Origin of the sequence: Rhodococcus sp. 05-2255-1e (assembly GCF_002259025.1) — a bacterium.
Classification (GTDB): Bacteria; Actinomycetota; Actinomycetes; order Mycobacteriales; family Mycobacteriaceae; genus Rhodococcoides; species Rhodococcoides fascians.
In genome coordinates this window covers 1-115343 of record NZ_NOZE01000023.1, presented here as the reverse complement: position 1 = coordinate 115343, position 115343 = coordinate 1, and the positions used below count along the sequence as shown (strand labels likewise).

Below are 115343 nucleotides of genomic sequence, written 5' to 3'. Positions count from 1 at the left end.
GGTCGGGGATGTCGCTCTTGTCCCACCCGTGTTCGGCGAACTCGGCTTTGCGTCCTTCCGCCGTGGCCTTGCCGAGCTCGGGTTCGGGGTGCGAGGTGAAGAACTGGAACGGAGTCGACGCTCCCCATTCCTCGCCCATGAACAGCATCGGAGTGTAGGGCGAGGTGAGTACCAGAGCTGCCTTGATCGCGAGCTGTCCGGGGGAGAGGTAGAAGCCGGGGCGATCTCCGATCGCACGGTTGCCGACCTGATCATGGGTGGTCGTGTAGGCCACCAGAGAGCTGGCGGGAATGCGGCGGGTGTCCAGTGGTCGCCCGTGGATTCGGCCGCGGAAGCTGGAGTACGTTCCGGCATGAAAGAAGCCCTGCCGCACCGTGTTCGCCAGGCCCTGCAACGACCCGAAGTCGCCGTAGTAGCCCTGCCGTTCGCCGGAGACCGCAGCATGGATCGCGTGGTGAATGTCGTCGTCCCACTGTGCGTCGAGTCCGCAGCCGCCACCCGACCGTGCCGTGATCAGCGACGGATCGTTGAGGTCGCTCTCGGCGATCAGGGTCAGTGGACGGCCGAGATGCGCTGACAGGGTGCGCGTTTCGATCGAGAGCTGTTCGAGGAGATGCACAGCGGTGTGGTCGACGATGGCGTGCACCGCGTCGAGACGCAACGCGTCGATGTGGAACTCGGAGAACCAGCGCAACGCGTTGTCCAGGGCGTAGCGCCGCACCTCGCCCGAGTCTGCATCGGCATAGTTGATCGCCTGGCCCCAGCTGTTGGCCCCTTCGGTCATGTAGGGACCGAAGCGTTCCAGGTAGTTGCCGGACGGGCCGAGATGGTTGTAGACGACGTCGAGAACGACACCGATCCCGCGGCCGTGGCATGCATCGACCAAGCGCTGCAACCCTTCCGGGCCACCGTAGGCCTCGTGCACGGTGTACCAGAGGACGCCGTCGTAGCCCCAGTTGTGCACGCCGTTGAATCCGTTGACCGGCATGATCTCGACGAAAGATACGCCGAGGTCGACGAGGTGATCGAGCTTGTCGATCGCCGCGTCGAACGTTCCCTCGCGAGTGAAGGTGCCGATGTGGAGTTCGTAGATCGACGAACCGGGGAGTTGACGACCGGTCCATGCGGAATCGGTCCACAACGACGGATCGACCTCGAACACCTGGGACATTTCGTGCACACCGTCGGGTTGCCGAGGCGAGCGTGGATCCGGCAGCGCCTTCTCGGCGTCGTCGAGGAGGAATCCGTAGCGACTGTCCGCGGCGGCGGCCACCTCTGCTCGCCACCAGCCGTCCGAGGATTGCTCCATGTCGTGGACCGAGTCGTCCAGTTGCAGCCGTACTCGTTCCGGGGTCGGTGCCCATACTGCGAATTCACGGGTCGTGGCCGAAGATGTCGTGGCCGAAGATGTCGTGGTCGAGGATGTCATCGTGCTGACTCTCCTTCGTTGTCGCGCACCAGAAGTGCAACCGGCAGGGAGGCGAACAGCTCGGCGACCGCAACGGTCCCGCTGTGTTCGACGTCGGTGATGCGGTCGCGCCACCGACCGTCGGGCAGCGTCACGGTCGTCTCGCCCCACCCTGTCTCGGCCACACCGAGGGACAGCCTCGTGGCCAGCGCAACCACATCGGAGTTGCCGGGCAACGGACCTCGGGCAAATCCGACGACATGCTCGGCCGCGGCCCCGTCCGCGACGATCGGCGTGTAACTACCGCCGACGAAGCTCGCAGGCCGTTCGCGTCGTACCGTCAGCGCGGAACGAACCACGGCCAATTTCGCAGCACCGGTATCGACCGACGGCGCGGATCCGTTCAGTCCGGCCAGAATGGACCGGCGTACCGAGTAGTCGACGGGTCTGCGGTTGTCGGGGTCGACGAGCGAGTCCTCCCACAACTCGGTGCCCTGATACACATCCGGGATTCCGGGACCGACGAGTGTGAGCAACTTCTGCCCGAGTGCATCGGAGTGTCCATGGGGCGAAAGCTTTTCGACGAGCATCGTCATCGAACGTGCCACCGGACCGTCGAGAATTGCGTCGAGCCAGTTGTGAACGGCAGTCTCGAACTCCTCGTCCGGATCGGTCCACGTGGTACGGAGAGCGGCCTCGCGAATGGCCTTCTCGGCGTAGGCGTGTAGCCGTTCCCGCAGGGTCGAGGTGATCACCCCGTCGATCGGCCAGACACCGAAGACGTTCTGCCACAAGAACATCCCCGTGGTGCCGTCGGGGCTCGGGGCCAGCTCCTCCCAATCGGCGATCGACCGGGCCCACAGCTCCGGCGTCTGCGAGAGCACGCCGATACGCGCCCGCACGTCCTCACCGCGTTTGGTGTCGTGCGTGGACAGTGTCGTCATTGCGGCGGGCCAGCGCTTCGCGCGGTCGGCGTTCTTCAAATGGAAGTACGCTGGGCTGCAACCGAACCGAGCGGGATCGCCGCCCACCTCCTGCAGCGAGATCAACCGGTTGGCGCGGTAGAACAGGCAGTCCTCGACGCCCTTGGCCGTGACGGCACCGCACACCTGATCGAAACGCACGGGGGATTCGGTACCGGCGATCAAGGCGGTTGTCAGAGCGTCGAGACCGCCGGCCAATTCCGGCTGCTCTTCACCGATGGCGGCGACGACACCCGGAAGCACACCGGCCAGCGGCGCGTAGTCGGTGCGGTACACCGGAACTGCGGCAACAACGGCAACGATGGCGTCGATCACCGATTCGAGCTCGATGGAGGTACCCGATTCACGAACCACGGCGCGGGCGAGGCGTCGCACCTCGGGGGACAGGTCGCCGCGCGCGACAGCGGTCTTGAGATCGAGTTCTGTCTCGTGCAACGTCTCGTCGTCGTAGGCGATGCCGGAGCGCACCTGGGACAGCGCGGTCAGTGCCGGCGCCCCTTCCGGGTCGACGAATATCCCGCCCACGGCCGCCAACGCGTCGTACCCTGTCGTGCCGTCGACGGGCAGCGACTCGTCCAACGGTTCGCCGTCGGCCAAGATCTTCTCGATCACCAGCCAGCGGTCGGGACCGAGCAGCCCGCGTAGTTCGGTCAGATATCCGGCAGGATCGGCCAAGCCGTCGGGGTGATCGACGCGCAAACCGTCGATCAGCCCATCCTCGATCCAGCTCGCCACCTGGCGATGCGAGTCGGTGAAGACGTCGAGGTCTTCCTGCCGGACACCGGCCAGGCCGTTCACCGAGAAGAAGCGCCGGTAGCCGATCAGCCCGGCGGACCAACTGACGAGGCGGTAGGCCTGACGGTCGTGCACGGCCTGGGCGTCGTCGCCGTCGGTACCGTCGGCGATGGGGAAGCGGTGCTCGTAGAACGCCAGCAGAGGCTCGTCCTCGGAGCGGTCGACGGTGAGCTCGGCGACATCGCTCGCGCTGCCGAGCACGGGGATGGCGATCTTGCCGTCCACTCCGTTGTCGGCTGCGAAGTCGATGTCGAAGTAGGTGGCGAACTCCGAGTCACGACCGCGCCGCAGAACGTCCCACCACCACGCGTTCTGCCGTGGATCCTCCACCCCGACGTGGTTGGGAACGATGTCGACGATGATCCCCATGCCCACCTCGGCAGCCCGAGTGTGCAAGCGAGTCAATGCATCTCGCCCGCCGAGGGCGGCGGAGACGGTCGAGGTGTCGGTGACGTCGTACCCGTGCGTCGAACCGTCGGTCGCGGTCAGTATCGGCGAGAGATAGAGATGGCTCACTCCGAGGTCGTGCAGGTAGTCGACCACGTCCGAGGCGTCGGCCAGGGTGAAGGCATCGCCCCGCAGTTGTAACCGGTATGTGCTGGTGGGCAGCGGCATGAGTCAGGCAGTCTTTCGTAGAACGAGTAGGGATCGAGCGGTGACCTCCACCGGTGTACCCGCTTCGATCGATTTCTCACCCGCTCCCGTGCGCGCTGCCGTATCGAGGGCGACCGTCCATTCCTTGGCGTAGTTTCCGTCCGGGGTGACGAATTCGATCGTCTCGTGATGTGCGTTGAAGCACAACAGGAACGAGTCGTCGACCACCCGCTCCCCGCGCTGATTCGGCTCGGGAATGCCCTCACCGTTGAGGAACACGGTGAGCGATTTGCCGAAACCGCTGTCCCAGTCCTCGGGAGTCATCTCCTCGCCTGCGGGGGTGAGCCAGGCGATGTCACGTGCCTGTTCGCCCGATCGGATGGGCCTGCCCTCGAAGAATCGGCGACGGCGAAACACCGGGTGCTCGTTGCGCAGCGCAATTGCGTTGCGGGTGAACTCGATCAGGTCGGCGTTGGTCTCGGCCAGGGACCAATCCATCCACGCCAGTTCCGAATCCTGGCAGTAGACGTTGTTGTTGCCCTGCTGAGTTCGGCCCAGTTCGTCGCCGTGCGCGATCATCGGCGTGCCTTGGCTGAGCAGCAGCGTGGCCATGATGTTGCGAATCTGGCGGGCACGCAGATCGAGGATCTCGGGATCGTCGGTCGGACCCTCGACGCCGCAGTTCCACGACCGGTTGTGGCTCTCGCCGTCGTTGTTGTCCTCGCCGTTGGCCTCGTTGTGCTTGTCGTTGTACGAGACCAGGTCGTTGAGGGTGAAGCCGTCGTGCGCGATGACGAAGTTGATGCTGGCACCGGGGCGACGGCCCGTCGCCTCGTAGAGATCCGACGATCCGGTCAGGCGCGACGCGAACTCGCCCAGCGTCGCGGGCTCACCGCGCCAGTAGTCGCGAACGGTGTCGCGGTACTTGCCGTTCCATTCGGTCCACAGACCGGGGAAGTTACCCACCTGGTATCCGCCCTCGCCGACATCCCACGGCTCGGCGATCAGCTTCACCTGGCTGACGACCGGGTCCTGTTGCACCAGATCGAAGAACGCGCTCAGCCGATCCACGTCGTGCAGTTCACGGGCCAGGGTGGATGCGAGGTCGAACCTGAATCCGTCGACGTGCATCTCGGTGACCCAGTAGCGCAGCGAGTCCATGATGAGCTGCAGCGTGTGTGGGTGTCGCGCATTGAGACTGTTGCCCGTCCCGGTGTAGTCCATGTAGTGCTCGAGATCGCCGTCGACCAGTCGGTAGTAGGCCGCGTTGTCGATGCCGCGGAAGCTGATGGTGGGGCCCATGTGGTTTCCCTCGGCGGTGTGGTTGTAGACCACGTCGAGGATCACCTCGATGCCGGCGGCGTGGAACGAACGGACCATCGCCTTGAATTCGGTCACCGCAGCACCGGGCGACTGATGCGAGGAATACTCCGCATGAGGCGCGAGGAATCCGAAGGTGTTGTAGCCCCAGTAGTTTCGCAGTCCCTTGTCCAGAAGTACCTGGTCCTGCATGAACTGGTGGACCGGCATCAGCTCGATCGCGGTGACGCCCAGGTGCTGCAGATGGTCGATGATCACCGGATGTGCCAGACCGGCATAGGTGCCGCGCTCGGCCTCGGGGATGTCCGGATGGGTGATCGTCATGCCCTTGACGTGGGCCTCGTAGATCACCGTCTCGTGATACGGCCTCTTCGGTGCGCGGTCGGCCTGCCAGTCGAAGAAGGGGTTGATCACCACAGTGGTCATCGTGTGCCCCAGCGAATCGTGCTGAGGGAAATCGTTGTTCGGCTCGTCGTCGTGGGCGATCGGTGCCTCGTCGACGATTTCGCCGTCCGGATCGGCAAGATCCGCCGCGTCCTCGAACCCGCCGTCGGCGTCGAGTGGATCCGCGGCTGCGGAGTCCGTGGACTCCACGGGCTCGGGTTCGGCGGCCGGGATGTCGATGTTGTAGGAGAAGAGCGATCGGTCTCCGTCGAACGACCCCTCGAATGCTTTTCCGTAAGGATCGACCAGCAACTTGCTGGGATCACAACGATGTCCGGCAGCCGGATCCCACGGCCCGTGGACGCGGTAGCCGTAGCGTTGTCCCGGCACCACCGTGGGCAGGTACGCGTGCCACACGTAGCCGTCGGACTCCTCGAAACGAATACGAGTTTCGGTACCGTCCTCGGCGATCAGGCACAGGTCCACGGCCTCGGCGACCTCGGAGAACAAGGCGAAGTTGGTTCCTGCTCCGTCGTAGGTCGCTCCCAGTGGATAAGGGGATCCCGGCCATACGGCGATGGCGGGCGTGTCGTCGGAGGCGTCGTGCAGCATGGATCAACCCTACTGTGACCGGTGGGACCAGGCTTACCGAGCGCGAGCCGTTCCGCTCACGGTCCGGCCCACCAGCCGGTCGCAGATCCGAGCTGCCGGCCGAGCTCGGTGGTCAGGGTTCGCACGTAGGTGGCGGTCAGATGATGCTCGTCGCGATAGATCAGTACGTTCCCCTGCTCGACGCGACAGACGGTGTCGTCGCACACCGCGTCCGAGAGGTCGAGGGCGGAGAATCCGCTCAGCTGGAACGAGGACGCCAGAGCGGGGTTGACCGAGTCGAGCGCCTCGTCTCGCGGGATGCCGCACGAGGTGGCGGAGCCGCCGTCGGCCAGGCAGTCGATGGCGCGATACGCGAGCCACGGGGTGTCCCTGATACCGAGGACGCCGACACCGTCGGCGATCAACTGCTGCCAGACCGAGACGTACCAGGGCGGGGTGAAGTCGCCGGGGAAGTCGTCGCGGGGCCGGGTGGCCGTGGTGAACACGTATTCCGGTTGCATCGATGCGACGTCGTCGAGCACGGTCCGGGTCCAGTCCAGACAATCCGGGTACTCGTTCTGCCCGAGCATCGGCATCGTGTCCAGGCTGAGCGGGCACCCCATCTTCACGAACGTGACCACCTTGAAGCCGTGCCGCCGCCCCAGAGTGTCGAGAGCCGTCACCCAGTGCTCGGCGTGTGAACTCCCCGCCAGCACGATCGTTCGGGCCGCACCGACGTCGCCGTAGGTACAGGACAGAGCGTCGCGAGTCTCGAAATCCGCGATGCAGCCCTCGAGGGTGGTGACGGGAAGATCCTCGGGAGCGGAGTACAGGGGAGGCGTCATCTCGGCCGATTCGACGCGAATGCCGTCGGTCAATTCCAGCGCCCCCGGGTGCGTGGCTTCGTCGACCGATTCGTCGGCCTGCACGGCCGAGATCGATCGTTCGATGTAGGCGTTCCAGCCGACCGAACCGGCTGTCACCGCCACGGCAGCAACGAGGGCGACGGCCGTGACTGCGATGCGGCCGGGAGTGAATGTGGCGGCCTGCGTGGGACGCTCCACGAAGCGGACGGTGAGCCACGCGAGTGCGACCGATGCACCGACGATGCCGAGTCCGCCGGGTATGTCCGCGTGGGACCTGCCGGTGGCCGACAGGTAGAAGATCAACAGCGGCCAGTGCCACAGGTACAACGGAAACGCGATCGAGCCGACCCAGGCGAAGAACCGGTTGGACAACGTCGCGGCGACCACGGTGTTCGAGCCTGCGATGATCAGCGCCACAGTGGCCAGTACCGGAATCAGCGCCAGGGGACCGGGGAACGCGGTCACGCCGTCCACCACGAATCCACAGACGACGATGACGAACATCGCCCCGGCGGCGAGCGCGCCCCGGGCGGTCGATCCCACCCGACTCACGCGGGCATCGGCCCCGGTGTTTCTGCCGGCGAATGCCGCGAACGTGGCCGCGACCGCCGCACCGAGCATGATCTCCCAGAGTCGCGCGCCCGTGTCGTAGTAGTTCCACGCCTGATGGCGTCGAGCACCGTCCGCTGCATACACGAACGACAACACCGCGATGACGGCGAAGATCACGGCGAAGGTCTGTGGTCGCAGACTTCGCGGTCCCTCCGGTCGCATCGTGCGCAGAATCCACGCCAGACCGAACACGACGGCAATCGCGAGCAGATAGAACTGGAATTGCACCGCGACGGACCACAGGTGCTGGACCGGGCTCACCGAGGGGTCGGCCGCCAGGTAGTCGTTGGCCGTCGTCGCCAACTGCCAGTTCACGAAGAAGAAGACGCCGGAGACGAGTTGGTCGCCCACGTCGGCCCAGCGGGTCCTCGGTAGCAGGAACACCGACGCGGCCGCTACCGCCAACAGGGTGAGCGCCAGAGGCGGTCCGAGTCTGCGGAGCACGCGAACGATGCGGGTGATCGGGTTCAGGCTCGCACCGGCCTCGGCCGATCGAAGCAACGACGCAGTGAAGAAGAAGCCGGACAGCGTGAGGAAGACATCGACTCCGCCCGACACCCGACCCATCCAGATGTGGAACACGACCACCAGAGCGATGGCGACACCACGCAGGCCGTTCAGATCCTGGCGCTGTGGTGGTCGCGGCACGACGGGAGCCGACACCGAACTCGGGGCCGCGGAATCGGTTGCCGATTCGTGATCGGTGCCGCTCGGGTGTACCTGCATGAAAGGGGAATGGCTCCGGCTGTCGATCGACCACTGGTCGGGCGGTCACGGTCGGTGGTGTTCGTCTCGGAAGCTGCTCGGCAGACGCCGAGGTTCGTCGCAAACAAGAAGACGTTCTGAGCAAACAATACGTGTACGCGCGGTGACGCACTCCTCGGAGTCCGTACTGCGGTGCCGGTCCCAGCTCGTCGCCGGTTTCTCACAGAGTGGTCTCACCGGTCACGCAGCAGTTCGGGCTCACGTCCCACCGTCGGCCGGAACCGAGGACAACGCGGCGACCAGGGCTACGGGATCGTCCACGTACACGCCGATGGACGTCGCGGTGCCCTCGACCCGCCACCGACGTAGGGGTGCGGGTACGACGAATGTGGTGCGGGTCGACAACGTGATGTCGACGTTCGTGCCGTCCTGGTTCGGTAACACGGCTCGGTCGTCGCGGACAGTGGGAGCCACCACGCCGAACCGGCGATGGAGTCGGGCGAGACGATCGTCGATCTCTCCACCGTGGTGACGACCTCGCCGGAGGTGCGCAGGACGAGTGCTTCGGGTGTGAGGACATGGGGGTGCACCCGGCCGACGGCTGTGGCCGACGCCAGCAGAACGACCGATACGACCGAGAGCGCACCGAGCACGATATCGAGCCACAGCCACGGCACCAGGAGATGCACGACGACGATCTCGACGACCGAGGCCACACCGAACATCAACGGCATCGAACCCGTTCCGCGCACCGCGGTGAACTCGGCAGAGTCGGCCGCGATCGGAGCGTGGCGGCCGCGTGCCCACAACAGCAGTGCGTGCCATCTGCCGACCTGGGCACCCCGATCCGGGGTCACTGTGAGGTTCCTGCCGGATGCGCACCGTCGAACAGACGAGCTGTGGTGCGGAGGACGACGGCGCGCTGGGCCGCGTCGGGAACGATGTCCTCGATGTCGAGCAGCGCGGTCGATTCGCTCCCGAGCGCAGCGGACTCGGGCGCCTGAGCGAAGGACTCGACATCGAGTACGGACACCAACTCGTCGGCCAACGCGTCGATGTCGTCCTCGGATTCGGCGACGCTTCGGCCCTCGAGGGCACCGAAGCGTCGTAGCAACACCAGGTATCTCCGACGTAGGTCGTGATCGCCGAGCGCGGCGGACATCGTCTCGAAGAATGCCGCCGGGACGCGGCCCGAAATTGCCATCACTTCGAGTAGATCGCGTTCGCGGATCAGCGCGGGCCGGTCCCGTTCGTCCGCTGCATCGAGCAAGGACCCGAACGTTGCGGCAACATCTCGTGGGAGCGCGGTCAGAGGACGCCGTTCGACAGCGTCGACGAGCAACGCCGACAAGCGACTGTGCTTGTGTGCCAATGCCGTCTGCTCGGTCTCGATGCCGGCCAGCAAGGCTCGCAGGTCCGCGACCACGTCGGGCTCGTCCGTCGCTTTTCCGTCGAGCACTGCCGCTATCGCGCCCAGCGGCATTCCGCACTCGGCCAACCATCGGATTCGCATCAGCCGAACGACGTCGTCGATCGTGTACTCGCGGTAGCCGTTGGACAGCCGCCGAGGCTCGGAGAGCAAGCCGAGTCGGTGGTAGTGGCGCACGGTCCGCGGGGTCGTTCCGGCGGCATCGGCGAGGGATCCGATTCTCATGCGTCCAGTGTGAACGTTGACGTAGCGTCAAGGTCAAGACCGATCGCTGGATACTGTTCGGGCCCCCACGACGGCGTATCGTCGGTGTGTCGTGTGAATCGATGTGGCTCGCACCGTTCGAGGAAGTGAACCGGACAATCATGGTCGACGCCGATGGCTGGTATCGGGAGATGTTCGAGGCCAGCACGGTGGGAATGGCACTCGCCGACGAACACGGGCTGCTGTTACTCGCGAACGAGGCGTATGCGGCAATCGTGGGGTGCCCCAGGGACCTACTGTGGGGCCGATCCTCTCGTGAATTCACCCACCCCGACGACCTGGACCAACACGCGGCGATGGAACAGATGATGGACGACGCCGAGGCCCGTGGTGAATCCGTACACGTCGAGAAGCGATACCTGCACCCCGACGGCACGGTGCGGTGGGGTTGGGTGTCGGCCAGCGAGGTCCCCGGCCCGGACGGCCGACGATGGACCATGGCGGTGGTCCACGACGTCACCGATCGGCGGCGGTTGGAGGACGACCTACGGGAGGCTGCGCTGACCGATCCCTTGACCGGGCTGCTCAATCGGCGTGGATGGCGAGATCGGTTGTCTCAGTTGACGACTCCGCGCGGAGTCGACGTGTCGCTGGCGATGGCGATGATCGATTTCGATCGCTTCAAGTCGTTCAACGACAAGTACGGACACGGCCGCGGCGATCGCCTGTTGGTCCAGTTCTCCACTGCCGCAATGCAATTGCTTGCAGGGCGAGCGTATGTCGCCAGGTGGGGCGGGGAGGAATTCGCCATCGCGATGCCCGATACCGGGTCGACGACGATGGCAACCGTGCTGACCGAACTCGCAGCCGTCGTCCCGGACGAGCAGACATTCTCCGCCGGTTACACGACATTGCGTGCGGGGGAATCGCTCTACGACTGTTTCGACCGAGCCGACCTGTTGCTGTACAGAGCGAAGAGAGACGGAGGGGCGCGGTCACTCGGCGACCGTTCCAGCACCCCGTCGCAATGACGGCCCTCAGGATGCCAATCGGCCGAATCCGACTACACCCGAGTCGGATTCGTAATTCAGAGTGTGAATTCTGATCTTGCCGGCTTCGTTCCCGCCCACGGTGACGGCCTCGCTGCCGTCGACAGCCACGATGACGTTGGTGTGTTGGCCGACCCAACTGCTGTTGTCGTACAACACCACATCACCCACCGACGGCGTGTAGTTGCCGACGGTCTCGAACCGTCCCTGTTGCTGGTAGTACTCCTGCAGCGTGTAGACGCCGGGAATGCGCCACGAACCCGAGTTGGGATTCGACAACGGCATGCCCGCTTCCTTCATGATCCAGCTGACGAAGTCGGCGCACCAGGCCTCGTCCACGCCCTCTGCATAGAAGGTTCCCGGACGCTGCTTCTCGTGCTCGACTCGCAGCAGGTCCACCACACGGGCTTGGTCGACGGTCAACTCGGAGCTGTTCACCTCGGGGAACGATTCGGTGTCCCACGGTAGATAGCGACTCGGGGCGAGCCACAGAACACCGACGGCCACCACCACGACCACAGCGGTGACCGCTGCGGTCCACAGGGGCCAGCGTCGCCGCGTACGGGTATCGGTGTCGATGCTCATGCCCACACGGTAGCGCGTGAGCGAACACCGGTTGGCACAATAGCTGTGTGACCCATTCGCACGAGCAGACGGTCGACGCCGTTCCACAACCCATCGTGGACGCCGCACGAGCGGCGTCGCGCATCGTCGTTCTGACCGGGGCCGGCATGTCGGCCGAATCCGGAATTGCAACGTTTCGCGACGCCCGGACCGGTCTGTGGCAGGACTTCGATCCGAAGGACCTCGCCAGTCCCGAGGGCTGGCTCGCCGACAGCGACCTCGTGTGGGGTTGGTACCGGTGGCGTGCAGCATTGGTTCGTCGTTCCGAACCCAACGCCGGCCACCGCGCCGTCGCGCAATGGCAGCAGCATGCGCAGGTGGACATCGCCACGCAGAACGTCGACGATCTGCACGAACGAGCCGGATCCACAGTGCTCGCACACGTACACGGAAGCCTCTTCGAGCCGTACTGCAGCGAGTGTGGAGTGCGCGCGGAACTCGACGACACCGACATTCTGGACGACGGCATTCTGATCGACGTAGATCAGCGTGTTCCGCCGCCGGACTGTCCCCGGTGCGGCGGACTCATCCGTCCTGGGGCCGTGTGGTTCGGCGAATCGCTGCCCGAACAGGCGTGGGAAGCAGCCGAGAATTCTGTGCGCGCTGCAGATCTGGTGCTCGTGGTCGGTACGTCGGGCGTGGTGTACCCGTTCGCCGGACTGCCCGCCGTCGCACGCAGTGCGGGCGCAACCGTGGTCGAGATCAACCCGGTCGAGACCGAGGTATCCGACATGGCCGACCACCGATGGCGCACAACGGCCGCGGTGGGTCTGCCACTGCTGGTCGCACAATTGTGAACGGACGGGCGGCACGCGAACTACCCTGATCACACCATCGACTTCGAGGAGGCCGAGATGGCGGATTACTGGTTGCTCGTGTGCGCCCTCGCGTGTTCGTCCGTCGGTGCGTGGTGGGCAACCTCGGATCCGACATCCCGACGCGTTCGCCGAGTCGAATTTCTCGCCTGGATCCTCGGCATCGTCGGCGCGGTCACCCTGGCCGATCAGCTGGGGGTGTCCAGGCCGTGGTCCACTGCTGCACTCGTAGTCGGAATCATGGTTCTGGTCCTCGGCCTCCCCGCCCTCGTGGCCACAGTGATCAGGAATCGGAAACCACTCGGAATTCCAGCGCAGAGGTAGCTGCGGCAGACCTGCCCTAGGGACGCAGCCTGCGCAGCAGCAGGAGCGACACGCCCCCGAGAAGCCCGGCAACCACCAACGACAACGCCGACTCGATCGCCTGGAACCGCCAGAACGATCTGTCCTCGTGATAGCGCGTCTCGTAGGCCACGGCACCCTGATCCCGAATGCACTGGATTTCGATCTTGCGACGTTCCACGCTCTGGCGGTCGGAATACTCCTCGTACTCGGCGACCGTCTCGAATTCGCTCAGATCCCTGTAGTTCTGGGTCCAATTGCAGTCCATCAAGTCGACGGGTACCGGACTGCCGTTGCTGTCGACGTAGTCGGCAGAGAATTCCCAACGTGGGAACAAACTGATCGAGTCGCCTGGTCTGTAGTAGTCCGGAGTGCCGCCGTACATGTCGTCGACCTTCTGCTCCACCGATACTCGGTCTGTCTGGGGAGTCGCATAGTGCTCGCGTAACTGCGTCGGCAGCAGTGCCAGGAATGCTGTCGACACGATGACGGTGGTGATCATCGCAGCGATCGTGTTCCGCATTGCAAGTGCGCATGCCGAACCGACCATCAATCCGACGGCCGTGTACGCGCCTGCGACGAATCCCGTGGCCCCGAAGATGGGAAAGTCCAACCGCGATGCGCTCGACCCCGCGAAGGACATCGCGAAGGAATCGGGTGCAGTGTTGTACTTGGCTGCGAACAGCACGCATCCGAGCACCGTCATCGCCCCGACGATCGGTGTGAACACGACCAGAATGCGCACGCTGTACCAGCGGCGTCTGCTCACGGATTGACTCAGACCGAGTACGTGGGTGCGACGTTCGAGATCGCGGGAGAAGACGGTCACCCCGACGAATGCCCCCAGGACGACGGGCAAGACGATCGTCGTGAGTATCGCTATCGTCTGCACGGTCCCGACGGTGCAATCGGACGAACCGAAGGATCGACAACCCTGCAGATACGGAGACGGAATCACACCGCCGCCGATCACCGTGACGGCAATCGTGATCGCAGCCAACAGCAGTGGCGTCAACGCCCCGAACAGGATGGTCGCGCGAAATTGTCTCCAAGTCACCCAGATCATCAGGTGGTCTCCGTTCCGAGGTGGGCGAGTACGACGTCGTCGAGGGTGGCGTTCTCGACTGTCCACCCCGGTGGTGTCGTTGTCGGTTGTTTGCCCTGTACGACGAATGTTGCTGCCCCGGAACCGAACACCTCGGACACGATGGTGCCGTCCTCGACCGTCGGGTCGGCGTCGGAGCTGCCGACGAGAAGGTAGTGGTCGGCGGTGATGGCGTCGAGGTCCCCGTCGAGTCGCATTCGCCCACCGCGTAGTAGCAACAGCCGGTCGGCGACGTCGACGAGCTCGGACAGCACGTGTGAGGACAGCACGATCGTCGTACCGTTCTCGGCTGCGTCGCGCATCAGGGTGCGTGCCACCGCCCTGCGAGCGACCGGATCGAGATCGGCAAGCGGCTCGTCGAGCAGCAGTACTTCGGGTCGACGCCCGAGTGCCAGTGCGAGGGCAATCCGCGTGCGGTGGCCGGGGGAGAGGGACTTGACCCGAGCGGAGGTGGCGATTCCGGCGGCGTCGACGATTTCCTTCGCGTACGCATCGTCCCAGTGCGAGTTCGTGTTTCGGCCGAATCGCAGCAGTTCGGCGACGGTGAAGTGTGGGTAGAGGGGCTTGTGCTGCGCCAGATAGGACAGGCCGGGCGAGATTCCGCGTTGGGTCACGCTTTCGCCCAGAACCCGAATGGTTCCGCCGTCCGGTGTCAGCAGGCCGACGGCCAGCGACAACAGCGTCGACTTTCCGGCACCGTTGGAGCCGACCAGAGCTGTGACGCTTCCTCTTTCGACTGCGAACGAGCATCCGTCGAGGACGGTCTTCCTGCGAAACGATTTGGCCACCTCGTCCATGGTGAGCACCGCGTCGGTCATGTTTCGTCTCTTTCGGTTCGGTCGAATTGCTTGTCGAGCGCGGCGGTGACGATGGCTTCGAGGTCGGGTCGGTCCAGTCCTGCGGCCGTGCAGTGTCGGATCCAGCGGTCGAGTTCCGTTTCGAGCGCCGATCGTTCGGCCATGCCGGGTTTTGCCAGCGAGGCGACGACGAACGTCCCGGAACCGGTCCGAGGTTGAACCAGCCCGTCGCGTTCGAGTTCTCGGTACGCCTTGAGGACGGTGTTCGGATTGATGGCCAGCGCCGTGACCACCTCTTTTGCTGTCGGCAGTCGGTCACCGACGGCGAGTGTTCCCAGTCGTAGGGCCTGTTTGGTCTGCAGTATCAGTTGGACATAGGTGGGAATGCCGGACTGACGATCGATACGGTAGGCGATCACCAGAAGCCTTTCACTAGTTGATTAGTGGAAGACGTTAATGCGTACCCCTCGGTTTGTCCATGCTCTGTTCGGATCTCGATATTCGGAGGGCGATCAGCGCGGTGACAGTGGCAGCGCGGGAGCGAGTCGTAGCGTTCTACGACATGACACCCGACACCGAAACGATCGACCAATTCTTCGCTCGCTACACCGCCTACTTGTCGGCCGGCGATCTGGACGGGCTAGCAGATATTTACAACTACCCGGCGTTGGCCGTCACGGCTGGGGGATGCGCCGCCATCTCCGACCCGCAGCAGACCCGAGACTTCTTCGCCCAGGGCCAGTCCTACTATCGCTCGCGTGGGATCGAGGGCGTTCGCGCACGTGGCATCGTCACCGAGATCGAGACGCCCGGTGTGTGGGTCGGGCATCTGCTGTTGGAGAACCTCGACGCCGACGGCTCGCCCGTGGGAACCGAGCGCAACGCCTACCAGGTGGTGACGTCGGCCGACGGCACGCGCAGAATCGCAGTGACAACGCCGCTCGACGCGGGGTAGTGGGCAATCGGCACTCGGTACTGTGGGAAAGAAGATCACGTACTTTCTCGAGTAGGGATGACAGATGGCTGTGGGCTCCGACCGATTCTGGCGTGTACTCGGCCGCTCTGCGCAGAAGGCGCAGAGCGCGTCGCGTCGGCGCGTCGAGCAGGCCGGAGACCATGCGAGCTGGGCTTCGGGCTTATCTGACGCCGAATTGGCCACCGAGGCCGCTGCGTTGCGGGCCCCGAGCGCGTCGAAACTCGACGTTCCGCGGTACCTGGAGTTGACGCGTGAGGCGAGCGACCGCACGCTCGGCATGCGACCGTTCGACGTACAACTTCTGGGAGCCGAGCGACTTCTCGCCGGTGACGTGGTTGAAATGGCGACCGGCGAAGGAAAGACGTTGTCCGGGGCCGTGGCTGCGGTGGGATACGTTCTGTCCGGTCGCAGGGTTCACGTCATCTCGGTCAACGACTTTCTCGCACAACGTGATGCGCGGTGGATGGCTCCGCTGTTCGAGGCTCTGGGTATCACCGTCGGTTCCATCGCCGAGTCGTCCTCCGCGCAGGAACGTCGTGATTCCTACGCGTGCGATATCACGTACGCGTCGGTCAACGAGGTCGGATTCGATGTTCTCCGTGACCATTTGGTCGACGATCGTGCCGATCTGGTGTCGCCCGTCCCGGATGTCGCACTGATCGACGAGGCCGACTCGGTGTTGGTCGACGAAGCGTTGGTGCCGTTGGTGTTGGCCGGCTCGGTATCGGGTGACGTGTCGACCTCGACGGTGATGGACGCAGTCCGCCTGTTGGACAAGGGGATCGACTTCGACACCGATGCCGAAGGACGCAATGTGTTCCTCACGGACGAGGGCGCGCTTCGGCTCGAGAAGGAACTCGGCGGAATCGATCTCTACTCCGAGCAGCACGTCGGATCGACCCTCGTTGCGGTCAATGTCGCGCTGCACGCTCAGGTGCTGGTGCAACGCGATGTCGACTACATCGTGCGTGAGGGACGTGTTCAGCTGATCAACGCTTCCCGTGGCCGAGTGGCGGACTTGCAGCGTTGGCCGGACGGGTTACAAGCGGCCGTGGAGATCAAGGAGGGGCTCGAGCCCACCGAGACCGGTGAAATTCTCGACACGATCACGGTGCAGGCGCTGATCAACCGGTATGCCACCGTATGTGGAATGACCGGCACGGCGATGGCGGCGGGGGAGCAGCTGCGTACGTTCTACGGGCTCGGCGTCTCGGTCATCGAGCCGAACGTGCCGACGGTGCGGGTCGACGAGGTCGACCGGGTGTACGACACGGTCGAGCACAAGAATGCCGCAATTGCGCAGCAGGTCAAGGAAATTCACGAGACCGGGCAACCGATACTCGTCGGCACGCACGATGTCGCGGAGTCGGAGACGCTGGCGGCGATCCTCGCGGAATCCGGTGTGGACGCCGTCGTACTCAACGCCAAGAACGACGCCGAGGAGGCCGCGGTCATCGCTGCCGCCGGAGTGCACGGCGCGGTCACCGTCTCGACGCAGATCGCCGGGCGCGGAACCGACATCAAGCTCGGGGGACCGGAGGGGACCGACCGCGACCGCATCGCCGAGTTGGGTGGGCTGTTCGTCGTCGGCACCGGCCGCCACACCACCGAGCGGCTCGACAATCAATTGCGAGGACGTGCGGGCAGGCAGGGCGACCCGGGCCGATCGGTGTTCTTCGGCAGTTGGGAGGACGACGTCGTCAAGAACAACATCGGTGACAAGGACGCACCGAAAGGCATCGACGACAGCGGCCTGTTCACCTCTGCCGCCGCAGCCGATCGAGTCGATCATGCCCAGCGCATCGCCGAAGGACAGATGCTCGAAATACACTCGCGTACCTGGCGCTACAACCAACTGACGGCGCAGCATCGGGAGATTCTGGACCGTCGTAGGGCAGCGTTGCTGGACACCGGAGAGGCGTTGGCTCTGCTCGAGGAGCAGTCGCCGACGCGATCGAAGGAACTTCGCGAGAACGTGTCGGAGGAGACCCTCGTGGTGGTCGCCCGCCGAATCGTTCTTCACCACCTCGACCGCGCGTGGTCGGACTACCTAGCGCACCTGGCCGACGTGCGCGAGAGCATCCACCTCCGTGCGCTGGGTCGCGAGAATCCACTCGACGAGTACCACCGAATTGCGGTCGAGGCCTTCAAGACTGTCTCCGCCAAGGCCATGGATCTGTCCCACGCGACATTCGAGTCGGCCGAGATCACCTCCGACGGAATCGATCTCGACAATGCCGGTATGCGCCGACCGACGTCGACGTGGACGTACATGGTGCACGACAACCCGTTTGCCTCCCGCGGAAATGCCGGTGCGGCCGGTCTGGGGCCGATCTTCGGTGGCTGACGCGCGCCGGGCACTGCTCGCTCTCGCCTGTGGCGTGAGCGTGTTGGCCTCGGGCTGCACCGATTCGTACGGGGAATTCCCGGCAGACAAGAATTACACCTCCGTCGATGCCGACGGTTCCTACACGCCGGTCTCGGGCACGACGATTCGGCTCGAGTTCGCCGACGACCGCATCTCGGCCGAAGCCGGTTGCAACAGGTTGTTCGGCACCGTCGACACCTCGTTGGGGACGCTCACCGTCGATTCTCTGGGTGCCACGCGGATGGGGTGCCCGACCGAGCTCATGGAGCAGGATCGGTGGCTGTCGGAGTTTCTGTCCTCGAAGCCGAAATGGTCCAGAGAAGACGACACGATGACTCTGGACAACGGACGCGACCGAATCGTGTTCACCGAATCCTGACCGAGCGTGGTTCGGACGCGGCGTGGCGCACGCCGTCCAGAAAGAGTCGGAGACCGAAGTCGAATTTGCTGGTGGGATCGGGGCGCTCGAACATCGGGGACGCGTCGGCGGTCAGCGCCCCGGCCGAGTCCATCTGGACCCGAGCCTGTTCGTCCACGGTATGGCCGAGCACGTAGTACAGCAGCGTATCGGCGGTCAGTTCGGCGTCGACTCTGGGCAACCCGGCACGAATGCAGACCGCGGCGATGCGTTCACGGATGCGGTTGGTGGTGAGCCGCGAGGCGTAGGTGGAGGCGACCAGTTCGGCTCCGTCGCGCCGGGAGAGCAGCGCGTCGCGAAGTCGATGTGCGATCTGCGAGATCTGCGCGTCCCACAGTTCTTCCGTCGACGGTGCGTCGGCACCGGACAGTATGTGATCTGCGATCGCTCCCAGCAGCGTCTGCTTGTTGGGGAAGTGCCAGTACAGCGCTCCGGGTTGGACGTGCAGTGAGGTCGCCAGGCGGCGCATGGTCAGATCCGCGAGGCCGTACTCGTCGAGAATGGCTATTGCACCGTCCAGGACGTCCTGCCTGCGTAGCTGCACTTCCTACCCCTGCCGTTCGACGCGGTGTTTCGCTTTGACAGTAGCCGAGTGCGGTGCCTAACGTGAACGCCGTTCAACTTGAACGGTGTTCAATTCCGAGACCGTTCGATGACGAGGGGACCGGTATGGACATATTGCGTACGGCGCGCCTGCAGGTGCTCGACAACGGCATTGCGCTCGATCGATCCCAGGTGCTCGAGGTACTCGAGCTCGGAGAGGACCGTCTCGAAGAGACGATGCAACTGGCGCACGAGGTTCGGATGCGATGGTGCGGACCGGAAGTGGAGGTCGAGGGGATCGTCAGCCTCAAGACCGGAGGCTGCCCCGAGGACTGCCACTTCTGCTCGCAGTCGGGCCTGTTCGCCTCTCCGGTGCGGGCGGCCTGGCTCGATATTCCGTCGTTGGTCGAGGCGGCGAAACAGACCGCAAAGACCGGAGCCACGGAGTTCTGCATCGTGGCCGCAGTGCGGGGTCCGGACGCTCGACTGCTCGCGCAGGTCGCCGCAGGAATCGAGGCCATTCGCGGCGAGGTCGACATCGACATCGCTTGTTCGCTGGGCATGCTCGACCAGGATCAGGTCGACCAACTCGCCGCAATGGGTGTGCATCGCTACAACCACAACCTCGAGACCTCGCGGTCCTACTTTCCGAACGTGGTCACCACCCATACCTGGGAGGAACGCTGGAACACACTGCGGATGGTCCGCGAGGCCGGCATGGAGGTCTGTTGCGGAGGCATCCTCGGTATGGGCGAGACGCTGGAGCAGCGAGCCGAGTTCGCAGCCGATCTCGGCGCTCTCGAACCCGACGAGGTTCCCCTGAATTTCTTGAACCCACGTCCCGGAACGCCGTTCGGAGATCTGGACGTGCTGCCTGCATCGGATGCGTTGCGAGCCGTTGCCGCCTTCCGGCTGGCCCTGCCGCGGACGATTCTTCGATTCGCGGGCGGCCGCGAGATCACTCTCGGTGATCTCGGAGCTCAGCAGGGAATTCTGGGCGGCATCAACGCGATCATCGTCGGAAACTACTTGACGACGCTCGGTCGTCCCGCCGAGGAGGATCTCGATCTTCTCGGGGAACTGCAGATGCCGATCAAAGCGTTGAACTCGACGATCTGATGCGCGTATTAAGGTGGGTCGAATGACGAGCGAGAGCCGGTACGACCCGCACACCGGTCGGCCTGTCGAGGTCGGTACGGATGCGGGGGCACCGTCGTTCTCGGTTGCCGTCGGTCTCGGGCTGGAGCCGCCGAGGTACTGCGACCGGTGCGGTCGCAGGATGGTGGTGCAGATCGTGCCCGACGGATGGACGTCGGTGTGCTCGCGGCACGGCCTGATCGATTCCGCCGCGACGGGTAGGCGTTAGGTGACGACCTCGTCTGCCGTCGAGACTCCGGAGCGGCGTCGAACGCTTCGCTTTGTGGCTCTGGTCGGCGGTGTGACGATCGCGCTGTCCGCCGTCGGCGGTCTGCTGTGGGGATTCCTGGCACCGAGCCAGCAGTTGCTCGTCGTCGCGCAGGACAGAGGAGCAACACTGACTGGGGAGAGTCTGCATCGATTCGACGCTCTCGCCCTGTTCGTCCTCGTCTCGTTCGCTCTCGGCATTCTCGTGCCGATCGGGTGGTGGCTGTGGATTTCCCAGCGGGGTCCACGGCTGTTCGTGGCCGTGTTCGTCGGGTCGTTCGTCGGCTCGATCGCAGCAGTGCTGGTGGGCAACGGCGTTGCGGCGCTGCGATTCCCGAGGGCGGACGAGCCGGCCGTCGGATCGATCGTCCGGGTTGCACCGAGTATCGACACGCCAACGGCACTGATCGTGCAGGCGCTGACGGCGTCGTTGGTGATACTGCTGCTCGCGGCGATGAATCCCAACGACGATCTGCAGCACCCCGATTCCGATCCCGAGCTCGACGAGATCGAATTCGACGTCGCTCCGCCGCCGCCGTCGTTCGACTCGCGGGTGCCCGACTGACGGCGGATCTCGTTCATGCCTGTGGTGGCCGCAATGCCGCGAACTCGTCGGTGACGCGAATGCTGTTGTCGGCGAACCGGAACAATGCTGGAGGCCGTCCACCCGCTCGACCCGACGGTGCACGCCGTCCGGTGGGTTCGATGACGCCGCGGCGGCTCAGTACCCGTTGCAGATTGGTGGCGTCGACCTGATAGCCGAGGGCTGCGCCGTAGATTTCACGAAGCGTCGAAATCGCGAATTCTGCAGGAGCGAGGGCGAATCCGATGTTGGTGTACGACAGTTTGGCGACCAGTCGATGCCGTGCGTGCTCGACGACCGTTCCGTGATCGAACGACATGGCGGGCAGCTCCGACACCGGGTACCAGGTCGTATCCGCGGGCAGGGTCGGCTCGGCCGCGATCGGTACGAGGCCCAGGAACGTCGACGCGATTCGGCGATCTCCCGGCACTCTGTCGGGCTCGCTGAAGATGGACAGCTGCTCGAGGTGTGCCACCTTGCGTACGTCGACCTTCTCGGCGAGCTGTCTCCGCGCGGACGTGGCCAGGTTCTCGTCGTCGCGCAGGGTGCCCCCGGGGAGTGACCAGGTGCCCGCCTCGGGGTCGAGTGCACGCTGCCACAACAGGACCGCCAGTTCAGGGGTGTCGGGGTCGGAAAAGACCCGAACTTGGAACACCGCAATGAGTACTTCGTGGACGGTGCTACGATGAATCATGTTTTCGATCATAAGTCGAAAACTCCCTCGGAGGAAATTCGGTCACCGACGACCGGATGATCGGTGAAGGAGAACCGTCATGACCAGCAGCGCTACCCAGGTGAACTTCCTGGACTCGGCTTTCGCCGGAGTCCGCGACATCGTCGATGGAGCCGGTGGTTACGGGGGAGTCGACGCGTCGGCTGAATGGGCCGCGGAAGTGCGACGGCTCGCCGATCTGCGAGGTGCGACCCTGCTGGCGCACAACTACCAGCTGCCTGCGATTCAGGACGTTGCCGATCACGTGGGTGATTCGCTCGCGCTCTCGCGCATGGCCGCCGAGGTATCCGAGGACACCATCGTGTTCTGCGGCGTGCACTTCATGGCCGAGACCGCCAAGATCCTCAGCCCGCAGAAGACGATCCTGATCCCGGACCAGCGTGCGGGTTGCTCGCTCGCCGACTCGATCACTGCCGAGCAGTTGCGCGAGTGGAAGGCAGACTTCCCGGATGCCGTCGTCGTCTCTTACGTCAACACCACCGCTGAGATCAAGGCGCTCACCGATATCTGCTGCACTTCGTCCAACGCGGTCGAGGTCGTGCAATCGATCGATCCGAGCCGCGACATCCTCTTCCTGCCCGACCAGTTCCTCGGGGCTCATGTCAAGCGCGTGACCGGGCGCGAGAATCTGCACATCTGGGCCGGTGAATGCCACGTCCACGCAGGCATCAACGGCGACGAGCTCGCCGAGAAGTCTCGAACCCACCCCGATGCAGAGCTCTACGTGCATCCCGAATGCGGTTGCGCCACCTCGGCTCTCTACCTCGCCGGCGAAGGATTCGTGCCCGCCGACAAGGTCAAGATCCTCTCCACCGGCGGCATGCTCGACGCGGCCCGCGCCACCGAATCCAAGCAGGTTCTGGTCGCCACCGAGATCGGGATGCTGCATCAACTCCGCAGGGCTGCACCCGATGTCGACTTCTTGGCCGTCAACGACCGCGCGTCGTGCGGATACATGAAGATGATCACGCCCGCCGCGCTGTTGCGCTGCCTCGTCGAAGGGCGCGACGAGGTCCACGTCGACCTCGAAACGGCGAACATCGCCAGCAAGTCGGTGCAACGCATGATCGAGATCGGCACACCCGGCGGCGGCGAGTGAACCCGTCGGTCGCCTGGGAAACCGCGGCCGACCTCGTCGTCGTCGGCGGCGGAATCGCCGGACTGACCGCGGCTCGCACGGCCGCCGCTCGCGGCCTGCGCGTGCTGACGGTCAGCAAGGGCAGTTCGGTCGACACCGCGACCAAGTATGCGCAGGGCGGAATCGCAGTAGTCGGCACCGATCTCGGCGACTCGATCGACGCGCACGTGTCGGATACCTGCGCAGCAGGCGCGGGCCTGTGTGACGAGGATGCGGTGCGTTCCATCGTGTCGGGCGGCCGCGCGGCGATCGCGTCGCTCGAAGTCGCCGGCGCACATTTCGATCGCGCGCCCGACGGTTCGGTTTCCCGCACCCGAGAGGGTGGCCACAGTGTTCGCCGAATCATCCATTCCGGCGGCGATGCCACCGGAGCGGAGGTGCAACGCACACTGGACTCCGCAGTGCCTTCGGTGGAATTCGACACCACCGCGCTCCGTGTACTGACCACCGACGGCGAGGTGGCCGGACTCCTCGTGCGCGGGCCTCGCGGTGTCGGCGTCGTTCGCACCCCGACGGTGTTGCTCGCGACAGGCGGCCTGGGACAACTGTTCTCGTGCAGTACCAACCCGGCCGGTGCCACGGCCGACGGCATTGCGCTGGCTCTGGATGCGGGCGCACGGGTCGCGGATCTGGAGTTCGTTCAGTTCCACCCGACCGTGCTGTTCGCCGCAGGGTCGACGGGCCGTCGCCCGTTGATCAGCGAAGCGGTGCGTGGAGAGGGTGCACGCTTGGTCGATGCCACCGGCCGCGCATTCATGGACGGTGTTCATCCCATGGGCGACCTCGCACCACGCGACGTGGTCTCGCGTGCCATCGCCGAGTTGCTGCACCGCAGCGGCGACGACCACGTGTTGCTGGACGCCCGTCGCGTCGAGCACGTACGCGAGCGTTTCCCGACCGTGACGGCATCGTGCCTGGACGCCGGAATCGATCCCGCAACGGATCTCATCCCCGTGGCACCCGCCGCGCACTACTCGTGCGGGGGAGTCGTGACCGACACGTTCGGACGGACGTCCGTCTCGGGGTTGCTCGCTGCGGGTGAGGTGGCGCGCACCGGGCTGCACGGTGCCAACCGGCTGGCGTCGAACAGTCTGCTCGAGGGTCTGGTGGTCGGCGAACGCGCTGCGCTCGTCGCCGCGGAGCGGGTCGGAACCACGGTCGCGGTGTCCGATACCGCGCTGCCTATGTACCGCCGGATCGATCGCGCGGTACTGCAGCGAACCATGACCACGCACGTCGGTGTCGTCCGCGATGCGTCCGGTCTTGCGGACGCACAGAACGTGCTGGCATACGGCGTGGTGTCGGAACCTCCGGTCGACGGCGTAGCGGTCGAGGATGCCGCCCTGACGGCAGCGGCAGACGTGATCGTGCTGGCTGCGGCGCACCGCCGAGAGAGCCGAGGGTGTCACACCCGACGGGATTTCCCGGACAGCATGCCCGAGTACCGACGGAGCCTGTATGTCGAACGCGACGAGAACGGACGACTGACGATCGTGAACGATGACGTGATGACGGGAGCAAGCTGACATGACCGGTACTGCCGACGAAGTGAACCCGGGAGTCGATCGCGGCGAGGTTCTCGCACTCATCCGCACCGCGCTGGACGAGGATCTCCGGTACGGGCCGGATGTCACCACCATGGCAACGGTTCCCGAGGACGCCGTGGCCACGGCGTCGGTGGTGTCTCGACAGTTCGGCACCCTCGCGGGCCTCGATGTCGGACTGCTGGTTCTCGACGAGGTGATCGGTTCGGGCGCGTACTCGATCCGCCACAGGACCGCCGACGGATCGAATGTCGAACCCGGACAGGCTGTTCTGACGGTCGAAGCTCCCACCCGTGGATTGCTCACCGCCGAGCGCACCATGCTCAATATCGTCTGTCACCTGTCGGGTATCGCAACTGCCACGGCCGGCTGGGTCGCCGAGGTCGCAGAGACCGAGTGTCGCATTCGAGACAGTCGAAAGACGTTGCCCGGACTGCGATCGCTGCAGAAGTACGCGGTACGGGCGGGCGGCGGTGTCAACCATCGGATGGGTCTCGGTGACGCCGCGCTGATCAAGGACAACCACGTCGCGGCGGCCGGCTCCGTCGTCGCTGCCCTGCGAGCCGTGCGTGCCGCTGCGCCGAACATCGCCTGCGAGGTAGAGGTCGACAGTCTCGAACAACTCGACGAGGTGCTCGCCGAGAACGTCGAACTCGTTCTGCTGGACAACTTCGCGCTGTGGCAGACGCAGATGGCAGTGCAGCGCCGCGACAAGTTCGCGCCGGACACCAAGTTGGAATCCTCGGGTGGACTGACCGTCGACGTGGCTCGGGATTACGCGCGTACGGGGGTCGACTTCCTGGCGGTGGGCGGTCTGACACACTCGGTGACAGTGCTCGACCTCGGCCTGGACGTGTAGCCGAGCCTCACGATTCGAGGAAGACGTTCGAAGATGGAATTGCAGAGTGCCCGTCTGGACAGCTGGATCTGGGCGGTGCGACTGTTCAAGACGCGGTCTGCCGCGGCCGCAGCCTGTCGCGGTGGGCATGTCCGCGTCAACGGCACCCCCGCAAAGCCCGGCCAACGCATCGGGCCGGACGACGAGATCCGGCTGCGCGTGGAGGGCGTGGAAAAGATCGTCGTCGTCGTACGTGCCATCACCAAACGCGTCGGCGCAGCGGTCGTCCCCGAGTGCATGATCGATCGCAGTCCGCCGCCGCCACCGAAAGAGGTTCTGGCGTCGGTTCCCCGACGTGACCGCGGAACGGGCCGTCCGACCAAGCGTGATCGACGGGACATCGATCGGCTACGGCTGCGCCCCTCGTAGTCGTGAGCGAGGGCGAAGCCCGGCTAGCGTCTCTTTCCGCTGCGACGTGCGTTCGTTTTCGTCTTGACGACCGGTCGAGCCGGTTTGGAGGGCTGCGCCTTCTTCTTCTTGACGGGCGCGTCGTCCGACGATCCGCGTGAACTTCGCGTCGACCGGCCCCGCACGATGCCGATGAATTCTTCGATGCGGTCGTCTTCCCGCTCCGCCACCCAGGCCAGTGCGATCTGCGACTGCTCGACGTCGGTGACCGGGCGGTACACGAGATTCTTGCGAGCGTTGAAACGAGCAACCGAGTGCGGGACGATCGCCACCCCCAGCCCGGCAGCCACGTACTCGAAAGTCTCCGCAGTGCTGTTCATCGGTGGCAGTGCGGGACGATCGCCGGTGCTCAGTTCTGTTGCAACAGCAGCCCATTCGGGCACCGAGGCCGGATCGGCGAGCAGGTGTTCGTCCGCGAGGTCCAGCGCGGTGACCGAGTCGAATGCTGCGACCGCATGGTCTTTGGGCACCACCACGACCTGAACTTCCTGATACAGCCCGATGGCGTTCAGACCTTCACGGTCGATCGGCGGCCTGACGAAGCTGACGTCGACCGTTCTGTCACGCAGATGAGACACCTGCGTGTCCGGAGTCGTCGCCACGACGGACAACGCGACATCGGGAAACCGATCGGCCCAGATTCGCGTCCACTTGGTCAGCGTCACGCCCTCGGCGTATCCGATGGTGAAACTGCGCGGCTCGCCGGCAGCAACCTGTGCAACCTCCGAACGCCGATCGTCCTCGGCGATCTCGACCAACGCGCGTTCGAGCAGATCGCGTCCGTCGGCGGTGAGTTCGGTGGGGGAGGCACCCGGCACGAACAGGTCGACGCCGAGCAACTCTTCGAGTTCCACCACGGTCTTGCTGAGGCGGATTCGGGAGATTCCGAGCGACTGAGCAGCGCGGGCGAAATGCAGTTGTTGCGCCACTGCCGCATACCAGCGCAGTGTCTGCACATCGATGTTCACGGAGTCGAGCCTATGGGACGGTGTACGAAGCGCGGGACGGTGGCGTCGGGACCGCCGATTGCCGGATAAGCTGGTCCGGTGAGCCCGGAGAACAAACAGCAGACCATGAAGCCATTGACCGCGGCGAACAAGCTCGGCATCTATCTACCCGCAGCGCCGGAAGAGTTCCAGAACTCGATGATCAGCAGATCCGACCTGGACGCCCTGCGCAGTGATCCGCCGCAGTGGCTGACCGACTTGCAGACCGACGGACCCTTCCCCCGCGACGTGATCGCGAAGAAGCTCGACGTGTCCATCGCCGGATTGGCACGCGGCGGAGTCACCGAAGCGTTGACCAGTGTGGAGATCGAGGAACTGATCGCCAGCCCACCGCAGTGGCTGGTACGCGAGCGTCGGACTCAGATCCAGGTTCGCAAGGATGCCGAGCGCATCAAGGAGAAGCAGGAAGCGCGTCGCACCGCGAGCAATCGGCCCACGAAACTGCGCAACCTCTAGGGCGCGACGACTCCGTCGAGGTAGCGCCACCTGCCGTCGACCCGGACGAAACGGCTGATCTCCGACATCGTGCCGGCACCGTCGGGATGCTTGTACCGTGCCTCGAACTGCACGGTGCCGGTCTCGTCGAAAAGTCCGCCTGCGTCGGCAGCAAGGATGTCGAGTCGATACCACCGTTGGTTGGGGTCCAACTCCAGCTCGGCCGGTGCGGTGTCGGGATGCCAGGACGTCCGCAGGTAGGCAACGTCACCGACGGCGAACGCGGTGAAGCGCGAGCGCATCAGCTTCTCGGCCGTCGGCGCATCGACGGAGCCCGTCAGGTACGGCTCGCAACAGGCATCGAACGTCTCCCCACTCGAACACGGACACCGTGTACTCACTCGTCGACCTCCACTTCGACCGAGTACGTGCCGAGTTCGTGCTCGTCCCGCTTGCCCACGTCCTGAATCCAGGTGTTGGCTTCGAGCAGAGTGTCGAAGAGCCCCAACGGAATCGGATCTCCGCCGAGCGCATTCTTCATGATCACGCGGTATTTCCTCATGGGGTCACCCTTCGTACCGTGGCCAGAAATGTTGCGGCGGCAAAGAACAGGCCGGCGAACGTGCGGTTCATGGTCTTCTGCTGACGGTGCGACCGCATCATGCGGAGGGCTCGCGATGCCAGAGAGGTGTAACCGGTCATCACCAGCATGTCGACGACGACCATGGTCGCGGCGATGGCGAGGTACTGGGTGATCAGCGGCCGCGTCGGGTCGAGAAACTGGGGCAGTACAGCGACCATGAACACGACGGCTTTCGGGTTGCTCGCGTTGACGAGAAATCCTCGCGCGAGCATCGTCGTGCCTCGATCCGCCACTGCGGGGGCGTCCGCGACTTCGGACGGAGCCGACCGCCACTGGCGAATGCCGAGGTAGACCAGATAGGCGACACCGAACCACTTGATCGCGGTGAAGGCCAGGGCCGAATTGGCCAGGACGGCACCGAGTCCGACTGCGACGATGCCGATCTGGACCAGCAGGCCGATCTGCAGCCCGAAGATGTTCCAGTACCCGCGGCGCAGGCCGTAGCGCAGACCTGTGGACATCGACGCGATGGCTCCGGCTCCGGGAGACAGACTGATGACGATGCTCGCGCCGAGGAAGGCGAGCCACACTGACCAGGACATGTGTTCATTGAACTACGCCCGTCAATTCGCATTCTGCGCGGTGGCCGGGTGTCGATACGGTCATTGTGGGGTAGACGCTGCAGATGGCAGACATCAGAACCATCGACAGCGGTCCCCAGCAGGTCACGAGACAGACCGAGGTTCGAGCGCCGGCCGCCGAACTGTTCGACATCGTGGCCGATCCCACCCGGCACGGCGAGCTGGACGGATCCGGCACAGTCAAGGACACCGTCCGTGGACCCGAGAGGCTGAGCAGCGGCGCGAAATTCTCCGTCGGCATGAAGCAGTACGGCGTGCCGTACAAGATCACCAGCACCGTGACCGAGTTCGTGGATGCGGATCGACACAAGATCATCGAGTGGCAGCACCCGATGGGCCACAGCTGGCGCTGGGAATTCGAGGAGAAGCAGCCGGGCCTGACCACTGTCACCGAGAGCTTCGTCTACGGCACCGCCAAGGTTCCGAAAATGCTCGAGTTGTTCAAGATGCCGCAGAAGAATGCGCAGGGCATCACGAGCACACTGCACAATCTGGCTGCTCGTTACGCCTGACCTCTCGGACATCCCGTGGCGGTACGGGCCCTGCTCTACAGTGACCCGCATGCCGATCGAACCCGATACGAAGAACTGGACGTGGGTCCTCGACAGTGCCTGCCCCGACTGCGGGTTCGACTCGAGCTCCGTCGAATACGACGCCGTGCCCGGGTTGATTCGCGGCGACGTGGATCGATGGATCGCAGTGCTCTATCGCGAGGACGCGTCAGTGCGGCCCGACGATTCGACGTGGTCGGCGCTCGAATACGGCGCACATGTTCGGGATGCACACCGCATATTCCGCACCCGGTTGGCGCTGGTGCTGACCGAGGACGACCCCGAGTTCGACAACTGGGACCAGGACGCCACCGCCGTGGCCGAGAACTACAACGCACAGAATCCGGCGACGGTGGCGTCGGAACTCGGGGAAGCGGCACATGCATTGGCCGACGCCTTCTCGGCTGTGCCGCCGGAAGACCGTGATCGCAGAGGGCGACGCAGCGACGGTTCCCACTTCACCGTCGAAACTCTGGCGGCCTACTACATTCACGATCCCATCCACCATCTGTGGGACGTGCGGGGCTGAGCCGAATTCGGTGGAACTATCCTGATGGTTCGGACAACACTGATTCGACCGAACCCCGGCACCGAACCGACTCCACGAAGGGGCCCACTATGCCTGCCCGCATCGAGCTCGCCCGCGTCGATCTACGCGGACGAACTCCATCCACTGCCGAACTACGCGGCGCTCTTCCCCGAGGCGGAGTGGATGTCGATTCGGTGCTGCACCAGGTTCGGCCCGTCGTCGACGCCGTCAAGGACCGTGGGGCCGACGCGGCCCTCGAGTTCAGCGAGAAGTTCGACGGAGTCCGACCGGACCGCGTTCGGGTTCCGCAGCAGGAATTGGTTCGAGCTCTCGACGAGCTGGACCCGGCCGTCCGGTCCGCCCTCGAGGTCGCGATCGAGCGAACCCGACTGGTGCACTCGGATCAACGCCGCACCGACCACACCACCCAGGTGGTGCCCGGCGGCACGGTGACCGAGCGCTGGATTCCGGTCGATCGCGTGGGTCTCTACGTGCCCGGTGGCAACGCTGTGTACCCGTCGTCGGTCGTGATGAACGTGGTGCCTGCGCAGATCGCTGGCGTCGGTTCGCTGGTGGTGGCGTCGCCGCCGCAGAAGAACTTCGGTGGATTACCCCACCCGACGATCCTGGCGGCCGCGCAGCTCCTCGGAGTCGACGAGGTCTGGGCCGTCGGCGGCGGTCAGGGCATCGCCCTGCTGACGTACGGCGGGGTCGACACCGACGGCGAAGAACTGGCACCGGTCGATCTGATCACCGGCCCGGGCAACATCTACGTCACGGCGGCCAAGCGACTGTGTCGTTCGCTCATCGGAATCGACTCCGAGGCAGGCCCTACCGAGATCGCGGTTCTCGCCGACGGCACCGCGGATCCGCTGCACGTCGCAGCAGACCTGATCAGTCAAGCCGAGCACGACGTGATGGCCGCCAGTGTGCTGGTGACCGACAGCCTCGAACTCGCCGATGCCGTCGACGAGGCTGTCAATGCGCAGATGGCGTCCACCCGGCACGCAGAACGCGTCACCACGGCGCTGAGCGGTAGCCAGTCCGGAATCGTTCTGGTCGACGACGTCACACAGGGCCTGGCCGTGGTCAACGCCTATGCGGCCGAACACCTGGAGATTCAGACGAAGGATGCGTCCGACGTAGCCGCTCGCGTGCGCAGCGCCGGTGCTGTATTCGTGGGGGCGTGGTCTCCAGTGAGCCTCGGTGACTACTGCGCCGGCTCCAATCACGTACTGCCGACGGCCGGGTGCGCTCGGCATTCGTCCGGCCTGAGTGTGCAGACGTTCCTGCGTGGGATCCACGTGGTGGACTACAGTGAGGCCGCACTGAAAGATGTTGCTGCGCACGTCATTGCGCTGGCCAACGCCGAAGATCTCCCGGCTCACGGTGAGGCCGTTCGGCTGCGTTTCGAGGGGTTGCGTACCGGTGGTACATCATGAGTGATGCTCTGGGGCAATCAATTTCGCTCGACGATCTGCCGTTGCGCGAGGCGCTGATCGGCAAGTCGCCGTACGGCGCGCCGCAGCTCGCCGTGCCGGTTCAGTTGAACACCAATGAGAATCCGCACCCGCCGACGCAGGCACTGATCGACGACGTTGCCGAATCGGTGCGTATCGCCGCGGCGCAGCTGCACCGGTATCCGGATCGCGACGCGGACGACTTGCGAGCCGACCTGGCGCGGTATCTCACCGGGCAGACCGGCTTTGCGGTCGACACTGCCAACGTGTGGGCGGCCAACGGCTCCAACGAGATTCTGCAGCAACTCCTGCAGGCCTTCGGTGGGCCGGACCGTACCGCGCTGGGTTTCGTGCCGTCGTATTCGATGCACCCGATCATTTCGTCGGGGACTCAGACCGAGTGGATTCCGGCGCAGCGCCGGGCGGATTTCTCTCTCGACGTCGACTACGCAGTGCAGGCGATCGAGGAGCGTAAGCCGGACGTCGTGTTCGTGACCAGCCCCAACAATCCGACCGGGCACAGCATCGACGAGGCAGATCTGCGTCGAATCCTCGACGCCGCACCGGGAATCGTCGTGGTCGACGAGGCGTACGCCGAATTCTCCTCGGCGGCAAGCGCAATCGGATTGATCGAGAGCTACCCCAGCAAGATCGTCGTCAGTCGGACCATGAGCAAGGCGTTCGCGTTCGCCGGCGGCCGGCTGGGATACCTCGTTGCGGCCCCGGCCGTGATCGACGCAATGCTGTTGGTGCGCTTGCCCTATCACCTCTCGGTGGTCACGCAAGCTGCCGCTCGGGCCGCGTTGCGGCACGCCGACGACACCCTGGCGAGCGTGGCCGCATTGTCGGCCGAACGCGATCGCGTTGCCGAAACGCTCGTCGCACAGGGGTACGACGTGGTGCCGTCCGACGCCAACTTCCTGCTCTTCGGCCGGTTCTCCGATGCGGCCGCCACCTGGCAGCGGTACCTGGACGACGGCGTGCTCATCCGGGACGTCGGAATTCCCGGGTATCTGCGTGTCACCATCGGACTCGCTCACGAGAACGACCGATTCCTCACCGTCAGCTCGGAACTCGCATCGACCGAAAGAGCAGAGGCACTGCAGTGACCACACCCGCTCCCCGCATCGCCAAGATCGAGCGCACCACCAAGGAATCCGACATCTCCGTCGAGCTGAACCTCGACGGCACCGGCATCGTCGACATCTCCACCGGCGTGCCGTTCTACGACCACATGCTCACTGCCCTCGGCACCCATGCCCGCTTCGATCTCACCGTGCGGGCCAAGGGCGACATCGAGATCGAGGCGCATCACACGGTCGAGGACACTGCGATCGTGCTCGGGCAAGCGCTGGGACAAGCCCTCGGCGACAAGTCCGGCATCACCCGCTTCGGCGACTCGTTCATTCCGATGGACGAGACACTCGTGCATGCGGCGGTCGACGTGTCCGGCCGTCCCTACTGCGTGCACACCGGCGAGCCGGACTACATGGTGCACTCGGTGATCGGCGGCTACCCGGGTGTTCCGTACTCGACCGTGATCAACAAGCACGTGTTCGAGACCTTGGCGTCCAACGCTCGGATCGCGTTGCATGTCCGCGTCATCTACGGCCGCGACCAGCACCACATCACCGAGGCGGAGTTCAAGGCCGTCGCTCGGGCGCTGCGTCAGGCCACCGAATACGACCCTCGGGTCACCGGAATTCTCTCCACCAAGGGCAGTCTGTGATCGGTCGAGCGGTGCTCGTGCGTTGAGTGGTCTGAGTTCGATTCGTGGCCTCCCGGCCGCGATGGCCATGGGTGCGGCTGCGTTCGGCGGCTGGGGCCTGTTGCTCCCGGTGGTTCCGCTGGCGGTGTCGCAATCGGGTTCGTCCGACGCGGTGGCGGCAGCCAGCACCGCGGTATTCATGGCCACCACGGTCATCACCCAACTGTTCGTTCCCGCGATGCTGGTTCGCGTCGGCCATCGGCCCGTGCTCGCGGCCGGTTGCCTGCTTCTGGGTGTTCCGGCGTTGCTGTTCATCGTGTCGGTGCAGGCCGTACCGGCATTGGCCGTATCGGCGCTGCGGGGCACGGGTTTCGGAATGTTGACGGTCGCCGGGGCCGCCATCGTCGCCGAGTTGGCACCGACCCACTTGCTCGGCCGCGCGACGGGAGCACAGGGGATCGCGGTCGCGTTGTCGCAGATGGTGACGTTGCCGCTGGGCCTGGTGATCTTCGCGGCCAGCCCGACGGCGGTGTTCGTACTGGGGGCTCTGGTTCCCGCTGCGGGGTTGATCGGGGTGGCTCTGTTGCCGCCGACCCGGCCTGCACCGCAACCGGCTCGGGTCGACCGGGTCCGCCTCGACGCCCGGCGATTCCTGGTGCCGTGCCTCGTCGTTGCGTCGGTGTCGGCGTCGTACGGCGGCATCACCAGTCTGCTGCCGATCGCCGAATCCGACCGAGCCGCGATGATCGGCGTGGCCCTCGCCGTGGTCAGCGCCGCGATGTTGGTCGGTCGATATGCCGCCGGCTCGGTCGCCGATCGCATCGGAATCGGCCGGTCGGTGGTGCCTGCGCTCATCTCCGCGGCCCTGGGCGTCGGTTTGTTCGCCGTTGCCGCCGCGGGTGCCATGCCTGCCGCACTGTTCTTCGTCGCCGCTGTGTTGTTCGGAATCGGTTACGGCGCATGCCAGAACGACAGTCTGGTGATGGCCTTCGACGCGGCGGGGCCCGCGCGGTACAGCAGCGCCAGTGCCGTGTGGAACATCAGCTTCGATGCCGGTACCGGCGCAGGGGCGCTCGCCCTCGGTGTGGTCGCGACGAGTGTGGGCTACACCGCCGGGTTCACTGCAGGTGCAGCCACCGTTGCCGTTGTCGCGGCGGTGGCACTGATCGCGCGTCCACGTCCCCGATAGACTCGTTCCATGACTTCTGTGGTGTTGCTCGACTACGGCTCGGGCAATCTGCACTCGGCGAAAAGGGCGTTGGCCCGCGTCGGTGCCGACGTGACGGTGACCTCCGACTTCGACGAAGCCCTGAATGCAGAAGCGCTGGTGGTTCCCGGGGTCGGTGCATTTGCCGCCTGTATGGAGGGTCTGACGGCCGTTCGAGGTGAGCGCATCATCGGGCGTCGTCTCGCGGGTGGCCGCCCGGTACTGGGAATCTGCGTCGGCATGCAGATCCTCTTCGATCGCGGTGTCGAGTTCGGCGTCGAGGCGGACGGGTGCGGCGAATGGCCGGGCACTGTCGAACGCCTGCAGGCGGACGTGCTCCCGCACATGGGTTGGAACACCGTCGAGGCTCCGGAGAACAGCGTGTTGTTCGACGGCATCGACCGCGAGACACGGTTCTATTTCGTCCATTCCTACGCCGCGCAGCAGTGGGAGCTCGAACCGAGCGAGACCATCGCCGCGCCGTTGCTCACGTGGGCCGATCACGGTGGGCGCTTCCTCGCTGCCGTGGAGAACGGCGCGCTCTCGGCCACGCAGTTCCACCCCGAGAAGTCCGGCGACGCCGGTGCCGCGTTGCTCGAGAACTGGGTTCGATCGGTGTGAGCGAACGCGAGTTCTCGCTCGGCCGGTTGGCGTTTCGAGCGCTCGGGGCGGCAGTTGCGGTACTTGCCCTCGCGACCGTGTCGATCGCTGTGTGGCAGCCCACCGCCGGCGTTGCTCTGCTCATCGCGTTGGCCGGAGTTGTCGGGGCGATCACGGCCATGGGGGTCGTGTCCACGCGCATGACGCGCAAGGAACTCGGTCCCGACAGCTGACGGTCCGTCCCGGCGGCCTGCGGATGCAGGCAGTGCTGACCCGTTTTGAATTCGACGCGAGTCGGCCCGTAGCATAACCGCACGTGAGCCTGGTCTTATTGCCTGCTGTCGATGTCGCAGGCGGCGAAGCTGTCCGTCTCGTTCAAGGGGAAGCCGGTAGCGAAACGAAGTACGGTTCGCCCCGTGATGCCGCCCTGGCGTGGCAGAACGACGGTGCCGAGTGGGTCCATCTGGTGGATCTCGATGCCGCGTTCGGGCGCGGGTCCAACCGTGAACTGTTGGCCTCGGTGGTCGGTGAGCTCGATGTGAAGGTCGAGCTCTCGGGCGGAATTCGCGACGACGATTCCCTGCGCGCCGCCCTCGCAACCGGATGCGCACGCGTCAACCTGGGTACGGCGGCTCTGGAAGACCCCGAGTGGTGCGCTCGTGCGATCGGCGAATTCGGCGATCGTGTCGCGGTCGGCCTCGACGTGCTGATGGTGGACGGCGCGCCTCGTCTGCGTGGCCGCGGTTGGGTCAGCGACGGCGGTGGCCTGTGGGAAGTACTCGAGCGGCTCGAACGCGACGGCTGCTCGCGGTACGTCGTCACCGACGTCACCAAGGACGGCACCCTGACCGGCCCGAACCTCGAACTTCTCGCCGACGTGTGCGACAGGACCGACAAGCCGGTCATCGCGTCCGGCGGCGTGTCGACGATCGCCGACCTCGAAGCGATCGCCGGACTGGTCGACCGTGGCGTGGAGGGATCCATCGTCGGAAAAGCCTTGTACGCCGGGCGTTTCACACTGCCCGATGCCCTCTCGGCAGTGTCTCGGTAACGACGAATGACCCTTCCCGAGGAACCGAGTCGTCTGCTCGAGATCGCCGGTGGGTTGCTCGACGGCATCCATGATCGGTTCCTCGCGGGCGTCGGCGCACCGAGTGCCGTGCAGAAGGGCCCCGACGACTTCGCCACCGCGGTGGATCTCGAACTCGAGCGTCGTCTGGGCGCGGAACTGTACGACGCCACCGGAATCGCCGTTCACGGTGAAGAGTTCGGCGGTCCCGATCTGAACTCCGGTCTCGTATGGGTACTCGACCCGATCGACGGCACATTCAACTACTCGTCCGGATTGCCCTCTGCCGGAACGTTGTTGGCGTTGCTCGATGACGGGGTGCCGGTCCTCGGGCTCACGTGGCTACCACTGGTGAATCAGCGATTCTCTGCCGTGGCGGACGGCCCGTTGCTTCTGAACGGGGCCCCGCTACCCGCACTGCAACCGAAGTCGTTGCGCGAGTCGATGATCGGGTTCGGTGCGTTCAACGTTGCCAGCCGTGGATCCATCCCCGGCCGCTTCCGGTTTCGCATTCTCGAAGAGTTGTCGATGCACTCCTCGCGGCTGCGCATGCACGGTGCCACCGGAGTCGATCTGGCGTACACCGCCAGCGGCGTACTGGGCGGCGCGGTGGTCTTCGGATACCGCGCCTGGGACAACGCTGCCGGGGCCCTGCTGGTTCGTGCTGCGGGCGGAATCGTCACCGATCTCGCAGGCCGACCGTGGACCATCGATTCGAAGTCGGTGCTCGCGGCCGGCCCCGGAGTACACGGCGAACTGCTGAAGGTGATCACCGAACTCGGTGCACCCGGCGACTATTTGGAAGGACCGGTGCGATGAGCGTTGCGGTCAGAGTGATCCCGTGCCTCGACGTCGATGCCGGACGTGTCGTCAAGGGCGTCAACTTCGAAAACCTCCGCGACGCAGGTGATCCCGTCGAGCTCGCGGCAGCGTACGACGCACAGGGAGCCGACGAACTGACGTTCCTCGACGTCACGGCGTCCACATCCGATCGAGGAACCATGCTCGACGTCGTCAGCCGCACCGCCGAGCAGGTGTTCATTCCCCTGACCGTCGGTGGGGGAGTACGCACTGTCGCCGACGTCGACCTACTGCTGCGGGCCGGTGCCGACAAGGTCAGCGTCAACACCGCAGCCATCGCTCGGCCGGAGTTGCTGCGCGAGCTCAGTGAGCGATTCGGGTCCCAGTGCATCGTCCTGTCGGTGGATGCACGCACCGTCCCGCAGGGACAGCAGGACACCCCGTCGGGCTGGGAAGTCACCACCCACGGCGGCAAGCGTGGAACCGGTATCGACGCCGTCGAATGGGCAGTACGCGGTGCCGAACTGGGAGTCGGTGAGATCCTTCTCAATTCGATGGATGCCGACGGCACGAAGGCCGGATTCGACCTGCCGATGATCGCGGCGGTCCGGTCCGCCGTGCACGTTCCCGTCATCGCCAGCGGAGGAGCAGGGCGCGTCGAACATTTCGCGCCCGCCGTCCACGCCGGAGCCGACGCCGTCCTCGCCGCAAGCGTGTTCCACTTCGGGGACCTCACCATCGGCCAGGTCAAAGAATCGATGCGCGCCGAGCGCATCGTCGTCCGCTAGCGAAGAGGTTTTCGATGACTCTCGACCCGACGCTGTCCGCCCGGCTCAAGCGAAACGAAGCCGGACTGTTCAGTGCTGTGGTGCAGGAGCGCTCGACCGGCCAGGTACTGATGGTTGCCTGGATGGACGACGAAGCGTTGTCGCGCACGCTCGCGACGCGCAAGGGCACCTACTACTCCAGGTCCAGGCAGCAGTACTGGGTCAAAGGCGAGACCTCGGGGCACACGCAGTACGTGCACGAGGTCCGGCTCGATTGTGACGGGGACACAGTGCTGTTGGTCGTCGACCAGATCGGCGCGGCATGCCACACCGGCACCCACACCTGCTTCGACTCCGACGTGCTGTTGGGGCCCGCGGCTCAGGCGTGACCGGTTCCTGCGGCAATTCCCTTGTCCAGCTGAGTGAGTAGCGTCGTGCTCAGAGTCGACAGTCGACCCACCTCCGCGTCGGACAGTCCGTCGAATATCAGAGCCTGCACTGTTTCGACGTGTCCTGGCGCCGATGCCACGACCTTCTCCATGCCGGCGTCGGTCAGCACCGCATAGGAACCGCGGCTCCCCGGGATACTTTCGCGGCGAACCCATCCCGCCTTCTCGAGCTTGGTGACCACGTGCGACAGACGTGAAAGCGACGCGTTGGCGTACTCCGCGAGATCGCGCAGTTGAATTCGTCGCTGTGGGTTCTCGCTGACGACCGCGAGGACGAAGTAATCGAAGTGGGTCAACTGCGAATCGCGTTGCAGCTGGGCGTCCAATGCTGCGGGCAGTCGGGTGACCAGGGCGACGAGCGCGCGCCACGCCTCTTGCTGGCTCTCGGTGAGCCAGCGGGGATCCACCGCATCATTCGGTGTCGCCGACGTGTCCATCGCGGGTACCTCTCGATCGAGACAGTTGTGTTCTGCACATGATGCCTCGAGCATCCCCGGGCCCGAGGCATCGCGTCGAACAATCGGCCTAGCTGCGGTGCGCGCGCAGGTATTCCAGCGCCTTGTCCGCGTGGGCCTCGAATCGCAGCTCACTGGAGAAACTCTCGAGGACCTTGCGGTCGGTACCGATGACGAACGTCGCGCGCTTGACCGGGGAGAGCTTGGCGAGCAGGCCGCGCTTGACCCCGAATGCGGTCGCGACGGCACCGTCCTCGTCGGAGAGCAACGGATAGTCGAACGATTTGGCGGCGGCGAACTCGGCCTGCTTGGCGACCGCGTCGGCGCTGATGCCGACCCGGGTGGCACCCACCTCGGCGAATTCGCCTGCGAGATCGCGGAAATGGCAGGCTTCGGCGGTGCATCCGGGGGTGAATGCAGCCGGGTAGAAGAACAGCACTATCGGACCGTCGGTAAGCAATTCGGTCAGCGTTCGCAGCTTTCCGGTCTGGTCCGGCAGGGAAAAATCGGGAACGAGCTCGCCTGGTTTCATGGTCGGCAGGTTACCGCGCGCGAGGGTGTCGCCGCCGAACCTGGGAGGATGGGGTCATGCACGGCGAGACGACTCCCCACACGAGCCCCACCGAGACCGCATCCATGGACGCCGCACCCATCGACGCCCAACCCACCGATGCCGCGGACTCGACCACGTCCCGGGAGGTGTTCCGCCAGCTCGCCGCCGAGCATCGAGTGGTGCCGGTGACGCGAAAGGTGCTCGCCGACTCCGAAACTCCGTTGTCGGCGTACCGCAAGCTTGCCGCCGACCGACCCGGAACGTTCTTGCTCGAATCCGCGGAGAACGGGCGGTCGTGGTCGAGATGGTCGTTCATCGGTGCGGGTGCGCCTGCGGCGCTGACGGTGGTCGACGGCGAGGCGGCGTGGCGCGGCAACGTGCCCGCAGGTGTCCCGAGCGGCGGTGACCCCCTCGACGTGTTGGCTCGAACCTTGGAGCTACTCCATTCCGAGCGCGTGCCGGGCCTGCCGCCGTTGACCGGCGGAATGGTCGGATATCTCGGATACGACTCGGTGCGGCGCATCGAGAAGCTGCCCGAACATGCGCAGGACGACCTCGGCATCCCCGAGATGGTCATGTTGCTGGCCACCGATCTGGCGGCCGTGGACCATCACGAAGGATCGATCACCCTGATCGCGAACGCGGTCAACTGGAACGGCACCGACGAGCACGTCGACCGGGCCTACGACGACGCGGTGAGTCGCCTGGACCGGATGTGCGCGGATCTGTCCGAGCCTGCTGCGTCGACGGTGTCGGTCTTCTCCAAGTCCGCGCCCCGTTTCCGCAGGCAGCGGACATCGGAGGGATTCGGTGCCGATGTCGAGCGGCTGGTCGAGGAGATCGAGGCCGGTGAAGCGTTTCAGGTGGTGCTCTCGCAGCGCTTCGAGATGGACACCGAGGCGTCTCCTCTCGACGTCTATCGCATGCTGCGGGCCTCGAATCCCAGCCCGTACATGTATCTGATGCACGTGCCGGGGGAGAACGACGAGACGGCGTTCTCGATCGTCGGATCCAGCCCCGAAGCTCTCGTGACGGTGAAGGACGGTCTCGCGACCACGCACCCGATCGCCGGTACGCGCTGGCGCGGTGCCTCCGAGGAGGACGACGTGCTGCTCGAGAAGGATCTGCTGGCCGACGAGAAGGAGAACGCGGAGCATCTGATGCTCGTCGATCTCGGTCGCAACGATCTCGGCCGAGTGTGTGCTCCCGGGACGGTGCGCGTGGGCGACTACCGCCATATCGAGCGCTACAGCCACGTCATGCACCTGGTGTCGACGGTGACGGGACGGCTCGCCGAGGGAAAGCGGGCTCTGGACGCAGTCAAGGCGTGCTTCCCCGCGGGCACGCTGTCGGGTGCACCCAAGGTGCGGGCAATGGAACTGATCGACGAGCTCGAGCCGACGCGGCGTGGCATCTACGGCGGCATCGTCGGCTATCTCGACTTCGCCGGGGACGCCGATACCGCAATCTCGATTCGCACCGCGCTCATCAAGGACGGCACGGCGTACGTGCAGGCCGGTGCCGGAGTCGTGGCCGACTCGGTAGCGGAATACGAGGACGACGAAGCGAGGAACAAGGCCATGGCCGTGCTGAGTGCCGTCGCAGCAGCCGAAACGCTGCGTGAGGTCGGTGGCCGATGACCGAACGCTCCGGCGGTCGCGGATCGGCCGTTCTGCCTGTCGTGCTGCTCGTGGTTGCGGCCGCATGCCTGTGGGGTGCGTCCAGAATGACGTGGGTGAGCGTGACGTCCTCCGACGGTCTCGGCGAGAGCCGGACCGACGATCTCGTCGGCAGTACCTGGGCCGCCGCCACGACTCCTCTCGCCTTGGTGCTTGTCGCTGCTGTGGCGGCCTCGTTCGCGGTGCGCGGGTGGGCATCTCGGGTTCTGGCGTTGCTCATCGCGGTGGTTGCGATCGCTGCGGCGATTCCGGCCGTTCGGCTACTCGCCGCGGGGGCTTCGGACTCGGAGGCGGCTGCGCTCGCCGAGCTCCCGGCTCGTGCCGAGGTGACGATGACGACGGCATCGACACTGCCCGCGCTGATCACGCTCGCAGGGACCCTGTGTGCGTTCGCGGCGGCTGCCCTGTCGATTCGGAAATCTTTTGGCCCACAGGTACTCTCGTCCAAGTACGCAGCTCCGGCTGTGCGGCGCGACGAAGTGGCTCGCCGGGCCGCTGGAACCACGTCCGCCGTGGGTGCACAGGACGAGGGTGAAGACCTGACCGAGCGCATGATGTGGGACGCGCTCGATGCCGGTGAAGACCCTACCGACGAGTCCGGTACCCGGCGTTCGTCGGATTGATTCGGCCCTCTACGCTAGGTTCCGACCTCGATGAGATTCCTCACATCGAATGTCGACGCTCAGAAAGGACTGGGGCACCATGACTGTTCTCGACTCGATTCTCGACGGTGTACGAGCCGACGTCGCCGCGCGCGAATCGGTGATCGATTTCGCTGCGGTGAAGGCAGCAGCGAAGCTGGCCCCGGCACCTCTCGACGCGGCGGCTGCCCTCCGCGAGGACGGCATCGGCGTCATTGCCGAGGTCAAGCGTGCGAGCCCGTCCAAGGGCGCGTTGGCCGACATCGGTGATCCTGCGGTGCTCGCGCGTGCCTACGAGCAGGGTGGCGCTCGCGTCATCAGCGTGTTGACCGAAGAGCGTCGATTCCGGGGATCGCTCGCCGATCTCGACGCGGTGCGAGCCGCAGTCTCGATTCCTGTGCTGCGCAAGGATTTCATCGTCGGTCCGTACCAGATCCACGAGGCCCGAGCACACGGCGCGGACGTCATCCTGCTGATCGTCGCAGCCCTGGAGCAGGACGCACTCACGTCTCTTCTCGATCGCACGGAGTCACTCGGCATGACGGCACTCGTCGAGGTCCACACCGAGGCCGAGGCCGATCGCGCACTCGAGGCGGGTGCCAGCGTCATCGGTATCAACGCCCGCAACCTCAAGACCCTCGAGATCGATCGCGACAGTTTCGGCCGTATCGCGCCCGGTCTGCCCAGTGAGATCATTCGCGTTGCCGAGTCGGGAGTGCGGGGCACCGCCGACCTTCTCGCGTACGCCGGAGCCGGCGCCGACGCAGTGTTGGTCGGAGAAGGTCTGGTCACCGCGGGCGATCCGCGCACTGCGGTCTCGGACCTGGTGACGGCGGGCACGCACCCGTCGTGCCCGAAACCCGCACGCTGAACCGGCACCCCACCCGAACGCGGCGACGGTCCGCCGTTGGGGCACACTGGAGCGGTGAGCACCAGCCAAACTTCTTCCGCCGCGGACGCCCCTCAGGTAGTCCGCTTCAAGGGCGCTGATCTGCCGCAGAGCAGCATCGGCCTCACCGATCGCAGCGCGCACGAGCCCGATGTGGGCGGTCACTTCGGCGTGTACGGGGGCAGGTTCGTGCCCGAGGCGTTGATGGGTGTGATCGAGGAAGTCACCGCCGAGTACGAGAAAGTGCGCAGCGACAACGAGTTCCTCGGTGAGCTGGATCGGCTGCAGCGCGATTACACCGGTCGCCCATCTCCGGTGTTCGAGGCGACCCGGTTGTCCGAGCATGCCGGTGGCGCTCGAATCCTGCTCAAGCGAGAAGACCTGAATCACACCGGTTCTCACAAGATCAACAACGTGCTCGGGCAAGTTCTGCTCGCGAAGCGAATGGGCAAGACTCGTGTCATCGCGGAGACCGGTGCCGGTCAGCACGGCGTCGCGACCGCCACGGCCTGTGCCCTGATGGGTCTCGACTGCGTCGTCTACATGGGTGAGGTCGACACCGAGCGCCAGGCCCTCAACGTCGCCCGGATGCGTTTGCTCGGGTCGGAAGTCGTCGCAGTGAAGTCCGGTTCGCGCACTCTCAAGGATGCGATCAACGAGGCACTGCGAGACTGGGTCACCCACGCCGACAACACTTATTACTGCTTCGGAACCGTCGCGGGGCCGCATCCGTTCCCGGTGATGGTCCGCGATTTCCAGCGCATCATCGGCCTCGAAGCGCGGCAGCAGGTCCTCGCGTCCACCGGCCGCCTGCCCGATGCCATCGCGGCCTGCGTCGGCGGCGGGTCCAACGCCATCGGAATCTTCCACGCGTTCATCGACGACGCCGATGTCCGTCTCGTCGGGTTCGAGGCTGCCGGCGACGGAGTCGAGACCGGTCGCCACGCGGCGACCATCAGCGGCGGTACTCCCGGAGCCCTGCACGGTGCCTACTCGTACCTGCTGCAGAACGAGGACGGTCAGACCGTCGAATCCCATTCCATCTCAGCAGGATTGGACTATCCCGGGGTCGGACCCGAGCATTCGTACCTGCACGACATCGGGCGCGCCGAGTACCGCGGCGTGACGGACACCGAGGCGATGAACGCCTTCAAGCTGCTGTGCCGCACCGAGGGCATCATCCCGGCCATCGAATCGTCGCACGCCATCGCAGGCGCACTCACCCTCGGCAAGGAACTGGGTGAAGGTGCCATCATCCTGGTCAACCTGTCCGGTCGCGGCGACAAGGACGTCGACACCGCAGCCGAGTGGTTCGGTCTGATCGACGGAGACGGCGAAGCGAACGTGGACGACGAAGCAGGTATCAAGCCATGAGCAACAACGACTCTCGCCTCTCCGGGACGTTCGCCAAGTGCCGTGCCGAAGGGCGCGCTGCACTCGTCGGATACCTGCCCGCCGGCTTTCCGACCGTCCCCCGGTCGATCGAGGTCTTCAAGACCATGGTCGATGCCGGGTGCGACATCGTCGAGGTTGGCATCCCGTACTCCGATCCAGTGATGGACGGCCCCACGATCCAAGCTGCTGCAGACGTGGCGCTGCGGGCCGGAGCCCGGGTCAAGGACGTCTTCGCCGTCACCGAGCAGGTCGCAGCCGCGGGTGGCAAAGCGGTCGTCATGACCTACTGGAATCTGGTGCTCAAATACGGCATCGAGAATTTCGCCCGGAGCCTCGCCGATGCGGGTGGACTCGGAATCATCACTCCCGACCTGATCCCCGACGAGGCTCAGGAATGGATCGAGGTCTCGGATCGGTACGGACTCGACCGAATCTTCCTCGTCGCACCGTCGACGACGGAGGAGCGACTCGTCAGCACCGTCGAAGCCAGCAGCGGCTTCGTCTACGCCGCCTCGACGATGGGCGTGACCGGTGCCCGCGACGCGGTGTCCTCGATGGCACCGGCGTTGGCGGCGCGTATCCGCGAGCATTCCGACATTCCGATCGGCGTCGGTCTCGGCGTTCGGTCGGGCGCACAGGCTGCCGAGATCGCGAAGTATGCCGACGCGGTCATCGTCGGCTCGGCTTTGGTGACCGCTGTCGACAACGGTCTCGACGCGGTTCGTGACCTGACGACCGAACTCGCCGAGGGTGTCCGCTCCGCTAACGTAGCGTCGTGACTTCGACCGCCTTCCTGGCCTACATTCCCAGTCCCGCGCAGGGGGTCTGGCACGTCGGACCGCTCGCGCTCCGTGCCTACGCCCTGTTCATCATCATCGGCATCGTGGTGGCCGTGGTGTGGGGAGATCGCCGGTGGGTCGCTCGCGGCGGAACCAAGGGCACGGTCCTCGACGTCGCCGTGTGGGCCGTACCTTTCGGGCTTCTCGGTGGCCGGCTGTACCACGTGGCCACCGACTGGAAGACGTACTTCGGTGCCGGCGGTCGGCCGATCGAGGCGCTCTACGTGTGGAACGGCGGCCTCGGAATCTGGGGCGCGGTGTTCCTCGGCGGAGTCGGCGCGTGGATCGCGTGTCGTCGACGCGGCATCCCACTCCCGGCATTCGGTGACGCGGTAGGCCCGCCGATCCTGCTGGCCCAGGCAATCGGCCGCATCGGCAACTACTTCAACCAGGAGCTCTACGGTCGCGAAACCACGCAACCGTGGGGTCTCGAGATCTACGAGCGACTCGATGCGAACGGCCGGCTCGATCCTCTGAACGGCGTCTCCACCGGAATGGTCGAGAAGGTCGTCCACCCGACGTTCCTCTACGAACTGTTGTGGAGCGTCCTCGTCGTCGTCCTCCTGGTACTCGTCGATCGGAAGTACACGATCGGCCACGGTCGATTGTTCGCGCTCTACGTGGCCGGATACTGTGTCGGTCGCTTCTGGGTGGAACTCATGCGAGACGACTTCGCGACGAAGATCGCCGGCATTCGCGTGAACACTTTCACTTCGGCAATCATCTTCGTGCTCGCGGTCGCCTATTTCGTTCTCGCCACCAAGGGTCGCGAAGACCCGGCGGCATTGAAGTCGAACGACGACGACGGTCGTGACAGCGAAGACAAGACGGGTGGCGAGTCCGCCGACGGCGATCCGCAGGAAGGCACGGGCGAGACATCGTCCGAGAAGAAAGCCGAGGAAGAAGGCAGTACCCGTGGTTGATTTCGAGAAGAGGGCACACCCCGACCCTGCTGATTCGGGCGGCGGCACCGACAAGTCGGCCGGCTCTTTCGGTACACCGTTCGACTACGACGCAACGGCCGAGGCGTCGCTCTCCGAGCCGCCCGCGACATCCGAGTCCGCACCCTCGCACGGTCCCGCCGGTTCTACCGGACCGGGCTGGGACACCTATTCGGGTATCGGCAACGGGCCCGGCTGGTCCAGTACTCCCAGCTATCCGGCCCCCAGCCCGGACGGAAGTATCGACAATTCGATCGGTGGCCTTCCGCCGTCCGCCGGTTACCCGACACCGGGATCCGAGTACCAGGGATACGGTCAGCCGGGATACGGCCAACAGTCGCCCTACGGTCCACCACAGGGGTACGGCCAGACCGGGGGATACGGCCAACAGGGGTATGGCCAACAGGGGTATGGCCAGCAGGGGTACGGCCAGCACTCGGGCTACGGCCAGCAGTCGGGCTACGGCCAGCAAGGGTACGGCCAGCAGGGTTACGGCCAGCAGGGGTATGGCCAGCAGACCTATGGCCAAGCACAGGGCTTTTCGGCCGGGCCCGGTTTCGGTGTCGGACCCGACGCGCCGTACGGGCGGGATCCGGTCACCGGTGAACCGTTGTCGGACAAATCGAAGATCGTCGGTGGACTACTTCAGCTGTTCCTGGGCTGGCTCGGCGTGGGTCGTTTCTACATCGGTAGCACCGGAATCGGCGTCGCGCAGTTGCTGCTGTTCTTCTTCGGCGTGCTGCTGACCGTGGTGTTCGGTCTCGGCTTGATTCTGTTGTTCGGACTGTTCGTGTGGCATGTCGTGGACGCCGTGCTGATTCTCGTCGGCAATGTTCCCGACAGTCGCGGGCTCAAGCTGCGAGACTGATCGATCTACCCGTAGCGCGTCGTCGAGGGAGTTCGTTGTGAGTGATTCAGGTACATCGTCATCGGACGGATCGACACCGGGCGGAGCGGCGGGAGACGGCTCGGGTTCGGAGCCCACCATCTCGTTCGAGAAGAACGCGGCACCGGGTCCGGTGTACGGCGCTCCCGACCCCAGCTACGGTCCGCCGAATTGGGGCAGTGATCCGTACGGCGCGTCCGGAGGTGACGACCGTAGCTCCGGTGCACCGGACGGTCCACCGCCCGGTGCGGGTTACCCGCCGCCGCCGTTTCCGGGCGGCGGTCCCCAATACGGCGGTCCCCAATACGGCGGTCCCCAATACGGAGGTCCCCAGTACGGAGGACCCCACTACCCGGGCCCCCAGTACGCCGGTGCCCCTGGTTGGGTGGATCCGAGCGCTCCTTACGGACGGCATCCCGTCACCGGGGAACCGTTCTCGGACAAGCAGAAGCTCACTGCCGGGCTGCTGAACATTCTGCTGGGCGTTTTCGGCGCAGGACGCTTCTATTTGAATCAGCCGGGAATCGCGGTGGCGCAGATCGCGGTCACGTGGCTCACGTGCGGCATCGGCGGTATCTGGCCGCTGATCGACGGGATCATGATGCTCACCGGCAGCGTGCGCGATGAACACGGGCGCCCCCTGCGCGACTGAGCCCAGCGCCGTTCGCGATTGCATCGTTGCGATCGGCAACTGATACGATTCCGCCATCCGAGAGCGATCTCGGATTCTTTCGCGGGCCAGAGCTGTCCCGGTGAATTCCCGATAGGCATCGAATTCGATCGTTCCGGCACTCTATGTCGGTTCGGGCGACCAGCCGGCGGGGTAGCCGAGGCTCACAGTGCAGCATGTCGACACTGCGCCATCCGAAGCACCCACCGGTCTACGTGGAGGTGATCGTGGTGTTGTTTTCTCGGATGCCTGCCGAGCAAGGACTGTACGACCCGAGCGCGGAGAAGGACTCCTGCGGTGTGGCGATGATCGCCGACATCGCCGGACGCCGTTCGCACTCGATCGTGTCCGACGGTGTTCTGGCACTGGAGAACCTGGAACATCGTGGTGCTGCCGGTGCCGAGCCCAACAGTGGTGACGGCGCGGGCATTCTGATCCAGCTGCCCGTCGAACTTCTCGATTCGTTGTCGTCGTTCGAGCTACCGTCCGCCAACGCCGACGGTGAGAACACCTTCGCAGCGGGTGTCTGCTTTCTGCCGCAGGGCATCCGCGAGCGCGGGTCGGCCGTGCAGCGTGTCGAATCCATTGCAGCCGAAGAGGGTCTCGAGGTCCTGGGGTGGGTTCCGGTCGAGGTCGATCCCGATCGTGCCGATGTCGGACTGACCGCGCTCGGATGCATGCCGTACATGAGCTATCTCTTCGTCGCGGCCCCCGAGGTCGACGGTTCACGTCCGGCCGGTCTCGAACTCGACCGATTGGTGTACGGGCTGCGTAAGCGGTCGGAGCGCGTCACCCCGGAGATCGAGGCAGAAGGCTCGGGCCTGTTCTTCCCTTCACTGTCCGCACGCACCATCGTCTACAAGGGCATGCTCACCACCATGCAGCTGCCCCTGTTCTTCCCGGAGCTGCGTAACCCGTTGTGTACGAGTGCAATTGCCATCGTGCACAGTCGTTTTTCCACCAATACCTTCCCGTCGTGGCCGTTGGCGCACCCGCACCGCTACGTAGCGCACAACGGAGAGATCAACACGGTCAAGGGCAACAGGAACCGGATGCGAGCTCGGGAAGCGATGCTGTCCAGCGATCTCATCCCCGGCGATCTGGAGCGGCTTTTCCCCATCTGTAATCCCGATGCATCCGATTCGGTGTCGCTCGACGAGGTCCTCGAATTGCTGCACCTGGGCGGCCGGAGCGTTCCCCACGTCGTGATGATGATGGTGCCGGAGCCGTGGGAGAACCATCGCACGATGGATCCGCGGGTACGGGCGTTCTATCAGTTCCACTCGTCGATGATGGAAGCGTGGGACGGTCCCGCCTGCGTCACGTTCACAGACGGTAGCTACGTCGGAGCCGTCCTCGATCGCAACGGTCTGCGACCCGGTCGGTGGTGGCAGACGGCCGACGGTCGGGTGATCCTCGCGAGCGAGGCGGGTGTGCTGGACGTGCCGCAATCTCAGGTCGTCGCCAAGGGTCGCCTCGAACCGGGCAAGATGTTTCTGGTCGACACCGTCGCCGGGCGTCTCGTTCCCGACGAGGAGATCAAACTGCAACTGGCGCAGGAACATCCGTACCAGGGGTGGCTGCACGCCGGCTTGCTGGAGATCAAGAGCCTGCCCGAGCGCGCCCACATTCAGTACAACCACGAGTCCGTGATCCGCAGACAGATCGCGTTCGGCTACACCGAGGAAGACCTCCGCGTCGTGCTCACCCCGATGGCCGCCTCCGGGGGCGAGCCACTGGGGTCGATGGGGACCGATACCCCGTCCGCGGTGATGTCCCAGCGATCTCGTCAGCTGTACGACTACTTCATCGAGCTGTTCGCGCAGGTCACGAACCCGCCACTCGACTCCATCCGAGAAGAGATAGTGACCTCGTTGTCGCGCGTGATGGGGCCGGAGCAGAATCTGCTCGAGCCCACTGCCGCGTCGTGCAGACAGATCGTGTTGCCGTGGCCGGTGCTGGACAACGACGAACTCAACAAGATCATTCACATCGACGACGACGGTGATCATCCCGGTCTGTCGGCCATCGTGCTCCGCGCACTGTACGAGGTCGAGCGTGGTGGGGAAGGTCTGGCCGAGGCCATCGAGGAGCTGCGCTCGCGGGCATCGGAAGCCATCGCTGCCGGCTACCGCACGCTGATCATCTCCGATCGTGATTCGGACCACACTCGGGCACCGATTCCGTCCCTGCTGGCCACCTCTGCTGTGCATCACCATTTGGTGCGCACCAAGGAACGCACCAAGGTCGCCCTCGTCGTCGAGTCCGGCGATGCACGAGAAGTGCACCACCTGGCCCTGCTGATCGGATTCGGCGCGGCGGCCGTCAACCCGTACCTGGCCATGGAGTCGATCGAGGACCTGGTCGGCGAAGGCGAGCTCACCGGGGTCGAGCCCACTGTCGCGGTGCGCAACTACCTGTACGGGCTCGGCAAGGGCGTGCTCAAGGTCATGTCCAAGATGGGCATCTCGACCGTCGGGTCCTACACCGGCGCACAGGTTTTCGAGGCGGTCGGTCTCGATCGCGAGGTCGTGCGCGAGTACTTCAAGGGCACCGTCAGCAAGCTCGGCGGAGTCGGTCTCGACGTCCTCGCCGAAGAGGTCAAACTCCGTCACCGGAAGGCATACCCGGAGAATCCCACCGACCGTGTTCACCGCCGCCTCGAGATCGGCGGCGAGTACCAGTTCCGGCGTGAGGGCGAACTCCACTTGTTCACTCCCGAGACGGTGTTCCTGTTGCAGCACGCAACACGCACCGGTCGCTACGACGTGTTCCAGAAATACAGCGACGAAGTGAACCGGCTCGCCCGCGAAGGGGGTGCACTCCGGGGCCTGTTCGAGTTCAAAGACCATGTGCGGACGCCTGTTCCACTCGACGAGGTGGAGTCGGTGGAGTCCATCGTCACCCGGTTCAACACCGGAGCGATGAGCTACGGATCCATCTCTGCCGAGGCGCACGAGACCATGGCCGTTGCGATGAACAATCTGGGTGGGCGCTCCAACTCCGGTGAGGGCGGAGAGGACGTCGATCGCCTCTACGATCCGAGCCGGCGCAGTGCGGTCAAGCAGGTCGCGAGTGGACGGTTCGGGGTGACCAGCGATTATCTGGTCAACGCCACCGACATTCAGATCAAGATGGCGCAGGGTGCCAAACCCGGTGAGGGCGGGCAGCTGCCCGGTTACAAGGTGTACCCGTGGGTGGCCAAGACTCGGCACTCGACGCCCGGGGTCGGCCTGATCTCCCCGCCTCCGCACCACGACATCTATTCCATCGAGGATCTCGCGCAGTTGATCCACGATCTCAAGAACGCCAACGAGAACGCGCGCGTCCACGTCAAACTCGTCAGCTCGGTAGGAGTGGGCACGGTGGCGACGGGAGTAAGCAAGGCGCACGCCGACGTCGTACTGATCTCGGGATACGACGGTGGCACGGGCGCGGCTCCGTTGACGTCTCTCAAGCATGCCGGTGCGCCCTGGGAAATCGGGCTGGCCGACGCCCAACAGACGTTGGTGCTCAACGGACTTCGCGATCGCATCACCGTCCAGTGCGACGGCGGAATGCGCACCGGCCGTGATGTGATCATCGCGGCGCTGCTCGGTGCCGAGGAATTCGGGTTCTCGACGGCACCTCTGATCGTCGCGGGATGCATCATGATGCGGGTCTGCCATCTCGACACCTGCCCAGTGGGTGTCGCGACTCAGAACCCCGAACTGCGCAAGCGGTTCACCGGCAAGCCCGAGTTCCTCGAGGACTTCTTCAGGTTCGTCGCCGAGGATGTGCGAAAGTACCTCGCGCAGCTCGGGTTCCGCAGCATCGACGAGGCCGTCGGCCACGCAGACGTGCTAGAGACCGCGGCCGGCGTCGCACATTGGAAGAGCAAGGGACTCGACCTCACACCCATCTTCGCGATGCCGGTGGATCGACACGGCGCGCCCATGACGCAGCGTCGACGCCTACGCGATCAGGACCACGGCCTCGATTTCGCGCTGGATCGCACGCTGATCCAGCTGGCCGAGGGGGCATTGGAGGACGCACATCCGGTCACGCTGGAGCTGCCCGTGCGCAACGTCAACCGCACGGTCGGAACACTTCTGGGGTCCGAGGTCACGCGACGCTACGGCGCGGCCGGGCTACCCGACGACACGATTCGCGTGTCGTTCACCGGCTCTGCCGGGCAATCGCTCGGTGCATTCCTGCCGCCCGGAATCACGATCGATCTCGTCGGCGACGCGAACGACTACGTGGGCAAGGGCCTGTCGGGAGGACGCATCGTCGTCCGACCGGCCGAGGACGCACCCTTCGTTGCCGAGGACAACGTCATTGCCGGAAACACGATTCTCTACGGAGCCACGTCGGGGGAGGTGTACCTGCGTGGTAAGGCGGGGGAGCGGTTCGCCGTGCGCAACTCCGGAGCCGTTGCGGTCAACGAGGGCGTGGGAGATCACGCCTTCGAGTACATGACGGGCGGACGGGTTGTCGTGCTCGGGCCGACCGGACGCAACATGGCGGCCGGCATGTCGGGCGGTATCGCCTTCGTTCTGGGTCTCGACCCCGCGGACGTGAACACGGCAATGGTCGAGTTGCAGGTTCCCGATCCGGACGATCTGGTGTGGCTGCGCGAGACGGTCGAGAACCACGAGCGCTGGACCGGCTCCACCGTCGCGGCATCGCTGCTCGCCGACTGGCCCCGCCGGTCCGCTCTGTTTACCAAAGTCATGCCCGTCGACTACCAGCGAGTGCTGGAGGCGACACGAATGGCGCGCGCCGAGGGGCGCGACGTCGACGCTGCGATCATGGAGGCTGCACGTGGCTGATCCACAGGGATTTCTGAAGGTCGTCAAGCGTGAGGCCGCCAAGCGTCCTATCGACGAACGGGTCAGAGACTGGAACGAGGTGTACTCGGATCAGCCCAGCAGCGAACGCGCAGCCGAGGTCTCGGAACAAGCGCGCCGCTGCATGGATTGCGGAATTCCGTTCTGCCACTCCGGAACTGCCGGCTGCCCGCTGGGCAACCTGATCCCGGAATGGAACGATCTCGTGCGCCGCGATCGGTGGGACGCGGCCAGTGATCGGCTGCACGCCACCAACAACTTTCCGGAGTTCACCGGCCGAGTGTGTCCGGCTCCGTGTGAATCCGCCTGTGTCCTGTCCATTTCCGAGGCCGCCACCGGCGGAAGTGTGACGATCAAGCGGGTCGAGCAGACCATCGCAGACCTGGCCTGGGAACAGGGCAGCGTCGTTCCGCAGCCTCCGACGATCACCACCGGTAAGCGAGTGGCCGTCGTGGGTTCGGGTCCGGCGGGACTGGCTGCGGCGCAACAGCTCACCAGGGCCGGGCACGATGTCACCGTGTACGAGCGCGACGATCGGCTCGGTGGATTGCTTCGATACGGAATCCCCGAATTCAAGTTGGAGAAGTCGGTGCTCGATCAGCGGCTGATGCAGATGCGGGCCGAGGGCACGCATTTCGTCACCGACTGCGAGGTCGGCATCGACTTCACCGTCGAGCAACTGCGCGCGAGCTTCGATGCGGTCGTGCTCGCCGTCGGCGCTCTGCGGGCTCGCGACAACACCGAGGTGATCGGCCGCGAACTCGACGGCATCCACCTGGCGATGGAGCATCTGGTGCCGTCGAACAAGGAATGCGAGGGCGACGGGCCGACGTCGATATCCGCTGCGGGCAAGCATGTGGTGATCATCGGCGGCGGAGACACCGGGGCCGATTGTCTCGGCACGGCTCACCGTCAGGGTGCCGCGTCGGTCACTCAGCTCGACTACAACCCTGCTCTTCCCGGTGCCCGTGACGACGGTCTTTCGCCATGGCCGTCGTGGCCGTTGGTGCTCCGGACGTCGCCTGCTCATGCGGAGGGTGGCGTCGTGCGTCATCAGGTCGCGGTGCAGCGATTTCTCGGCGACGAGCGCGGACATGTGCGCGCCATGGTGCTCGCCGAGGTCGAGGTGCAGCGCGACGCGGACGGGCGACGCATCGTGACGCCCATCGGTGAGGAGGTCGAATTGCCCTGTGATCTGGCATTGTTCGCCATCGGATTCGAGGGTGTCGAGCATGGACCGCTGCTCGACGACTACGGCCTGGCGCTGACGAAGCGCGGCGCGTTGTCGTGTGGTCCCGATTGGCAGACGACGGCCCCGGGTGTGTTCGTCTGTGGGGATGCCCACCGCGGTGCGTCGTTGGTCGTGTGGGCGATCGCCGAGGGGCGTTCGGCTGCCAACGGGGTCGACGCTTACCTCACCGGACACTCGGAATTGCCGTCCCCGGTACACCCCACGGCACTGCCTCTGGCGGTGGTGTGACACTCGTCTCTGTACCGGTACAGGTGCTTTCAGCAGCGGCCCGGCGAGGCTACCCGTCGGTAGTATTCGGCCGGGTTCCTCTGCGATAGAGAACGAGGCGTCCAGCGGCTACGCTCGCAACCGTGAGCCGACGTACGAAGATTGTCTGCACCCTTGGACCCGCAACCGCAACCACAGAGCGCATCCGCGAACTCGTCGAGAGTGGAATGGATGTCGCACGACTGAACTTCAGCCATGGCGATCACCCCGATCACCAGGCCAACTACGAGAGAGTTCGCGCCGCATCGGACGCCACCGGCAAAGCCGTGGGCATCCTGGCCGACCTGCAGGGACCGAAGATCCGACTCGGCCGATTCGCCGAGGGCTCTACCACCTGGGCCGCCGGTGAACTCATCCGCATCACCGTCGAGGAGTGCGAGGGCACCCACGATCGTGTGTCGACCACGTACAAGGAGCTGGCTCAGGACGCCAAGGAAGGCGACCGCCTGCTCGTCGACGACGGCAAGGTCGGCCTCGTCGTCACCGGCGTCGAAGGCAACGACGTGCTGTGTCGGGTCACGGAGGGTGGTCCGGTCAGTAACAACAAGGGCGTCTCCCTCCCGGGCATGGACGTCTCCGTTCCTGCCATGAGCGAGAAGGACATTGCCGACCTCGAGTTCGCCCTCGCGCTCGGATGCGATTTCATCGCGCTCTCGTTCGTGCGCTCTCCCGCCGATGTCGAACTCGTCCACGCAGTCATGGACCGCGTCGGCCGCCGAGTTCCGGTCATTGCCAAGCTCGAGAAGCCCGAGGCCGTCGACAATCTCGAAGCCATCGTGCTCGCGTTCGATGCGATCATGGTCGCCCGCGGTGACCTCGGCGTCGAGTTGCCACTCGAGCAGGTGCCCCTGGTGCAGAAGCGCGCCATCCAGATCGCCCGCGCCAACGCCAAGCCTGTCATCGTTGCGACCCAGATGCTCGAATCGATGATCGAGAACTCCCGTCCCACCCGCGCCGAGGCGTCCGACGTCGCCAACGCAGTGCTCGACGGTACCGACGCGGTCATGCTGTCCGGCGAGACCTCGGTCGGCAAGTACGTCATGGAGACGGTGCGGACGATGGCTCGGATCGTCGAGACCGTGGAAACCGAAGGCGACAGCGTTCCTCCTCTGACTCACGTCCCTCGCACCAAGCGCGGTGTCATTTCCTACGCCGCCCGCGATATCGGCGAGCGTCTGGACGCGAAGGCCCTCGTGGCCTTCACACAGTCGGGCGACACCGTGCGACGGTTGGCTCGCCTCCACACCAAACTGCCGTTGCTCGCATTCACCTCGATCTCCGAGGTCCGCAGTCAGCTGTCCCTGAGCTGGGGCACCGAGACGTTCCTGGTTCCCGATGTGGGCTCGACGGACGCGATGGTCAAAGAGGTCGACAAGGCGTTGCTCGAACTCGGTCGTTACAACCGAGGCGATCAGGTCGTGATCGTCGCCGGTGCCCCTCCCGGCACAGTAGGCTCGACCAACTTGATCCATGTGCACCGAATCGGAGAAGAGGACCGGTAAGTGGTCGAAGCGGGGGGAACCGGCGTCAGCGAGAGCGCGCCGAGCAGTACAGCAGTACGCGGAACCGATCTCGAAACCCTTCTCGGTCTCCTCGCCCTCGAGGAGACCGAGGAGGATGTGTTCATCGGACAGCATCCGGAGCAGGTGGGGAGCCGGACGTTCGGTGGGCAGCTCGTCGCTCAGGCGCTCATCGCCGCCGGCCGGACCGTATCCGGAACGTCCCGGGACGTTCATGCGATCAATGCGCACTTCATCCGCGGTGGTGACGTCAAGAAGCCCATCGAATACCGGGTGAGTCGTCAGCGCGACGGCCGGGCGTTCGCCAACCGGCAGGTCACTGCGCTGCAGGACGGTAACGAGCTGTTCGTCATGCTCGCTGCTTTCCAGGATTTCGGTAAGGGCCTCGAGCACAGCGTCGAGGTGCCCGAGGTTCCGTATCCCGATGCTCTGCCGCCTCTCGGCGACCACTTCGTGGGGTTCGAGGACCGACTGCAGATGTTCGTCGATGCACTCAAACCGATCGACATGCGGTACGCGAACGATCCGGCGTGGATCATGCACGGCACCGGTGAGAAGCTCAACCACAATCGAGTGTGGATGAAAGCGGACGGCGATCTGCCGGACGAGTCGATCTTTCACGCCGCGACCATGGGCTACGCGTCGGACACCACGGTGCTCGATTCGATCATCACCACCCATGGACTGTCCTGGGGACTCGACCGCATCGTGGCGGCGACGGTCAACCACTCCATCTGGTTTCACCGACCGTTCCGATTCGACGAGTGGGCTCTGTATGCGACCGAATCGCCGGTCGCGGCCGGATCGCGGGGACTCGCCACCGGCCGATTCTTCTCGATGGACGGTCAGTTGCTCGCAACCGTCGTGCAGGAGGGCCTCATTCGCCACTTCCCGAAACGCGTTCGCGCCTGAGTGCTGCCGACCACAGTCGAGTCTTGGCTTCGAGGGTGAGTGAGGCGTGCGCTGGACTGGTGGACGGCAGACGGATGCACTCGACGTCCTGCTGCACCGCGTTCGCGACGTATCTGCGATAGCTGTCGGCAGCTTTTGCTCCGTTGAACAGCACGGTGTCGATGCCGGGATGACCTGCGATGAGGTTCGCGACATCGTTTGCCACGATGGATGATTCGACTATGGCCGAGTCCAGGCTTCCGGTCCTAGTACACAGCTTCAGTACGTCCCACACAGCAATCCCGCTGCGCGCCAGTCGCTCTGTTCGCGCCTCGTACGGAAGTTCGGGACCGGCACCGAACAGCGCGCCCATGATCGGCCAGAACGCATTTCGGGGATGAGCGTAATACTGCTGAGCAGCAAGCGATGCGACACCGGGCATCGAACCGAGTATCAGCGTGTGAGCGTGCTCGTCGACTATCGGTTCGAAGCTGTGCACGACGTTCATGTCGCGATTACAGCAAACAGCGCGCGCAGGCACTCGGGTGGGACCACAATGGAGAGATGTTGGATCCACGCGTACTCGACAACAACGAACTCGAAGCCGAACTCGCCGCCTTGCGCAGAGGACGCGACGCCGCGATGGACGAAGGCGCGCGAGATGTGTCCACTGCCGATACCGATCATCTCATCGCCCGCTTCGAGGACGAGATTCGCAGGCGTCACCAGGACGGTGAGTCCGATCAGCCCAGCGCGGATCTGCCCTGACCGAGGATCAGCACGGCGCACGCCGCCGTCGACGAGATGATCCGGACGGTGTTCCACCGCGTCCAGTTCGACGTGAACGACTGCCACATGTCGGCTCCCGACGGACTCGCCGGATCCACCGCTGCCAATGCATCGTTGAGTGGGACGTTGAACGCCACCGTGACCACGAAGCAGCCCACCACGTAGAGCGCTGCTCCCGCGCCGACCCAGGTCGATCGCCCACCCTCCGTGGTGATCGCGAGAACGGTTGCGAGAGAACAGGTCAACGCCGTACCGACGAACAGCGTCAGAAACAGTGGGTTGAGGATCGCGGCGTTCGATCTCTGCATCGCGGCGATCGCGTCGGGCACCGGTAACGACGCCAGGCCAGGAAGAACACTGACCGAGAACGCGAGCATGACGCCCGCGACGAGGCCGCATCCGACTGCTGCGACCAGGGTGGCGATCGAGGAGATCTTGTCGATCATCGGTTTTCCTTCCCGGGGATTCGTCGTGCGCTTCCGACCTTTCCGCGTCACGGGTGGATGGACAATGCGCGCAGGGCTCGAATTCATGTCCGATCGTCCCGGCCGTGGGGGACAATTGTCCGGTGCGTGGAGCCGACCCCTGGAAGTCACCCGATCCGCTCGGTGAGGCTTTGCATTTCCTCCGAATGACCGGGTCCTTCTACGTGCGTTCCGAGATGAGTGGCTCGTGGGGGCTGGCCCTGCCCGCGATGGACGACGCTGTGTGGTTCCACACCGTGGTCGACGGGTCGTGTGTGCTGTCGGTCCCCGGGGAGTCGACGCGTGAGCTCGTTCCCGGCGACTTCGCGTTGGTTCCCCACGGGCGTGGGCACGTATTGGCGGCCGACATCGAGTCTGTCGGCGACGCGACCAGCGTGTACGAGGTGCCACACGATTACGTCAGCGACCGGTACGCGGTGATCGACCAGTGCGATGCGAGCGGACCCGACACCGTGTTGGTCTGCGGGGCCGTCCGGATGGATCATCCTGCGGCGCAGCAGCTTCTTCGGCTGCTACCGGCGGTGATCGTGATCGACGCAGACAGCGAACCACGGCGCGCACGTATGCAGAACATCCTCGCCATGGTGGCCGACGAGGCACGATCGCTCGAACCCGGGGGAGAGGCAGTGATCACCAGGCTTTCCGACGTTCTGGTGATTCAGGCGTTGAGGTCATGGATTGTGGACACTCCGAGCGCGCAGTCCGGTTGGCTGGGAGCGTTGCAGGACGAGCGGATCGGAGGCGCGCTGGCTCGCATTCATCGAAATCCCGACGAGCGGTGGACCGTTGCGGCACTGGCGTCGAGTGCACACATGTCACGTTCGGCGTTCTCGGCTCGATTCACCGCATTGGTCGGCGATTCGGTGATGAGTTACCTGGCGACGTGGCGGATGCAGGTCGCGTACGACACATTGCGGTCCGAGGACGTGGTGCTGGCCGAATTGGCCAGGCGCAGTGGCTATTTGTCGGAGGCAGCATTCGGCAAAGCGTTCAAACGGGCGATGGGAGTCTCTCCGGGGAGTGTGCGTCGTCGTCGGGACGTGGCGTTGGTGCCGGTTCAGTCGAGTAGATGACGGAGATACACGTTCGGATCGTCGAGATATCGCCGCCAGTGCTGGACCAATTCGAGTTCGTCCCAGGTGCTTCGGCGCAGACCGTGTTCACCCACTTCGACGATGTCCGCACCGGGTGTCGAAGCCAGGATCGGTGAATGCGTGGCACAGACGAGCTGCGCCCCCTCCTCGCCCAAGTGGGACATCAGCGCGACCAGGTTCAGGCACGCGGTGAACGACAGGGCCGACTCCGGTTCGTCCAGCACATAGAAGCCCGGTTCGGCCAACATCGCACCGAACATGGTGAGAAAGCCCTCACCGTGGCTCATTTCGGCGGTGTTCTCGTCCCAGAAGCCCGGCATGCCGCCGAGGTTCTCGGCCATCTCGAATGCAGTCTCGGCGCGCAGGAAGAATCCCCGCTTCTGCTCGCGCGGACCCCGCAGCATGCGCGCGCCTCGTGGCGTGGTCTCGAGTTCGAGCACCTCGCCGAGGACGCTCGTCACCTCGTCCAGTCGACGAGACTTCTGCGCTGCCCGACCCCCGCGGGCGTCGATGCCGAAACGCTCTGCGATTGCCTCTACGAGAGTCGACTTACCGGAACCGTTGTCGCCCACCAGAATTGTGACCGGTGCGAGAAACTCGAGTCCCTCTCGCGCGAGGTCGGCGACAGCGGGAACGGTGAAGGGCCACTCCGATCCCACATCGTCGGCGTGGACAAAGGCGCGCTCTACGAACATGATTCAGGCGGTGACCAGGCGGTCGACGTAACCGGTTTCGTGGGCGGAGTCGGCGCTGCAGGTGTAGTAGACCCACTGAGCCGACTGGTCCGCGGAATCTCCGAAACGGTGGTCGACCTTCTGCGCGCACAATCTGCCCGCGCTGGTGTCATGGCAACGAAGACTGCTGGGTATGTACATCACCCCACTGTAGGCGTGATCGGTAGTGGACCCGACCGCTGTCGCGGCCGGTCGATCGTGCTGTGGTGCCCTCGGTGAGACTCGAACTCACACTGGACGGGTTTTGAATCCGTTTCCTCTGCCAATTGGGATACGAGGGCTGGCGTCTTTCAAGCAACGATTGACGAGTGTAGAAGATGCGCTTTCGGCCCCGTGCACCGGTACCCTTCAGTTGCTCGATGCCCCTGAGGGGCGACGACTGTCGAAGGAGACCGGTACAGATGAATGCTCCTGATACGCACGGTACTGGCAAGCCTGCGCTGCGGGTGGTGGTCGCGGAAGACGAATCCCTGATTCGTCTCGACCTGGTGGAGATGCTCCGCGAAGAGGGATACGACGTGGTCGGTGAGGCCGCGGACGGTCAGCAGGCTGTGGAACTGGCTGTCGAACTTCGACCGGATCTGGTGATCATGGACGTGAAGATGCCGCGTCGTGACGGCATCGACGCGGCCTCCGAGATCGCCGAGAAGCGGATCGCGCCGGTGGTGATTCTCACAGCGTTCAGTCAGCGAGAGCTCGTGGAGAAGGCGCGCGATGCGGGTGCCATGGCCTATCTGGTCAAACCGTTCACCAAGGCCGATCTGATGCCTGCAGTCGAGTTGGCCGCGAGCCGATTCGGCGAGATCTCTGCGCTCGAATCTGAGATCGCCGATCTTCAGGACCGACTCGAGACCCGCAAGCTGATCGAGAAGGCCAAGGGCGTCCTGATGGAGTCGCAATCGCTGACGGAACCGCAGGCGTTCAAGTGGATTCAGCGTGCCGCGATGGACCGACGCACGACGATGAAGGCGGTAGCCGAGGTTGTGATCGAAACACTCGGTACTCCGGCGAACAACCCTGTGGCAGAGAGCTGATCGGCCCGCGGAAAGCTACGGCCACGTAAAACTTCGACCTCTTAGGTCACAGTCAGGTCACGAGCGTCGTTCTAGGCCTTGCGAACCGGTTTCGAGCATTAGCGTCTGGTTCACACGTGAGCCACATGTAACTCAGGTGAGCTTCAACGACGAGCAATTTCAAGGAGAACCTAGATGGCAATTCGGACCTATGTCCGCACGGCTGCAGTGCTGAGCGTCACCTCGCTCGCACTGTTCGGCTGTTCGTCGAGCGACGACTCGGGCTCGACCGACTCCACCAGTGCCAGCGGCGGCACGTCGGCCGCGGAAACGACCGTCTCCACCGACTGCACTCCTGAGCAGGCCACCGCCGGATCCACTCCCGACACGTCGCCGCTGGTGGTAGGAACCCTCCTTCCCGAGACCGGCACCCTGGCCTTCCTCGGACCACCCGAGGTCGCCGGTGTCCAGCTGGCCGTCAACGATGTCAACGGTGCGGGCGGCGTCCTCGACCAGCCCGTCACGCTCATCCCCGGTGACTCGGGCGACACCACCACCGACACCGCCAACACCACGGTCGACCGTCTGCTCGCCGGCGGCTCGAACGTCATCGTCGGTGCGGCGTCGTCCTCGGTGTCGCTCAAGGTCATCGACAAGATCGCCAGCGCGGGTGTCGTGCAGTTCTCGCCTGCCAACACCTCCGACCAGTTCGTCTGCTACCCGGACAAGGGCCAGTACTTCCGTACCGCGCCCACCGATGTGCTGCAGGCACAGGCACTCTCGCAGCTGATCGCCGAGGACGGCGCGCAGCGCGTGGCCATCCTGGCTCTCAACGACCCCTACGGAACGGGCCTGGCCAAGAACACCGCCGACAACCTCGAAGAGGCCGGCATCGCGGCAGACCAGATCCAGACCACGATCTACGACCCGAACGCACAGTCGTTCAACGCCGAGGTCGACGGCGTGAAGAACTTCAACCCGGATGCCGTCGCCATCATCGGCTTCGAGGAGTCCGCGAAGATCATCACCCGTATGCACGAGATCGGCATCGGACCGTCCGACGGCACGTTGGTCTACGGCGTCGACGGCAACATGGGCAACGCACTCGGTGAGTCGGTCGCTGCCGGCCTGCTCGACAAGATGCGCGGCACCACCCCGCTGACCGACGTCGGCACCGCGTTCCAGGACCGACTCAAGGGCGTGGATCCGGCATTGGTGGACTTCAACTACGCCGGTGAGTCCTACGACGCGGTCGTCATCTCGGCGCTGGCAGCCGAGCAGGCGAAGTCGACGGCAGGCACCGACATCGCTGCCAACATCAACAGCATCACCAAGGACGGCACGAAGTGCACGACCTTCGCCGAGTGCCTCCCACTCGTCAAGGCCGGCACCGATATCGACTACGACGGAGTCACCGGCGCGTTGAACTTCAGTGACGCAGGCGAGCCCGCCACCGGTTCCTACGGCAACCTGGTCTTCGGACCGGACAACAAGCTGACGACAGACGGATACATCGTCGTCGGTGAGTGATCTGTAACTGCTGCACAGCCTCCGGGCCCGAGTCCTGACATCAGGACTCGGGCCCGGAGTCGTTCGAATACACCACGTTGGGTACCTATGGCGCAGGTACGAGAAAGCCCCGACTCGAACTATGTCGAGTCGGGGCTTCTTGTCGAGAGGGTCAGGCCTTCTTTTCTTTGCTTCCCGCGAGAGTGCCGAGGTAGAGCTCGATCACCTTGGGATCGTTCATCAACGCCGGCCCGGTATCGGTGTAGGCATTGCGACCTTGATCGAGAACATAGCCGCGGTCGCAGATCTGCAGGCAGCGGCGGGCATTCTGCTCGACCATGATGATCGAGACGCCCGCCGCGTTGATCTTCTTGCAGCGGATGAAGACCTCGTCCTGGAACATCGGCGACAAGCCTGCCGACGGTTCGTCGAGCAGCAGCACCGACGGTTCCATCATCAGGGCCCGCCCCATCGCCACCATCTGGCGCTCACCGCCGGACAGTGCACCTGCCTTGACCTTCTTGCGTTCGCCGAGCAGTGGGAACAACTCGCTGACGAAGTCGAACCGCTCACCGAACTTCTTGGGCCGCAGATAGATTCCCATCTCGAGGTTTTCCTCGATCGTGAGCGATGGGAACACGTTCTGTGTCTGGGGCACGTATCCGACGCCCTTGGTCACCAGGACGTGCGCCTCGGCGGAGGTGATGTTGTCACCGCGCAGTTTCACACTGCCCTCGCGGACCGCCACGAGGCCGAACAAGGTCTTGAGCAGAGTCGACTTGCCGGCACCGTTGGGTCCGATGATGCCGACGATCTCACCGTCGTTCAGAAAGAAGTTGCACTCACTGAGGATGTTCACACCGGGGATGTACCCGGCAACCAGACCGTCGGCGCGCAGCAACGCTCCTTCGGCCAGACGCGCATGCTCGCCCGGCGTGGCCGCGAACTCGGCCGGCGTCAAAGTTCGTTCGCTCATCAGTTGTCCTCCTTGGCTCGGTGCGAGCCGCCCGCAGCAGTGTCGGTGGCTGCGGGGCTGACGAACTCCGGTTCCGAAAGATCGCCTCCTGCTTGCAGTTCCTCCACCTCGGCTTGCTTCAATGCCTCGGCCAGTTCGGCGGTGGCTCCGACGGGATTGCCGTCGGCGTCGAATTCGAGTGCTTGATCGTGATGGCTACCGAGATAGGCATCGACGACGGCACCGTTGTTGGAGAGCTCTTCCGGGGTGGACTCGGCGATGATGCTGCCCTGAGCCATTACCACCACCCAGTCGCTGATGTCGCGGATGACATCCATGTCGTGTTCGACGAACACCACTGTCATGCCGTCGTCGCGCAGCGATTTGATGTGGCCCAGAAGCGATTGCGTCAGAGCGGGATTGACCCCGGCCATCGGCTCGTCGAGCATGACGACCGACGGATCGGTCATCAACGCTCGCGCCATCTCCAGGAGTTTGCGCTGACCACCGGACAACGAGCCGGCCAGATCGTCGGCCTTGGCGTCGAGTTTGAAGCGCCCCAGCAGTTCGTAGGCGCGTTCGGTGATCTGACGCTCCTGTGCCTTCCACGTCCATGGCATGAACGTGTTGATCATGCGCTCGCCGCGTTGGCCCGTCGCGCCCAGTCGAACGTTGTCCAGCACAGTCAGTTTCGACAGTGCCTTCGTCAACTGGAAGGTGCGGACGACGCCTTTGCGTGCCACCTGATGTGGGTGCATCCGGCCGAGTTCCTGACCGTCCATCGACCACGTTCCGGTGTCGGGTCGGTCGAATCCGGTGAGCAGGTTGAACAGTGTGGTCTTACCCGCGCCGTTCGGTCCGATCAGACCGGTGATGCATCCGCGCTGGATCTCGAGGTGCGCCACGTCGACGGCCTTGAGTCCGCCGAAGGTACGCGAGACCCCGTCGACCACCAATGTCGCGTCGGGCTTGGCTGCCCCGGGCTCGTTGGCGACGCCGGCGAACAGACTGGCACGCTGATCGCTCGACAGTGCTTTGGCCGCACGTGCTTCGAGTGTGCTGGCTTTCTTGCTCGGTGTCGCATCTGCGGCGGCACCGGTGCTCGGGTCAGGCATTGAGTTGAACCTCTCGCTTGTTGCCGAGAATGCCCTGGGGTCTGAACACCATCAGCACGGCGATCAGAATTCCCAGGAGTACGAATCGGGTGGCACCGACCTGGGCACCGGTGAGGTTGAGCACCGGATCGTCGCCCGAGATCAGTTGCCGCAGAATCGCGTCGGGAATGGACAGCAGGAACCAGAACAGCATTGCGCCGATCACGGGGCCGAACACCGTTGCGGCACCACCGAGAATCAGAGCGCCGAACGCGAAGAACGTCTGCGCGGTCGAATAGAAGTCGGGGTTGATCGACTGCGTCTGCAGTGCGTTGAACACCCCGCCCATACCGCCGATCACGCCGCCGAGAACGAGTGCCTGCATCTTGTAGACGAACACGTTCTTACCCAGCGACCGGGCAGCGTCCTCGTCTTCACGAACCGCCTTGAGAACGCGACCCCACGGGCTGTGTGTCAGCAGGTATACGACCCCGCACAGCAGCAGTACCAACGTCCAGCCGACGAGCATGGCCCACAGGTCGTTACCCAGGAATCGAACGCCGATGAAGCTGTACGTCTTTCCACCCTCGAACGGGCTGAGGTTGGTGAACGGAGCTGCGAATCCGGTGATGCCGTTGGTGGACTTGGTCACCGAATCGGTTGCGGTGGAGCGGAATACCAGTCGCAGGATTTCCGATGCGGCGATCGTCACGATGGCGAGATAATCCGCTCGCAATCGCAGGGTCGGAATGCCGAGCACCAGAGCCAGCAGGCCGGCCGCAGCGAGACCGACCAGAATGCCGAGCCACAGTGGCTGCTCGTAGGTGATCGTGGTGATGCCGACGCCGTAGCCGCCGAGCAGGGCGAAGCCGATCTGGCCGAAGTTGAGCAGGCCGGCGTAGCCGAAGTGCAGGTTCAGGCCGATGGCGAGCAGTGCGTAGAAGATGGCCGACGGGCCGACCAGCTGAGCAAGAGAGATCTGAAGTGCGCCGATGATATCCATGTGCAGGTCACCCGATCCTTTGTCGCGAGCCGAGGATGCCCTGAGGACGGACGACGAGGATGAGAATCAAGACGAGCAACCCTCCGATGTATTTGAGGTCGGGATTGATGACCAACGTCGACCACTGCACGAGCAGACCCACGATGACGCAACCGAGGAATGCGCCGTAGGCCGTGCCGAGTCCTCCGAGCGTGATTCCGGCGAACATGAGCAGTAGGAGTTTGAAGCCCATCTCCCATTGCACGCGGCCGCCGAGTTCGGAGAGCCCGAACAGCACGCCGCCGAGGGCGGCCAGGCCGCCACCGAGGCACCAGACGAACGTCACGACGCGCTCGACGTTGATACCCGACGAGGCGGCCAGATCACGGTTGTCGGCCACCGCTCGCATGGCTTTACCGATCTTGGTGCGCTGCAACATCAGTGCGACGCCGATGAGGACGACGACGCTGATGACGATGCAGGCGAGGTTGACGTTGGTGATCGACAGTGGGCCCCAGTCGTTCTCGGTCTGAGCCTGGTAGTCGTCGAATGGCTCCGAGCGGTCGGAGAAGAAGATCAGGATGAGGTAGCGCAGCGCAATGGCGAGTCCGATCGTGACCACCAGCTGAGCGATCAGGCCGGTTCGACGTTTACGCAACGGCCGCCAGATCAGGGCGTTGTTGAGCCAGCCGATCGCGACTCCGACAATGATGGCCAGCACGGTGGCCGGGATCAGTTGTATCCCGAGGCTCACATTGAAGAACCACGCCGCGACGGCTCCGAGCGTCACGAGTTCGCCGTGTGCGAAGTTGGTCAAACCCGTCGTTCCGAAGATCAAGCTCAGACCGACGGCGGCGAGCGCGATGACCAGACCGAAGCGGAAGCCGTCGACCGTGGTGCGCACGAACTTCTCGTAGAACGGGGTGCTGGTCGCGGTCCTGGCCTCACCGAAGGAGAAGATGACGGTGTTCGAGCGACCGGCCTGCACGTCGCGCTCGACCTCGCCCTGCACGCTCACCCCGTCGGGGAGCGTTTCCTGGACCACCTGGAATGTGTATGTGCCAGGCGACAATTCGAGAGTCCAGCGTCCGCCGGTCTCGCTGGTGGTGCGGGCCACTTCGCTGCCCGACGCGTCGAGCGCCGCAACATCGACACCTTCGAGGCGTTCTCCACCGTTGTTGAGCGATCCCGCGACGCTGACGGCGTCTGCGGGCGGTGCCTGTTCGGCACTGGTTCCCGGCGCCGCCGGGGGAGTGGGGGTAGGTTCCTGCGCCAACGCAGGCGCACTGAACAGCAGCGCCGCAATGGAACTCAGGATGGCGAGTAGGAGTGTTCGCTGGAAGACGCGAACTGCAGATCTTGCGCGCAACCTCGGTGGTTGCACCTTTCTGGTCCATCGAACATTTGGAGCCACGCACGTCCTCCGGACGGTTGTCGTTGAGTCACGGGATGGGGATTTACTGCAATTGTCGGACTCTATCCGTTGAAAGGACGCAAAATCGGCAACTGAGATTTCCGGAAAGTATCGGTTGTGTTTCGCGCTGCGCGAGATCGGTGCCGCCGCGATTGCGTCGCGGTGCCCGCATCCGGCTACGTGATGTCGGACCCGCTACCTAGACTGGTCAACCGTGAGCCCAGTAACCGACAAAAGTGCAGCACCCGCAGCCCGGACCGATGCGAAGTCAGCCGAAGAGCGTCCGACGCTGCTCCTCATCGACGGTCACTCGATGGCCTTCCGTGCCTTCTTCGCGTTGCCGGCGGACAATTTCAAGACAACGAGCGGGCAGTCCACCAATGCCGTCTACGGGTTCACCTCGATGCTGATCAACCTGTTGCGAGACGAGAAGCCGACGCACATCGCCGCCGCCTTCGACGTGTCACGGCAAACGTTCCGAGCCGAGCGGTTCCCCGAATACAAGGCGAATCGGAGCAAGACGCCGGACGAGTTCGCGGGCCAGGTGGACATCACCAAGGACGTGCTCGGTGCCATGGGCATTCCCGTGATGGCCGAGGCAGGATTCGAAGCCGACGACATCATCGCCACTCTGGTCACACAGGCCGAGGCACTGGGCTATCGCGTCCTCGTGGTCACCGGCGATCGTGACGCACTGCAGCTGGTCACCGACAACGTCACGGTGCTCTATCCCCGCAAGGGTGTCTCGGACCTGACGCGATTCACCCCGGACGAGGTCGCCACCAAATACGGTCTGACTCCGTCGCAGTACCCGGACTTCGCAGCTCTGCGCGGAGATCCGAGCGACAACCTTCCCGGCATCCCCGGCGTCGGAGAGAAGACGGCGACCAAGTGGATCATCGAATACGGGTCGCTCACCGCACTCGTCGACAACGTCGACAAGGTGAAGGGCAAGGTGGGCGACGCATTGCGGGCCAACTTGTCGAGTGTGGTGCTCAACCGCGAGCTCACCGAGATGGTGCGCGACGTGCCGTTGCCCTTCACACCTGATCAACTCGAGCTGGCCCCGTGGGATCGCGAGAAGATCCACGCCCTGTTCGACGATCTGGAGTTTCGCATCCTGCGGGATCGACTGTTCGAGACACTCGCCTCGGTCGAGCCCGAGGCAGAAGAAGGGTTCGACGTTCGGGGCGGCATCGTCGCGCCCGGGGAGTTGGCGGCGTGGCTGGACGAGCACGCGTCCGACGGTCGGCGTAGCGGGGTATCCATCCTCGGACCGCGCAGGCCGTACGACAGCGATGCGACATCGGTGGCCATCGCGGCAGCAGACGGCGAGGGCGCCTTCGTCACCACGACGGCTCTCGACGAATCCGACGAACGCGCATTGGCCGCGTGGTTCGCCGATGCGGATCGACCCAAAGCTCTGCACGAGGCGAAGTGGGCACTGCACGCGGTTCGTGGTCGGGGATGGACGCTCGGTGGGTTGACGACCGATACCGCGCTCGCGGCGTATCTCGTCCGGCCCGGTCAGCGGTCTTTCAACCTCGACGACTTGTCGCTGCGCTACCTCAAGCGCGAACTACGCGTCGAAGACGCGGGCGAGGGGCAGATGTCACTTCTCGACGCCGAGGACACCGCTGACGCGGCATTCGCCGAGGGCGAAATTCTCAAGGCGCGGGCGGTCATCGATCTCGCCGACGCTCTCGACGCGGAACTCGCGGCAATCGAGTCGACCACTCTGCTCTCGGAGATGGAACTGCCGCTGCTGACAGTGCTTGCCGATATCGAAGCCACGGGCATCGCAGTGGACGGCGATCACCTGCGCTCGCTGCAATCGGGTTTTGCTGCGCAGGTCGACGAGGCCGCGAATTCCGCGTACGGCGTGATCGACAAGCAGATAAACCTCGGATCGCCCAAACAGCTGCAGGTGGTGCTGTTCGAGGAACTCGACATGCCCAAGACCAAGAAAACCAAGACCGGGTACACCACCGACGCCGACGCACTTCAGGGGCTGTTCGAGAAGACCGAGCATCCGTTCCTCAAATTCCTGCTCGACCACCGTGATGCCACACGAATGAAGGTGACGGTGGACGGCCTGCTCAAGTCCGTCGCCGACGACGGCCGCATTCACACCACGTTCAATCAGACCGTCGCGGCCACCGGACGACTGTCGTCGACGGAACCGAACCTGCAGAACATCCCGGTGCGGAACGAGGCGGGTCGCCACATCCGCGACGGCTTTGTGGTCGGTGCCGGCTACGACACTCTGCTCACCGCCGATTACAGCCAGATCGAGATGCGCATCATGGCGCACGTATCCGGTGACGAGGGGCTGATCGAAGCGTTCAACACCGGTGAGGACCTGCACAGCTTCGTCGGTTCGCGCGCGTTCGGCGTACCGATCGACGAGGTCACCCCGGAACTACGCCGTCGAGTCAAGGCCATGTCGTACGGCCTCGCCTACGGACTCAGCGCGTTCGGCCTCGCCGCGCAGTTGAAGATCTCCACCGACGAAGCCAAGCAGCAGATGGAGGCGTACTTCGCTCGCTTCGGCGGCGTGCGCGACTACCTGCGCAACGCGGTCGAGGAAGCCCGAAAGGTGGGCTACACCTCGACGCTGTACGGCCGTCGTCGTTACCTGCCAGATCTCAACAGCGACAATCGTCAGCGTCGCGAGGTCGCCGAGCGTGCGGCACTCAACGCTCCGATCCAGGGCACTGCCGCAGACATCATCAAGGTAGCGATGATCGACGTGCACAAGTCTCTGGCGGAGTCGACCTTGAAGTCGCGCATGCTGTTGCAGGTGCACGACGAACTGGTACTCGAGGTCGTCGACTCCGAGCGCGAGGAAGTCGAGGCGTTGGTGCGTGACAAGATGTCGTCGGCCATCGAATTGTCGGTGCCCCTCGAGGTCTCGGTCGGCACCGGTCGCAGTTGGGATGCCGCAGCTCACTGAATCGGGCCATGGCACAGCGAAGGGCCGCTCACCGGATTCGGTGAGCGGCCCTTCGTTTTGTGCTGTGAGGGAACTACTCCGCTGCGGGTGCCTGCTCGGCGATCTGCTGACGGACGACGTCCATGTCGAGTGCCTTGATCTGGCCGACGAGGTCTTCGAGCGCCGGAGCGGGCAATGCGCCGGGCTGGGCGTAGACCAGGATGCCCTCGCGGAATGCCATGATCGTCGGGATCGACTGGATCTGCGCTGCAGCGGCCAAGCCCTGTTCGGCTTCGGTGTCGACCTTGGCGTGCACGATGTCCGGGTGCGCGTCGGAAGACTTCTCGAACGTCGGCGCGAACTGGCGGCACGGACCGCACCAGGAGGCCCAGAAGTCGACCAACACCACGTCGTTGCTGGTGACGATCTCGTCGAAATTCTGCTGAGTCAAAGTCTGAGTGGCCACGCGTACCCTTTCGATTGATTGCGCTTCTTGTTCGTCTCAACGCAGAGGTTCTCCGGAATCTTCCCGGACCCACTCTTCTCCGTGGTCCGTCACACGGGTTGCGGCGCGGCCCGGAATGTTCGGCGGTACGAGTTGGGCGTCGTGCAGCGAAGTCTGACGAAATGCTGGCGCAGGGCTGCGGCATTGCCGAAACCGACGACTTCGGCGATCGAATCCATCGGCAGGTCGGAGTTCTCGAGGAGCTGCTGCGCAGCCAGTACGCGTTGGTCGTTGAGCCACCGCGCGGGCGTCGTGCCGGTCTCGGCGGCGAACTTGCGGGCGAATGTACGAGCCGACATGTTCACCCGCGCAGCCAGTCGGCCGATCGTGAGTTCCGAATCGAGGTTCTCGGTCATCCAATCGAGCAACGGTGCCAACGTTTCGGTTCGGATCGCCGGTAGTGGACTGGTGACGAACTGCGCCTGGCCGCCGTCACGGTGTGGCGGAACGACCATTCTGCGCGCGATTCCGTTGGCCACGACACTGCCTTGGTATTTGCGGACGATGTGCAGGCACAGGTCGATACCGGCCGCCGTGCCCGCACTGGTCAGTACATTCCCGTCGTCCACGTAGAGAACGTTCGGATCGACCTGGGCCAACGGGTATTTCGCGGCCAGGGAGGCCGAGTGTCGCCAATGGGTCGTACACCGCCTGCCGTCGAGCAGGCCCGCGGCACCGAGTACGAACGCGCCGTTGCACAGGCTGGCGACCAGCGCGCCTCGGTCCACCGCCGCACGGAGTTTGTCGAGTAGTGGCTCGATCGAGGGGCTGTACTTACTGCCGCACACGTAGCTTCCGTCGTCGGCCGATTCGGTGCCGCCGGCCGGAACGATGATCAGATCGGCGCTGTCGAGCCGGTCGAGATCGTGGGGCACATCGATCGTGTAACCCACCCTGGTGCGAATCGTGTCGGGGACCCCGGCGATCAACGAGAAGTCGTAGGTGGGCAGTCCCTCGTCGGAGCGGTCGAACCCGAACACCTCGCAGGCCACGCCGAGCTCGAACTGCTCGGTCAACGGCAGCAGTACTGCGACCACCTTCTTCAGCATGACAGCAGTATGGCAGAAAATCGACGATACATGTCTTTACTGCCACTCGTGGTGGGTCGGCGCAGGTAGGACGCTGGTGGCATGACAATTGTACTGGTGGTTGTGTTGATGTTTCTCGCCCTCGATGCGTGGGTCGCTGTCGGCCGCACGCCGGATACACATGCGGAGGTGACGCAATTCGGAGACTTCCGGTTCTGACAGGCCCGACGGTCAGCCGATGCGCCATTCGCACTTGTTGTCGCCGTCCCACCGACGCAAGGCAACGGCAGAGCCGATCAGGTCGTCCAGGTGCGGGCACAGCAGGCGCGTCGCGGCACCGGCTTCGTCGGGTGTCAACCGCCGGGCCAGCGTCACGTGCGGCGTCCAATGCCCGATGGCGACGTTGTCGAACGAGCCCGGGCCCACGGCGGCATGCATCCGAGCATGCAGGTCGAGCAGTTCGACGCTCGGCACGACCAGACGGGCCAGGGTGGCGGTCCGGCCACCGAATACGACGAGGCCGCCGAGACGAACATCGAACGGGTCGAAACGCACAGCCGTACCGGAATCGACGGACGCGGGCATGGACGACGTCACCGAGACGGTGATGTGCGGGCGATTCGACTCGCCCCGATGACGGTTCTGGCTCGGCAGGCCGGCATCGGAGAGTGCCGCCCACTCGCGGCGAACCGCAGTATCGAGCCCCGAGTCGAGGAGGAGTTCGGCGGTCTGCACCATGTAGTCATGATGGCGCAGACGGACGGACGAGATGCACCGACTTTACGAATTGGGGCCATGACCGGCGACGGCATCGGTCACGAGATCGTCCCTGCGACGATCCGGGTGGTGGACGCAGCTCTGGCCGCTGTGCACGGTCCCGTCGTCGACTGGCAGCACTTGCCGCTGGGGTTGGGTGCTCTCGACGAGCACGGAACGCCGATGCCCGAGCGCACGTTGAACGAGCTCGGCAGGCTCGAGGCGTGGATTCTCGGGCCACACGACAGCGCGTCGTACCCCGAGCCGTTCCGATCTCAGCTGACTCCGGGCGGACGAATTCGCAAGCATTTCGATCTGTTCGCCAACATCCGTCCGGCCAAGGCACTCCCCGGAGTGCGCGCGATGTCGTCGCAGATGGACCTGGTGGTGGTGCGGGAGAATACCGAGGGCTTCTACGCCGACCGCAACATGTTCGTCGGCAGTGGCGAGTTCATGCCCACGCCCGACGTAGCGCTCGCGGTGGGAGTGTTCACCCGTTCGGCGTGCGAACGCATCGCTCGTGAGGCCTTCTCGCTCGCAGACCGGCGGCGGAAGAAAGTGACGATCGTGCACAAGACCAACGTGCTGTCGTTGACGACGGGGTTGTTTCGCGATGCCTGCCGGTCCGTCGGCGAGGAGTTTCCGCAGGTAGACGTCACCGAAGAGCACGTGGACGCCCTCGCGGCGCATCTGGTTCGACGCGGTGAGGACTACGACGTCATCGTGGCCGAGAACATGTTCGGGGACATCCTCTCCGACCTGACCGGAGAGCTGTCCGGGTCACTCGGCACGGCACCGTCGATCAACTCTTCGCGTACCCAGGCCATGGCGCAGGCCTCCCATGGATCCGCCCCGGATATCGCGGGCAAGAATCGCGCCAACCCGACGGCACTGTTCCTGTCGGCCGCGATGCTGCTCGAGTGGCTCGCCGATCGGCACGGGGACGAACGGCTCGCCGCCGCAGCCGGCCGGATTCGGCACGCCGTGGACGACACCGTCGAATCCGGGGTCGCGACAGCAGACCTCGGCGGGCAGGCGTCGACCAGCGCCTTCACCGAGACCGTCGAAGCCAGGGTGCACCGGCGCTGATCGACTACGGACTCACCGCGGTTTTCGACTACTGAAGATCGCGGTGCCGGGAAACAGCTGGCCGCGCAGTGGGCTCCACTGACCCCACTCGCGGTCGAGCCACTCCGGCCAATCCGGCTCGACGATGTCGCGAACCTCGAGACCTGCGGCGACCAGCTCGCGCACGCGGTCACCGATCGTGCGGTGATGCTCGACGTAGTTGGGGGTCCCGTCGGCGTCGTACTCGACGTACGGGGTTCGATCGAAGTACGGAATCGTCGCGGTCAGGCCGCCCACCCCGGGATCGTCGGGGAACACCCAGCGCATCGGATGGTTGACCGCGAACACCCAGATGCCGCCCGGCCGCAGTACCCGCGCCACTTCCTTCATCACATTGGCGGAGTCCGCGACGAACGGAACCGCACCGAAGGCCGAGCACACGATGTCGAACCGCTCGTCGGCGAACGGTAGGGCCTCGGCACTGGCCTGCACCAGCGGAACCGTCGACCCGCCCGCGGTCATCGCGTCGACGCCGCGCTGCAACATGCCCATCGAGATGTCGAGGCCGATGGCGCGCGCCCCCTGAGTCCCGAGCCAGCGGGCGCAGGGTGCGCTGCCGCAGCCCACCTCGAGAATGTCCTTGCCCGCGACGTCACCCAGCAGATGCACGTCGCCCTCGTGCAGTCCCTCCGGGCACCAGACGAACTCTCCGGATTCGGTCGACGCGCCCAGAAATGCGCCGTGCGTACGGTGATAGTTGTCGGCATCCGAATCCCACCAGGTTCGACTCGCGCGGTCGCTCGCGACCGAATCGATTCGGCCGCGGCCGGGGGTGGACGACGGTGCGGAAGGATCGGTCACACGCCGACTCTAACCGGGTTTGTGCTGGTACTGCGGCATCGCGTACCCTGATCAACGCGAGTGTGTTCATGCTGCGCCCAGGTCGGGTTCTCCCGGCGTCGACGCGTGCGGAGCCGGCAACGGATCCGCGGAAGATGCTCGTGCTGCACACGTTTCACAAGTCCGACCGAACATCCATCAACCGATACCCAACCCGTCCGGAGCAACTCAACACATGCCCTCAACCACAACCTCACCGCAGGTAGCCGTCAACGATATCGGCTCCGCAGAGGATTTTCTCGCCGCCATCGACGCCACGATCAAGTACTTCAACGATGGTGACATCGTCGAGGGCACCATCGTCAAGGTCGATCGTGACGAGGTTCTACTCGACATCGGTTACAAGACCGAAGGCGTCATCCCTTCCCGCGAGCTCTCCATCAAGCACGATGTCGACCCCAACGAGGTCGTCTCCGTGGGAGATGAGATCGAAGCACTCGTCCTCACCAAGGAGGACAAGGAAGGCCGTCTGATCCTGTCCAAGAAGCGAGCTCAGTACGAGCGCGCTTGGGGCACGATCGAGGAGCTCAAGGAGAAGGACGAGGCCGTCAAGGGCACCGTCATCGAGGTCGTCAAGGGTGGACTCATCCTCGACATCGGTCTCCGTGGCTTCCTCCCCGCCTCGCTCGTCGAGATGCGTCGCGTCCGCGACCTCCAGCCGTACGTCGGCAAGGAGATCGAGGCCAAGATCATCGAGCTCGACAAGAACCGCAACAACGTGGTCCTGTCGCGTCGCGCATGGCTCGAGCAGACCCAGTCCGAGGTCCGCAGCGAGTTCCTGCACCAGCTTCAGAAGGGCCAGGTCCGCAAGGGCGTCGTGTCCTCCATCGTCAACTTCGGTGCCTTCGTGGACCTGGGTGGCGTCGACGGCCTGGTGCACGTCTCCGAGCTGTCCTGGAAGCACATCGATCACCCGTCCGAGGTTGTCGAGGTCGGCACCGAGGTCACCGTCGAGGTTCTCGACGTCGACCTGGACCGCGAGCGTGTGTCGCTGTCGCTCAAGGCAACGCAGGAAGATCCGTGGCGCCAGTTCGCTCGCACCCACGCGATCGGCCAGATCGTGCCCGGCAAGGTCACCAAGCTCGTTCCGTTCGGTGCGTTCGTTCGCGTCGAAGAGGGCATCGAGGGCCTCGTGCACATCTCCGAGTTGGCCGAGCGCCACGTGGAGGTTCCGGACCAGGTCGTGGGTGTCGGCGACGACGCACTCGTCAAGGTCATCGACATCGATCTCGAGCGTCGCCGGATTTCGTTGAGCCTCAAGCAGGCCAACGAGGACTACGCAGAAGAGTTCGATCCGTCCAAGTACGGCATGGCCGACTCGTACGACGAGGGTGGCAACTACATCTTCCCCGAGGGCTTCGACTCCGAGACCAACGAATGGCTCGAAGGTTACGAGAAGCAGCGTGAAGAGTGGGAAGGTCGCTACGCCGAGGCCGAGCGTCGCCACAAGATGCACACCGCTCAGATGGAGAAGACGGCCAAGGACGAAGCTGCCGAAGCCGCCAACACCAACTACTCCTCCGAGTCGGGTCAGGCTCCCGCCGATGCAGAAGGCGATGCTCCCGCAGCGTCGGCTCCCGCCTCGACCGGTGGATCGCTGGCCAGCGATGCGCAGCTCGCTGCACTTCGCGAGAAGCTGTCGGGCAACGCCTGATAGAAGTAGTCCACCCGTGAGGGTGTGACCTCGGCCCCGGTTCTCCCTGTGAGAACCGGGGCTTTCTCGTTCGAATACGCAGGTGCAACGGGAACGACAATGGACCCGGTTCTGGTGAACCGGGTCCAAGGTTGAGGGGGAGTGCGAACTACGCGGCGGTGGCTGGACTCCACTGGCCGACGCTCGCCGTGCGCTTACGCATCGTGGCGAAGCTGTGGCGGGCAGGGGTCAGGAGGTTGGTGAACCAGTTACGCCGGTGGTCGGCCAGCGCCGAGGCAACTTCTGGAATGAGAATGCAGTGAACGCCTGCATCCATGCCGAGGCGGTGCCGACCCGGTTGGATCTGATTGCTTTGCATGGGTGTCCTTTTCGCTGGCGGTGGGTCGGCACATCGAGGTCGCGCTCGTCGAAGATAACCGACAGGCTCGCAAAACCGGTGCATTTGGGGCTGGTGGGCTTCGGCGTGTTCGAGTGTCAGACTGGACGCATGCTGAGACTGGGACTGACCGGCGGAATTGGTGCCGGCAAATCGACCGTGGCGAAAGTGCTGACCGAACTCGGGGGAGTGCTCGTCGACTCGGACGTACTTGCCCGCGAAGTGGTGGAGCCGGGAACGCCTGGGCTGCAACAACTGACGGACACCTTCGGTACCGAGATACTGGCACCCGACGGGTCACTCGATCGGCCGGCCTTGGCCGCCAAGGCTTTCGGCGACGAGGAGTCGCGAAAGAAGCTCAATGCCATCGTGCATCCATTGGTCGGACAGCGCACTACCGAGATCATCGAGGGTGCGGCTGCGGATGCCGTGGTGGTGCAAGATATTCCACTTCTCGTCGAAGGCTCGATGGCTCCGTTCTTCCATCTGGTCGTCGTCGTCTGGGTCGACGCCGAGGAACGAGTACGTCGGCTGACCGGCCAACGAAACATGCCCGAGGCCGATGCCCGCGCGCGCATCGCCGCGCAGGCGACCGACGATGCGCGCCGAGCTGCGGCAGATGTGTGGATAGACAACACGGGTGCGCCCGGCAGCGTCGACGATCAGGTACGAAACTTGTGGAACGAGCGCGTGATTCCCTTCGAGCGCAACCTCAGAGAGGGCATTGTCGCCCGGACGCATCCGGAACTCGTGACTGCAGACCCGGCCTGGGAATCCCAGGCGCGGCGAATGATCGCGCGCCTTGCTCTCGCGTGTGGGGACAAGGCTGTGCGGATCGACCACGTCGGATCGACGGCGGTACCCGGACTCGACGCCAAGGACGTGCTCGACATCCAGATCACGGTCCGCTCGCTGGCCGACGCAGATTCGGTCGGCGAACAGTTGCGCGTCGCCGGGTTCCCCGGCGTCGAGTCCAGTGACTTCGACGATCCGAAGCCCGCGTACGGAGTGGGTGGTGAGGCCGATCCGGCCGTGTGGGGCAAGCGTTTTCACGGCAACGCAGACCCCGGGCGACCGGCCAACGTCCATGTTCGAGTCGACGGTTGGCCGAACCAGACGTTCGCGTTGTTGTTCCGCGACTGGCTCCGGGCGGACGCGGCTGTCGCGACGGAATACGCCGCTATCAAGCGGCGTGCGTCCGAAGCCGCCGCCGGAATCGCCGAATATCAACCGGCGATCGATGCCTACGTAGACGCGAAGGCACCGTGGTTCGACGTGGCGTATCGGCGGGCGTGGCAGTGGGCGGAGGAGACGAACTGGACTGCCTGAGGCAGAACTGCGCGTCAGGCCGGTTTGCCGTTCCATTCCGTCGGCATTCCGATCGACGCGAGCCAGGCGTTCAGGTCGTAATCGTGCCGCGTCAGTCCTTCGATGGCCGCGATCGATCGGGACAGCGCCCGCTCGGCCGTCGGGGTGTCCAGATGCTGCGCCACGCGCGCGTCGAACAGCTCGTCGACGTCCAGCAGGTCGTAGTCGCGGCCGGTGCGAACACTGAGGTCGAGATAGTGATCGACCGAGGTCCATCGGATGGCCCCGGCCGTGTACTCGCCGATGTCGACGTAGTAGTCCTGGTCTCTCGCGTGCGCGGGCAGGTAATGGAACACCGAGGCCCGGAGCCCGAGAGCAGGCAGTAGCCAGGACTCCAGGTAGTCGAAGTGGGCATGGTCGGAAGGCCGGGCCATGTACAGCCCCCACGGCTCGACCCGGTATTCGTCGACCACGCGAACGAACCCTTTGGGGTCGACGTTGGTCTTCGCGACCAGGTCGAACGTTTCGTGTTTCGGGGCATGAACGACGGTGTGCGCACCGGCTGACGTGTGAGCGACCATGCCTGTAGAAGCTACCGGGAACAGACCTCCGAGGTCTCTCCGACGGAACTTGTCGGTGGTCGCGTCTACGCTTGTGTAATGGCGTTTGCATCCGAACATCCCGTTGTCGCGCACTCCGAACACCGTCCGGTGGGAGCGATCGAGCGCACCGGACCGGCGTTCGAGGTCGTCAGCGAACACGTTCCGGCCGGTGATCAGCCGACCGCCATCGCCGAACTCGAACGTCGGATCAAGGCGGACGAGAAGGACGTCGTGCTTCTCGGTGCCACCGGTACCGGTAAGTCGGCCACCACCGCCTGGCTGATCGAGAAACTGCAGCGCCCCACCCTGGTGATGGCACCGAACAAGACTCTCGCAGCGCAGTTGGCGAACGAGCTGCGAGACATGTTGCCCAACAACGCAGTCGAGTACTTCGTGTCGTACTACGACTACTACCAGCCCGAGGCGTACATCGCGCAGACCGATACTTATATCGAAAAGGACTCGTCCATCAACGACGACGTCGAGCGTCTGCGGCACTCGGCGACGGCATCCCTGCTCTCTCGCCGAGACGTGGTCGTGGTGGCGTCGGTGTCGTGCATCTACGGTCTCGGTACCCCGCAGTCGTACGTCGATCGGTCGATCGAGCTCGAGGTCAACGTCGAGGTCCAGCGTGATGCGCTGCTCCGGCTTCTGGTCGACGTGCAGTACACGCGCAACGACATGGCGTTCACCCGCGGATCGTTCCGAGTCCGCGGCGATACCGTGGAGATCATTCCGTCGTACGAGGAGCTCGCTATTCGCATCGAGTTCTTCGGTGACGAGATCGAGGCGCTGTACTACCTGCATCCGCTGACGGGCGACATCGTTCGCCAAGTCGATTCGGTACGCATCTTCCCGGCCACCCATTACGTCGCCGGACCGGAGCGCATGGAACGGGCGGTCAAGGACATCGAGGCCGAGCTCGAGGCGCGGCTGGCGGAACTCGAAGGCAAGGGAAAGCTGCTCGAGGCGCAGCGGCTTCGGATGCGCACGCAATACGACCTGGAAATGATCAAGCAGGTCGGCTTCTGCTCCGGCATCGAGAACTACTCGCGTCACATAGACGGTCGCGGGGCCGGTACCGCACCCGCGACCCTGATCGACTACTTCCCCGAGGACTTCCTACTCGTCATCGACGAATCCCACGTCACCGTCCCACAGATCGGCGCGATGTACGAGGGCGACATGTCGCGCAAGCGGAACCTGGTCGATTTCGGGTTCCGGTTGCCGTCTGCGACGGACAACCGGCCGCTGACGTGGGAAGAGTTCACACAGAGGATCGGCCAGACCGTCTACCTGTCCGCTACTCCCGGCAAGTACGAACTGGGGCAGACCGGCGGCGAATTCGTCGAGCAGGTCATCCGTCCTACCGGCCTCGTCGATCCGAAGGTCGTCATCAAACCGACCAAGGGGCAGATCGACGACCTCGTGCACCAAATTCGCGAGCGTGCCGAGAAGGACGAACGAGTTCTCGTCACCACTTTGACCAAGAAGATGTCGGAGGACCTGACCGACTATCTGCTCGAGCTGGGCATCCGCGTCCGGTACCTGCACTCCGACATCGATACCTTGCGCCGAGTCGAGCTGCTGCGGCAGCTTCGGCTGGGTGAGTACGACGTCCTGGTTGGCATCAACCTCCTCCGGGAGGGCCTCGACCTTCCCGAGGTGTCATTGGTCGCCATTCTCGACGCGGACAAGGAGGGATTCCTTCGCAGCGGCACCAGCCTCATTCAGACGATCGGCCGCGCCGCTCGAAACGTGTCCGGTGAAGTGCACATGTACGCCGACAAGATGACCGACTCCATGACGTACGCGATCGAAGAGACCGAACGTCGGCGCGAGAAGCAGATCGCCTACAACAAGGAGCGGGGAGTCGATCCGCAACCGCTGCGCAAGAAGATCGCCGACATTCTCGATCAGGTGTATCAGGAGGCAGAGGACACCGACACGGCCGTCGAAGTGGGTGGCTCGGGTCGGAACGCCAGCCGTGGTCGGCGAGCGCAGGGCGAAGCAGGCAGGTCGGTCAGCTCCGGCGTGTACGAGGGGCAGGATGTCTCGTCGATGCCGCGCGCCGAGTTGGCGGACCTGATCAAGAACATGACCGATCAGATGATGAACGCTGCCCGCGAGTTGAAGTTCGAGCTGGCCGGTCGACTGCGCGACGAGATCCAGGACCTGAAGAAGGAGCTCCGCGGCATGGACGCGGCCGGCCTCAAATAGGTCGAGCGGGTGGTGCGAGTCGAGCCTGCGGAACGATCCGAAATGGTTCGGTTACGGTTCAGTGATGGACGCAACCACCGCCGGCCGCACCTCTCGTGCACTCGAACTGATCCACTCGATGACCTACTTCCTGCCGGAGACGCAGGACGCTCTCGTTGCCGCTGGGTTACCGCCACGGGCCTGCTATTTCGCCGGTCGTGCAGCACCTCTCGGGCCGGTCGGTGCAGGTGTCGTGACAGCCACGTTCTACAACTTCAACCGCGATCTGATCAGCCCGCTGGTTCCGGCAGCCTGGGCCATCGCCTCTCCCGACGAGATCATGGCAATCCGTTACGCCACACTCGACACCGCATTCGAGCGTCTGTTGGGCTCCGAGACGTTGGCGTCCCCGGATATGGCCGAAGCTGCCGACCTCGCATCGATCGCTGCGCGTGGAATCCCAGGAGACGACGGTCGGCCGCTGTACGCCGCCTACGCCGAACTCGACTGGCCTCGCGCGCCGCACCTCGTGTTGTGGCACGCGCTCACCCTGATCCGTGAGTACCGCGGCGACGGTCACATTGCCGCGCTGCAGACGGCGGGGTTGAACGGCCTGGACGCGCTGATCACCCACACCGCCACCGGGTACGGCTTCGAGAAGGAATTCGCGCGCAAGCGTCGTGGATGGTCGACCGAGCAGTGGAACGAAGCCGTGGCGTCCTTGGCCGATCGTGAATTGTTGACGGCCGACGGCGCTTTGACTCAGGACGGGAAAGATCTCCGCACGTTGGTCGAGGACATCACCAACGACCTCGCCGTCGCGCCGTGGGCCGCCCTCGGCGAGGACGGTGCAGCTCGGTTGGTTTCGCTCGCGACGCCGTGGCGTGAGTCGATCGTCGGCCAGGGCACCATTCCCGAGGGCGTCTTCGGGCCAGCGATCAAAAAGAAGTAGGCCGCCTCAGCTGGTGATGTCCTTGGTGGCGAATCGTCTCCATGCGATCAGCCCGAAGACCGCCGCGTAGGTGATGGCCGAGAACGATCCGACCACCATGTCGTTCCAGTCGATGTTCGTGCCGAAGGCGTCGATCCACGAGTTCGCGTAGTGCCCGGGCAGATAGTTGCGCAGCGACCCCAATGCCGTGATCTGATCGAGGATCTGCATCAGAATCGACGTCATCACCGCGCCGCCGACGGCCCCGAGAGGGGCGTCGGTGAGCACCGACAGCAACATGGCGAGACCCGCTACCCACAGCAGATTGATGCCGATGTAGGCGACCGCAATCAGTAGTCGCACCAGGGAAGTGCCGTACGACAGTCCTTCACCCAGCGGCGTGACCAGTGATTCGGCGCCGTACATCACCGTCCCGATCAGCAGGGACACTCCGACCAGCACCAGAATGGCGGCGCTGGACAACGTGGCCGAAACGAGTGCCTTCTGGGTCAACAGTCGGCTTCGAGGAACTGGGATGGCGAGCAGGTAGCGCAGGCTCGACCAGGAGGCCTCGCTCGCAACGGAGTCGCCGAAGAACAGCGCCACCACGACGATGAGCAGAAATCCGACGGACATGAACATTGCGAAGACGGTGAAGTTCATGCCGCCTCGCGTGCCGAGCTCGATGAGCCCGCCGGCGTCGGAGTCGGCGCTGGAGCTGCCCACGGTGAAGGCGACGACAAGGATCACCGGTAGCAGGGCAAGGAAACCGATGGCGAGCTGAGTGCGTCGCCGGCCCAGCTGTCGACGCAGTTCGGTACGAAACGGCAGGGTGCGGCCGCCGCTGTAGCCCGCTGCGCGGCCGTCTGCGTGCGTTGTACTCATGAGCGATCCTCGCTGGAGTCGGTCTCGTGAACGACTGTGCCTGGGGTATCTCGATGAACGAGGTCGAGGAACACGTCCTCGAGTCGGGTGGACTGGGAGAAGCCGCGGACCGACACCCCCGCCGTGACGAGTTCTCTGATGACGACGGCGGAATCGGCGTCGGTCAGGTCGACGGTCACCGTGCCGTCGTCGACGATCACCGCGCCGTCATGGCCGGCGGCGTCGAGTACCGACTGGGCGCGGCCGGCGTCGTCGACCCTGATCTCGGTCTGCCCACCGGCCGCTGTCAGCTCGCGGACGGTGCCCGAGCTGATCACGGAGCCACGGTTCATGACCACTACGTGTGTGCACGTCTGTTCCACTTCGGCGAGGAGGTGGCTCGAGACCAACACGGTGCGCCCCGTCTTCGCGTAGTTGATCAGCACGTCACGCATGGTTCGGATCTGTGGCGGGTCGAGGCCGTTGGTCGGTTCGTCCAACACCATGAGATCGGGTAGACCCAGCATGGCCTGTGCAATGGCGAGGCGCTGACGCATGCCTTGGCTGTAGGACTTGACCTTGCGTTCGATCGCTGCGCCGAGGTCTGCGATCTCGAGTGCCTCGTCGAGGTGAGCGTCTTCGATCGGTCGCCCTGTCGCCTCCCAGTACAGCCGCAGGTTCTGGGTGCCGGTCAGATGCGGAAGGAAGCCGGAACCCTCGACGAAGGAGCCGAGCCGCGACAACACCGGGGCACCGGGTGTGACCTTGTGACCGAAGACTCGGATGTCGCCGCCGGTGGGGGTGATCAGGCCCATCAGCATGCGCAACGTGGTGGTCTTTCCGGCACCGTTCGGTCCGAGCAGTCCGAGTACCTGCCCCTGTTTCACCTCGAAGCTGACGCCGTCCACGGCACGGAACCCGTTCGAGTATGTCTTGGCCAGGTCGGTGATCACCAGGGGAGTGTCGACCAGAGCCTCGTCGACCTCGGCCACCGTGCGGCGTCTGGTTCGCACGATCGTCGCCACCACGATGCATCCGACGACCAGGACGACCACGCCGATTCCGATCAGTGGAGCGACGGGTACCGTGCTGTTCGCGCTCGCCACCGCGGGAACCGTCGGCAACGCGACGGACGTGATCGCCATGGTCACGCTGAACTGTGCGGGCTCCAGCGGGACGGCGTAGGCCTGATCGGTGGTGGAGACGCTCAGTTCGAGACGATGACCTTGCTGGACGGTATAGCTGATTCCAGGGAGGGCGACGGTGACGTCGACGGGATCGATGCTCCCGGTGTCGGGCAGTCGGATGGCCGACACTGCGCCGCCGGGAAGGGTCCGTGTGCCGTTCGGGGCGACGTCGTACAGTTTCGCGAACAGCACAGCCTGGCCGGGCCCGGCGAGGGACGCCACCCGGAGATCGACTCTCGGCGCGCCGGTGATGGTCAGTGACGAGTCGACGGGCTCGCTGGTGAAAATCGCGGACTGGCCCGGAAGGTCCGCAGTCAGCGCTGCACCGGCTCCGGTCGATCCGAGTGTCGACAACACCGAACCCAGACCGGGGACCGTCGAGATGGCGGACGGTGACGCGCCGGGCGGACGAATGATCGTCCCGTCCGAGGCGGGGGTGAAGGTCACCGTATTCGTCTGTGTGGGTTCTGAGTTCGGGGTCAGGCCTGGGTAGTCGGGAGCCGTCATCCGACGATTGCGTTCTCCTCCTCGCTCATCGGCTGCGCGCTGCGTCGAATACACGAACGGCGCGCTCTCGGAGGTCGCGGGATCGGGGGTGCCGCGCAGAGTCCGGTCGAAGAAGTCCGCGACGGCTCGATCCGACGCTCCGTTCGTTCCACCGGCATCGTGCCCACCGTCGAACCACCGTACGGTCACGTCACCGCCTGCGTCTGCAATCTGCCGAGCCGTCGCGTCGGCTTGGTCGAGACCGAACAGAGTGTCCTGGGTGCCCTGTAGGAGAAGCGTCGGAGCCGTGATGTTCGACGCGACCGTGACGGGCGAGTGAGCAGTCAGCAGATCGAGCAGCGGCTGGCTGGGGATGCCGGTCACTGCGGATTGTGCGTAGGCGTCGCAGAATTCCTGGGCGAATCTGCCGCACGCGGATGCGCCACCGCCACTGTTACCGTCCCCGGCACTACCGGGCGCAGCGCTGGAGGCACCCGCTCCGAAGAAGACCCCGGCCCATCCACGTTTGAGGACGCCGGGTCCGCCGTATTCGGCACCGGCCGGGGAGTCGATGTTTCCGAGCGCTTCTCGACCTGCGGACGAGGTGACGCCGAAGTTGGGGAACAGGGCCTGGCCCAGGTCGTTCCAGGTGATGGCAGCGGCCACCGAGTCCACACGCGGGTCTGTTCCGCCTGCGCTGAGGGCAAGTGCCCCGCCGTACGATCCGCCTGCCACGCCGGCGTGGGGATCACCAGGAGCGTCGAGCTGTACTTCGGGCTGTTCGGCCAGCCAGTCGATCAGGCCACGGGCATCGGCGACCTCGCGATCGGGGTCGTTGATGGAGATGGAACCCGTGCTGTCACCGAAGCCGCGCGCGGTGTAGGCGAGAACCACGTATCCGCGCGCGGCGAGATCACGAGCTTCGCCGTCGACCGAGTCCTTGCTGCCGCCGAAGCCGTGCGCGAGCAACACAGCCGGAGCGGGGGTGGACTCGGGAATGTAGAGCCGGGTGTCGAGGTCGACGGTCTCCGTCGAACCGGGGCTGTCCGGTAGCGTGATGCGCGCGTCACGCGTTGCAGTGTCGGCTTCGCGTCCCTGGGGGAGGAATGCGAATGCGAGGGCGGCCACGATCACGATCGAGATCGCGACGGCACCGAGAGCGAGGGCCCGTCTCGACAACGGCGGGCGGGGGATCGGCATGCAAACCAATGTATGTGAGTGGCGCGGATCGTGTTGTTCCCCAAGTTCACGTGCCGATCGTCGACTTCCGGCTACTGTCAGCGCATCAGTCCCCGGACCACGTCTTTCGGTCCTGTGACTTGCACCAATCCAGTTCGACCAGAAGTGTCACATCTGTGTGTGACCGACAAATGGAGGAATGAATGAGCGCCTACCGCACCGTCGTCGTCGGAACCGATGGCTCCGAATCGTCACTGCGGGCAGTGGAGAAGGCCGCGGCTCTGGCGGGAGATGCCGATGCCACCCTGGTGATCGCGTGTGCTTACTACCCGGCCGATCCGAAAGACACCTCTGCCGCCGCCGACGCACTCCGCGAGGACGCCTACCAGATCACCGGTTCGGCACCGACGCGCGAAATCCTGCGCACCGCCCGAGAGCACGCCACCAAGGCCGGCGCGAAGAACATCGAGGAGAAGCCGATCGTCGGAGCGCCCGTCGAGTCCCTCCTGGCACTCGTGGACGAGGTCAAGGGCGATCTACTCGTCGTCGGCAACCGTGGGCTGAACTCGCTGACCGGGCGGTTGCTCGGTTCGGTTCCGTCCGACGCGGCCCGCAAGTCGACCTGTGACGTCCTGATCGTCCATACCGTCCGCTGATTTTCTCGTAGTACGACAATCGGCCCGCCCCGTCGACGATGACGGGGCGGGCCGATTGTTCTCGTCGGACTGTTCTCGTCAGACCTCGGCGTCGAAGGGCCGCAGGGCCCCGAGCTCCTGGGGCAGAGGATCCACATGGACGACTCCGAGTCGCTGGGTTGCTCGGGTCAGGGCCACGTAGAGGTCGTTCATACCCTTGACGGACTCCGCAACGATCGCGCTCGGCTCGACGATGAGCACCGAGTCGAACTCGAGCCCTTTCGCGTCCTTGACCGTCGACACGGTCACCACATCCGACGCCAGATGCTGCAGTTGGGAGACGAGTTCGGAGGGAACGAGCACTGCGCTCAGGCCGGGACGAGGGTGGTCGGCCACTCGCTTCTCGACCGTCGTCACCAGATCTGCTGCGGCTACGCGTTGAGCCCACGGCTCGACGCCGGTGCTGCGAATGGATCGCGGTTCGGACTGCTCCGGATCGATCGCCGCGAGCACGTCGTGCGCCACCGTCATGATCTCCGACGGCGTTCGGTAGTTGACCGTCAGTTCGGTGAGCTTCCAGCGTTGAGCCACATACGGTTCGAGCACCGATCCCCAGGACGAGGTTCCGGCCGGATCACCGGTCTGCGCGGTGTCACCCACCAGTGTCATCCACCGATTGGGGATGCGCCGCATCACCATTCGCCACGCCATCGCCGACAGCTCTTGTGCCTCGTCCACGATCACGTGCCCGTAGGTCCAGGTACGGTCGCCGGCGGCGCGTTCGGCGGTGGTGAGTCGCTGACCCGAATTCTGGCGTCGCGCAAGCTGATCGGCGTCGATCAGGTCGTACGCCATCAGAATCTCCGGGTCCAGTTCGTCCTCGAGGTCCTGTGGTGCAGACCCGGTCAGGATGTCCAGCGCGCCCTGGGCATCGGCGATCTGGCCACGCCATTGACGCTGGGCCTGCTCACGTTCGGCAGCATCGTCGACGCCGAGCAGCTCGGCGAGCTCGTCGAGCAGCGGGGCATCCGCGGACGAGAAGCCGTGGCCGCGGCGCAGCAGCGACTCGCGCTCCGACTCGCCGAGCGCAGGTGCGGCCGATGCGATCTTCTCCGGCGATGCGAACAGGTCTCGAAGAACCTGCTGGGGTGACAGATCCGGCCACAACTCGTCTATCGCAGCCATCACGTCGTGGTCCTCGCGCATCTCGTCCCGCATGTCCGCAATGTCGTCGGCGCTGAGCAAGCTCGAACCGTCCACCACGTTCTGGCCGAGTTTCGCGGCCAGCTGATTGGCCAACTGGTCGATGACCGAGGACACGAACAGTGGCCGAGCCAAGTTGTGTGGTCGCCGGGAGGATCGGGCGCGGCCGCGGGCACGCGTGACTATCTTTCGATCGAGGGTGATGTCGTAGGTGTCGAACTTCAGCCGGCGCGGCTGTGCGGGCACCTCCTGGCGATCACGCACTGCCTGCGTCAGTACGTCGACCATCGACAGTTTGCCCTTGACCTCGGTGGCCAGAGCCGAATCCTCGCGCTGCGCACGGACTCCGGGGTACAGATCGCCGATCGTCGACAGCAATACCCCGGTTTCGCCCAGCGACGGCAGCACCTGGCCGATGTAGTCGAGGAACGTGGCGTTGGGCCCGATGATGAGGACACCGCTCTTGCCGAGCTGTTGACGGTACGTGTACAGCAGATACGCTGCTCGGTGCAGTGCCACGGCCGTCTTGCCGGTGCCCGGTCCGCCCTGCACCACCAGCACACTGCGATGCTGTGAGCGGATGATCGCGTCCTGCTCGCTCTGGATCGTTTCGACGATGTCGTTCATCTGACCGGTTCGCGCCGCATCGAGCGCGGACAGCAGCGCACCCTCACTGGCGACGCCACCCGCGACAGCCGCATCGTTCGACGACTGCGCGGACTCGAGGTCCAGGAATTCGTCGGCGATGGCGGTCACCTTGCGTCCGCGGGTACGAATATGCCTGCGGCGCAACACGTTTTCGGGGGCTGCCGGTGTCGCCAGATAGAACGGACGGGCCATGGGGGCTCGCCAGTCCAGCAGTAGTGTCTCGTAATCGTTCTTGTCGTCGAGGATGCCGACACGGCCGATGTAACGCTCGGGGCGGTCGTCGACTTTCGGATCGAGGGTGTCCGGGTCGAGGTCGATGCGTCCGAAGCAGAGCCCGTTCTCGGCTGCGTCGTACTTGGCGATGTCCTCGGTGTACATCTGGTTGAAGGATTCGCGCTCGCTTCGGGCCTGCGGTGTTCCGCCGGTCTCGAGCAGCACGGCGCGAAGTCGGTTTGCTGCATACTCGCGCAGCGAATCGAGCTGCGTGTACAACCGCGCCAGGTGCGCCTGTTCGAGGTCTTCCTCGATGGGTGCACCGGGATCGTTAGATGTGTGGCCGTCGTCCGGCAAAGGTTCTCCTCGGGAGTTCGGCCGAGGCGACGATATCGCCTCGAAATCAGCCAGAGCAGTCTACGCCGCAGAACGGCCCTGCCGCAGAACCGCGAGTTCTGGGACAGGGCCGTGCGCGCGAACGACGCCGAGCGTCGTGGGTAGACCTACTTCGCGTACTGCTGGAGCTTCTTGTCCAAGTTCTTCTGCGCCTTGGCAACTCGCTTCTCGAGCTTGGCCCGAGCCTGCTCGGTTGCCTTCTCGAGTTCCTTGTTCTGCTTCTCGGCCCGCTTACGAGCGCGCTTGCCGAGCGTGTCTACCCGATCCGACGCGATGTCGGCCCACGTGGCACCGCGCTTCTGAGCCTCTTCGGCCAGAACGGATCCCTTCTCGGCAGCGAGATCGGCGAGCTTCGCTCCGCGCTTCTGTGCCACCTCGGCCAGTTCACTGCGACGGTCGGCAGCGACGTCGACCAACTTCGAGCCCCGCTTCTGAGCAAGCTCGGCCCAATCCGAGCTGCGGTGCGCGGCCTTGTCGGCGAGCTTCGAGCCACGCTTCTGCGCTTCTTCGGCCAGATCGCTTCCGCGGTCGGCAGCAAGCTCGGCCAGCTTCGAGCCCCGCTTCTGGGCTTCCTCGGCCAGCTCCGAACCCTTGTCGGCGGCGATGTGAGCCCACCGGTTCAGAGCGGGCTGCGCGACCTCTGCCAGCTCCGAGCCCTTCTCGCCGGCGATGTCGGCGAACTTGGCCAGCTTCGGCTGTGCGGCGTCGGCGAGCTTGGCCAGCTTCGGCTGTGCGGCGTCGGCCAGATCGGCACCGCGGCTCGCTGCGATCGAGGCAATTTCCTTGACGCGTTCCCCGGTGTCGTGAGTGGTGTGACCGGGCAGCGCCGAGACCACAGACTCCTGTGCGCGGCGTGCCGCCCGCTTGCTGCGCCACGCGACGGAGGGCTTGCCCTCGGTGTCGACGGCCGCGATCAGCAGTCCGCCGAGGAGGCTGAGGTTCTTGAAGAAGTGGATGCGTTGCGCAGCCTTGGTCTCCGGGTCGGTTTCGTTCCAGAACGCGTGTCCGGCCAGCGTCGTCGGAACGAGGCTTCCAGCCAGAGCGAGCGATGCGATACGCGGTGCCTTGCCGGTGGCCAACAGAATGCCGCCGGCGACCTGGATTCCGCCGTTGATCCGAACCAACGTCTCGGGATCGGTCGGCACGTTCGCGGTGACCTCGTTGGGCAGAGCATCCTTGCTCTGCTCGATCAACGGAGCGGCTGCCTTCGCCCTGCCGGCGGGATTACGAAGTGCATCGACGCCCCCGGAGATGAAAATCGTAGACATCAGCGGACGGGCGATACGGCGGACCAGCATTGACAGCCTCCTGCGTAGTTTCTCGTGTCATGGCGGTTGTACGTGCGGACTCGCACCGAAAGTAGATCGAAATCACCGGTGCGTGCACTTTTGTCACACTCTTCATACCCCGTGTTTCACGGTCTCAAGCACGTGCGGCGTCACCAGCCGCGTTCGCGCCATTCCGCCAGGTGCGGCCGCTCGTCACCGAGAGTGGTGTCCTTGCCGTGCCCGGGGTAGACGACGGTGTCGTCGGCGAAACGGTCGAACAATTTGGCGCTCACGTCGTCGAGCAGGTGGGTGAAGTCCTCGGGGCCGTTGGTTTTGCCGACGCCGCCGGGGAACAGGGAATCACCGGTGAAGAGGTGCGTCGTCTTGCCCTCGGCGTCGGTCAGCGCGAGCGCTATCGAGCCCGGAGTGTGACCGGTCAGATGCACCACATCGAACGTGAGCTCTCCCACCGACACCGTGTCGTGGTCGGCAAGAAAACGGTCCGGAGCTACCGGCAGCGGTTCTGCGTCCAGCTCGTGGGCCGCGGTGGGGGAGTCGGTGCCACCGGCGATATCGGCCAGCGCCTGCCAGTGGTCGGCATGCTGATGTGTGGTGACGATCAGAGACAGCGTCGGTGCGTTCTCGTCGAGAAGCAGTGAGATGCGGTCGGCCTCGTTGGCGGCGTCTATCAGCAGGGAATGGCCCGTTGCGGAACAGACGACCAGGTAGGTGTTGTTGTCCATGGGGCCGACAGACATCTTGGTGATCGTGGCTCCGGGGATCGTCCGCCGCTGCGGGGGTGAACCCTGTGCAACGACGCCGGTGTAATTGTCGTCGATGACCATGAGGTGCTCGTCCATTTCGAGGACGCTACCGTCGGCAGCAACGACGGGAGCGCCGGGGTCACGCTCGTGGAAAAGTGTGTCGGTACCTGGACCTACCATTGCTACGAGGTGAGGTTCGTCCCTCACCTCGACAGGTTTTCGACGTGGAGTCCTCGGCTACACGGCGTGTGATCGGTGCATCGGCACCACGCGTCATCATCGACTCGACGTCGGACAATGCTGCGCCGAGCAGCAACACGGCTCGACGTGCTCGTGAGAAAAGAAGGGAACACAGTGGCGGATCGCCTGATAGTGCGAGGTGCACGGGAGCACAACTTGAGGGGGGTCGATATCGACCTGCCCCGGGACGCGCTGATCGTGTTCACCGGTTTGTCCGGTTCGGGCAAGTCGTCTCTCGCCTTCGACACGATCTTCGCCGAAGGCCAGCGTCGCTACGTGGAGTCGCTGTCCGCATACGCACGGCAGTTCCTCGGGCAGATGGACAAGCCCGACGTCGACTTCATCGAAGGCCTGTCGCCCGCGGTCTCGATCGACCAGAAGTCGACCAACCGCAACCCACGCTCCACCGTGGGCACCATCACCGAGGTCTACGACTACCTACGGTTGCTCTACGCCAGGGCGGGCACTGCGCACTGCCCGGTGTGCGGCGAGCAGATCGCCAAGCAGACCCCACAGCAGATCGTCGATCAGGTTCTCGACATGGAGGAGGGCCTCAAATTCCAGGTCCTCGCGCCGGTGGTCCGAACCCGTAAGGGCGAGTTCGTCGACCTGTTCGACTCGCTCAACACCCAGGGCTACTCACGTGTGCGCGTCGACGGTGTCGTCCACCAGCTCAGCAGCCCGCCGGTCTTGAAGAAGCAGGAAAAACACGACATCGAGGTCGTTGTCGACCGACTCACCGTCAAGTCCAGCTCGAAGCAGCGGCTCACCGACTCGGTGGAGACCGCACTGCGGCTCGCGGACGGCATCGTGGTTCTCGACTTCGTCGACCGTGAGGAGAACGCCCCCGATCGGGAGCGTCGTTTCTCGGAGAAGCTCGCGTGCCCCAACGGCCACCCGCTGTCCATCGACGACCTCGAACCGCGATCGTTCTCGTTCAACTCGCCTTACGGTGCCTGCCCCGACTGTGTCGGGCTCGGCGTGCGCAAGGAGGTCGATCCCGAGCTGGTGGTGCCCGACGGTGATCTGAGTCTGGCCGACGGTGCCATCGCGCCCTGGTCGATGGGCCAGACGTCGGAGTACTTCGGTCGCTTGCTGTCCGGACTCGCCGACGCCATGGGCTTCGATCTGCACGCTCCGTGGAACAAGCTGCCGGCGAAGGTCAAGCGAGCTGTCCTGGAGGGCAGCGACCACCAGGTGCACGTGAAGTACAAGAACCGGTACGGCCGCACCCGGTCGTACTACGCCGAGTTCGAGGGCGTCATGCCCTTCCTGCACCGCCGCCTCGAGCAGACAGAATCCGAACAGATGAAGGAACGCTACGACGGCTACATGCGCGACGTTCCGTGTCCTACCTGCAACGGAGCCAGGCTGCGTCCGGAAATTCTGTCGGTCACCATCGCGGCAGGTGATTTCGGGCCGAAGTCGATCGCCGAGGTGTGTGAACTGTCCATCGCCGACACGGCCGACTTCCTCAACAGCCTCACCCTGGGGCGACGCGAGGAAGCGATCGCGGGCCAGGTCCTCAAGGAGGTTCAGGCTCGACTCGGCTTCCTGCTGGACGTGGGTCTCGAATACCTGTCGTTGGCGCGCACCGCGGGCTCGCTGTCCGGCGGCGAGGCCCAACGTATCCGGCTCGCCACGCAGATCGGCTCCGGCCTCGTCGGCGTGCTCTACGTACTGGACGAGCCGTCCATCGGACTGCATCAACGGGACAACCGCCGGCTCATCGACACGCTGACGCGACTGCGCGATCTCGGCAACACGTTGATCGTCGTCGAGCACGACGAGGACACCATCCGTACCTCCGACTGGGTCGTCGATATCGGACCGCTGGCCGGTGAGCACGGCGGACGCGTCGTGCACAGCGGTTCCTACGCGGACCTGCTGACCAACGACGAATCGCTCACGGGTGCGTATCTGTCGGGTCGCATGGAGATCCCGTTGCCGGACACCCGCCGGGTGGTCGACAAGAAGCGACAGGTCACCGTCGTGGGTGCCCGTGAACACAACCTCCAGGGAATCGACGTCAGCTTCCCCCTCGGTGTTCTGACGTCGGTCACCGGTGTCTCCGGCTCGGGCAAGTCGACTCTGGTCAACGACATCCTTGCGACCGTGATGGCCAACAAGCTCAACGGTGCCCGGCAGGTTCCCGGTCGGCACACCCGGATCAACGGTCTCGACCAACTGGACAAGCTGGTTCGCGTCGACCAGTCACCGATCGGCCGCACGCCCCGGTCCAACGCCGCGACGTACACCGGGGTGTTCGACAAGATCCGTACGTTGTTCGCGGCCACCACCGAGGCCAAGGTTCGTGGGTATCAGCCCGGGCGATTCTCGTTCAACGTCAAGGGCGGTCGGTGCGAGGCATGCTCGGGAGACGGCACGTTGAAGATCGAGATGAACTTCCTGCCCGACGTCTACGTCCCGTGCGAGGTGTGCGAAGGCGCTCGCTACAACCGCGAGACGCTCGAAGTGCACTACAAGGGCAAGACCATCGCCGAGGTCCTGGACATGCCGATCGAGGAGGCTGCCGACTTCTTCGAGGCCATCACGTCTATTCACCGGTACCTCAAGACACTCGTCGAGGTCGGCCTCGGTTACGTCCGCCTGGGTCAACCGGCGACGACACTGTCCGGCGGCGAAGCTCAGCGTGTGAAACTCGCAGCCGAGTTGCAGAAGCGATCGACCGGCCGCACCGTCTACATTCTCGACGAGCCGACCACGGGCCTGCATTTCGAGGACATCCGGAAGTTGCTCGGCGTGGTGAACGGACTCGTCGACAAGGGGAACACCGTGATTGTCATCGAGCACAATCTGGATGTCATCAAGGTCTCCGACTGGGTCATCGACATGGGGCCCGAAGGTGGTTCGGGCGGCGGAACGGTTGTGGCGCAGGGTAATCCGGAAGCCGTAGCAGCGGTGCCCGAAAGCTACACCGGAAAATTCCTGCAGGAGGCGCTCTCCCGCGAGGTAGTGGCGTCCACGCCGAAGGCGGCCCCGAAGAAGCGTCGGGCTCGTAAGGTCGCTGCGGTCTGACGCGAACACGTCGACGACGAAGCCGCATCCGGATTGCCGGATGCGGCTTCGTCGTCTGTGGGTGGGGTGGGGTGCGCTCGTTCAGTGCACCGGACCGGTGTACTTCTCACCGGGGCCGAGTCCTGGCTCGTCCGGGTGTGCTGAGGCTTCCCGGAACGCGCGTTGCAGTGCCTGGAGGCCGTCGCGAATCGGTCCAGCGTGGGGACCGAGGTACTCGACCGACGCGGTGACCAAGCCGGCGAGTGCGGTGATGACGCGTCGGGCCTCGTCGAGATCGAGGTAGGGGCTCTCCGCGGGATCGGGCTCGGACAGACCCAGCTTCTCGGCCGCGGAACTCATCAGCATCACCGCTGCACGGCTGATGACCTCGACCGCGGGAACCTCGGCGAGTTCCCGGACTTCTTGCTCGATACCGGTGGGGTCGGTGCCTGCGGGATCGGCGGGCGTGGATGAACTGGTCATACCTACGAGAATCCCACGCCGCGGGTGCCGTCGGTCGGATCGGGTGTCGACTCGGCTTCATCGACCGGTGCGATTGTCGGTTTCGGCATTCTGCTGGTAGTCTGACTCGACGACCGTCTTCGGCGTGCGCTCCTCGATGGAGTTCACCGCATGGAGGCAGCAAGTGGAGCCCGACTCCCACCGGTATGTGATCCGAATGGATCGCTTCCGGTCCGGTCGCACGAAGGTATCCCAATCGGGATTCCACAGTGCTTCCTCCTCGTGAGGAGACTGTACGACGCGCTATGTCGTACGGATCGACCGGTCGACATCGGGCCCTGCTGTCGGTACTGACCGGCTGCAGGGTTTTTTCGTTTTCGGTGTTGGTTCGCCGAGCGTGATGTCGAGGTTCGAGGGCGACGGGCTGTGTAAGTGGCAGGCGGTCGGGTTACACACCACACCGCACTACCTAGGAGGCCCCATCAGCACTGAGACCCGCATCAACGATCGCATCCGAGTTCCCGAGGTCCGTCTTGTCGGACCAGGCGGTGAACAGGTGGGGATCGTGCGTGTTGAAGATGCACTCCGCTTGGCTCTCGAAGCCGACCTCGATCTTGTCGAAGTAGCTCCCGACGCACGTCCGCCGGTCTGCAAGATCATGGACTACGGGAAGTTCAAGTACGAGGCTGCGCAGAAGGCGCGCGAATCGCGCAAGAACCAGACGCTCACCGTCATCAAGGAGCAGAAGCTCCGCCCCAAGATCGACGCGCACGACTACGAGACCAAGAAGCGCAACGTGGTTCGCTTCCTCGAAGCCGGCTCGAAGGTCAAGGTCACCATCATGTTCCGTGGTCGCGAGCAGTCGCGCCCCGAGCTGGGTTTCCGTTTGTTGCAGCGCCTGGGAGCCGACGTCGCGGAACTCGGTTTCGTGGAAACGTCGGCCAAGCAGGACGGCCGCAACATGACCATGGTCCTGGCTCCGCACAAGGGTGCCAAGACCCGCGTGAAGGCTCAGGAAAGCGCTGCCGCGCCGCCTGCGCAACGCGCACCGGCACCCGCGCCGGAACAGCCCGCCGCAGCAGCTCCGGCTGCCGAGGCACCGGCCGCAGCAGCTCCGGCTACTCCGGCTCAGACCAACTGAGCTTCGCGCTCTACCAGTAAGACAGTCCCGCACCCGCCTCGGTGCGCAGTCCGTTCCGAGGCGCTGCGTGGCTGTGCCATGCACCACCGAAGAGCTAATACAGAACAGAGGATTTCATGCCCAAGCAGAAGACGCACAGTGGTGCCAAGAAGCGATTCAAGGTGTCCGGCAGCGGCAAGATCCTGCGCCAGAAGGCCGGCCGTCGCCACCTGCTCGAGCACAAGCCCACCAAGGTGACTCGTCGCCTCGATGGTGTCGCCGTTGTCAAGAAGGCCGACGTGCCTCGGATCAAGCGCCTGCTCGGCATCTGATCCGGCTCGCCGCCGACTGATTTCGGTCGGCTTCATCCCATTACCGTTCGGGGTTTCACACGCCCCCAGATCGACAGGATTCACCAGTGGCACGCGTAAAAAGGGCCGTCAACGCCCAGAAGAAGCGCCGTTCGATTCTCGAAGCGTCCAAGGGCTACCGCGGACAGCGCTCACGTCTGTACACCAAGGCCAAGGAGCAGCAGCTCCACTCGCTCACCTACGCGTACCGGGACCGCCGCGCGCGCAAGGGTGACTTCCGCAAGCTGTGGATCACGCGTATCAACGCTGCAGCGCGGGCCAACGACATCACCTACAACCGCTTCGTCCAGGGCCTGAAGGCCGCGGGCGTCGAGGTGGACCGCAAGATCCTCGCCGAGCTCGCTGTGTCCGATGCCGAGGCATTCGCCGGCTTGGTCGCCATCGCCAAGGCTGCATTGCCTGCCGATGTCAACGCTCCTGCTGGAGAAGCAGCCTGAGCGAGTCGCCGCACGACGATTCAACTCCGAAACGACCCGTGGATTCGCTGACCGAGCGAACTCCGCGGGTCGTTTCGGCCGTCAAGCTCTCTCGCGCTGCAGAGCGCAAGAAGACGGGACTGTTCCTTGCCGAGGGCTTCAACGCTGTGTCCGAGGCTGCTCGGTTCGGTTCGGTCCGCGAGCTGTTCTTCACCGCGGATGCCCTCGACCGACACGAGAGCCTCATCGCCTCCATCGAGGCCGGTGGCGCACGGGTGTTTCCGATCACCGATCGTGCCGCGAAGGCATTGTCGGACACCGTCACCCCGCAGGGTCTGATCGCAGTCACCGAGTTGGTCGACGTCCCGATCGACCGTGCGTTGGCAGGAACACCGCGGCTGGTGGCCGTTCCGGTGCAAATGGCCGAGCCGGGTAATGCCGGCACGATCATTCGTGTTGCCGATGCCGCCGGGGCCGATTCGGTGGTCCTGCTCGGCGACTCCGTCGACCCGCACAACGGCAAATGCGTGCGGGCCTCGGCCGGCAGCGTCTTCCATCTTCCCATTGCGCGGGAGCGCTCGATCGAAGACGGTATCGACGCACTGCGCCGTGCCGGCCTGACGGTCGTGGCGACTGCCGCCGACGGCGAAGTCGACTTGGACGACGCAGACGAGCTGCTCGAGCAGCCGACTGCGTGGTTGTTCGGCAACGAAGCCCACGGTTTGTCCCTCCCCGTTGCCCAAGCTGCCGATCACCGGATCAGAATTCCCATCCACGGTCGGGCGGAGAGTCTGAACCTGGCGACCGCCGCGGCGCTGTGCCTTTACGCGAGCGCCCGTGTTCGACGACGGTCGGCGAACCCGTGAATACGGTCGCCTAGGATCGTTACCACTCTGCTTCGTGCAGACCGACCATTATTCGAGGAGTGCATCTGTCGTGGCGAAGAAAGAGTCCGGGCCCGAGCCGGTAGATCCGAGCGTTCTCGAAGAGTCCGCACTCGACGCTGCGGTGGACTCGGCCGAGCAGGCGTTCGCCGACGCGTCGGACCTCGATGCGCTCACGAAGGTCAAAATCGATCACGTGGGTGGAAAGGCACCACTGGCGTTGGCTCAGCGCGCCCTCGGAGCTCTACCCGGTGACCAGAAGGCGGACGCGGGCAAGCGCGTCAAGGTGGCACGAGACCGGGTGCAGAAGTCCTTCGACGAGCGCCGCGCAGTGCTGTCGGCGGAGCGCGATGCAGCGATTCTCGTGGCCGAGACGATCGACGTGACGCTGCCGACCGACCGGACGCCCGTCGGAGCGCGCCATCCCATCACGATCATCTCGGAGCAGGTCGCCGATGTCTTCGTCGGTATGGGCTGGGAGGTCGAAGAAGGCCCCGAGGTGGAAACCGAGCACTTCAACTTCGACGCGTTGAACTTCCTGCCCGATCACCCGGCTCGCACGATGCAGGACACGTTCCACATCGCACCGGAGGGCTCGCGGCAGGTACTGCGTACACACACGTCGCCGGTGCAGGTGCGGTCGATGCTCTCCCGCGACGTACCGATCTACGTCGTCTGCCCTGGTCGAACGTTCCGTACCGACGAGCTCGATACGACGCACACTCCGGTCTTCCATCAGGTCGAGGGGCTCGCGATCGACAAGGGCCTGACGATGGCGCATCTGCGCGGAACGTTGGACGCGTTCGCGCAGGCTCTGTTCGGCAGCGATACGCGCACTCGGATGCGGCCCAACTACTTTCCGTTCACCGAGCCCTCCGCCGAGGTCGATGTGTGGTTCCCGAAGAAGAAGGGTGGAGCCGGTTGGGTCGAATGGGGTGGCTGCGGAATGGTCAACCCGAAGGTGTTGCAGGCCAGCGGCATCGACCCGGAGGTGTACACCGGTTTCGCGTTCGGCATGGGTCTCGAGCGAACTCTGCAGTTCCGCAACGACATCCCGGACATGCGGGACATCGTCGAGGGGGATATCAGGTTCACTCTGCCCTTCGGTGTTCAGGCCTGACGCGGCCACTCTCCAGCCCCACTTCATCTCGGATACAAGAAAGAGCTGAGCACACGTGCGAGTCCCACATTCCTGGTTGACCGAGGTCCTGCACGCGGGTACTCCCGACTGGTCCGTCTCGCCCGACGAGCTCGACGCGGGTTTCGTACGCGTCGGTTTCGAGGTCGAGGAGCTGGTCTCGTTGGACAACGTGACGGGGCCCCTCGTGGTGGGTCGGGTCGAGTCGATCGAGGAACTGACCGAATTCAAGAAGCCCATTCGGTTCTGCCTCGTGAACGTGGGGGCCGACGAGCCGCAGGAGATCGTCTGCGGTGCACGCAATTTCGCCGAGGGGGACCTCATCGTCGCGGCGCTGCCCGGCAGCGTTCTGCCGGGCGGGTTCGCCATCGCGTCGCGCAAGACGTACGGCCGCAACTCCAACGGGATGATCTGCTCGACGCTCGAGCTCGGTCTCGGCCGGGACCACTCCGGCATCCTGGTGCTACCGGAAGGGACTGCGCAGCCCGGCGACGATGCCAAAGTCGTTCTGGGCCTCGATGATTCGGTGATCGAGCTGAACGTGACACCGGATCGCGGGTACGCCTTCTCGGTACGCGGCCTGGCTCGTGAGTTGGCGTGCAGCTTCGATCTTCCGTATGTGGATCCGGCGCGCACGATGCCCACCGAGGTCACCGGTGACGCCTGGCCCGTGACGGTCGAGCCTGAGTCCGGTACTTCTCGGTTCGCTCTGCGCAAGGTCGTGGGTATCGATCCCGCTGCCGTCACTCCCTGGTGGATGCAGCGGAGACTGCTGCTGGCCGGGGTGCGACCGATCTCGGCGGCCGTGGACGTGACCAACTACGTGCTCCACGAACTCGGACAGCCGTTGCATGCTTTCGACGCAAGCAAGCTCGACGGTCATCTCGTCGTGCGGCGCGCGAATGCGGGGGAGACGCTCACGACGCTCGACGGCGTCGAGCGGTCGCTCGATGCCGAAGACGTGGTCATCGCCGACGGAACGGGAGCCATCTCGTTGGCCGGCGTCATGGGCGGGGCGTCCACCGAGGTCGACGACTCGACCAGCGATGTCGTTCTCGAAGCAGCATCGTTCGATCCGCTCGCGGTGTTCCGAACCGGCCGTCGCCACAAGCTGTCGAGCGAGGCGAGCAAACGTTTCGAGCGGACTGTGGATTCGGCGCTCCCGGTTGCGGCGCTCGATCGGGCCGCACAGTTGCTCGTCGAGATCGCCGGTGGACGTATCGAACCGGTGCTGACCGACATCGGCGAGGCTGCCCGTTTCCCATCGGTGACGATGGACTTCGACCTGCCCGATCGGATCGCGGGTGTGCAGTACCCCGACGGGACCGCTGCTCGACGGCTCGCTCAGATCGGATGCACCGTCGAGGTGGATGTCGACGGTGGCGGCCACGGACAACTGGTCGTCGATCCTCCCTCGTGGCGACCCGACTTGGTGCAGCGCGCCGATCTGGTCGAAGAGGTGCTGCGGCTCGAAGGGCTCGAGAAGATCCCGTCGATTCTGCCGTCCGCTCCCGGTGGGCGCGGCCTCACCGCCGAGCAGAAGCGTCGGCGGGCAGTCGGCAAGGCTCTTGCGTTCGCCGGCTATGTCGAAGTTCTTCCGCCGGTGTTCCTGCCCAAGGGAATCTTCGACACGTGGGGCCTCGACGCGGACGACCCGCGCCGGGCGACGACGTCGGTGTTGAACCCGCTCGAGGCCGACCGCCCCGAGCTTGCGACGACTGTGCTTCCCGGTCTGCTCGAAATGCTGAGCAGGAACATCGCGCGCGGTCAGCGGGACGTGTCGTTGTTCGGAATCGCCCAGGTCGTTCTCCGGCACGACGCGACCGCTGCAGTGGACGCGTTGCCGGTCGATCGGCGACCGACCGACGATCAGATCGCGATGCTCCGTGGGTCCCTCCCCGCACAGCCGGTACACGTGGGCGTGGTGCTCGCCGGTCAGCGTGAGCCGTCCGGGCCCTGGGGACCGGGCCGAGCAGCCGAGGCCGCAGACGCGTTCGCCGCTGTGCGCACGGTTGCCGCGGCGTCCGGCGTGCACGTCGATCTTCGTGCAGCACACCACCTTCCCTGGCATCCGGGCCGGTGCGCCGAGGTTCTTCTCGACGGTGAGGTCGTCGGGCACGCAGGCGAACTGCATCCGGCCGTGCTCGAGCGAGCCGGTTTGCCGCCGCGTACGTGTGCGGTGGAGCTGAGTTTGAGCGCTCTGCCCGTCGTCGAATCGCTTCCGGCCCCCGAGGTATCCCCATACCCGGCCGTGTTGCAGGACGTCGCTGTCGTGGTCGACGCGTCCGTGCCCGCTGCGTCCGTCGAGGCTGCGCTGACGATCGGCGGTGGAGAACTGCTCGAGTCCATCCGACTGTTCGACGTCTACGAGGGTGAGCAGGTCGGCGAGGGGCGTAAGTCGTTGGCGTTCGCCCTCCGGTTCCGCGGTTCGGACGGAACCCTGACCGAGGATCAGGCGACCGCGGCTCGCGACGCAGCCGTGGCGGCGGCATCCACAGCGGTCGGTGCCCAGCTGCGCAGCTGAACCGTCGACGGCGCGGCTGGTGTTGTGCGTAGCGTGGTGTCATGACGGGCACGACGACGGGAGCAGCCGATGAGTGAATCCGACACGCAAGCCACGGCCTCGGATCTGCAGGTGTTGAACGAGGTTCTCGCGGCGGTGGCCGGCCGACCTCGGTTGGCTCCGGTGGCAGCGGCGGCATCCGCTCTGGCGGCCGAGTTGGGGACGGCGGAACCCGAGCCCGCCGGTCCGGATCGCGGCGTCCCGCCGGGAACCGTTCCCGATGTGGATGTTCCGCAGGTGACGAAACCTCGTATCGACCAGCCGCTCGGCGATCCACCACCGGGAGCTCCGTTGGGCGGAACGGTGCCGGGCGTCATCGATGCGGAATTGGTCGACGACCTTCCCGTCGGCGGGGGTGGGGGTTATGTCGGCGGTGCGACTACGGGCGAGTTCACCGACTCCGGGGTGCCGACCTGGGATGGGGTGCGAGAGAAGGTGGAGCATCGCTCGGGTACGGCTGTCGGGGCGGAGGAGCTGGACCGGGAATCGAGAGCCGGTCAGGACCTGGACAAACAGTGGAACGATCGGCAGGAAGCCGGCCGAAAGAAGCTCGACGAAATTCGTAGATCGATGGGTAGCAGCTAGCGTTTCTGGCCCGCCGATGAATGAGCTTGCATGATGCTGCATAATAAACCGCATGACTATTTCGGAGGCAACGCCGAAGCGCATCGCGGTGGCGGGTGCCAGTGGCTACGCCGGTGGTGAGATCCTTCGCCTGCTGCTCGGCCACCCAGCTGTTCGCGACGGCTCGTTGGTCATCGGAGCGCTGACTGCGGGTGGCAATGCAGGCGCGACACTGGGTGAGTTCCATCCCCACCTGTTGCCGCTTGCCGACCGTGTGCTCGGCCCCACGACGGTCGACGAACTTGCCGGACACGACGTGATTTTCCTCGGGTTGCCGCACGGTAAATCCGCCGAACTCGCGCTCCAGTTGCCCGAATCCGTGGTGATCATCGACTGCGGTGCCGATTTCCGCCTCAACGACTCGGCAGCCTGGGAGAAGTACTACAATTCCCCGCATGCGGGGACTTGGCCGTACGGGCTCCCGGAGCTACCGGGGCACCGCGAGCTCCTGGTCGGGGCCACGCGTATCGCCGTGCCCGGGTGCTATCCGACGGTGTCGAGCCTAGCCCTGGCCCCGGCAGTTGCCGCCGGAATCATCGAGCCACGGGTCAACATCGTTGCGGTCACCGGCACGTCCGGTGCGGGCCGGGCACCCAAGGCCGACCTGCTGGGCTCCGAGGTGATGGGCTCGGTTCGCGCATACGCGGTAGCAGGCGCGCACCGGCACACTCCCGAGATCGTGCAGAACCTGTCGGCTGTGGCCGGTACCGACGTGTCGGTGTCGTTCACTCCGGTACTCGCGCCGATGCCGCGTGGCATTCTGGCCACCTGTACGGCCGTGACCACCGCTACCGAGGCTCAGGCCGTCGAGGTGTACGAGAAGGCCTATGCCGCAGAGCCTTTCGTTCATGTTCTTCCGGCCGGGCGGCTGCCGCAGACCGGTTCGGTCATCGGATCGAACGCCGTGCAGATGAGTGTGTCCGTCGATGCAGACGCCGGCTTGCTGGTGGTCATCGCGGCCATCGACAACCTGGCCAAGGGAACAGCCGGTGCAGCAGTGCAATCGATGAATCTGGCGTTGGGAATCAACGAGACCGACGGTCTCTCTACCGTAGGAGTTGCTCCATGACCGGCCTGAAGAGCGAGACGGATACGGTCGCCTCGATCGCGGGGAAGCTCGTGCGTTCCCAGGGCGTGACGTCTCCCGCCGGATTCCGTGCGGCCGGGATTCCCGCGGGTATCAAGGCAAGTGGCAGGTCCGATCTGGCTCTGGTGTTCAACGAGGGCCCGGACTTCACGGCAGCGGGCGTCTTCACCCGCAACAAGGTCAAGGCCGCGCCGGTGCTGTGGTCGCAGCAGGTGCTCACCACCGGTCGGCTTCGCGCGGTGGTGTTGAACTCGGGCGGTGCCAACGCTTGTACCGGTGCACCCGGTTTCCAGGACGCGCATCGGACGGCCGAGGAGGTCGCGTCCGTGTTGAGCAACTGGGGTTCGGAAACAGGGGCCATCGAGGTTGCCGTGTGCTCGACAGGTCTCATCGGCGATCGGTTGCCGATGGACAAGCTGTTGCCGGGGGTGACCGAGGTGGTGCACGAACTGGCCGGCGGTATCTCCGGTGGCACCGATGCCGCTTACGCGATCATGACCACCGATACCGTTCCGAAGCAGGCCGCGATTCATCACGCAGACAAGTGGAATGTCGGTGGCATGGCCAAGGGCGCGGGCATGCTCGCACCCTCGCTGGCCACGATGCTCAGTGTCATCACCACCGACGCCGTCGCGACCACGGAGCAGCTCGACACCGCGCTTCGTGCGGCCACCCGGTTGTCCTACGACCGACTCGACGTCGACGGCGCATCCTCCACGAACGACACGGTACTGCTGCTCTCCTCCGGGGCGAGCGGTGTGAGCCCGTCGCAGGAGGACCTCGACGCTGCTGTTCTGGCGGTATGCGACGACCTCGCCGATCAGATGATGGCCGATGCCGAGGGCGTCACGAAGCGAGTGAAGATCACCGTCTCCGGTGCAGTATCCGAGGACGAGGCTCTCGTCGGTGCGAGGACGGTCGCCAGGGACAGTCTCACCAAGACGGCCCTGTTCGGTTCCGACCCCAACTGGGGCCGTGTACTCGCGGCGATCGGTATTGCTCCGATCGAACTCGATCCGGATCGGATTGCTGTGTCGTTCAACGGCAATCCGGTGTGCATCGACGGCGTCGGCGCTCCGGGTGCGCGCGAGGTCGACTTGTCCGGAGTCGATATCGCCGTGACCATCGACCTCGGACTCGGGTCCGGTACGGCCACGATCAGAACGACGGATCTTTCCCACGCCTACGTCGAAGAGAACTCGGCGTACTCGTCATGACTGCTGCTGCAACGCAATTGACGGCAGCGCAGAAGGCGTTCACGCTCGCCGAGGCACTGCCCTGGCTCCAGCGCTTCTCGGGCAAGATCGTCGTGGTGAAGTACGGCGGGAACGCCATGATCGACGACGATCTCAAACGAGCGTTCGCCGCCGACATGGTGTTTCTACGCACCGTCGGCATTCACCCCGTCGTCGTGCACGGCGGAGGCCCGCAGATTTCGGCCATGCTCACCCGGCTGGGCCTGACGGGTGAGTTCCGCGGCGGATTCCGGGTCACCACACCGGAAGTCATGGACATCGTTCGGATGGTGCTGTTCGGGCAGGTCGGCCGTGAACTCGTCGGCTTGATCAACAGTCACGGGCCGTATGCCGTCGGAATCTCGGGGGAGGACGCGCACCTGTTCACCGCGACGCGTCGTTCGGTCCTGGTCGACGGCGTCGATACCGATATCGGTCTGGTGGGCGACGTCACCTCGGTAGATCCGAAGGCGATCTTCGATCTGATTGCCGCAGGCCGCATTCCGGTGGTCTCCACCATCGCACCCGACAGTGACGGCGTGGTGCACAACATCAACGCCGATACCGCTGCTGCTGCTCTCGCCAGTGCGATCGGGGCAGAGAAGTTGGTCGTGCTCACCGATGTCGAGGGTCTCTACACGGCGTGGCCCGATCGCAGTTCCCTGACCTCTCGAATCGACGCGTCGGAACTCGACGCATTGCTGCCCACGCTCGATGCGGGAATGGTTCCGAAGATGGAAGCGTGCCTGCGGGCCGTTCGTGCCGGTGTGCCGTCGGCGCACGTCATCGACGGTCGCGTCGAACATTCGGTTCTGGTGGAGCTGTTCACCGGAGAGGGGATCGGCACCATGGTCACCCCCGATCACTCGTCTACGTCAGGAGTCACGTCATGACCGGCACGCAGTCCACGGTCGATCTACAGCAGCGGTGGTCCACGTCGCTGATGGACAACTACGGTGTGCCGCGCGTAGCGCTCGTCCGAGGCGAAGGCGCTGTGGTGACCGACGCCGACGGCAAGCAGTACCTCGACCTGCTGGCCGGTATCGCCGTCAATATCCTGGGCCACGCTCATCCTGCGGTGATCGAGGCGGTCACTGCTCAGCTCTCCACTCTGGGTCATACGTCGAATCTGTATGCGACGGAACCGGGTATCGAACTGGCCGAGCAATTGCTCGCACATCTGGGTGCGGGTGCGACGGGACGAGTGTTCTTCTGCAACTCGGGTACCGAGGCCAACGAGGCGGCGTTCAAGATCGCGCGTCTGACCGGTCGTCCCCACATCATTGCCGCCGAGAAGGCCTTTCACGGACGGACGATGGGTGCACTGGCGCTCACCGGACAAGCCGACAAGCGAATTCCGTTCGAACCCATGCCTGCCGGTGTCCAGCACGTGCCCTACGGAGACATCGCCGCGCTCGAGGCAGCCGTCGATTCCGACACCGCCGCAGTGTTTCTCGAACCCATCATGGGGGAGGGCGGCGTGGTCGTTCCTCCCGACGGGTATCTCGTTGCCGCACGTGAGATCACGGCGAAGCACGGCGCGCTGTTGGTCCTCGACGAGGTGCAGACCGGTATCGGCCGCACGGGCTGGTTCTACGCCCACCAGTCGGTCGGCATCGTGCCCGACGTGATCACCTTGGCCAAAGGACTGGGCGGGGGTCTGCCCATCGGAGCCTGCATCGGTATCGGGGCGGCGGGGGAGTTGTTGCATCCGGGCAAGCACGGCACCACCTTCGGCGGCAACCCGATCTGCGCCGCTGCTGCGTTGGCTGTGTTGCGGACCATTGCCGCCGACGACCTCGTTTCGCACGCCGACAGTCTCGGCAAGACCATCGCTCATTCCATCGAGGCTCTCGAACACCCTCTCGTCAGCCATGTTCGGGGCTCCGGGCTTCTGCTCGGAGTGGTGCTCACGGCCGCAGTTGCGCCTGCGGCCGAGGCGGCGGCCCGTGACGCAGGCTTCCTGATCAATGCAGCGCAACCAGACGTATTGCGGCTCGCACCGCCGCTGATCATCACCGAAGAGCAGGCCGCGTCGTTCGTCTCGGCACTACCGGCAATTCTCGACGCAGCACAGGAGGCACACCAGCCATGACCGTTCAGCACTTCCTTCGCGACGACGACATCACCCCGCAGCAGCAGGGAGAAATCCTGGCGCTCGCGGCCGAGATCAAGCGGGCTCCGTTCTCCAAGCGGCCGCTCGAGGGGCCGAAGGGCGTCGGTGTGATCTTCGAGAAGAATTCCACCAGAACTCGGTTCTCGTTCGAGTTGGGCATTGCGCAGTTGGGCGGCCACGCCGTTGTGGTCACCGGAAGCGACACTCAACTGGGACGCGAGGAGACTCTGCAGGACACCGGCCGCGTGCTGTCCCGCTACGTCGAGGCGGTCGTCTGGCGTACGTTCGGCCAGAAGCGACTGGAGCAGATGGCAACGGGTGCAACGATTCCCATCGTCAATGCGCTGTCCAACGAATTCCATCCCTGCCAGGTCCTCGCCGATCTGCAGACGCTGATCGAGCACAAGGGAAACCTGACCGGGAGGACGCTGGCGTACTTCGGCGACGGTGCCAACAACATGGCACATTCGCTTCTCATCGGCGGAGTGACCGCGGGACTCGATGTCAGGATCGCCGCTCCGAAGGAATTCGCACCACTCGGTTACGTCCTCGATGCCGCACGTGCGCGCGCCGAGGAGACCGGAGCGTCCATCACGGTGACCGAAGACCCCGACGAGGCCGCCGACGGTGCCGACGCTCTCGTCACCGATACCTGGACATCGATGGGTCAGGAGAACGACGGACTCGATCGAGTCGCTCCGTTCCGGCCCTACCGCATCGACTCCGAGCTGCTGTCGAAGGCGAAATCCGATGCGGTCGTGCTGCATTGCCTTCCTGCCCACCGCGGCGAGGAAATCACCGACGAGGTGCTCGACGGTCCGCACAGTGTCGTCTGGGACGAGGCCGAGAACCGTCTGCACGCGCAGAAAGCACTGCTGGTCTGGCTCCTCGAGCAGGCTCGGCGACCGTGAGTGACGACGTCACTGCGGTTCCGCTGACCGCGTCGACCCGCGCGGGCAGACAGGCGCGGATCATCGCGTTGCTGGCCACGCATCAGGTGCGCAGTCAACCGCAGCTGGCGTCGTTGCTCGCCGCCGAGGGGATCGACACCACCCAGGCGACGCTGTCGCGTGACCTCGAAGAGTTGGGTGCGGTGAAGTTGCGCGCTCCCGACGGCGGCGTCGGGGTGTACGTGGTCCCCGAGGACGGCAGCCCGGTGCGCGGGGTGTCGGGCGGAACCGACCGTCTCCTGCGGCTGTTGGGGGAGCTGTTGGTGTCCACCGATCACAGCGGAAACCAGGCAGTTCTGCGGACACCGCCCGGAGCTGCGCATTACCTGGCCAGCGCCCTCGATCGTGCTGCATTGCCGGAAGTCGTGGGAACGATCGCCGGGGACGACACGATCCTGCTCATCGCCCGTGAACCGACCACCGGCGGCGAGATCGCCGACAAGATAGAAAAGCTCGCTCGACGCGGAAACTGAGATCCGGTCACTCCGCACTGCACCACACGAACCACGAAGGAGCGTCATCACCATGGCCGAACGCGTCATCCTCGCCTACTCCGGCGGACTCGACACCTCTGTCGCCATCAGCTGGATCGGACGGGAGACCGGCAAGGAGGTCGTCGCTGTTGCCATCGACCTCGGCCAGGGCGGTGAGGACATGAATGTCGTCCGCCAGCGCGCATTGGACTGCGGCGCAGTCGAATCGGTCGTCGTCGACGCCAGGGACGAGTTCGCCGACGAGTACTGCCTGCCGACGGTGCAATCCAACGCGCTGTACATGGATCGGTATCCGTTGGTTTCGGCCATCAGCCGCCCGCTGATCGTCAAGCATCTGGTGGAGAACGCACGTGCGCACGGCGGAACCGTTGTCGCCCACGGATGCACGGGCAAGGGCAACGATCAGGTCCGGTTCGAGGTCGGTTTCAACACGCTCGCTCCGGAGCTCGAAGTGCTGGCACCGGTACGCGATTACGCGTGGACCCGGGAGAAGGCGATCGCGTTCGCCGAGGAGAACGACATTCCGATCAACGTCACCACCAAGTCACCGTTCTCCATCGACCAGAACGTGTGGGGACGAGCAGTGGAGACCGGCTTCCTGGAAGATCTGTGGAACGCGCCGACGAAGGATGTGTACGACTACACCGAGGATCCGACGGTCAACTTCCAGGCACCCGACGAACTGATCCTCACGTTCGACAAGGGTCGCCCGGTCGCCATCGACGGCCGTCCGGTGTCGGTGCTCGGTGCGATCCAAGAACTCAACACCCGTGCGGGCGCTCAGGGTGTCGGCCGATTGGACGTCGTCGAGGATCGGCTCGTCGGCATCAAGAGCCGTGAAATCTACGAGGCTCCCGGTGCGATGGTCCTGATCCGTGCGCACGAAGAACTCGAGCACGTGACCCTCGAGCGCGAACTCGGCCGCTACAAGCGTCATACCGACCAGAAGTGGGCCGAGCTGGTCTACGACGGCCTGTGGTACTCGCCGCTCAAGGGTGCACTCGACACGTTCGTTCAGCACACGCAGGAACACGTCTCGGGCGACATCCGCTTGGTGCTGCACGCGGGCGGAATCATCGTCAACGGCCGTCGCAGCGGGGAGTCGTTGTACGACTTCAACCTCGCTACCTACGACGAGGGCGACACGTTCGACCAGTCGGCGGCCAAGGGATTCGTGCAGCTGCACGGGCTCTCCTCCAAGATCGCAGCGAAGCGGGACCTGGGCCTGTGACCACTTCGAGCAACGCACACGGAACCAACGAAGGCTCGCTGTGGGGCGGGCGCTTCGCCTCCGGCCCGGCGGCTGCCATGGCTGCCCTGAGCAAATCGACACACTTCGACTGGGTTCTCGCGCCCTACGACATCCGTGCGTCCATGGCGCACGCTCGGGTTCTGAACGGTGCCGGACTGCTGACCCCGCAGGACCTCGAGACCATGCTCGACGGTTTGCAGCGCTTGGCCGACGACGTGGCGTCCGGTGAGTTCGTCGCGGCCGAGTCGGACGAGGACGTGCACGGCGCCCTCGAACGCGGTTTGATCGACCGGGTCGGACCCGAGGTGGGTGGTCGCCTGCGCGCCGGCCGCTCACGCAACGATCAGGTCGCGACCCTGTTCCGGATGTGGTTGCGCGACGCCGTCCGTCGGGTGGCGGTCGGTGTTCTCGACGTCGTGGACGCATTGGCAACTCAGGCTGCGGCTCACCCCACCGCGGTCATGCCCGGCAAGACTCATTCACAGGCGGCGCAGCCGGTGTTGTTGGCGCATCATCTGCTCGCACATACCCATCCGCTGCTGCGTGATGTCCAGCGGTTCGCGGATTTCGACAGGCGAGCGGCGGTGTCGCCCTACGGTTCCGGCGCTCTGGCCGGCTCCTCGCTCGGTCTGAGCCCCGAGAAGATCGCCGCCGAACTCGGGTTCGATTCGTCCGCCGAGAACTCGATCGACGCCACGTCCTCGCGTGATTTCGCGGCGGAAGCCGCGTTCGTATTGGCGATGACGGCGGTGGACCTGTCTCGGTTCGCCGAGGAGGTCATCTCGTGGAGCACACCCGAATACGGTTACGTGACTCTTGCAGATGCATGGTCGACGGGCAGTTCGATCATGCCGCAGAAGAAGAATCCCGACGTCGCGGAGTTGACTCGTGGCAAGACGGGCCGCCTGATCGGAAATCTGACCGGCCTGTTGGCCACCCTCAAGGCACAACCCTTGGCGTACAACCGGGATCTTCAGGAAGACAAGGAGCCGGTCTTCGATTCGGTGGCTCAGCTGGAGTTGCTGCTCCCGGCACTCACCGGTTTGACGGCGACATTGGAGTTCCACACCGATCGCATGGCCGAACTCGCGCCGGCCGGGTTCACGCTCGCCACCGACATCGCCGAATGGATGGTGCGGCAAGGGATTGCGTTCCGGGTAGCGCACGAGGCAGCGGGAGCCTGCGTGCGCGCGGCGGAAGCGCGGGGCGTCGGGCTGGTGGATCTGACCGACGACGAGCTCGCGTCGATCGATCCGGCGCTCACTCCGGCGGTGCGCGAGGTGCTCACCGTGGAGGGTTCCATTTCCTCGCGTGATGCTCGCGGCGGCACCGCGGCGGTTCAGGTGGCGCACCAGCTCGGTGGTGTGCGGGCGACTGCGTCGACGTTGCGCGCGTGGGCCGAGGTGCCGGTGTTGCGGCACTAGTCGACATCCTCGCCGTATTCCACGAGTGTGATGTGAGAAGCTTTCGTCACGCGAAGACCGATGTCGGTCGTTCCGTCGGGGCCGAACGCAGGAGTGTATTTGTGGGACTGAATGCAGACGCGGTACGTGGTCCACTGCGGCGTGCTATCGCAACGGCCCAGAACGGCCTCGAGGTCATCCGGCTGGGTGGTCTCGAGACCGAGGTCGATCCGTCGCCTTTCCGGGTGATGGACCGCGAGCCGATGTATCGGTTGCGGCGTTACTTCCCCGACGACGTTCCCGTGGACAGTCCTCCGGTGGTGCTGATTCCGCCGATGATGGTCTCCGCGGACGTGTACGACGTCACCACCGATCAAGGTGCGGCCGGAATTCTGCACGGCATGGGCATGGACCCGTGGGTGGTCGATTTCGGTTCGCCCGATACCGAAGAGGGCGGATGGAGCCGTACTCTGGCCGATCACGTCGTCGCCATCAGCGAGGTCGTGGACAAAGTGCACGAGCACACCGGCCGCGACGTTCACCTCGGAGGGTATTCGCAGGGCGGCATGTTCTGCTACCAGGCTGCCGCCTATCGAGGTGGACGAAACCTGGCCAGCCTCATCACGTTCGGGGCTCCGGTGGACACCTTGGCCGGCTTGCCGCTGGGTATCCCGGCCGGTGTCGCCACTCGGGGCGCGGAGTTTCTCGCCGACCACGTATTCACGCGCTTGGCCGTGTCGGGGTGGATGGCGCGGACAGGATTTCAGCTGCTCGACCCGGCGAAGACCGTGCGGTCTCGTTTGGATTTCCTGCGACAGTTGCACGACCGGGAAGCACTGTTGCCTCGGGAGCCGCAGCGCCGCTTCCTGGCGATGGACGGCTGGGTGGCGTGGTCCGGGCCCGCCGTGGCCGAGTTGCTCAAGCAGTTCGTCGTGCACAACCGCATGATGACCGGCGGTTTCGTCATCAAGGACAGGTTGTTGACGCTTGCCGAGTTGACGGTGCCGGTCTTGGCGTTCGTCGGCGAGGTGGACGACATCGGACAGCCGTTGGCGGTGCGCGGAATCCGGCGTGCCGCACCGCGTGCTCAGGTATTCGAAACGACTTTGCGTGCAGGACATTTCGGTCTCGTGGTGGGTAGCACCGCAGCTGCGCAGACATGGCCGACCACCGGAAACTGGATTCGGTGGCGCGAGAACCTCGGACCGAAGCCCGAGGCCGTGCGCGTCATGGAACACGAAGAGCACTCGGACAGCGACAGCGGAGTGTCGATCACCAACAGGCTGATTCATACCGCTGCCTCCATCGCCGAAGTGGGAGTAGGTGTAGGACGCGGACTGGCCTCGGCCGCGACCGGTGCCGTGCGCGGCACTCGTGAGATCTCGACCGAGGCCGTGCGCACTCTTCCGCGGCTGGCACGGCTGGGGCAGATGCAGCCGCACAGTCGGGTCTCGTTGGGCCGCTTGATCGCTGAGCAGGGCAGAAAGTCCCCGCTCGGCGAGTGCTTCCTCTTCGACGACCGAGTGCACACCTACGACGCCGTCAACGTGCGTATCGACAACGTGGTTCGAGGTCTGATCAGTGTCGGTGTACGGCCGGCATCGCGCATCGGTGTGCTGATGGAGACCAGGCCGAGTGCTCTCGCCGCCATCGCAGCTCTCTCGCGCATCGGCGCTGTTCCGGTGTTGCTGCAGCCGGGTAGCGACCTCACTGCCGCGTTACGCACCGTGGACGTCGACACCGTGATCGCCGATCCGGAAAATGCCGCGGCGGCGGTTCCGGTCGCGCCCAACGTACTGGTGCTCGGCGGCGGCGAGACGCGGCGGCTCGATGTTCCGGACGGCTACGAAGTGATCGACCTCGAAGCCATCGACCCCGACGCCGTCCGGCTACCGGCCTGGTTCGAGCCGGATCCCGGTCGCGCTCGCGAACTGGCGATGATTCTGTTCACCACCACCGACCGTGGTCTCGAACCGCGATACATCACCAACCATCGCTGGGCACTGTCCGCATTCGGTACCGCGACGACGGCCGCTCTCGGTCCCGGCGATACCGTGTATTGCCTTGCACCGCTCCATCATTCGGCGGGCATACTCGTGACCATCGGCGGCGCGCTTGCCGGCGGATCGAGGATCGCGCTCTCCCGTGGTCTCGATCCCGAGCGCTTCAGGGAAGAGGTGTACCGCTACGGCGTCACTGTCGTCAGCTACACCTGGACGATGATGCAGCAGATCGTCGACGACGGGCGCTTCCCGGTCGACACCGGTCACCCGGTTCGGCTGTTCATCGGCTCCGGTATGCCGGTGGGATTGTGGCGTCGCACCCTGGCGAAGTTCACCCCGGCGCGAGTGCTCGAGTTCTATGCCTCCACCGAGAACGACGTCATTCTGGCCAATGTCGCCGGGACGAAGATCGGCTCGAAGGGACGCCCTCTGCCCGGCAGTGCGCGAGTGGCTCTGGCGGCGTACGACCCGATCACCGGCCGACTCGAAGAGGACGACGACGGATTCGTGCGGCAGTGCCGCGACGACGAGATCGGGCTGCTCCTGGGCCGCCCGAGCGGTGACGGTGAAGCGACCAGCCATGTCATGCGTGGGGTCTTCGAGCCCACCGACGCGTGGATACCCACCGAGAATCTGTTCCGGCGTGATTCGGACGGCGATTACTGGCTCATCGATCGTAAGGACACCGTGGTTCGCTCGGCGCGGGGTCCGGTGTACACCCAGCCGATCGTCGACGCCGTCGGCGATCTCGACCAGGTCGGTTCGGCCGTGGTCTACGGGGTTCGTGTTGCCGTCGACGGGCCACGGTCGATCCGCATGGAAGCGTCGGCCACCGAGGTTGCCGTGTGTGCTGTCTCCCTGCAGCCGGAAGCGGTGATCACCGCTCGCGCTCTCACCGATGCCCTGGGAGTCCTGCTTCCGGACGAGCGCCCGGCGATCGTCCACGTTGTGTCCGACATCCCGGTCGGTCGCGCCTATCGACCCAACGCGTCTGCATTGAAACAGGCAGGAATTCCTACTCCGAGCGCACGATCGTGGTACTACGATCCGGAGTCGAACAGCTACCGACGACTGACGAAAGCTGTTGTGGCAGAACGCTTCGTGGGACGTCAGGCCACCGCCGAGAAGTCTTCCTGACATGAAAGAACGGCCGGCGGCCCCGACGACGGAAACAATCGGCGTTCGGTAGCGTGAACGAAGACCATCACTCCGACTCGGTCGGAGCAGACAGAAGGACACCTGTGGCAATCGACTCGACACTGCTCTCCATCCTCGCGTGCCCTGTGGACAAGGGCCCGCTCCTGCTCGTCGAGGACGAACTGCTCTACAACCCGCGACTGCGTCGCGCATATCTGATAGAGAACGGCATTCCGGTGTTGCTCGCCGACGATGCGCGCGATGTCGACGACGCCGAGCACGAGTCGATTCTGGCGCGCGCCACGTCCTAGACCACCTCGTTCATGGTGTCCGCCGACGCAATGTCGCTGCCGCACCGGTCAGCGCTGCCACGGTGAACATCACGACCACGGCGATGTCGGCCCCCATGCGCTTGGTTGCATCGGGGTGGACGGATATCTCTTGCAGGGCGTCCACCAGGTAGCTCAGCGGCAGAAGGTTGCTGACTGCACCGAGCCAACTCGGCATCTGATCGCGGGCCACCAGGAGCCCGCAGAGGAAGAGCTGCGGGATCACGACGACCGGCATGAACTGGACCGCTTGAAATTCGGTACGTGCGAAAGCGCTGCACAACAGCCCGATCGCCACACCGAGCATCGCTCCGAGTACCGCGATCACCAGAACCCACCCGATCGAGCCTTCGATGTCGAGCCCGAGCAATCCGAATGCGAGTGCACACGCGAGCAGCGCCTGCCCTACAGCGGCGAGCGAGAACGCCGAGCCGTAACTCGCGAGCAGGTCCATCTTGGACATCGGTGTGGTCAGCAGGCGTTCGAGTGTTCCCGTGCTGCGTTCACGCTGCATCGAGATCGACGTGAGCAGAAACATGACGACGAACGGCAGAATGCCGAGCATCGTGATCGCAATTCGATCGAACGACGATTGTTGGTTCGGGGGAGCTGGGACGTCTCGGTACAGGAAATACAGCAGCACCATCAGTAGAGACGGCACGAGCAGGACCATGGCCACCGATCGGTGATCGGCTCTGAGCTGGCGCAGGATTCGACCGGTACCCGCGACGTAGATTCGTGCGTTCACGATGTCTGTTCCGTGGATCTGATGAGCGAGAGGAATGCGCGGTCGAGGTTCGTTTCCTTCGTCCGCGCCAGTAGCGCTTCGGGGCTCGATCGGTCCAGGACAGCACCGTCGCGCATCAGTACGAGCTGGCTGCAGTGTTCTGCCTCCTCCATCACGTGGCTCGAGACCAGCACTGTCGTACCTGCCGCTGCGATTGCGGCGAATCGTGACCACAGTTCCGAGCGAAGGACGGGATCCAACCCGACCGTCGGCTCGTCGAGGACGATGAGTTCGGGTTCGGCGACCAGCGCGCTGGCCAGGGAGACCCGGCTCAGTTGGCCACCGGAGAGCTCACCCGCCCGCGACGCCGCATGGTCGGTGAGTCCGACAGCCTCGATGGCGGACGCCACCTCGGAGTGGCGGCGACCGTACAGCGACCCGAAGTACTGCACGTTCTCGCGAACGGTGAGGTCTCGGTACACGCTCGGTGCCTGCGTCACGTACCCGACAGTGCGGCGCAGGGAGGCGGAGCCGGCTGGGCATCCGAGCACTGTCACGGTTCCGCCGGCAACGATCTGCGTGCCGACGATGGCGCGCATCAGCGTGGTCTTTCCGCAGCCCGATGGGCCGAGAAGGCCGGTGATGGCAGCCCGCGGAATCGTCAGGGACAGATTGTGCAGCACCGTTCGGTTGCCGCGGCGAACCGTCAACCCCGTGATCTCGACGGCATGTTGCCCGGCGAACGCCATGTCGGCCTCCAGACTCTCATCGATCGGTGCAGTCATAGCCCCGTCGATGCCTCGAGGTCAAGGGTTCAGCATCATGGGACGGGTGAACGCTGCTGACTTGGAAATCGGAGAGCCGGACGACGCAGCCCGACGTATCCTCGGGGCCACCGTCCATGCAGGCGCGGTGTCGGTGCGCATCGTGGAAGTCGAGGCATACGGCGGTCCGATCGACGGTCCGTGGCCCGATCCCGCTGCGCATTCTTTCCGTGGTCCGACACCCCGAAATGCCGTGATGTTCGGTCCGGCGGGTCGGCTGTACGTCTACCTGAGTTACGGCATGCACTTGTGCATGAACGTCAGTTGCGGGCCGGACGGGACGGCCGCTGCCGTCCTGCTTCGAGCCGGTCAGGTAGTTGCAGGTCACGACCTCGTCGACGGCAGGCGCGGTGGCGGAAAGTTGCGGACGGCGCGGGTCGAGGCCGGGTGGGCTCGAGGGCCCGGCAATCTCGGACGAGCACTCGGAGTGGGACTCGCCGACAACGGGACCGATCTGTTCGACGCGTCGTCACCGATCACCCTCGAGCTGCCCGAACATCCGCTGGGCGACGAGGCGGTGAAAGTCGGTCCACGCGTGGGTGTGAGCGTGGCAGTAGACAGACCGTGGCGTTTCTGGCTACCGGCCTCGCCTGCAGTGTCGAACTACCGGCGCAGTCCCCGGGCTCCCCAGCCCGGCTTGCGTGAGGGCTGAACGAGGCGGCGGCAAGTGCATGCGGGAAGATCGACGTCGTGAGCGAGAACATCATCGACGAATTGACCTGGCGCGGACTGATCGCGCAGTCCACCGACGTGGAAGCACTGAAGAAGGCCACCTCGGACGGGCCGATCACGTTGTACTCCGGTTTCGACCCGACCGGACCCTCGCTCCACGCCGGCCACCTCGTTCCGCTGCTCGCCTTGAAGCGGTTTCAGCGGGCCGGGCATCGGCCGATCATTCTGGCGGGTGGCGCAACCGGACTGATCGGTGATCCTCGCGATGTGGGGGAGCGGACCATGAATTCCCGTGAGGTGGTCACCGAGTGGGCGTCGCGTATCCGGGGGCAGCTCGAACGGTTCGTAGACCTGGACGACGGCCCTACCGGTGGCGTGGTGGTGAACAACCTGTCCTGGACAGGGGAGCTATCCACCATTGACTTCCTCCGAGACGTCGGCAAACACTTCTCGATCAACGTCATGCTCGCGCGGGAGACGGTCAAGACTCGGCTCGAGGGCGACGGCATGTCGTACACCGAGTTCAGCTACATGCTGTTGCAGGCCAACGACTACGTCCAGCTGCGCCGGGAGTACGGCTGCAGTCTGCAGATCGGTGGCTCGGATCAGTGGGGCAACATCATCGCCGGCGTGGAACTGAACCGTCGGCAGGACGCCGAACAGGTTCACGCGCTGACCGTTCCCCTGGTCACGTCGTCGGACGGCAAGAAGTTCGGTAAGTCCACCGGTGGTGGCAGTCTCTGGTTGGACCCCGAGATGACCAGCCCATACGCCTGGTACCAGTACTTCGTGAACACCGGTGACGCCGATGTGGTCAAGTACCTGCGCTGGTTCACCTTCCTGTCCCAGGACGAACTGGCCGAATTGGAGACAGCAACCGAGGAGCGACCGCACGCGCGAGAAGCTCAGAAGCGACTGGCAGCAGAGATGACGACTCTGGTTCACGGCGAAGAGGCGACTCGCTCGGTCGAACTCGCCAGCCAAGCACTGTTCGGGCGGGCCGAGCTCACCGACCTCGACGAGAGCACTCTGGCAGCGGCGTTGCACGAGGCATCTGTGGCCGACATCGAGGTGGGTGCTCCGAACACGATCGTCGACCTCCTTGTCGCGACAGGGTTGAGCGAGAGCAAGGGTGCTGCGCGCCGGGCGGTCAAAGAGGGCGGGGCAGCGGTGAACAACGTCAAGATCGCCGACGAGAACTGGACACCGTCGAGCGACGACCTCTTGCACGGACAATGGTTGGTGGTCCGGCGCGGGAAGCGGAACTTTGCGGGAGTACGCGTGGCTCGCTGAATCCAGGATCGGCCAGTGGCCGGAGTCACATTGATGTAATTTGGTTTGGACATCCGCTCGAGGGGCAATCCATCGAGCGCGACCAGGCTGTTCACACCGATTGTGTCCGAACGACCTGGGGATTTGACGCGTTGTTATCCGGGGCGTAACTTTGTCCAAGTCAGAGCGACACGGACGCCAGCCCAGACCGCAAGGCCTGAGCGAAGCGGACGCGCTCTACACAATCTGGTTCGGACACTACTTCGGTTGCGTCTTAACCGCGGATCGAAGGCCAGTTTGACTGAGCCTGAACATCCGATCTAAGCTGGAACGGTTGCCCCGGACACCGACGAGATCATCTCGGACGTGAATGGTGTGTGCGTGTTCTTTGAGAACTCAACAGTGTGTCGATGAATGTCAGTGCCGAATTTTATTTGGTGAAAGCATTCGATGTATCAGCTGCCCGCTTGTGGTGGTTGTTGTCGGGTGTTGTTTTAAAATGCTAGTTGAGTTTTTTTGCTAGTGATTTGACTTGATGTCTTTGACTGATTCACGGTCTTTCGGGACTGTTGTTTCGCAGGTCTTTTACGGAGAGTTTGATCCTGGCTCAGGACGAACGCTGGCGGCGTGCTTAACACATGCAAGTCGAGCGGTAAGGCCTTTCGGGGTACACGAGCGG

The 115343-nt window shown here is 64.8% G+C and carries 109 protein-coding genes, 1 tRNA gene and 1 rRNA gene (1 of these 111 running past the window's edge); 70 read left to right on the top strand and 41 right to left on the bottom strand.

Annotated elements, in window-relative coordinates:
• The 6 genes from treZ to CH262_RS15185 all read right to left on the bottom strand — a co-directional run.
• Positions 1 to 1429: the 5' portion of a malto-oligosyltrehalose trehalohydrolase gene (gene treZ / locus CH262_RS15210; protein WP_080731996.1), read on the bottom strand. It extends 347 nt beyond the left edge of the window; the window shows 1429 of its 1776 coding nt (coding positions 1-1429); its start codon is at positions 1427 to 1429; its stop codon lies off the left edge, out of view.
• Entirely contained in the window at positions 1426 to 3801 is a 2376-nt protein-coding gene (treY, locus tag CH262_RS15205) for a malto-oligosyltrehalose synthase (protein WP_094717904.1), read from the bottom strand. The genes treZ and treY overlap by 4 nt, the downstream gene beginning before the upstream one ends.
• Positions 3802 to 3804: 3 nt before the next feature.
• Entirely contained in the window at positions 3805 to 6096 is a 2292-nt protein-coding gene (gene glgX, locus CH262_RS15200) for a glycogen debranching protein GlgX (protein ID WP_032368092.1), read from the bottom strand.
• A 56-nt stretch (positions 6097 to 6152) separates the two neighbouring features.
• Complete coding sequence (locus CH262_RS15195) at positions 6153 to 8279, bottom strand: acyltransferase family protein (RefSeq protein ID WP_094717903.1); 2127 nt, start codon at positions 8277 to 8279, stop codon at positions 6153 to 6155.
• Between the two features lie 284 nt (positions 8280 to 8563).
• Positions 8564 to 9115 carry a hypothetical protein gene (locus CH262_RS15190; RefSeq protein ID WP_094717902.1) on the bottom strand — a complete coding sequence of 184 codons (552 nt, stop codon included), beginning with the start codon at positions 9113 to 9115 and terminating at the stop codon, positions 8564 to 8566.
• Positions 9112 to 9912 (bottom strand): MerR family transcriptional regulator, encoded by an 801-nt coding sequence (locus tag CH262_RS15185; protein ID WP_094717901.1) that lies wholly within the window; start codon positions 9910 to 9912, stop codon positions 9112 to 9114. Before CH262_RS15185 ends, CH262_RS15190 begins: the two co-directional genes overlap by 4 nt.
• Positions 9913 to 10013: 101 nt before the next feature.
• On the opposite strand from CH262_RS15185, the gene CH262_RS15180 reads away from it, so the two are divergent.
• The gene (locus CH262_RS15180) at positions 10014 to 10922 is read left to right on the top strand and encodes a sensor domain-containing diguanylate cyclase (protein ID WP_032386935.1); all 909 of its coding nucleotides are present in this window, start codon (positions 10014 to 10016) and stop codon (positions 10920 to 10922) included.
• A 6-nt stretch (positions 10923 to 10928) separates the two neighbouring features.
• Here the strand turns inward: CH262_RS15180 and CH262_RS15175 are convergent, their stop codons facing one another.
• On the bottom strand, positions 10929 to 11525 hold the full coding sequence (locus CH262_RS15175) for a CHAP domain-containing protein (RefSeq protein WP_032386934.1): 597 nt from the start codon (positions 11523 to 11525) through the stop codon (positions 10929 to 10931).
• Positions 11526 to 11572: 47 nt separating this feature from the next.
• Here CH262_RS15175 and CH262_RS15170 point away from each other — a divergent pair, with 47 nt between their 5' ends.
• Together CH262_RS15170 and CH262_RS15165 are read left to right on the top strand one after the other, a co-directional pair.
• Positions 11573 to 12361 carry an SIR2 family NAD-dependent protein deacylase gene (locus CH262_RS15170; protein ID WP_094717900.1) on the top strand — a complete coding sequence of 263 codons (789 nt, stop codon included), beginning with the start codon at positions 11573 to 11575 and terminating at the stop codon, positions 12359 to 12361.
• A gap of 57 nt (positions 12362 to 12418) precedes the next feature.
• On the top strand, positions 12419 to 12703 hold the full coding sequence (locus tag CH262_RS15165; RefSeq protein WP_094717899.1) for a hypothetical protein: 285 nt from the start codon (positions 12419 to 12421) through the stop codon (positions 12701 to 12703).
• Positions 12704 to 12719: 16 nt separating this feature from the next.
• Here CH262_RS15165 and CH262_RS15160 read toward each other — a convergent pair whose 3' ends face one another.
• Genes CH262_RS15160 through CH262_RS15150 form a run of 3 tightly spaced genes read right to left on the bottom strand, consistent with a single transcriptional unit; the run spans position 12720 to position 15042 of the window.
• Positions 12720 to 13787: an ABC transporter permease gene (locus CH262_RS15160; protein ID WP_094717898.1), complete on the bottom strand. Its 1068-nt coding sequence runs from the start codon at positions 13785 to 13787 to the stop codon at positions 12720 to 12722.
• Positions 13787 to 14644 (bottom strand): ABC transporter ATP-binding protein, encoded by an 858-nt coding sequence (locus CH262_RS15155; protein WP_094717897.1) that lies wholly within the window; start codon positions 14642 to 14644, stop codon positions 13787 to 13789. The genes CH262_RS15160 and CH262_RS15155 overlap by 1 nt, the downstream gene beginning before the upstream one ends.
• Entirely contained in the window at positions 14641 to 15042 is a 402-nt protein-coding gene (locus tag CH262_RS15150; protein ID WP_027497311.1) for a GntR family transcriptional regulator, read from the bottom strand. The genes CH262_RS15155 and CH262_RS15150 overlap by 4 nt, the downstream gene beginning before the upstream one ends.
• A gap of 143 nt (positions 15043 to 15185) precedes the next feature.
• Here CH262_RS15150 and CH262_RS15145 point away from each other — a divergent pair, with 143 nt between their 5' ends.
• The 3 genes from CH262_RS15145 (at position 15186) to CH262_RS15135 (ending at position 18346) form a co-directional block, all read left to right on the top strand.
• The gene (locus tag CH262_RS15145; RefSeq protein ID WP_048318773.1) at positions 15186 to 15578 is read left to right on the top strand and encodes a hypothetical protein; all 393 of its coding nucleotides are present in this window, start codon (positions 15186 to 15188) and stop codon (positions 15576 to 15578) included.
• Positions 15579 to 15642: 64 nt separating this feature from the next.
• Complete coding sequence (gene secA2 / locus CH262_RS15140; RefSeq protein ID WP_094717896.1) at positions 15643 to 17946, top strand: accessory Sec system translocase SecA2; 2304 nt, start codon at positions 15643 to 15645, stop codon at positions 17944 to 17946.
• Positions 17939 to 18346 (top strand): META domain-containing protein, encoded by a 408-nt coding sequence (locus tag CH262_RS15135; protein ID WP_162247526.1) that lies wholly within the window; start codon positions 17939 to 17941, stop codon positions 18344 to 18346. Before secA2 ends, CH262_RS15135 begins: the two co-directional genes overlap by 8 nt.
• Here CH262_RS15135 and CH262_RS15130 read toward each other — a convergent pair.
• A complete protein-coding gene (locus tag CH262_RS15130) occupies positions 18333 to 18929 on the bottom strand; it encodes a TetR/AcrR family transcriptional regulator C-terminal domain-containing protein (RefSeq protein WP_094717895.1) in 597 nt (198 codons plus the stop codon). The genes CH262_RS15135 and CH262_RS15130 overlap by 14 nt on opposite strands.
• A 125-nt stretch (positions 18930 to 19054) precedes the next feature.
• Here CH262_RS15130 and bioB point away from each other — a divergent pair, with 125 nt between their 5' ends.
• From bioB to CH262_RS15115, 3 genes are read left to right on the top strand one after another with little or no spacing between them, the layout of a single operon-like run.
• Positions 19055 to 20047 (top strand): biotin synthase BioB, encoded by a 993-nt coding sequence (bioB, locus tag CH262_RS15125; protein ID WP_032370319.1) that lies wholly within the window; start codon positions 19055 to 19057, stop codon positions 20045 to 20047.
• A 22-nt stretch (positions 20048 to 20069) separates the two neighbouring features.
• Entirely contained in the window at positions 20070 to 20294 is a 225-nt protein-coding gene (gene bsaP / locus CH262_RS15120) for a biotin synthase auxiliary protein BsaP (protein ID WP_032382834.1), read from the top strand.
• Positions 20295 to 20897, top strand: a complete 603-nt coding sequence (locus CH262_RS15115; protein ID WP_027497306.1) for a DUF2567 domain-containing protein — start codon at positions 20295 to 20297, stop codon at positions 20895 to 20897.
• A gap of 13 nt (positions 20898 to 20910) precedes the next feature.
• Here CH262_RS15115 and CH262_RS15110 read toward each other — a convergent pair whose 3' ends face one another.
• A complete protein-coding gene (locus CH262_RS15110; protein ID WP_032406822.1) occupies positions 20911 to 21609 on the bottom strand; it encodes an NUDIX hydrolase in 699 nt (232 codons plus the stop codon).
• A 79-nt stretch (positions 21610 to 21688) separates the two neighbouring features.
• Here CH262_RS15110 and nadA point away from each other — a divergent pair, with 79 nt between their 5' ends.
• From nadA to CH262_RS15090, 4 genes are read left to right on the top strand one after another with little or no spacing between them, the layout of a single operon-like run.
• A complete protein-coding gene (gene nadA, locus CH262_RS15105) occupies positions 21689 to 22747 on the top strand; it encodes a quinolinate synthase NadA (RefSeq protein ID WP_048318691.1) in 1059 nt (352 codons plus the stop codon).
• Positions 22744 to 24312, top strand: a complete 1569-nt coding sequence (locus CH262_RS15100; RefSeq protein WP_094717894.1) for an L-aspartate oxidase — start codon at positions 22744 to 22746, stop codon at positions 24310 to 24312. Before nadA ends, CH262_RS15100 begins: the two co-directional genes overlap by 4 nt.
• Before the next feature lies 1 nt (position 24313).
• A complete protein-coding gene (gene nadC, locus CH262_RS15095; protein WP_094717893.1) occupies positions 24314 to 25189 on the top strand; it encodes a carboxylating nicotinate-nucleotide diphosphorylase in 876 nt (291 codons plus the stop codon).
• A gap of 33 nt (positions 25190 to 25222) precedes the next feature.
• A complete protein-coding gene (locus CH262_RS15090) occupies positions 25223 to 25597 on the top strand; it encodes an RNA-binding S4 domain-containing protein (RefSeq protein WP_048318694.1) in 375 nt (124 codons plus the stop codon).
• A gap of 23 nt (positions 25598 to 25620) precedes the next feature.
• Here CH262_RS15090 and CH262_RS15085 read toward each other — a convergent pair whose 3' ends face one another.
• Positions 25621 to 26604: a LysR family transcriptional regulator gene (locus CH262_RS15085; protein WP_094717892.1), complete on the bottom strand. Its 984-nt coding sequence runs from the start codon at positions 26602 to 26604 to the stop codon at positions 25621 to 25623.
• A gap of 78 nt (positions 26605 to 26682) precedes the next feature.
• Between CH262_RS15085 and CH262_RS15080 the strand changes: the two genes are divergently transcribed.
• Positions 26683 to 27099: a DUF5997 family protein gene (locus CH262_RS15080; RefSeq protein WP_094717891.1), complete on the top strand. Its 417-nt coding sequence runs from the start codon at positions 26683 to 26685 to the stop codon at positions 27097 to 27099.
• Here CH262_RS15080 and CH262_RS15075 read toward each other — a convergent pair.
• Genes CH262_RS15075 through rhtB form a run of 3 tightly spaced genes read right to left on the bottom strand, consistent with a single transcriptional unit; the run spans position 27096 to position 28263 of the window.
• Positions 27096 to 27479: a YchJ family protein gene (locus tag CH262_RS15075; protein ID WP_094717890.1), complete on the bottom strand. Its 384-nt coding sequence runs from the start codon at positions 27477 to 27479 to the stop codon at positions 27096 to 27098. The genes CH262_RS15080 and CH262_RS15075 overlap by 4 nt on opposite strands.
• Positions 27476 to 27640 carry a hypothetical protein gene (locus CH262_RS27680; RefSeq protein WP_167669112.1) on the bottom strand — a complete coding sequence of 55 codons (165 nt, stop codon included), beginning with the start codon at positions 27638 to 27640 and terminating at the stop codon, positions 27476 to 27478. The genes CH262_RS15075 and CH262_RS27680 overlap by 4 nt, the downstream gene beginning before the upstream one ends.
• On the bottom strand, positions 27637 to 28263 hold the full coding sequence (rhtB, locus tag CH262_RS15070) for a homoserine/homoserine lactone efflux protein (protein ID WP_094717889.1): 627 nt from the start codon (positions 28261 to 28263) through the stop codon (positions 27637 to 27639). Before rhtB ends, CH262_RS27680 begins: the two co-directional genes overlap by 4 nt.
• 83 nt (positions 28264 to 28346) lie before the next feature.
• Between rhtB and CH262_RS15065 the strand changes: the two genes are divergently transcribed.
• The 12 genes from CH262_RS15065 to hisI all read left to right on the top strand — a co-directional run bounded on the left by CH262_RS15065 (position 28347) and on the right by hisI (position 37383).
• Entirely contained in the window at positions 28347 to 28814 is a 468-nt protein-coding gene (locus CH262_RS15065; RefSeq protein WP_027497296.1) for an SRPBCC family protein, read from the top strand.
• Positions 28815 to 28863: 49 nt separating this feature from the next.
• A complete protein-coding gene (locus tag CH262_RS15060; protein ID WP_094718009.1) occupies positions 28864 to 29382 on the top strand; it encodes a DinB family protein in 519 nt (172 codons plus the stop codon).
• Positions 29383 to 29471: 89 nt separating this feature from the next.
• On the top strand, positions 29472 to 30824 hold the full coding sequence (gene hisD / locus CH262_RS15055) for a histidinol dehydrogenase (protein ID WP_094717888.1): 1353 nt from the start codon (positions 29472 to 29474) through the stop codon (positions 30822 to 30824).
• Positions 30821 to 31951 carry a histidinol-phosphate transaminase gene (locus CH262_RS15050; RefSeq protein ID WP_094717887.1) on the top strand — a complete coding sequence of 377 codons (1131 nt, stop codon included), beginning with the start codon at positions 30821 to 30823 and terminating at the stop codon, positions 31949 to 31951. Before hisD ends, CH262_RS15050 begins: the two co-directional genes overlap by 4 nt.
• A complete protein-coding gene (gene hisB / locus CH262_RS15045; protein ID WP_027497292.1) occupies positions 31948 to 32571 on the top strand; it encodes an imidazoleglycerol-phosphate dehydratase HisB in 624 nt (207 codons plus the stop codon). Before CH262_RS15050 ends, hisB begins: the two co-directional genes overlap by 4 nt.
• Before the next feature lie 61 nt (positions 32572 to 32632).
• Positions 32633 to 33739: an MFS transporter gene (locus CH262_RS15040; protein WP_094717886.1), complete on the top strand. Its 1107-nt coding sequence runs from the start codon at positions 32633 to 32635 to the stop codon at positions 33737 to 33739.
• A 9-nt stretch (positions 33740 to 33748) separates the two neighbouring features.
• A complete protein-coding gene (gene hisH, locus CH262_RS15035; protein WP_032386916.1) occupies positions 33749 to 34378 on the top strand; it encodes an imidazole glycerol phosphate synthase subunit HisH in 630 nt (209 codons plus the stop codon).
• Positions 34375 to 34590, top strand: a complete 216-nt coding sequence (locus tag CH262_RS15030; protein ID WP_027497289.1) for a hypothetical protein — start codon at positions 34375 to 34377, stop codon at positions 34588 to 34590. The genes hisH and CH262_RS15030 overlap by 4 nt, the downstream gene beginning before the upstream one ends.
• An 83-nt stretch (positions 34591 to 34673) precedes the next feature.
• Positions 34674 to 35408: a bifunctional 1-(5-phosphoribosyl)-5-((5-phosphoribosylamino)methylideneamino)imidazole-4-carboxamide isomerase/phosphoribosylanthranilate isomerase PriA gene (gene priA / locus CH262_RS15025; protein ID WP_032370327.1), complete on the top strand. Its 735-nt coding sequence runs from the start codon at positions 34674 to 34676 to the stop codon at positions 35406 to 35408.
• 6 nt (positions 35409 to 35414) lie between these two features.
• The gene (locus CH262_RS15020) at positions 35415 to 36245 is read left to right on the top strand and encodes an inositol monophosphatase family protein (protein WP_032370328.1); all 831 of its coding nucleotides are present in this window, start codon (positions 35415 to 35417) and stop codon (positions 36243 to 36245) included.
• Positions 36242 to 37015 carry an imidazole glycerol phosphate synthase subunit HisF gene (gene hisF, locus CH262_RS15015; RefSeq protein ID WP_027497286.1) on the top strand — a complete coding sequence of 258 codons (774 nt, stop codon included), beginning with the start codon at positions 36242 to 36244 and terminating at the stop codon, positions 37013 to 37015. The genes CH262_RS15020 and hisF overlap by 4 nt, the downstream gene beginning before the upstream one ends.
• A gap of 14 nt (positions 37016 to 37029) precedes the next feature.
• Positions 37030 to 37383, top strand: coding sequence for a phosphoribosyl-AMP cyclohydrolase (gene hisI, locus CH262_RS15010; RefSeq protein ID WP_027497285.1), 354 nt, complete (start codon positions 37030 to 37032; stop codon positions 37381 to 37383).
• Here hisI and CH262_RS15005 read toward each other — a convergent pair.
• Together CH262_RS15005 and CH262_RS15000 are read right to left on the bottom strand one after the other, a co-directional pair.
• Positions 37374 to 37880 carry a MarR family winged helix-turn-helix transcriptional regulator gene (locus CH262_RS15005; RefSeq protein ID WP_045841353.1) on the bottom strand — a complete coding sequence of 169 codons (507 nt, stop codon included), beginning with the start codon at positions 37878 to 37880 and terminating at the stop codon, positions 37374 to 37376. The two genes, hisI and CH262_RS15005, sit on opposite strands and share 10 nt — an antisense overlap.
• A gap of 88 nt (positions 37881 to 37968) precedes the next feature.
• Positions 37969 to 38430, bottom strand: a complete 462-nt coding sequence (locus CH262_RS15000; protein WP_027497283.1) for a peroxiredoxin — start codon at positions 38428 to 38430, stop codon at positions 37969 to 37971.
• Between the two features lie 104 nt (positions 38431 to 38534).
• Here CH262_RS15000 and CH262_RS14995 point away from each other — a divergent pair, with 104 nt between their 5' ends.
• The 12 genes from CH262_RS14995 to CH262_RS14940 all read left to right on the top strand — a co-directional run bounded on the left by CH262_RS14995 (position 38535) and on the right by CH262_RS14940 (position 55174).
• Positions 38535 to 40091: an anthranilate synthase component I gene (locus tag CH262_RS14995; protein ID WP_228139413.1), complete on the top strand. Its 1557-nt coding sequence runs from the start codon at positions 38535 to 38537 to the stop codon at positions 40089 to 40091.
• Entirely contained in the window at positions 40088 to 40753 is a 666-nt protein-coding gene (locus tag CH262_RS14990) for a TIGR02234 family membrane protein (RefSeq protein WP_094717885.1), read from the top strand. The genes CH262_RS14995 and CH262_RS14990 overlap by 4 nt, the downstream gene beginning before the upstream one ends.
• Positions 40754 to 40832: 79 nt before the next feature.
• Positions 40833 to 41642 (top strand): indole-3-glycerol phosphate synthase TrpC, encoded by an 810-nt coding sequence (trpC, locus tag CH262_RS14985; RefSeq protein ID WP_027497280.1) that lies wholly within the window; start codon positions 40833 to 40835, stop codon positions 41640 to 41642.
• 120 nt (positions 41643 to 41762) lie between these two features.
• On the top strand, positions 41763 to 43034 hold the full coding sequence (gene trpB, locus CH262_RS14980) for a tryptophan synthase subunit beta (RefSeq protein WP_045841352.1): 1272 nt from the start codon (positions 41763 to 41765) through the stop codon (positions 43032 to 43034).
• Complete coding sequence (gene trpA / locus CH262_RS14975) at positions 43031 to 43834, top strand: tryptophan synthase subunit alpha (protein ID WP_094717884.1); 804 nt, start codon at positions 43031 to 43033, stop codon at positions 43832 to 43834. Before trpB ends, trpA begins: the two co-directional genes overlap by 4 nt.
• On the top strand, positions 43831 to 44817 hold the full coding sequence (gene lgt, locus CH262_RS14970; RefSeq protein ID WP_032391035.1) for a prolipoprotein diacylglyceryl transferase: 987 nt from the start codon (positions 43831 to 43833) through the stop codon (positions 44815 to 44817). The genes trpA and lgt overlap by 4 nt, the downstream gene beginning before the upstream one ends.
• Entirely contained in the window at positions 44810 to 45703 is an 894-nt protein-coding gene (locus CH262_RS28350) for a TM2 domain-containing protein (RefSeq protein ID WP_094717883.1), read from the top strand. Before lgt ends, CH262_RS28350 begins: the two co-directional genes overlap by 8 nt.
• A 37-nt stretch (positions 45704 to 45740) precedes the next feature.
• Positions 45741 to 46373 carry a TM2 domain-containing protein gene (locus CH262_RS28150; protein WP_256988812.1) on the top strand — a complete coding sequence of 211 codons (633 nt, stop codon included), beginning with the start codon at positions 45741 to 45743 and terminating at the stop codon, positions 46371 to 46373.
• Positions 46374 to 46636: 263 nt separating this feature from the next.
• Positions 46637 to 51205, top strand: a complete 4569-nt coding sequence (gene gltB, locus CH262_RS14955) for a glutamate synthase large subunit (RefSeq protein ID WP_373453785.1) — start codon at positions 46637 to 46639, stop codon at positions 51203 to 51205.
• On the top strand, positions 51198 to 52703 hold the full coding sequence (locus tag CH262_RS14950) for a glutamate synthase subunit beta (protein ID WP_094717882.1): 1506 nt from the start codon (positions 51198 to 51200) through the stop codon (positions 52701 to 52703). Before gltB ends, CH262_RS14950 begins: the two co-directional genes overlap by 8 nt.
• A gap of 122 nt (positions 52704 to 52825) precedes the next feature.
• Positions 52826 to 54244 carry a pyruvate kinase gene (gene pyk / locus CH262_RS14945; protein ID WP_027497274.1) on the top strand — a complete coding sequence of 473 codons (1419 nt, stop codon included), beginning with the start codon at positions 52826 to 52828 and terminating at the stop codon, positions 54242 to 54244.
• Entirely contained in the window at positions 54245 to 55174 is a 930-nt protein-coding gene (locus tag CH262_RS14940; protein ID WP_032370334.1) for an acyl-CoA thioesterase, read from the top strand.
• Here the strand turns inward: CH262_RS14940 and CH262_RS14935 are convergent.
• Positions 55140 to 55661, bottom strand: a complete 522-nt coding sequence (locus CH262_RS14935) for a DNA-deoxyinosine glycosylase (protein ID WP_032368067.1) — start codon at positions 55659 to 55661, stop codon at positions 55140 to 55142. The genes CH262_RS14940 and CH262_RS14935 overlap by 35 nt on opposite strands.
• 56 nt (positions 55662 to 55717) lie before the next feature.
• Here CH262_RS14935 and CH262_RS14930 point away from each other — a divergent pair, with 56 nt between their 5' ends.
• Entirely contained in the window at positions 55718 to 55921 is a 204-nt protein-coding gene (locus CH262_RS14930) for a hypothetical protein (protein WP_027497271.1), read from the top strand.
• Here CH262_RS14930 and CH262_RS14925 read toward each other — a convergent pair.
• Positions 55897 to 56388 carry an anthrone oxygenase family protein gene (locus CH262_RS14925; protein ID WP_032400008.1) on the bottom strand — a complete coding sequence of 164 codons (492 nt, stop codon included), beginning with the start codon at positions 56386 to 56388 and terminating at the stop codon, positions 55897 to 55899. The two genes, CH262_RS14930 and CH262_RS14925, sit on opposite strands and share 25 nt — an antisense overlap.
• Before the next feature lie 122 nt (positions 56389 to 56510).
• Here CH262_RS14925 and CH262_RS14920 point away from each other — a divergent pair, with 122 nt between their 5' ends.
• The gene (locus CH262_RS14920) at positions 56511 to 57500 is read left to right on the top strand and encodes an AraC family transcriptional regulator (RefSeq protein WP_032406683.1); all 990 of its coding nucleotides are present in this window, start codon (positions 56511 to 56513) and stop codon (positions 57498 to 57500) included.
• Here the strand turns inward: CH262_RS14920 and CH262_RS14915 are convergent.
• From CH262_RS14915 to CH262_RS14910, 3 genes are all read right to left on the bottom strand, one after another.
• Positions 57485 to 58216, bottom strand: coding sequence for an AAA family ATPase (locus tag CH262_RS14915; RefSeq protein ID WP_032400010.1), 732 nt, complete (start codon positions 58214 to 58216; stop codon positions 57485 to 57487). The two genes, CH262_RS14920 and CH262_RS14915, sit on opposite strands and share 16 nt — an antisense overlap.
• 3 nt (positions 58217 to 58219) lie before the next feature.
• Positions 58220 to 58396, bottom strand: a complete 177-nt coding sequence (locus tag CH262_RS27675) for a hypothetical protein (RefSeq protein ID WP_179275014.1) — start codon at positions 58394 to 58396, stop codon at positions 58220 to 58222.
• Between the two features lie 63 nt (positions 58397 to 58459).
• A tRNA-Leu gene (locus CH262_RS14910) sits at positions 58460 to 58536 on the bottom strand.
• Between the two features lie 120 nt (positions 58537 to 58656).
• Here CH262_RS14910 and CH262_RS14905 point away from each other — a divergent pair.
• The gene (locus tag CH262_RS14905) at positions 58657 to 59289 is read left to right on the top strand and encodes an ANTAR domain-containing response regulator (protein ID WP_027497267.1); all 633 of its coding nucleotides are present in this window, start codon (positions 58657 to 58659) and stop codon (positions 59287 to 59289) included.
• Between the two features lie 174 nt (positions 59290 to 59463).
• Positions 59464 to 60798 (top strand): ABC transporter substrate-binding protein, encoded by a 1335-nt coding sequence (locus tag CH262_RS14900; RefSeq protein WP_032374321.1) that lies wholly within the window; start codon positions 59464 to 59466, stop codon positions 60796 to 60798.
• 151 nt (positions 60799 to 60949) lie between these two features.
• Here CH262_RS14900 and CH262_RS14895 read toward each other — a convergent pair whose 3' ends face one another.
• The 4 genes from CH262_RS14895 to CH262_RS14880 are packed head-to-tail and all read right to left on the bottom strand — an operon-like array spanning position 60950 to position 65177.
• Complete coding sequence (locus CH262_RS14895) at positions 60950 to 61753, bottom strand: ABC transporter ATP-binding protein (protein ID WP_094717881.1); 804 nt, start codon at positions 61751 to 61753, stop codon at positions 60950 to 60952.
• The gene (locus CH262_RS14890; protein ID WP_027497264.1) at positions 61753 to 62847 is read right to left on the bottom strand and encodes an ABC transporter ATP-binding protein; all 1095 of its coding nucleotides are present in this window, start codon (positions 62845 to 62847) and stop codon (positions 61753 to 61755) included. Before CH262_RS14890 ends, CH262_RS14895 begins: the two co-directional genes overlap by 1 nt.
• Positions 62840 to 63829 carry a branched-chain amino acid ABC transporter permease gene (locus tag CH262_RS14885; protein WP_027497263.1) on the bottom strand — a complete coding sequence of 330 codons (990 nt, stop codon included), beginning with the start codon at positions 63827 to 63829 and terminating at the stop codon, positions 62840 to 62842. The genes CH262_RS14890 and CH262_RS14885 overlap by 8 nt, the downstream gene beginning before the upstream one ends.
• Before the next feature lie 7 nt (positions 63830 to 63836).
• A complete protein-coding gene (locus CH262_RS14880; protein WP_051365155.1) occupies positions 63837 to 65177 on the bottom strand; it encodes a branched-chain amino acid ABC transporter permease in 1341 nt (446 codons plus the stop codon).
• A gap of 259 nt (positions 65178 to 65436) precedes the next feature.
• On the opposite strand from CH262_RS14880, the gene polA reads away from it, so the two are divergent.
• Entirely contained in the window at positions 65437 to 68178 is a 2742-nt protein-coding gene (gene polA / locus CH262_RS14875; RefSeq protein WP_032370336.1) for a DNA polymerase I, read from the top strand.
• Positions 68179 to 68251: 73 nt separating this feature from the next.
• On the opposite strand, the gene trxA is transcribed toward polA, so the two are convergent.
• From trxA to CH262_RS14860, 3 genes are all read right to left on the bottom strand, one after another.
• Positions 68252 to 68623: a thioredoxin gene (gene trxA, locus CH262_RS14870; RefSeq protein WP_027497260.1), complete on the bottom strand. Its 372-nt coding sequence runs from the start codon at positions 68621 to 68623 to the stop codon at positions 68252 to 68254.
• An 89-nt stretch (positions 68624 to 68712) separates the two neighbouring features.
• The gene (locus tag CH262_RS14865; protein ID WP_032365530.1) at positions 68713 to 69711 is read right to left on the bottom strand and encodes a helix-turn-helix domain-containing protein; all 999 of its coding nucleotides are present in this window, start codon (positions 69709 to 69711) and stop codon (positions 68713 to 68715) included.
• 210 nt (positions 69712 to 69921) lie between these two features.
• On the bottom strand, positions 69922 to 70428 hold the full coding sequence (locus CH262_RS14860; RefSeq protein WP_094717880.1) for a 2'-5' RNA ligase family protein: 507 nt from the start codon (positions 70426 to 70428) through the stop codon (positions 69922 to 69924).
• A 9-nt stretch (positions 70429 to 70437) separates the two neighbouring features.
• Here CH262_RS14860 and CH262_RS14855 point away from each other — a divergent pair, with 9 nt between their 5' ends.
• Positions 70438 to 71535: an isocitrate/isopropylmalate dehydrogenase family protein gene (locus CH262_RS14855; protein ID WP_094718007.1), complete on the top strand. Its 1098-nt coding sequence runs from the start codon at positions 70438 to 70440 to the stop codon at positions 71533 to 71535.
• Between the two features lie 12 nt (positions 71536 to 71547).
• On the opposite strand, the gene CH262_RS14850 is transcribed toward CH262_RS14855, so the two are convergent.
• Positions 71548 to 72375, bottom strand: a complete 828-nt coding sequence (locus CH262_RS14850) for a class I SAM-dependent methyltransferase (RefSeq protein ID WP_027497256.1) — start codon at positions 72373 to 72375, stop codon at positions 71548 to 71550.
• Between the two features lie 214 nt (positions 72376 to 72589).
• Between CH262_RS14850 and rpsA the strand changes: the two genes are divergently transcribed.
• Positions 72590 to 74068 carry a 30S ribosomal protein S1 gene (gene rpsA / locus CH262_RS14845; protein ID WP_027497255.1) on the top strand — a complete coding sequence of 493 codons (1479 nt, stop codon included), beginning with the start codon at positions 72590 to 72592 and terminating at the stop codon, positions 74066 to 74068.
• 148 nt (positions 74069 to 74216) lie between these two features.
• Here rpsA and CH262_RS14840 read toward each other — a convergent pair whose 3' ends face one another.
• Positions 74217 to 74426 (bottom strand): hypothetical protein, encoded by a 210-nt coding sequence (locus tag CH262_RS14840; protein WP_027497254.1) that lies wholly within the window; start codon positions 74424 to 74426, stop codon positions 74217 to 74219.
• 129 nt (positions 74427 to 74555) lie between these two features.
• Here CH262_RS14840 and coaE point away from each other — a divergent pair, with 129 nt between their 5' ends.
• Positions 74556 to 75773 carry a dephospho-CoA kinase gene (gene coaE / locus CH262_RS14835; RefSeq protein WP_032382944.1) on the top strand — a complete coding sequence of 406 codons (1218 nt, stop codon included), beginning with the start codon at positions 74556 to 74558 and terminating at the stop codon, positions 75771 to 75773.
• Between the two features lie 14 nt (positions 75774 to 75787).
• On the opposite strand, the gene CH262_RS14830 is transcribed toward coaE, so the two are convergent.
• Entirely contained in the window at positions 75788 to 76333 is a 546-nt protein-coding gene (locus tag CH262_RS14830) for a DUF402 domain-containing protein (RefSeq protein WP_094717879.1), read from the bottom strand.
• A 78-nt stretch (positions 76334 to 76411) separates the two neighbouring features.
• On the opposite strand from CH262_RS14830, the gene uvrB reads away from it, so the two are divergent.
• Both uvrB and CH262_RS14820 read left to right on the top strand, forming a co-directional pair.
• Positions 76412 to 78574 (top strand): excinuclease ABC subunit UvrB, encoded by a 2163-nt coding sequence (uvrB, locus tag CH262_RS14825; protein WP_027497251.1) that lies wholly within the window; start codon positions 76412 to 76414, stop codon positions 78572 to 78574.
• A 64-nt stretch (positions 78575 to 78638) separates the two neighbouring features.
• A complete protein-coding gene (locus tag CH262_RS14820; protein WP_094717878.1) occupies positions 78639 to 79505 on the top strand; it encodes an SCO6745 family protein in 867 nt (288 codons plus the stop codon).
• A 6-nt stretch (positions 79506 to 79511) separates the two neighbouring features.
• Here the strand turns inward: CH262_RS14820 and CH262_RS14815 are convergent, their stop codons facing one another.
• Both CH262_RS14815 and CH262_RS14810 read right to left on the bottom strand, forming a co-directional pair.
• Entirely contained in the window at positions 79512 to 80369 is an 858-nt protein-coding gene (locus CH262_RS14815) for an ABC transporter permease (RefSeq protein WP_094717877.1), read from the bottom strand.
• The gene (locus CH262_RS14810; protein ID WP_094717876.1) at positions 80366 to 83221 is read right to left on the bottom strand and encodes an alpha/beta fold hydrolase; all 2856 of its coding nucleotides are present in this window, start codon (positions 83219 to 83221) and stop codon (positions 80366 to 80368) included. Before CH262_RS14810 ends, CH262_RS14815 begins: the two co-directional genes overlap by 4 nt.
• Positions 83222 to 83403: 182 nt before the next feature.
• Between CH262_RS14810 and CH262_RS14805 the strand changes: the two genes are divergently transcribed.
• Positions 83404 to 83856: a universal stress protein gene (locus CH262_RS14805; RefSeq protein ID WP_008715916.1), complete on the top strand. Its 453-nt coding sequence runs from the start codon at positions 83404 to 83406 to the stop codon at positions 83854 to 83856.
• 78 nt (positions 83857 to 83934) lie between these two features.
• On the opposite strand, the gene CH262_RS14800 is transcribed toward CH262_RS14805, so the two are convergent.
• The 3 genes from CH262_RS14800 to CH262_RS14790 form a co-directional block, all read right to left on the bottom strand.
• Positions 83935 to 86256 (bottom strand): HelD family protein, encoded by a 2322-nt coding sequence (locus CH262_RS14800; RefSeq protein WP_094717875.1) that lies wholly within the window; start codon positions 86254 to 86256, stop codon positions 83935 to 83937.
• Positions 86257 to 86402: 146 nt separating this feature from the next.
• Positions 86403 to 87593, bottom strand: a complete 1191-nt coding sequence (locus CH262_RS14795; protein WP_027497246.1) for a DoxX family protein — start codon at positions 87591 to 87593, stop codon at positions 86403 to 86405.
• Between the two features lie 140 nt (positions 87594 to 87733).
• Positions 87734 to 88423, bottom strand: coding sequence for an MBL fold metallo-hydrolase (locus tag CH262_RS14790; RefSeq protein ID WP_032374317.1), 690 nt, complete (start codon positions 88421 to 88423; stop codon positions 87734 to 87736).
• A gap of 258 nt (positions 88424 to 88681) precedes the next feature.
• Here CH262_RS14790 and uvrA point away from each other — a divergent pair, with 258 nt between their 5' ends.
• Positions 88682 to 91606, top strand: coding sequence for an excinuclease ABC subunit UvrA (gene uvrA / locus CH262_RS14785; RefSeq protein ID WP_032374518.1), 2925 nt, complete (start codon positions 88682 to 88684; stop codon positions 91604 to 91606).
• Positions 91607 to 91687: 81 nt separating this feature from the next.
• On the opposite strand, the gene CH262_RS14780 is transcribed toward uvrA, so the two are convergent.
• Positions 91688 to 92068: a DUF1844 domain-containing protein gene (locus CH262_RS14780; RefSeq protein ID WP_027497243.1), complete on the bottom strand. Its 381-nt coding sequence runs from the start codon at positions 92066 to 92068 to the stop codon at positions 91688 to 91690.
• Positions 92069 to 92447: 379 nt separating this feature from the next.
• Here CH262_RS14780 and infC point away from each other — a divergent pair, with 379 nt between their 5' ends.
• From infC to CH262_RS14695, 17 genes are all read left to right on the top strand, one after another.
• A complete protein-coding gene (gene infC, locus CH262_RS14775; protein WP_045841242.1) occupies positions 92448 to 93188 on the top strand; it encodes a translation initiation factor IF-3 in 741 nt (246 codons plus the stop codon).
• A gap of 116 nt (positions 93189 to 93304) precedes the next feature.
• Positions 93305 to 93499: a 50S ribosomal protein L35 gene (rpmI, locus tag CH262_RS14770; RefSeq protein WP_008715923.1), complete on the top strand. Its 195-nt coding sequence runs from the start codon at positions 93305 to 93307 to the stop codon at positions 93497 to 93499.
• Positions 93500 to 93585: 86 nt separating this feature from the next.
• Entirely contained in the window at positions 93586 to 93975 is a 390-nt protein-coding gene (gene rplT, locus CH262_RS14765; RefSeq protein ID WP_008715924.1) for a 50S ribosomal protein L20, read from the top strand.
• A 38-nt stretch (positions 93976 to 94013) separates the two neighbouring features.
• On the top strand, positions 94014 to 94820 hold the full coding sequence (locus CH262_RS14760; protein ID WP_094717874.1) for a TrmH family RNA methyltransferase: 807 nt from the start codon (positions 94014 to 94016) through the stop codon (positions 94818 to 94820).
• A 70-nt stretch (positions 94821 to 94890) separates the two neighbouring features.
• Complete coding sequence (pheS, locus tag CH262_RS14755; RefSeq protein WP_032374315.1) at positions 94891 to 95958, top strand: phenylalanine--tRNA ligase subunit alpha; 1068 nt, start codon at positions 94891 to 94893, stop codon at positions 95956 to 95958.
• A gap of 55 nt (positions 95959 to 96013) precedes the next feature.
• Positions 96014 to 98500: a phenylalanine--tRNA ligase subunit beta gene (pheT, locus tag CH262_RS14750; protein WP_094717873.1), complete on the top strand. Its 2487-nt coding sequence runs from the start codon at positions 96014 to 96016 to the stop codon at positions 98498 to 98500.
• 69 nt (positions 98501 to 98569) lie between these two features.
• Positions 98570 to 99124 (top strand): hypothetical protein, encoded by a 555-nt coding sequence (locus tag CH262_RS14745; protein WP_094621186.1) that lies wholly within the window; start codon positions 98570 to 98572, stop codon positions 99122 to 99124.
• A gap of 52 nt (positions 99125 to 99176) precedes the next feature.
• Positions 99177 to 100232, top strand: a complete 1056-nt coding sequence (argC, locus tag CH262_RS14740; protein ID WP_032386896.1) for an N-acetyl-gamma-glutamyl-phosphate reductase — start codon at positions 99177 to 99179, stop codon at positions 100230 to 100232.
• Positions 100229 to 101467 (top strand): bifunctional glutamate N-acetyltransferase/amino-acid acetyltransferase ArgJ, encoded by a 1239-nt coding sequence (gene argJ / locus CH262_RS14735; RefSeq protein ID WP_052057175.1) that lies wholly within the window; start codon positions 100229 to 100231, stop codon positions 101465 to 101467. Before argC ends, argJ begins: the two co-directional genes overlap by 4 nt.
• Positions 101464 to 102378, top strand: a complete 915-nt coding sequence (argB, locus tag CH262_RS14730; RefSeq protein WP_027497235.1) for an acetylglutamate kinase — start codon at positions 101464 to 101466, stop codon at positions 102376 to 102378. Before argJ ends, argB begins: the two co-directional genes overlap by 4 nt.
• A complete protein-coding gene (locus tag CH262_RS14725; protein ID WP_094717872.1) occupies positions 102375 to 103580 on the top strand; it encodes an acetylornithine transaminase in 1206 nt (401 codons plus the stop codon). The genes argB and CH262_RS14725 overlap by 4 nt, the downstream gene beginning before the upstream one ends.
• Positions 103577 to 104512: an ornithine carbamoyltransferase gene (argF, locus tag CH262_RS14720; protein WP_032365513.1), complete on the top strand. Its 936-nt coding sequence runs from the start codon at positions 103577 to 103579 to the stop codon at positions 104510 to 104512. Before CH262_RS14725 ends, argF begins: the two co-directional genes overlap by 4 nt.
• Positions 104509 to 105024, top strand: coding sequence for an arginine repressor (locus CH262_RS14715; RefSeq protein ID WP_032365512.1), 516 nt, complete (start codon positions 104509 to 104511; stop codon positions 105022 to 105024). The genes argF and CH262_RS14715 overlap by 4 nt, the downstream gene beginning before the upstream one ends.
• 52 nt (positions 105025 to 105076) lie before the next feature.
• A complete protein-coding gene (locus tag CH262_RS14710) occupies positions 105077 to 106276 on the top strand; it encodes an argininosuccinate synthase (protein ID WP_032370344.1) in 1200 nt (399 codons plus the stop codon).
• Positions 106273 to 107721 (top strand): argininosuccinate lyase, encoded by a 1449-nt coding sequence (argH, locus tag CH262_RS14705; protein WP_027497230.1) that lies wholly within the window; start codon positions 106273 to 106275, stop codon positions 107719 to 107721. Before CH262_RS14710 ends, argH begins: the two co-directional genes overlap by 4 nt.
• Positions 107722 to 107822: 101 nt before the next feature.
• The gene (locus tag CH262_RS14700) at positions 107823 to 110840 is read left to right on the top strand and encodes an AMP-binding protein (RefSeq protein ID WP_027497229.1); all 3018 of its coding nucleotides are present in this window, start codon (positions 107823 to 107825) and stop codon (positions 110838 to 110840) included.
• 104 nt (positions 110841 to 110944) lie between these two features.
• A complete protein-coding gene (locus CH262_RS14695; protein ID WP_094717871.1) occupies positions 110945 to 111151 on the top strand; it encodes a Trm112 family protein in 207 nt (68 codons plus the stop codon).
• A gap of 10 nt (positions 111152 to 111161) precedes the next feature.
• Here the strand turns inward: CH262_RS14695 and CH262_RS14690 are convergent, their stop codons facing one another.
• Together CH262_RS14690 and CH262_RS14685 are read right to left on the bottom strand one after the other, a co-directional pair.
• Positions 111162 to 111917 (bottom strand): ABC transporter permease, encoded by a 756-nt coding sequence (locus tag CH262_RS14690; RefSeq protein WP_094717870.1) that lies wholly within the window; start codon positions 111915 to 111917, stop codon positions 111162 to 111164.
• Positions 111914 to 112645, bottom strand: a complete 732-nt coding sequence (locus CH262_RS14685; RefSeq protein ID WP_094718006.1) for an ABC transporter ATP-binding protein — start codon at positions 112643 to 112645, stop codon at positions 111914 to 111916. Before CH262_RS14685 ends, CH262_RS14690 begins: the two co-directional genes overlap by 4 nt.
• 73 nt (positions 112646 to 112718) lie before the next feature.
• Here CH262_RS14685 and CH262_RS14680 point away from each other — a divergent pair, with 73 nt between their 5' ends.
• The 3 genes from CH262_RS14680 to CH262_RS14670 form a co-directional block, all read left to right on the top strand.
• On the top strand, positions 112719 to 113372 hold the full coding sequence (locus CH262_RS14680) for a DNA-3-methyladenine glycosylase (RefSeq protein ID WP_094717869.1): 654 nt from the start codon (positions 112719 to 112721) through the stop codon (positions 113370 to 113372).
• 38 nt (positions 113373 to 113410) lie between these two features.
• Positions 113411 to 114685: a tyrosine--tRNA ligase gene (gene tyrS, locus CH262_RS14675; RefSeq protein WP_094717868.1), complete on the top strand. Its 1275-nt coding sequence runs from the start codon at positions 113411 to 113413 to the stop codon at positions 114683 to 114685.
• 563 nt (positions 114686 to 115248) lie between these two features.
• Positions 115249 to 115343: ribosomal RNA gene (locus CH262_RS14670) — 16S ribosomal RNA — on the top strand; the annotation flags it as partial.

Coding starts and splice junctions, on each gene's coding strand:
- treY (WP_094717904.1), bottom strand. CDS start 3,801: ATGCCGCTGCCCACCAGCACATACCGGTTACAACTGCGGGGCGATGCC.
- glgX (WP_032368092.1), bottom strand. CDS start 6,096: ATGCTGCACGACGCCTCCGACGACACGCCCGCCATCGCCGTATGGCCG.
- CH262_RS15195 (WP_094717903.1), bottom strand. CDS start 8,279: ATGCAGGTACACCCGAGCGGCACCGATCACGAATCGGCAACCGATTCC.
- CH262_RS15185 (WP_094717901.1), bottom strand. CDS start 9,912: ATGAGAATCGGATCCCTCGCCGATGCCGCCGGAACGACCCCGCGGACC.
- CH262_RS15180 (WP_032386935.1), top strand. CDS start 10,014: ATGTGGCTCGCACCGTTCGAGGAAGTGAACCGGACAATCATGGTCGAC.
- CH262_RS15175 (WP_032386934.1), bottom strand. CDS start 11,525: ATGAGCATCGACACCGATACCCGTACGCGGCGACGCTGGCCCCTGTGG.
- CH262_RS15165 (WP_094717899.1), top strand. CDS start 12,419: ATGGCGGATTACTGGTTGCTCGTGTGCGCCCTCGCGTGTTCGTCCGTC.
- CH262_RS15160 (WP_094717898.1), bottom strand. CDS start 13,787: ATGATCTGGGTGACTTGGAGACAATTTCGCGCGACCATCCTGTTCGGG.
- CH262_RS15155 (WP_094717897.1), bottom strand. CDS start 14,644: ATGACCGACGCGGTGCTCACCATGGACGAGGTGGCCAAATCGTTTCGC.
- CH262_RS15145 (WP_048318773.1), top strand. CDS start 15,186: ATGACACCCGACACCGAAACGATCGACCAATTCTTCGCTCGCTACACC.
- secA2 (WP_094717896.1), top strand. CDS start 15,643: ATGGCTGTGGGCTCCGACCGATTCTGGCGTGTACTCGGCCGCTCTGCG.
- bioB (WP_032370319.1), top strand. CDS start 19,055: ATGGACATATTGCGTACGGCGCGCCTGCAGGTGCTCGACAACGGCATT.
- bsaP (WP_032382834.1), top strand. CDS start 20,070: ATGACGAGCGAGAGCCGGTACGACCCGCACACCGGTCGGCCTGTCGAG.
- CH262_RS15110 (WP_032406822.1), bottom strand. CDS start 21,609: ATGATTCATCGTAGCACCGTCCACGAAGTACTCATTGCGGTGTTCCAA.
- nadA (WP_048318691.1), top strand. CDS start 21,689: ATGACCAGCAGCGCTACCCAGGTGAACTTCCTGGACTCGGCTTTCGCC.
- nadC (WP_094717893.1), top strand. CDS start 24,314: ATGACCGGTACTGCCGACGAAGTGAACCCGGGAGTCGATCGCGGCGAG.
- CH262_RS15090 (WP_048318694.1), top strand. CDS start 25,223: ATGGAATTGCAGAGTGCCCGTCTGGACAGCTGGATCTGGGCGGTGCGA.
- CH262_RS27680 (WP_167669112.1), bottom strand. CDS start 27,640: ATGAGGAAATACCGCGTGATCATGAAGAATGCGCTCGGCGGAGATCCG.
- rhtB (WP_094717889.1), bottom strand. CDS start 28,263: ATGTCCTGGTCAGTGTGGCTCGCCTTCCTCGGCGCGAGCATCGTCATC.
- CH262_RS15065 (WP_027497296.1), top strand. CDS start 28,347: ATGGCAGACATCAGAACCATCGACAGCGGTCCCCAGCAGGTCACGAGA.
- CH262_RS15060 (WP_094718009.1), top strand. CDS start 28,864: ATGCCGATCGAACCCGATACGAAGAACTGGACGTGGGTCCTCGACAGT.
- hisD (WP_094717888.1), top strand. CDS start 29,472: ATGCCTGCCCGCATCGAGCTCGCCCGCGTCGATCTACGCGGACGAACT.
- CH262_RS15050 (WP_094717887.1), top strand. CDS start 30,821: ATGAGTGATGCTCTGGGGCAATCAATTTCGCTCGACGATCTGCCGTTG.
- CH262_RS15040 (WP_094717886.1), top strand. CDS start 32,633: ATGGCCATGGGTGCGGCTGCGTTCGGCGGCTGGGGCCTGTTGCTCCCG.
- hisH (WP_032386916.1), top strand. CDS start 33,749: ATGACTTCTGTGGTGTTGCTCGACTACGGCTCGGGCAATCTGCACTCG.
- CH262_RS15020 (WP_032370328.1), top strand. CDS start 35,415: ATGACCCTTCCCGAGGAACCGAGTCGTCTGCTCGAGATCGCCGGTGGG.
- hisF (WP_027497286.1), top strand. CDS start 36,242: ATGAGCGTTGCGGTCAGAGTGATCCCGTGCCTCGACGTCGATGCCGGA.
- hisI (WP_027497285.1), top strand. CDS start 37,030: ATGACTCTCGACCCGACGCTGTCCGCCCGGCTCAAGCGAAACGAAGCC.
- CH262_RS15005 (WP_045841353.1), bottom strand. CDS start 37,880: ATGGACACGTCGGCGACACCGAATGATGCGGTGGATCCCCGCTGGCTC.
- CH262_RS15000 (WP_027497283.1), bottom strand. CDS start 38,430: ATGAAACCAGGCGAGCTCGTTCCCGATTTTTCCCTGCCGGACCAGACC.
- CH262_RS14995 (WP_228139413.1), top strand. CDS start 38,535: ATGGACGCCGCACCCATCGACGCCCAACCCACCGATGCCGCGGACTCG.
- CH262_RS14990 (WP_094717885.1), top strand. CDS start 40,088: ATGACCGAACGCTCCGGCGGTCGCGGATCGGCCGTTCTGCCTGTCGTG.
- trpC (WP_027497280.1), top strand. CDS start 40,833: ATGACTGTTCTCGACTCGATTCTCGACGGTGTACGAGCCGACGTCGCC.
- trpA (WP_094717884.1), top strand. CDS start 43,031: ATGAGCAACAACGACTCTCGCCTCTCCGGGACGTTCGCCAAGTGCCGT.
- gltB (WP_373453785.1), top strand. CDS start 46,637: ATGCCTGCCGAGCAAGGACTGTACGACCCGAGCGCGGAGAAGGACTCC.
- CH262_RS14935 (WP_032368067.1), bottom strand. CDS start 55,661: ATGAACGTCGTGCACAGCTTCGAACCGATAGTCGACGAGCACGCTCAC.
- CH262_RS14930 (WP_027497271.1), top strand. CDS start 55,718: ATGTTGGATCCACGCGTACTCGACAACAACGAACTCGAAGCCGAACTC.
- CH262_RS14925 (WP_032400008.1), bottom strand. CDS start 56,388: ATGATCGACAAGATCTCCTCGATCGCCACCCTGGTCGCAGCAGTCGGA.
- CH262_RS14915 (WP_032400010.1), bottom strand. CDS start 58,216: ATGTTCGTAGAGCGCGCCTTTGTCCACGCCGACGATGTGGGATCGGAG.
- CH262_RS27675 (WP_179275014.1), bottom strand. CDS start 58,396: ATGTACATACCCAGCAGTCTTCGTTGCCATGACACCAGCGCGGGCAGA.
- CH262_RS14905 (WP_027497267.1), top strand. CDS start 58,657: ATGAATGCTCCTGATACGCACGGTACTGGCAAGCCTGCGCTGCGGGTG.
- CH262_RS14900 (WP_032374321.1), top strand. CDS start 59,464: ATGGCAATTCGGACCTATGTCCGCACGGCTGCAGTGCTGAGCGTCACC.
- CH262_RS14895 (WP_094717881.1), bottom strand. CDS start 61,753: ATGAGCGAACGAACTTTGACGCCGGCCGAGTTCGCGGCCACGCCGGGC.
- CH262_RS14890 (WP_027497264.1), bottom strand. CDS start 62,847: ATGCCTGACCCGAGCACCGGTGCCGCCGCAGATGCGACACCGAGCAAG.
- CH262_RS14885 (WP_027497263.1), bottom strand. CDS start 63,829: ATGGATATCATCGGCGCACTTCAGATCTCTCTTGCTCAGCTGGTCGGC.
- CH262_RS14865 (WP_032365530.1), bottom strand. CDS start 69,711: ATGCTGAAGAAGGTGGTCGCAGTACTGCTGCCGTTGACCGAGCAGTTC.
- CH262_RS14860 (WP_094717880.1), bottom strand. CDS start 70,428: ATGGTGCAGACCGCCGAACTCCTCCTCGACTCGGGGCTCGATACTGCG.
- CH262_RS14855 (WP_094718007.1), top strand. CDS start 70,438: ATGGCGCAGACGGACGGACGAGATGCACCGACTTTACGAATTGGGGCC.
- rpsA (WP_027497255.1), top strand. CDS start 72,590: ATGCCCTCAACCACAACCTCACCGCAGGTAGCCGTCAACGATATCGGC.
- CH262_RS14840 (WP_027497254.1), bottom strand. CDS start 74,426: ATGCAAAGCAATCAGATCCAACCGGGTCGGCACCGCCTCGGCATGGAT.
- coaE (WP_032382944.1), top strand. CDS start 74,556: ATGCTGAGACTGGGACTGACCGGCGGAATTGGTGCCGGCAAATCGACC.
- CH262_RS14830 (WP_094717879.1), bottom strand. CDS start 76,333: ATGGTCGCTCACACGTCAGCCGGTGCGCACACCGTCGTTCATGCCCCG.
- uvrB (WP_027497251.1), top strand. CDS start 76,412: ATGGCGTTTGCATCCGAACATCCCGTTGTCGCGCACTCCGAACACCGT.
- CH262_RS14820 (WP_094717878.1), top strand. CDS start 78,639: ATGGACGCAACCACCGCCGGCCGCACCTCTCGTGCACTCGAACTGATC.
- CH262_RS14815 (WP_094717877.1), bottom strand. CDS start 80,369: ATGAGTACAACGCACGCAGACGGCCGCGCAGCGGGCTACAGCGGCGGC.
- CH262_RS14810 (WP_094717876.1), bottom strand. CDS start 83,221: ATGCCGATCCCCCGCCCGCCGTTGTCGAGACGGGCCCTCGCTCTCGGT.
- CH262_RS14805 (WP_008715916.1), top strand. CDS start 83,404: ATGAGCGCCTACCGCACCGTCGTCGTCGGAACCGATGGCTCCGAATCG.
- CH262_RS14795 (WP_027497246.1), bottom strand. CDS start 87,593: ATGCTGGTCCGCCGTATCGCCCGTCCGCTGATGTCTACGATTTTCATC.
- CH262_RS14790 (WP_032374317.1), bottom strand. CDS start 88,423: ATGGACGAGCACCTCATGGTCATCGACGACAATTACACCGGCGTCGTT.
- CH262_RS14780 (WP_027497243.1), bottom strand. CDS start 92,068: ATGACCAGTTCATCCACGCCCGCCGATCCCGCAGGCACCGACCCCACC.
- infC (WP_045841242.1), top strand. CDS start 92,448: ATGTCGAGGTTCGAGGGCGACGGGCTGTGTAAGTGGCAGGCGGTCGGG.
- rpmI (WP_008715923.1), top strand. CDS start 93,305: ATGCCCAAGCAGAAGACGCACAGTGGTGCCAAGAAGCGATTCAAGGTG.
- CH262_RS14745 (WP_094621186.1), top strand. CDS start 98,570: ATGAGTGAATCCGACACGCAAGCCACGGCCTCGGATCTGCAGGTGTTG.
- argC (WP_032386896.1), top strand. CDS start 99,177: ATGACTATTTCGGAGGCAACGCCGAAGCGCATCGCGGTGGCGGGTGCC.
- argJ (WP_052057175.1), top strand. CDS start 100,229: ATGACCGGCCTGAAGAGCGAGACGGATACGGTCGCCTCGATCGCGGGG.
- argB (WP_027497235.1), top strand. CDS start 101,464: ATGACTGCTGCTGCAACGCAATTGACGGCAGCGCAGAAGGCGTTCACG.
- CH262_RS14725 (WP_094717872.1), top strand. CDS start 102,375: ATGACCGGCACGCAGTCCACGGTCGATCTACAGCAGCGGTGGTCCACG.
- argF (WP_032365513.1), top strand. CDS start 103,577: ATGACCGTTCAGCACTTCCTTCGCGACGACGACATCACCCCGCAGCAG.
- CH262_RS14710 (WP_032370344.1), top strand. CDS start 105,077: ATGGCCGAACGCGTCATCCTCGCCTACTCCGGCGGACTCGACACCTCT.
- CH262_RS14685 (WP_094718006.1), bottom strand. CDS start 112,645: ATGGCGTTCGCCGGGCAACATGCCGTCGAGATCACGGGGTTGACGGTT.
- CH262_RS14680 (WP_094717869.1), top strand. CDS start 112,719: ATGGGACGGGTGAACGCTGCTGACTTGGAAATCGGAGAGCCGGACGAC.